Raw genomic sequence first — 115,343 nt, forward strand, 5'->3', positions numbered from 1 at the left:
ATCCTGTTTTTACTATTGCCTTTCATGCTAGCTGTTGTGTTCGGCTTTACGAAGTTTAACTTGCTGAGACCGGATCAAATTAAATTTATCGGCCTGGACAATTACTTCATGTTGTTCAAAGATAAGCTTTTCTATAAATCGCTGTACAATACACTTTATTTCACCATTATTGTTGTTCCTGTTCAATCCGCAGTAGCGCTTATGCTCGCTTTGCTAGTCAATAATCAATTGAAGCTTAGAAATGTGTTTCGGATTGCTTACTTCAGTCCGGTGATTACTTCCATGACCGTGATCGCCATCCTCTGGATCTCACTATACAATCCAAATGAAGGGTTGATTAACTCCGCCTTACAGTTTCTCGGTATCCCGAAGCAGCCTTTCCTGCGCAGCGCGGATCAAGCCATGAACGCCATTATCTTCATGTCCGTTTGGCAAGCCGCCGGTTATCAAATGATGATTTTTCTGGCAGGATTGCAGAGCATTCCTAAGGATCTATATGAAGCGTCTGCGATGGACGGGGCGAATAGGGTACAGCAGCTGCGTTTTATAACCATTCCAAGCTTATACAATGTGATTGTGTTCGTATTAACCATTACGACGATTCAAGCCGTAAAACTGTTTACACAACCTTATGTGATGACGAACGGCGGACCTGAGAATTCAACACGAACGCTTGCGCTGTTGATTTACCAGCAAGGGTTTCAATTCAGAAATGCCGGATATGCTTCAGCGGTATCCGTTATTTTCTTCCTGATTGTCATTGCCATTTCATTTTCTATGAGAAAGTTTTTTAAAGACAGAGGATAGGAAAGAGGAGAGACACGTGACTGATCGTAAGTTAAAAGTATTCATCTATGCATCCAACCTTGTCATGACGGTGCTCTTCATTATTCCGCTTTTGTGGATGGTAGTCTCATCCCTTAAACCGGAGAATCAGATTTTTGCGGATTTAGGCTCACTCAAGTCTTTACTTCCTACGCATATTACGTTTGACAATTATATACGTGCATTCGATCGTATTCCGATGATGAAATACTTGTTTAATAGCTTGTTTTACGTCTCAATTATTGGAATCAGTGGTCTAGGAGTCAATTCAATATGCGGATATGCCTTGGCAAAGCTTCAATTTAAAGGGAAAAGCATTATTCTAACCGCCATTATCGCATTGATGATCGTTCCTTTCGAAAGCATCGTGATGCCGCTTTACTTTGTCGTCAATAGTTTAAGCTGGGTGAATACGTGGTTTGCCTTGATTGTTCCTTTTATAGCCAATTGCTTCAGCATCTTCATGTTCCGTCAGTTTTTCATGGATATTCCAAACGAACTTCTAGAATCCGCAGCTATTGACGGTTCATCACCGATCAAAACTTTCTTCAAAATCGTCGTGCCATTGTCGGGTCCTGTATTTACAACGGTATTTATTTTGGATTTCATTTCTCATTGGGGCGATTTCATGTGGCCTATCCTGGTTACCACAGGTGAATCGCTGCGGAACATCCAACTGGGAATTCAAACCTTTTTCACCTTGCCGCCTATCTTCTATGGACAAATTATGGCGACGCTCACGTTCACTACCCTACCCATCGTGCTCATTTTTCTGCTTCTTCAGAAATACTATGTGCAGGGCATTACGAGCACAGGGATTAAAGGTTAATCGGTTAGTCTAGAGGTCAAACGAAGAAAAATAAATGTCAATGAAGCGAGGGAATCTAATGTTACAAGATCGTTATAGACCTAATTTTCATTTTACGCCGCAGCAGCAGTGGATGAACGATCCGAATGGTCTGGTATATTTCCAAGGCGAGTACCATCTGTTCTACCAGTATCACCCGGATGGCACAACATGGGGGCCTATGCACTGGGGGCATGCGATTTCCAAGGATTTGGTCTCTTGGGATCATATGCCGGTCGCACTGGAGCCGGACGAGCATGGTTATATTTTCTCCGGCAGCGCTGTCGTTGATTGGGAGGATACATCCGGGTTCTTTGGCGGCGGTGCCGGTCTGGTCGCGATTTTTACGCATCATGACAACGCGGGAGAGAACGGATCTGTCAGGGAGCGCCAAAGCTTGGCTTATAGTTCTGATTCGGGAAGAACCTGGACCAAGTACAGCGGGAACCCGGTGTTAGCTGACACGCGGTTTCCGGATTTCCGGGATCCCAAAGTTTTCTGGCATACCGAATCCAAGCGATGGATCATGATTTTGGCATCAGGGCAAACCGTGAGCATCTATCACTCTCCAAATCTGAAGGAATGGACTTTCGCAAGTCAGTTTGGAGAAGGGGAGGGCTCGCACATCGGCGTTTGGGAATGCCCGGATTTATTCGAGCTTCCTGTTGACGGCGATCCTTCCCATACCAAGTGGGTAATGCTGGTTAGTATTGGAAATGCGCCGGAATATCCGGAAGGATCCAGAACGCAGTATTTTATCGGGCAATTCAACGGCACCGAGTTTAAGAATGATGACGCTGCCGAGTCGGTTAGATGGCTTGATGGCGGGAGAGATAATTACGCCGGGGTCAGCTGGTCAGACCTACCGGCCGAAGATGGCCGACGCATCTATATCGGGTGGCTCAGCAACTGGAAATACGCACAGGTAACGCCGACGGAAGGATGGCGCAGTGCCATGACGCTTCCCAGAACGTTGGGATTGCGGAGTCGGGCAAATCGCATCCTGCTTGTTCAACGCCCTGTTCAGGAACTGGATCAATGGAAGACGGACACGATGCAGTGGAACGATCTGCTCATTGAACCGGGATACAATCCATTGTCTGGGCTTGCCCTGACCAGCTTTATGCTGGAGGCAGAGTTTGAGTTGCAGACGGCAACGGAATTCGGTTTTAAGGTGCGGACATCAAAGGAATATGAAACCGTGGTAGGTTATTTGGCAGAGGCACAAGAGCTCTTCGTCGATCGAACACAATCTGGAAAAACGGACTTCCATACAGACTTTCCCGGGAGACATGCGGTCGAAGCGGAAGCAGTCGATGGCCGACTTGTGCTTAGGATCTGGGTGGACCGCTGCTCTGTTGAAGTATTCGCTGGAGAGGGAGAAGCGGTGATTACGGATTTGCTATTCCCGATAGATGAGCAACCTGGCTTGGCGGTTTATGCAAAGCATGGTAACGTTAGGCTAGCGTCGCTGAGCATCTCCTCAATATTCGTATAGGCGCATTCAGGTAAGGAGGCTTACATGCATAACATTCTGGTCGTGGATGATGAAGTCATACAACGAAGAGTACTCGCCCAAATGATCAGGAATGCAAGACCGGAGTGCAGCGTCTTGGAGGCCAAGAATGGCCAAGATGCTCTGGATGTCATTCGTAATAGCAACATTGACATTGTTTTTACCGATATTAAGATGCCCGTTCTAGATGGATTGACTTTCATTGAGAAGATGAACGATTCGCCACATAAGATTAGAGTGATTATCCTTAGCGGCTACCGGTATTTTGAATATGCACAAAAGGCCATTCAATTGGGTGCATTCGATTATTTGGTCAAGCCGCTTAAAGAAGAGAGCATACGTACGGTTTTGGATAAGGTTGATCAAAGTATTCAGCAAGAAACTAAACATGTGCAAGCCAATGAGCAGATTAAAAGGCAGCTGGATCGGACATTAACAGCTTATTATGAGAATCTGCTCACCGATTGGGTGTATGGAGGTGTCACTGCCTTTCAATGTAAGGAGCTGCGGGAGCAGTTCGACTTGGAGGATAATGGGATTATTGCTGTTGCCAAAATCCGTCAGAACAGTGTTCTGCTGGATTCACTGGACGTCGAGAACCACGTAAAATGCGCTTTGCTCAGCAGTTTGGAGGAGAAAGCAGCGTTGTTCGGATCATCAATCTCCTTCTTCTCAAGAAAGGATAAGGAGTTGCTGATTACCGTCATGACGTCACCATACTTGCGTGATATTGATTATCAACGGATTGCGCAAGAGATGGAAGAACTTGCTCTAAACATGTCTGGGCAGTTTGACATCGAGCTGACGATTGGCGTTGGAGAGTGCCGCGAAGATATGATGCATGAAGCGAGACAATCCTTTAAAGAGGCAGTAACAGCGGTGCCATTTCGATATTTTCTGCCTGACCGCCATGTTATTCAATATTCCGAAGTCCGAACGCTCATCCGGCCTATGCATTATGATTATGCAAGAGAGGAAGAGCAGTTCAAAGAGGCGATCCGTAAAAATAGAAACGAGGACATCTTGAGATTAGCCGACGATTGGTTCGATTTGGTTGTAACCGGAGGGTTTCCTCATCCGGATCAATGGCAGCAAACTGTTCTTCGGATGGTTTCGGCCGTAGCGGTGGTTATCAAAGATTTTGTTACGGATCAAGCCTACAAGCAAGTGTTGTCGGATACCGCAGAGGATCTCTCCACAAGTCCGAGTTTCCACATTTGCAGGAGCCGATTCGGGAAAGTCCTGCTGCAATGGTCGGAACTGCTGAAGATGAGCCGATCCAAAAAACACGAATCTGTCGTGGAAACCTGTATGAAATACATCGACACGCATTATATGGAAGACTTGTCGCTCGATGCGGTGGCTGCGCACTTATTTTTCAGCCCTAATTATGTCAGCATGATGTTGAAAAATCACTTAGGTGTAACATTCAGCAAATATTTATCGGATGTCCGGATTAAGAAAGGAATTGAACTGCTGGAAAACAGCGATATGAAAGTATACGAAATTGCTTCTAATGTTGGCTTTAAAGATGACAAGTACTTTTACCGTGTATTTAAAAGCAGATTCGGGATGACACCTGACGAGTACCGGAGGCATCAGCATTTGGTTCATTTGACAAAGGATTGACATTTCATAGGGGGATAAACATGAGAACGGTATACACAATCGGGGAAGCATTAATCGACTTCATCCCTGCGGAAACATGCGTTCCGCTGCATGCAGTGGTCTCTTTCAGCAAGGCAGCGGGCGGTGCCCCGGCCAATGGCGCTTGTACCGTCGCGAAGCTTGGAGGGCGAAGCGCCTTTATCGGCAAGCTGGGTGCTGATGCATTCGGCGATTTTTTGATAGAAACGTTGGAGCAGACTGGTGTGGACACCCGGTACGTATCCCGCACATCGGAGGCTAATACGGCGCTAGCGTTCGTTAGTTTGCAAAAAGATGGCAGCCGTGATTTTGCCTTCTATCGTAAGCCAAGTGCAGATATGTTGTTGGATGAGGCGGATATTGAAGCATGCCGGTTTGAATGGGGAAGTTTGCTGCACTTTGGTTCCGTTGACTTGATTGAGGCACCGGTAAAATATGCGCACATTCGCGCAATAGAATCCGTCAAGCGCGCAGGCGGCTTCATCAGTTTCGATCCAAACGTAAGGCTTCCGCTCTGGGAAAGCGCAGAAATGTGCAGGCAAACGATTCTTGCCTTTATTCCATACAGCAACTTGATTAAAATTAGCGATGAAGAGCTGACCTTTATCACCGGTATTCGTGATGAGGCAGAAGCTATCGCTTCCCTGTTTGTCGGTGATGTAGGGAGCGTGCTGTTGACGCGTGGTTCACGAGGCGCCACATGGTTCACGAAGGATGGAACATTCCGTGTGTCTGTGCCAGGGCATAAGATTAACGCAATAGATACGACGGGGGCAGGGGATTCTTTCATCGGGGCGGTGTTGTTTCAGCTAAGTCGAGAAGTAAGTGACCCTGTTCGGCTAACTGAAAAACGAATGCATGAAATACTCGTGTTTGCGAATGCAGCGGCGGCTTTGACAACGACACGTTATGGCGCAATACCGGCGCTGCCAACTTATGACGAAGTCGCTCATTTTATGGAGCAAGCCTCCTTTACGGCTGATGAATAAGTCAAACCTTGCAAAGGCAGTTTTTGTAAGCGATTTAAAAACTATTTGACAAATCCTGCACAGGGGACTATTCTAAAATTACTTAAACGTTTACGTAAACCATTAGATGTTATGCAAAGTAGGGAAATTACCGTATGAATCCTCCGACAATTAAAGATGTGGCCAAGGCAGCGAATGTTTCTGTTGCTACGGTTTCCCGGGTGCTTCATAACCTCGCCGGCTATTCAGACAGGACCAGACAAAAGGTTATGCAAGCGGTGGAAGAACTGGGTTATCAACCTAACGCAATTGCAAGAGGGCTCGTTAATAAGAGGACTCAGACCATTGGCGTCTTGTTTCCGCATGTGTCCAGCAGCTTCTCATCCGATATTCTTCATGGTATTGAGGAGACTGCTCAAGAAAAAGGGTTCAGTGTCATTGTGTGCAATACGGCTGAAGAAGGCAAGCGGACCATGAAGTATCTGCAAGTTCTAAGGGAGAAGCAGGTAGATGGCATTGTTTTCACAAGTGAAGTGCTGAAGGATGAATACTATCAAGCAATCAAGGAAATGCGAGTTCCCGTCATACTTGTAAATACAATGTCTCAAAAACATATGATCCCGTATGTCAAAGTCGATGATCGTCAAGCAGCCTACCATGCGACAAATTATCTCATTCAGAAGGGACACCGGGAAATCGCTATGATTAGCGGTTCGCTTAAGGATCAGATAGCGGGTTATCCACGCTTGGAGGGGTACCGTCAGGCTTTGGCTGACAATGGCATTGAATACCTTGAATCGCGCGTAGCCATTGGTGGTTTTCAATTGGAGCGCAGCAGAGAGGCTATGAAGAAGCTGCTGACAGAAGCGCCTCCTTTTACAGCTGTGTTCGCGGCAAGCGATGAGATGGCCATTGGCGCCATGAATTATGCCTTTGAACAAGGGCTCAAGGTTCCGGATGATCTTTCGATCATAGGTTATGATGATTTGAAATTTGCAAGAATGGTCTACCCGCCGCTGACGACCATCCATCAACCATTGACCATGATGGGACGTTTGGCCTCAGAGAAGCTGATTTCTTTAATTGAACAAAGTGAAATGCAAGTGTCGAGCAGCATCGTAAGCCATCAATTGGTGGAAAGACAAACCGTGCGATCCAAGCCTTGAAAAGGGCTTCTTTTTCAGAATTTTAAGTAAACGTTTAACCTAAATGTCTGCTACATGAAGGGCTTAGAGTCAGAAAATTGAACAAGTTTCATTTTTTATGGGTGGTGATGTGAAGCAAGTTGGTTCGTTCTTTTTTTTCTCCCTTAAGTAAACGTTTACTCTTACTGAAGCTTAGTCTTACTCATATTTATTCTTTTATAAAATGGAGGTTTCTTCGATGAAAAAAACAGTTACAACGATTTGTACAAGCGTCCTTGCTCTTTCCGTCCTAGCAGGCTGTGGTGGCGGGAAGACGAACAGTGAATCTGCTTCCAATCCGGCAACTTCAGCTGCTCCCGGAGAGAAAGTGAAACTCGAGTTCTTCCAGAATAAAGCGGAAGCGAAAGCCTCCTTCGATGCGCTGGTAAAAAAGTTTAACGATGCGAATCCGAACATCATCGTGACTCAAGTTAACCCGCCGGATGCGGAAACTGTTCTTAAGACGCGTGTTGCCAAAAAAGATGTACCTGATGTTATTGGTCTCGGAGCAACGGATACGTATGCTCAGCTATCCAAGAGCGGATTATTTGCAGATTTTTCGAACGATTCTCTGACAGCCAATATCCAGCCTTCCTACATAAACATGTTGAAAAAACTGACAGGAAGCGATCAACTTAGCGCGATTCCTTTTACTGCGAATGCAAGCGGTGTTATTTACAATAAAACGATGTTTAAGGAGCTTGGCCTAAGCGTTCCGAAAACCTGGGATGAATTGCTGGCTACCGCGCAAAAAGTGAAGGATGCCGGTAAAACTCCGATCTATTTGACGATCAAAGACTCTTGGACGGTGATGGTGCCATTTAACTCCTTGTCAACCAACATCTTGGGTATTGATTTCTATGACAAGAGATCAAAAGGTTCAGTGAAGTTTGACAGCCCGGAATTCCGTGAAGTAGCTAACAAGCAATTAAAGCTTCTGGATTTTGGCCAAAAGGATATGATGGGCAAAGGTTACAACGATGGTAACACGGCTTTTGCTAAAGGTGAATCTGCTATGTATCTGCAAGGTGTATGGGCTATTCCTGAAATCAAAAAAGCGAATCCTAGCATAGATTTGGGTGTATTCCCATTCCCGGCAACCAACGACCCGGCTAAAAATAAAGTTATTTCCGGCGTGGATACCCTGCTGACGATTTCCAAAAGCAGCAAGCATCCTGAAGAGGCCAAGAAATTTATTGAATTCATGCTAAAAACGGAAAACGTTCAAACTTACATTGATGAGCAAAAAGCGTTCTCTGCTGTGAAAAATGTGAATCAAACCGATGCCAGTGTACAGGATCTGAATGCTTCGTTCACGAGCGGCGCTATTGAGGACTTCTCCGATCATTACATTCCTGGTGCTGTTAAAGCGGATACGATTATCCAAAGCTACCTGCAGAAGAAAGATGTCAATGCTTATGTGAAACAATTTGATACCGAGTGGGATAAAGTTGCTAACCGCAAGTAAGCGCCGACACATATAGAAGAGAGCGCCATAAGGTGCTCTCTCCCTATTTATAAAGGAGGTTCATCATGGTTTCAAAAAAAGCGGCGTTTTACAGTATGGCAATACCAGCGTTGCTACTGTTTTTCGCTTTTCATACCTTTCCAGCTCTACAGGGCATTTATTACGCATTTACGAATTGGGATGGGTATAGCGAAAGGTACGATTTTATAGGTTTTAAAAATTTTATCAACCTCTTTCAAGATGTCAATGTGATTAACTCCTATTTGTTTACGTTTAAATACGCGATCGTCGTTACGATATTCATTAATGTAATAAGCTTGCTCATTGCACTAGGTCTTAACTCACGTATTAAATACCGTAATTTCTTCCGGGGTGTTTATTTTCTCCCTAACGTGCTTGGCGTACTCATTGTCAGTTATATCTTCAACTATCTATTTTCCAACGTTGTTCCTACCATGGGGGAGAAATTAGGAATCGAGTTCCTTTCCACCAACATCCTGGGCAATGAACAATGGGCATGGATCGGGATCGTAATTGTAGCTGTATGGCAAGGCATTGCGTTTAATACGATTCTATATCTCTCTGGACTTCAAACGATTCCACAAGATATCTATGAAGCTTCCTCTTTGGACGGGGCCGGTAAATGGCAGACGTTTTGGAAAATTACATTTCCCATGATCTCCTCTTTTTTCACGATCAATATGGTCCTTGCCATGAAGGGATCCCTGATGGTTTTTGATCAGATCGTTGCATTGACAGGAGGCGGACCTGGTCGCGCGACTCAGTCCATTGCCTTCTTGATTTATCAAGGCGGCTTCCAAGGCGGAGAGTTTGCGTACCAATCCGCGAATGCCGTCATTTACTTTATCGTGATTGTCGTCATCTCTGTCCTACAGCTTAAATTTTTGCAGAAACGGGAGATGGAAGCCTAATGACCAAACACTCCACGAACTGGATCGTCTCAATTTTGATCGCACTGGGATCATTGCTCATTTTGTTCCCTTTATATATGGCGGTTGCCATTGCCCTAAAGAATCCGGAGGAAATGGCGAAATCGGTCTTTTCGCTGCCAACGGGGTTGCACTTTGAAAACTTCGCAAATGCGATTGAAGCGACCGACTTTTTCACGGCTTTTGGGAACAGCTTTGTAATTACCGTCTGTTCCGTTGGTTTCATACTTCTGACCAATTCACTCGTTTCCTATGCTATTGCGCGAAATATGAACAACAAGTTTTTTAAAGGTTTATATTTTTATTTCATCAGTGCCATGTTCATTCCATTCCAAATTATTATGCTTCCAATTGTAAAGCTGACAACGAATTTGCATATGAACAACATGCCTGGATTAATAATTCTCTACATCGTGTACGGACTTGCTTTTAACATTTTTGTTTATGTTGGGTATATCCGCACGATACCGATTGAATTGGAAGAAGCTGCTACAGTTGACGGTGCTTCCACGTACGGCACCTTCTGGCGCATTATATTCCCTCTTCTTGCGCCGATCAATGCGACTATCGCTATATTAAGCTGTTTGTCGACGTGGAATGATTTTATGCTGCCGCTTATTATTTTAGGCAAACCGGAATCATATACGCTTCCACTGGTGCAGTACGTATTTCAAGGCCAGTTCAGCACGGATTTCAACTTGGCTTTTGCCTCGTATCTGCTTGCGCTTGCCCCAATGGTAATCGTCTATCTGATTGCGCAAAAGTGGATTATAAATGGGATCACGCAAGGTGCTGTGAAGTAGAAAGTCACATCAGGAACACCCTGAGATATAGCAAATGGCAGTGCCCCTATTTCGGGCACTGCCATTTTTTCGATAAGTGTACATTCAACCAAATTGCCCTAGAGCATCTAATTATCTAGTAGACGTCCGTTATCGTTCCATTGACCGTACATATTGTTTTCTCTAGTATTGGTTATGAATTTGTCTAATCTGCTCCTGAACAATTCTGGTTGATTCTTATTGCTTTGAATTGTATCGATTCTAACTCTCTTATAAAGATCTGGAAATGCTATGAAATTATCGTAAACTTGCTTTTCCTCTTTTAGCCTTTGCTCTATCTCTTCATCTATTCTAAAAGTGTTGTGATTCATATCAGGAAGAACCCTTCTTCCTTCGTCGCTCATTAACCCCAACTTTTCGAGGCGGCGGACACGTTCTTTATTTAATTCAGTCCATGAACTTTTTTTAGTTCTAGGAGATAGTCTCTGAGCCAGCGCCGTTTCGGAAATCTTCTTCTTAACTCCATCGATCCATCCAAAGCACAAAGCTTCCTCGACCGCGTCCAAATATAACAACACATCGGTGGTGGGCGTCATACTAACCAAGACCCAGCAACACTTTTCCGTCTTGCAATTGTTCTGCAGCCATATTCTGAAATCTGCTCTCGATTTTACTGGAATAAAATTTTCAATTTCCACTGAATGACCGTTTGTTGGAAATAACTTTATCGAGGAACTTATCTGCGTCACTATTAAATTTCCAACCAACACCAAACTTATCAACCAGCATTCCGAAGCAGGAAGACCAAGGCATTTCTGATAACGGCATGATAACATAACCACCTACAGACAAATTAGCAAAGTAATTTTCCAGTGTCTGTGTATCATCGATAACGATACTAATCAGTAAATTATTGCCTTTAACCAACTCGCCCGTTACACGCTTCATCGAAGGCAGAATATCCGACATCATGATTTTCCCGCCTGCAAATTCGATGGAAGACTCCATAATCATAGTTAATTCATTTTCTGGCAATGGATAGTTTGGGTCTTGCGGGAAATCGCTAAATCTTACTTTTTTTACCTCCTTTGCGTGTAAAGCCTTTGAATAAAATTCAATGGCTTGTTCTGCGATCCCATCAAAGTTTAAATATGTAATAGCTGCCATAAAACCATACCTCCTTCTTGTGATAAATGAAGTATACTGGATAAGAGGTGACATACGTATGTCACCATTTAAAATAAAGTACAAAAATAGAGGGGGATATATGGAGAAGGTTGAAAGACTATTATCTATCATCATGATATTGCTGAAAAAAGATATCGTTTCAACTAAAATATTTGCACAATTATTTAACGTTTCCAAAAGAACGATTCTTCGAGATATGGAAACACTGAGTTTATCAAACATTCCGATCTATTCGGTCAATGGAATTCATGGCGGATATGGCATTATGGATGAATACAAGGTTGATAAACGTCTTCTAAGCAACTCAGACTTGGAGAATATATTGACTGCTCTCGGTGGATTGGGACAAATCCTAGTGAGCGAAGATGTTGAAGTGACCATAAAAAAAATAGAAGCCATGGTTAGTCCATCGTCTACGAAAGGTTCAATCCAACTGTCCTTTTATGAATGGGAGGGGCGGTCTGAGATTCTTCAAACCTTGAAGATATGCCAAGAATCGATATGGAAGAGAAGGTTGGTATCCTTTGATTATATAGATAAAAATGGCACCACTACGAATAGAGTTGTCGAGCCGTATCAGCTTCATTTTAGTGAATCGAGTTGGTATCTGAAAGGTTTCTGTTTGCATCGTCAGAGTTATAGAACTTTTAAATTATCGAGGATCGATCATCTTCTTATGGATGAAAACACCTTTACCCCTAGAGATTATGTATTGGAACAAGAACATGAAGCAAGTTATCAGCCGGCACTAGTCGCTATTAAGGCGTTGATTTCGCCGAGCATAAAAGATAGACTTCTTGAAAGGTACGGTCGAAAGAGCATTGAAACCTATAGTTCTGAATACTTCTTGGCCACCATCTATGTTCCTCAAAATAGTATTGGCTTTCAATTTTTAGCGAGCTTCGGGACAAATCTGGAAATCGTAGAGCCGAAATCCTACGTTAAAGAGTTTCAAGATTATTTGAATACAATGGTAGAGAAGTATACGTTAAAAGATTCAAAGGAGGAGTAACATGTTTGAGCATATCAATCAAACTTATGAAGGAATAAACTTTAGCAATCAAGATTTGAGGTATGGGGAGCTAATCAGCTGCACTTTTCATCGTTGCATATTTGCTAACGGATCGTTAGAAGAGATTACAACGAGGAACTGCCGTTTCGTTGAATGTAATTTTCGGGGTGCTTCCTTAAATAGCTCCATTCATAAGGAATCCGCGTTTGAGAATTGTAACTTTACCGAAGCCAATTTATTTGTCTCGAAGTTTGAAACATGCAAAATGACAGGTTCAGATTTCTCCAGTGCCCAATTAGATGGAATCACCATCTTCCAAGGAGATTGGTCTTATACGAATCTAAGAAGTGCCAGATTGGTTAAGCAAGATTTACGTGGAATTAAATTTTTAGAATCAGATTTAACGGAAGCTAATTTAGAAAAAGCCGACTTAAGAAATTGTGATCTTACGAGAACATTGTTAGCTAGAGCAAAATTACAGGGAGCTGACGTAAGGGGAGCTAAAATGGATGGAGTGGATTTCAAAAGCATCACGCTCAAGGGATTACGAATGGATACAGAGCAAGCCGTGTTGTTCACAATCTCGCATGGAGCCAAAGTGAATTGAATTGGACAAAATTTCAATCAAAACTATTGACGAGATAACCTACCGATGCTAATATAAATTAATTCCTACTGGATAACTTGGTATATTTTATCCGACAAATGATAGGGGAAATAGAGAACAGCAAGGATCGGGAGGGTAATCATGAAAAAAACAAGATTGATCAGTTTATTTGTTATTTTAGCTGTGTTCGGAAGTTTGCTTGCAGCCTGCGGACAAAAAGAGAGCAGCGGTGCGGCAGCAAGCCCGGCGGCAAGCGCGAAAGCAACGGAAGCGGCGAAAGGTGCTGCCGATTTAAGCGGAAAGAAAATTGCACTTATTATGCAATTCAATACAGGCACGTTCTCATCTCAATATGTTGAAGGTGTGAAAGAGCAAGTGGAAAAACTAGGCGGGAAAGTTACGGTATTTGTTGCCGATACGGATCTTGCCAAAATGGCTTCGAATCTGGATGCAGCCATTAACCAGAAATTCGATGGTATTTTGATCGACCACGGAACAGCTGAAGCACTTGAGGCTGGTGTGAAAAAAGCTGTCGAGAAGAAAATTCCGGTTGTTAGCTTCGACTCTATTCTCACTGTGCCAGGTGTAACTTCTCTAGAGCAAGGCGACCAAAAAATGGCCGAAGCAACTTTGGAGCAGTTGGCTAAAGATGCAGGCGGCAAAGGAAATATCGTGAAAGTATGGGTTGCCGGTTTCGCCCCAATGGAGCGCAGACAAGAAGCTTACCAAGCTTTCCAGAAGAAATACCCGGATATTAAAGAAGTAGCGGCATTCGGAACGGCCAAGGACCCTGCTTTGGATACCCAAACACAAATGGAAGCGATTCTTAAAAAGTACCCGAACAAAGGCGATATTACAGCGGTATGGGCAGCTTGGGATGAGTTTGCCAAAGGTGCTACCCGTGCGATTCAACAAGCAGGCCGTACGGAAATTAAAGTATATGGCATCGACCTTAGCGATGAAGATTTGCAGCTTCTGCAAGATCCGAAAAGCCCTTGGGTAGCGTCTGCTGCTGTAGATCCAAAAGATATCGGACGCGTTCAAGTCCGTTACTTGTACCAAAAGCTGCATGGCGATCAAACGCCTGAGAAAGTTGTTTTGGATCCTGTGTATGTCTCCAGAGAGCAATTGCCAAAAGATAAACAAGTGAATACAACGCAGCTTAGCGAATTTGTAAAAGGCTGGGGCGGAAGCCAACAAGGCTACACGGATTGGTTGAAAGCAGCAGAAAAAAAATAATCGGAACAACGAGGGTCCCATCGCCAAATCTGCGATGGGACTTTCAGATTGCTAAGAGAGGTGAAGGCGGATGTCGAGGAAGGATAGCGCAGCTTTATTGCAAATGAGTGGCATCTCCAAATCGTTTGCCGGCGTAAAGGCGCTGCAGGAGGTTGATTTTGACCTGCATGCAGGTGAAATTCATGCCTTGTTAGGTGCGAATGGAGCTGGGAAGAGCACATTGATGAAAGTTTTGTCCGGTGCATACACGTACGACATCGGTCAAATTGCCATAGGCGGTCAAACACAATCAATTCAAACGCCCAAGGAAGCAATGGCTCAAGGCATCTATTGCGTCTATCAAGAAGTGGATACAGCGCTGGTTCCTGAGCTTACTGTCACCGAGAACGTGATGATGGATCGAATGGTTCATGGCGGCGCTTGGGTTAGTTGGCGCAAGCTGCATAGCGAAGCTGAAGCGATTCTTGCCAAGATCGGCGCAACGTTTTCGGTACGGCGCAAAGTGGATGAGCTGAGTATTTCACAGAAGCAGCTTGTTTTGATTGCCAGAGCGATGGCGCACAAAGCGAAGATCATGATCTTCGATGAGCCGACAGCCCCTCTCAGTCTGGAGGAATCAGAGCGGCTATTTCAGATTATGGATAGCCTGAAGCAGGAGGGGGTGGGGATTATCTTCATCTCCCACCGTTTGCAGGAAGTGTTCCGGGTGTCCGACCGGATCACGATCATGCGCGACGGCCGCCAGGTGCTCACGCAGGCGGCCGCTGCCATGGACATCGCCGGCGTGATCGAGGCGATGCTGGGCAAGACCTTCACCGAGGAGTTTCCCAAAGCCAATGTGCCCATTGGCGAAACGCTCCTCGAGGTGAAGGGACTGCGCCGCGGCACGAAGGTGCGCGGCGTCAGCTTTGCCCTCCGCCGAGGTGAAATCCTCGGCGTCGTGGGGTTGGTCGGCGCCGGCAAGACGGAGCTGAGCCGGCTGATCTTCGGCGCCGATGCCGCGGACGGCGGCGAGGTGTGGCTTAGCGGCCGCAAGCTCTCGCTGCGCCAGCCAGGGGATGCCGTGCGCGCCGGCATCGCGCTTGTGCCCGAGGAGCGCCGCAAGCAGGGCGTCCTCGTAGAGGAGACCGTGAAGCGTAATCTGTCGCTGCCGATCTTGCGCAAGCTGAGCTCGCTGGGCTTCGTGCGGCAGCGCGAGGAAAGAGAACACGCCACGAAGATGGTGGCGCAGCTCGGCGTGCAGCCGAACGATCCGAACCGCGTCGTCAAACATTTGAGCGGAGGCAACCAGCAGAAGGTTGCCGTAGGCAAATGGCTGCCGACGAATGCCGACGTCTATATGTTTGACGAGCCGACCAAAGGTGTTGACGTTGGCGCAAAAAGCGATATTTTCCGCCTCATCGGGCAGTTGGCGGCAGAAGGCAAAGGCATTATTTATTTATCTTGCGAGCTAAATGAAATTATAGGAATTGCTGATCGCATTATAGTGATGAGTTATGGTTCTGTTGTGAAGGAGCTCACCCGAGAGGAAGCGACGCAGGATCTCATTTTAACGTATGCGAGTGCGGGGGAGGCCGAATAACATGAAAGAAAAAAGCTTGGATTTTTCCTTTAAATATGGCGCGTTATTCATTATTGCTTTGGTCATCGTCGTCTTTTCGATTATTAATGAAAATTTCATGACCTACGATAATATTGCCGATATTTTGCGTTCCATTTCCATTGTCATGTTCGTTGCTATTGGGGTGACGTTATCGCAAATTGTAGACGGCTTTGATTTGTCCGTAGGCTCGACGGTTTCGTTGGCGACGGTAGGTTCAGCGGCGTTGATGGTGTGGTACCAACAGCCTTTGATTATTGTCATTATTGTTCCGCTTATCATTGGAGCCGTTATCGGACTTTTGAATGCACTCTTGATTGTAAAGATTCGGATTCCGGATCTACTCGCAACTTTGGCTGTGATGTACATCATCGGCGGCGTTCAAAAGACCTATACGAAAGGCTTCTCCATCTATAACAATATGCGTTTCCAAGATGGGACCGTAGCTAAAGGGAAGTTCACGCCTGAGTTTCTATGGATTGGTCAAGGCAAGCTGCTCGGTGTTCCTGTGCCGGTTATTCTCATGCTGGTGGCTGTAATCGCCGTTCATATATTTTTGACGTATACACGTTGGGGCCGGCAATTGTACATGACAGGCGGAAATCGTGAAGCTGCCCGTTTATCAGGTATTTCCGTGAATAAAATTCGTTTGGCCGCGTACGTGCTATCGGGTATCTTTGCCGCGTTCGGAGGTATCCTCTATGCTTCTCGTGTAGGTTCCGGTCAAATTGACGCGGGTGCTCCTTTGCTGATGGAAGCCGTTGCTTCCGTATTTGTGGGTTATTCCGTGCTTGGTGCCGGAAAGCCGAATGTGATCGGAACGTTTTTCGGAGCTGTTTTGATCGGGATTTTGCTGAATGGTTTGACGATGCTGAATGTTCCTTATTTTGGCTTCGACATTGTCAAAGGCGGCGTACTCGTGCTTGCTTTAGCGATTACGTTTGTTCATTTAAATCGCAAGAAAGCTTAAGAATGCTTTGGGGGGGGGGGGAGCTTCGTCTACCAACGATTCCTCCCCAGTGGGAACTACAGGGTGCTATTTCTACGAAATAGCGCCTTTTTCGCGCGGAGGGGAACTGTGGGCCGTTATTTGTCCGTTTTCTTGAAGAAATCGGGTTTAGGCGGGCAAATAAGGTCCTATAGTTCCGCTGAACGCGGAAACGGACTTATTTTGCTAGAATAGCTGCCTGTAGTTCCTCAAAGGTGGACGACGAAGTCGTTTATCCCTGTTAAATTATATAATTCCAATTGATTAACTATGAATTATATTCTATGATAACATATAACAAATTCAGGAAAGGAACATAAATCCAGGAAATGTCCATTATCGGACAAAATTCGCTAAAGTGTCAACTATTTAGTTGTAAAGGGGGAGATGAGCATAACTACTCTAAGATCAGATCGCCGAGTTCATAAAACGAGACAACATATTACCCATGCATTCTTGACGCTTTGTGATAAGAGAGATTTTGAGGACATTGTCGTGAGGGATATTACAGATGCTGCGGATATTAGTCGATCCACCTTTTATACCCACTTTCAAGACAAGTACGATCTGCTTGAACAAATCATGAAAGATAAGCTTGCTGAGTTATTCCGTTTATACGAAAACAATAAAACGCAAATATTGAGATATGTACCGCATCATGAAGTCCCTGATCCCTACTTCCTGTTGCTTTTCATGCACTTGTCCGAGCAAGCACCCATTTATCGTGTGCTGCTTTTCCGTTTGCCACATTTACGGTTTGAAGATCGTATGAGTGAAACGATCCAGCACACGATAGGTCAAAGGGTTGACAATAATCGAATGGATCAGAAGCAGCCGATTCCATTGGATATTTTGCTGGTAAGCATGGCATCTTGGATTGTTGGTATGATCTTAAACTGGTTAAAACAAGGGATGATTTATTCACCCAACTATATGGCAATTCAATTAAGCAGAATAGCATCAATTGGCTTCTATCAGGCTATGAGTTTATAGGTACACAATTGAACGGATTGTGTTTGGTTTGATAAAATAAACGAGTCAAAATCATTCAATATGTCCGAAAAGCTTCATTTTATTCCTTTTTGTTTGTTGACCGGGCTGCGTAGGATGGATATGATGAAGTCAATACCTGAGTTAATTCATCGGAATTATGGAATTTCGAAAAGGTAGGAGTGAGAGCTTGAGAGGCGAAAGGTTTATAAAAAGTTTGAATGATGGCCGAACGGTATGGCTGGGTGGCAATAAAGTCACTCATCTCGACACGCATCCTGCCTTTCGCGGAACATTATCAACAATACGAAGTTTGTTTGATTCGCTTGACGACCCTGAGCTTCGAGATCAGGTAGGTTATCGAATCAAGGGCAGGGAGGCTTATGCCCACAGTTCGTTCCTTGTTCCCTATACGCCGGAGCAGCTTGCAAAGAGAAGCCAATCCTTCGCCTTTTGGTCCAAACAATGCAATGGCATGATGAGCCGGCTCTCTGACTATGCCCGTTCTTTCATAACGGGATGGTACGCTGCACGCCACGAGCTCGATCGATTAGAACCGGGTTTTGCGCAAAAAATTACAGCTTACTATGAAACGGCCAGAGACAACGATCTTTTTTTGACGACAGCCATCATTGATCCCCAAATTGACAGATCGAGCGGATTGGACGATAACAGAATCGCATCCCGTTTTCTGCATGTGGTTAGGGAGACAAGCGAAGGAATTGTAGTCAGAGGAGCTAAAATGATTGCGACTGGTGCGCCGTATACGCATGACTTTGTTATTTTCTCTTTTCTCAAATTGGAACAAGCCCATCGAGAGCATGCTCATGTCCTAATAGTGCCAGCGAATTCTGCAGGCCTTCATATCGTTTGCCGGCAATCCTATGCGAGCGATAAAGCGCATGATGCACCTCTTAGCGCAAGATATGACGAAATGGATGCCGTCTTGTTCTTCGATGATGTCTTGATTCCTTGGGAACGCGTACTCATGTATGGTGATGCTGATAAGGTCATGGCGCTTAGGGCGAATACGACGGCAAATGCACTAGCGTTTCATCAGAATGTCGTGCGCTATGTTGCGAAGCTCGAATTTATTACCGGCGTTACATTTGCTGTTGCGGAAGCGATTGGTGTAGTCGGGTTTCTCCACATTCAAGAGAAGCTTGGCGAGTTGTTGACGCAAATCGATACCATGAAGGCGCTTGTCATTGCTTCTGAAGCACAAGCCAAATATGATGAGAACGGCGTTTTGGTTCCGGAGTTGTCCTTTATAAACACGGCCAGAAATATAGGAACAAAATTTTATCCACGTGCTGTTGAGATTTTACAGCAGATTGGCGGTGGCGGGTTTGTTCAAGTCCCCTCTAGTATTGAAGATTTCTATGGCACTATATCTGAGTTAATGAGCGAGTACTTCGAGGGAGCCACGGTTAGTGCTGAGAAAAAGGTGCAGTTGTTCAAGCTCGCCTGGGATTTGGTGGGAAGCCCGCTTGGTTCCAGACATGAACTGTATGAGAGATTTTACGCCGGGGATCCTGTACGAGGTTTTGCGAATCAATATTTGACTCACGATAAAGAAAGTTTAACCGCTCCGATTTGGAAACTCATTAAAGAGTCGGCAAAGCGGGGAGCTGCGAATGGAAGTTAATTGATTATACGAATTGTCAACCGGACAACCGGAGACCTTCTGCCTTATAGGGCGGATTAGGTCTCCTTTTTAATTTGATGAAAGGATGGATTGTATAATGGAAATTTTCTGGTTTATACCGACACATGGAGACGGACGATACTTGGGCACGGGAGAAGGAGCAAGAGAGGTAGATTTGGATTATGCTACCCAGATTGCCAAGGCGGCTGACACGCTTGGCTTCAGCGGCGTATTGCTGCCAACCGGAAGATCATGCGAGGATGCTTGGGTAACAGCCTCTGCGCTAATTCCGGCTACAAAGCGGTTAAAGTTTCTTATCGCCCTGAGGCCAGGTCTGATGTCACCGACTTTATCGGCAAGGATGGCGGCCACTTTTGACAGGTTGTCTCAAGGGAGATTGCTCATCAATATCGTAACTGGCGGAGATACCTCCGAAGCAAGAGGCGACGGACTGCTGCTTGATCATGATACTCGCTATGAGCTTACCGATGAGTATTTGACGATCTGGAGACAGCTTATGCAGGGGAAGCAGATCGACTTCGATGGATCTCATATCACGGTGGAAAAAGCGAAAATTATGTATCCGCCGGTTCAAACGCCTTACCCGCCACTTTATTTCGGAGGTTCATCGCCTATCGCTCAGCAAATCGCTGCGGATCATGTGGATGTATATTTAACGTGGGGTGAAACGCCTAAACAAGTCAAAGAAAAAATCGAGACGGTTCGGGAGCTAGCTGCAAAAAGCGGAAGGAAAGTTCGCTTCGGAATAAGGCTGCATGTCATTGTCCGAGAAACGGAAGAGGAGGCTTGGGCGGCTGCAGACCGTTTAATTTCGAACTTGGATGACGCGACTATTGCTAAAGCACAAGCATCCTTCGCCAAAATGGACTCCGTCGGACAAAGGCGGATGTCAGAGCTGCACGGAGGAGATCGCAGCAAGCTCGAGATCAGCCCTAATCTCTGGGCAGGTGTCGGCCTCGTCAGAGGCGGGGCAGGGACGGCATTGGTCGGCGATCCGGACACGGTGGCGGAGCGAATGTTGGAGTACCGTGAGCTGGGTATTGAAACGTTCATTATGTCCGGTTACCCTCACTTGGAAGAAGCTTACCGAGTGGAAGAGCTGCTTTTTCCCAAACTTCCACTTAGCAACAGGGAGGCGCCTAAAGAGAAATATGCGTTCGTCAGTCCATTCGGTGAAATGGTGGCAAACGATATTTTACCAAATGTGGATAATAGGTCGCTAGCATCTTCTTGAAAGCTTGAGGCTACCGAATAGATTGGGAACAAGGAGGAGTAAAATGGGAATAACCGAAGGTGTTTGGGGCAGCAGCCCGTCGGACAACTACGAGAGACTGGCAGAGCGTTTCCGACCAACCTTTCAACGAATTCGCGAAGGGGCTGTTAATCGGGAAATGAGCCGTAAACTTCTTCATGAAGAGATGGAATGGCTAAAGGAGTGCGGCTTCGGGACCGTTCGCATTTCGCAGGAGGATGGTGGGTTCGGTGTTACGCTTCCCGAATTATTTGGACTGCTGATTGAGTTGTCAGAAGCGGATTCCAACGTCACGCAAGCGCTGCGGATCCACTTCGGCTTTGTCGAGAGAATATTAAACTTGCCGGATGGAGAACGCAAGCAACGATGGTTAAAGCGGATTGCAGACGGTGCGATCGTCGGGAATGCTTTGACGGAGATCGGAGAAAACAAGGTGGGAAGCTATGCAACCACGTTGTCCGAGACGGAGGATAGACTTCGCTTAAATGGGGTTAAATATTACTCCACGGGCACGATTTATGCAGACTGGATCGTAGTTAGTGCTACGGCTGGAGAAGACGACATCGTCTCAGCTATGGTTCCAGCTGCGGCGGATGGCGTTGATATTGTCGATGATTGGGCAGGCTTCGGGCAAACGCTGACAGGCAGCGGCACGACGAAGTTCGTCAATACACCGGTCGAGAGAGAGGATGTATTCGACCGAGAAACCTACACCAAGTATGGCACCGCGTTTGCCCAAATGGTTCATCTTGCAACGCTCTCAGGCATATCCAGAGCGGCTGCGAGGGACGTTGCAAGTGCGGTTGCTGAACGGCGGAGAACGTACTCGCATGCATCAGCCGCCCGGGCAGGCGAAGATCCTCAAGTGCTACAAGTTGTGGGACGTACGCACAGTCAGGCTTATGCTGCAGGAACAATCGTGCTGAAAGCGGCCGAAGCTGTACAGCGCGCGTACGAAGCCCAGTCGTCGGAAGACGCCGGATACGCGGATAGGGCGAATCTCGAAGCAGAGGTGGAAGTAGCTCAAGCGCAGACGATTGTCGCGAGACTGACACTCGAGGCCACTGCCGCAATTTTCGATGCACTGGGCGCTTCTGCGACAGCCAGATCGAAGGCGCTTGATCGCTATTGGCGGAACGCTCGGACGATCGCTTCACATAACCCCTTAATCTATAAAGAACGTATTATAGGTGATTACGTTGTTAACGGCATGCGGCCACCATTCGCTTGGCAAACAGGAATAGGTGAAGCATCTAATACCGACCAGACAACTGGGGACAACGACGTTCGGCTGAAGCCGCCGTCCTAGTCTCTTTTTTTATATAAAATATCAGATCAAAGGAGTGGTAAAAAAAGATGAAAAAACCAGCCATACTCACCACCATGTTCGTTATCCTCGCCCTCACGTTCCTTCTTGCAGCTTGCTCGAAAACGGATAAGGCAAGCACGAACGCTGCTGCTCAGCCAGCTGCCAGCTCGAAAGCTGCAGCGACCGCTAATCCCGAAGATAAGGTGATTCATCATGTGATGAGTGATGCGGGGTTCAACGGAGAGATTGTCAAAATATTAAAAGCGGAATTAGCCAAGGACGGTTATACGCTTGACTATGTCATTGTAAACGACATTATCCAACCCAATAAAATCGTCAACGACGGCCAGGCGGATACGAATTCGTTTCAGCACGAGGCGTATTTTGATCAATTCGTGAAGGATCAGGGTCTCAAGAATATCTCGAGAGCTTTTTACACAACGTTCACCCCTTCAGGCTTGTACTCTAAAAAATATAAGTCTTTCAAAGACGTTCCCGACGGCGCAATCATCGGTATTCCTGTCGATCCCGCAAACAATGGACGCGCGCTATTCATGCTTCGTGATCTGGGACTGCTGAAATTGAAGGATGGCGTGGATGTCATCCATGCGACGCTGAAAGACATTACGGATAATCCGCATAAGTACAAATTTAAAGAAGTCGACCAATTGATGCTGCAGCGGACGCTTGACGACGTTGACGTAGGTTTCTTGTTTGCCGGAACTGCGGTTCAGATTGGTTATAAACCAAAACAGGACGCTTTGGCGTTGGAGACAGGAAAAGACTTGCCGTATAAAGGAATCGTGGCAGTGAATAACAAGCTGTTAGGCACTCCCAAAGTCAAAGCGCTGCAAAAAGCTTATGAGAGCCAGGCAATAAAAGATTTCTATAAGGAAAAATACGGAGATGCCATTGAAACATTGGAAGGTTTGAATAAATGACGAAGGGGAGGGTTTTCCATGATCACCCTGCAAAATATAAGCAAAACGTTCACCACTGCCGGGGGACCGCTGCATGCGGTATCCTCCGCTTCGCTGCAAATTGAAGAAGGCGATATTTATGGATTGATCGGGTTTAGTGGAGCGGGAAAGTCCACTCTGCTGCGTACGATCAATCTGTTGGAGCGGCCTGACGAAGGCAAGGTCATTGTTGACGGCGAGGAATTGACGAAGCTTCATCTGCGCGAGCTGCGGAAGAAAAGACTTTCGATCGGAATGATCTTTCAGCATTTCAACTTGCTTAACAATTTAAATGTGTATGACAATGTGAGCTTCCCGCTTGAAATTGCCAAGGTACCCAAAGCCGAACGGCATAAACGCATTGAGAGTTGCCTCGAAATGGTCGGTTTATCCGACAAGGCAAAGGCGTACCCAGCTAAGCTGAGCGGTGGACAGAAGCAGAGGGTCGCAATTGCCCGGGCGCTAGCCAACAACCCCAAAATTCTACTGTGTGATGAGCCGACTTCTTCGGTTGACCCGCAGACGACAGGCAGTATTTTGGCTGCATTGAAGGAAATTAACCGCAATCTGGGCATCACAATTGTCATTGTTACTCATGAGATGAACGTCGTGAAAGCAATCTGCAATAAAGTGGCGGTCATGGAGCATGGGAAAATTGTGGAGATATTTGATTTAAGTGAAAAAAATATTGTACCTCAATCCAACATCGCACAGTATTTGTTCAACAACGAGATCTCGTTGGAGAGAGAACTGGAGGCCAACTATGTTTGATAACATAGCAACTGCTTGGCCTGAACTTATTGAGGCGCTTCTGGAAACACTCTACATGCTTATTTTGACGATTCCAATTGCCGTTGCCATCGGTACACCGTTAGGGACGATCTTATTCCTGACTCGGCCCGATTCTTTTCTCAAATGGCCTAAGTTTTATCTCATTTTGAATGGATTCGTCAACCTGATTCGTTCGTTTCCTTTTTTAATCCTGATGATTGCGATTATTCCATTCACCCGGCTTGTCGTCGGTACAGCGCTTGGTACAACAGCAGCTACCGTGCCGATGATCATCAATGCGGTACCTTATTTTGCAAGATTTATCGAGCAAATTTTGCTGGAAGTCAATCGCGGTGTGGTAGAAGCAGCTGAGTCGATGGGGGCAAGCAAATTCCAGATCGTTTGGAAAGTGTTATATACGGAAGCCCGTTCCGGTATTGCAAATGCGATTACGATTGTTACCGTCAGTTTCCTCTCCTATTCTACGGTTGCGGGACTAGTCGGCGGCGGCGGCATCGGTGACTTTGCCATCCGGTATGGTTACTACCGTTATCAAACGGATGTGATGTTCGTTACAATCGTCATTATGGTGTTGTTCGTGCAGGTTTTTCAATTCACTGGCAACTATATTGTACGCAAACTGGATAAACGGTTGTAAAGAAGGGGGGAAATCAACATGCCCAAAAAAATCCACCTTAATGCCTTTGAAATGAACTGCGTCGGCCATATCGCACACGGCTTATGGCGGCATCCCGACAGCAACCGGCATCGCTACACAGATATCCGTTATTGGACGGAGTTGGCGCAATTGCTGGAACGTGGGAAGTTTGACGCCTTATTTTTAGCTGACGTAGTCGGGGTATATGATGTTTACAAGCAAGGACCGGAGACGGCAATTCGTGAAGCCGTACAAATTCCTTGCAACGATCCCTTTCTTGTTGTGCCGCCGATGGCGCTCGTTACCAAACATCTGGCCTTCGCCGTCACCTTCTCCACGACATACGAGAAGCCTTTCAGCCATGCGAGGCGGATGTCGACACTCGATCATTTAACGAAGGGCAGAATCGCTTGGAACGTAGTGACCTCGTACTTGCCGAGCGCTGCGCGTAACTTCGGGATGGATCAAATGATCAAGCATGACGACCGCTATGAAATTGCCGAAGAATATTTAGACGTTTCCTATAAACTCTGGGAAAGCAGCTGGGAAGACGATGCCGTAATTCGCGATGTCGAAAATGGCGTGTACACGGACCCGAATAAAGTGCATCATATTCATCATGAGGGGAAATATTTCAAAGTTCCCGGACCGCACTTAAGCGAACCGTCCATACAACGGACGCCGGTTATTTATCAGGCCGGCAGTTCAGCACGTGGTCGCGCATTTGCAGCGAAGCATGCGGAAGCCGTCTTTCTTGGCGGTGGGAACGTTCAAACGCTGAAACGATATGCAGCGGATATTCGTGCACAGGCCATCGCCTTCGGCCGTGATCCGAGTCATATCAAACTGATGACCGGTTTGTTGGCCATTGTAGGGCGAACGCAAGAGGAAGCGTGGAGCAAGTTTGAGAGCTTTCAAAAACTGTACAGTTTAGAAGGTGTATTGGCTCATTATGGGGGAGGAAGCGGCTATGATTTGTCCGCATACGAACCGGGAGACGTGTTAGCCTACACAGAAACGGACCATGGGCAGACTGCAGCAGCACAATTTACGAAGGACAGCCCGCGTCCGAAGACCGTCCGGGAAGTCATGGAAACCTTAGGGACGCTTGGGGGACGGGGACTGTTCGTCGTCGGGACGCCGGAAGAGGTAGCCGACAAAATGCAATTTTGGGTAGAGGAGACGGGGATCGACGGGTTTAATGTCACGCAGATTATCTCCCCGGATACATTACGCGATTTTGTGGAGCTCGTCATTCCTGAACTGCAGCGTAGAGGTTTGTTTCGGGAAGAGTATGAGGAATCGACATTAAGGGAACGTTTGTTTGGTTTTGGCGTAAACAGATTGCCGGAAGATCATCCCGGCGCCGCTTACCGTAAGCAGCCTACTTTGACCTGATAGGAGGATAAGTATGTCAATAAAAATAGATGCTCTACCGCAGCCAGCGACTGACATTCCGAATGCCATTGATCTCGCCTATGAGTTGGGAGAACTGCCATTCGATTTGCGGCGAAGAGGCATTCCGGTCTTGCGGGATGCTGGATCCGGCAGACTACGAATTAAGGCAGGGACAGCCGATGAATTGGAGCTCCGAATGGAAGTGGCATCGGTTGTTCTTCAGCGGTTAGCCATGAAAGAGGAGCTCCAGATTATCGGACTTCAGCAGCAGGATCGGCGAAGTGTCATTCTCGTGCATTCGGATTCACCGTTAAGAACGGCCGCCGATTTAAAGGGTGCGAAGCTTGGGATCGCTGCGAAAATCAACCCGGATGACAGTCTTCGAAAACGTAATGCGGCAAAGCTCGTGGATGCTGCACTGCAAAAAGTGGGAATTGCGGCAGCACGGCCGAAATGGATTGAACTTCAAAGCGAACAGGCTGCGGACGGAGTCCATCCTGGGAGGGAGCTCCGCGCTCTGCTGAGCAAGGAAGTCGATGCCGTGTATGCCGACTGGGCACTCTCCGAAGAGTCCCGACGGCTTCTGGGCATTCGTGAACTGGAAGGCTTCAGCATTCATACTCCCGTACTGACAATACTGACTGCCTCGGCGGGGGCGAATCTGATTCTAGAGCATTCCGTTGAGGTTGAACGTTTGCTCGCCCATATATCCCTAGCTTCCGATTGGGCTATCGATCATCGTACGGAAGCGCATCGGCTTGCATCCAAACAGCTCGGAATATCCGAGAATGCCATCCCTTTCATTTTTTCCGAAGACCTGCATAAGCAATTCGGAGTTAACGTTTCGGATGATAAATGGAGCAGACTTGTCAATCTCAAGAAGGAGATGCAAGATGACGGAAGTCTGCAAGGTGATTTTCCTCTAGAAGAATCGCTTGATCGGGCTATCCTTCAAAACGCACAATTGCTTGTTGATAGCGGGGAACTTGAGCGCCCACAAAGGGAATCGCTCTCGCAATTGGCTGAGCGCGATCTGCCGATTTCTTTTTTCAATGAGCGCCCAAGGGCACATTTGCTCCAAGGCGACGAGGAAGCGCTGGCGGCAGCGCGATTGTTTGCAGAGGAAATTCGCCCCGGCGCTTCGGACCGGGACCGCGGACGAAAGCTGCCTTTACGCGAAATACGGCGTTTGGCAGAATTAGGCTTGCTTGGACTTGTCGTACCGAAAGAATACGGAGGTCCGGATGTATCCACTCGAACGCTTGTGGACATCTTTAAGATCATCTCGCACGCTGACGGGTCCATCGGGCAAATTCCACAAAATCATCACTTTTTCGTAAAAACGATAGAGTTAATTGGCAGTAAGGAGCAGAAAAACTTCTTTTTCCGGGAAGTATTAAATGGTGCCCAGTTTGGTAACGGTTTAGCGGAACGCAGCAGCAGCAAAGGTGCAAGAAAGATCACGACAACAGTTCGTAAACTGGATGGCGAGGATGGCTTCGTACTAAACGGAAGTAAATATTATACGACGGGTGCACTCTATTCGCACTGGATTCCGGTTACGGCACTGAACGAAGATGAACAAAGAATGACTGCTTTCGTTCCTAGACACGCGCCTGGGGTAACGGTGCTCGATGACTGGTCGGGTATCGGCCAGCGGACAACTGCGAGCGGCAGCGTTGTGCTCAGAAATGTGAAAGTGCCGGAGAACTGCTTGCTGCCCCATTTCCAAATATTTGAAGGTCCCCAATACTTTTCTGCGTTCGGGCAAATCATGCACGCCGCCATTGATATCGGCATTGGGCGAGCAGCCTTAGAGGACGCAGCGGCGTTCGTTCGCGATTACACGCGTCCGGCGTTCGGCAGCGGCGTAACGCGAGCGAGCGAAGAGCCCGATCTGATTCGCCGCTTCGGTGAGCTAGGCATTCGTCTGCAAGCGGCGGAAGCTTTGCTGGATCGAGCTGCCGATGCGATTGACCACGCGCGCAAGGAGTTGAATGCGGAAACCGCCGGCAAGGCTGCACTGACGGTTGATTCGGCCAAATGGCTCGTTACGGAAACAGCGATCGAGATCACGAACGCGCTTTTCGAGGTTGCAGGTACTTCGTCCATGGATCGCAAACATAATTACGACCGCCATTGGCGGAATGTTCGCATTCATACTTTGCATGATCCGGCTCGATTGAAGCTGCATCATGTCGGCAAGTGGTTTCTAAACGGGGTTTATCATGAATACAAGATGTAATGGTATAATGGAAGGAGGGAAACACGGGACTATGCCCAAGCGAATCATCATGAACGCATTCGATATGAACAGTGCGATGCACAATTCACACGGTTTATGGAAACATCCGGATAGTGAAAGGCATCGCTATACGGATTTGGAATACTGGGCAGAGATGGCCAGGCTGCTTGAACGCGGCAAATTTGATGCGCTGTTTCTTGCAGATGTCGTCGGTATCTATGACGTTTATAAGGCGAGCGGGGATCCGGCTATTAGAGATGCCGTTCAAGTGCCCCTAAACGATCCGGCACTCATCGTTCCTGCGATGGCGAGTGTCACGGAGAATCTGAGTTTTGCCGTTACGGTGACGACCACTTATGAACATCCCTATGCGCATGCCAGGCGGTTCACTACACTCGATCATCTGACTAACGGGCGAATCGCGTGGAATGTCGTGACCTCCTATTTGCCCAATGCGGCTTTGAATCATGGTCTGGATAAAATGATCAAGCACGACGACCGGTATGAGGTTGCGGATGAATTCTTGGAAGTTGCCTATAAGCTTTGGGAAGGCAGTTGGGAAGACGAAGCCGTGGTGCGTGACACTGCCCGTGGTGTATACGCAGAGCCGGCAAAGGTTCACCGCATTGATCACGAAGGCCGGTTTTTTCGCGTGCCTGGACCGCATCTTAGCGAGCCTTCTTTGCAGCGTACGCCTGTTCTGTACCAGGCGGGGAGTTCTGAGAAAGGACGGGCATTCGCCGCTAAGCATGCGGAGTGCGTCTTCGTTGGCGGCAACTCGAAGGAATCGCTTAAAGCAAACATTCAAGACATACGGAACAAAGCAGAGCAATTAGGCAGGGATCCGCAAAGTATCAAAATGTTTACGGGCTTGAACGTCATCGTTGGAACGACGCGGGAAGAGGCGGAAGCAAAGCTGCGAGAATACGCCGCTTTATGGAGCCAAGAAGCGGCACTTGCGCAATTCGGCGGCTCTAGCGGCTATGATTTATCAGCCTACGATCCAGATTCCTATCTAGAGTATCGGGCAACCGATCATGGTCAGAGCCGTGCGGCTCAATATACCAAACATGTCCAGAACCGCCTCACCGTTAAGGAGATAATGGAACGTATAGGTACTTTAGACAAGGGACAGGGCCGCTTACTCGTGGGTACACCAGAGCAAATCGCCGACGATATGCAGGAGCAAGTGGAGGAGAACGGCCTGGACGGGTTTAATCTTGCGCATTTGATTACTCCAGGGAGCCTGCGTGAGTTTGTTGATCAGGTCGTACCAGAACTACAGCGTCGTGGCGTATACCAACTGGACTACGAAGCGGGGACGCTGAGGGAGAAATTGTTTGGAGCGGGGAAACGGCTGCTCCCGGCTAGCCATCCTGCGGCGCAATACAGGAGAAACCTTGAATACACGAGATAGAACGAAGGAGGGCAAGGATATCGCATGAAGTACAAGACAGTTGGAAAAACGGGTATTCAAGTTTCGGAGCTCTGCTTCGGAACGATGTCTTTTGGCGGCAACGCCGACAAGGAAACATCCAAACAGTTGTTCTATCGCTGTTTGGACAAAGGCATTAATTTCTTTGATACCGCTGACGTATACAGCAGCGGAGTGGCTGAAGAAATATTAGGGGAACTGATCGTGGGCAAACGAGATGAACTGGTCCTTACGTCAAAGGCTGGCTTCCCGTTTGGCTCCGATCCTAACGCACGCGGAGCCTCGCGCAGACATTTGTTCTTATCTGTAGAACAAAGCTTGAAACGGCTTCAAACAGACCGCATTGAATTTTATTTCATTCATCGCTTTGATTCACTGACCTCCATTGAGGAAACCGTGCGTGCTTTGGATGACTTGCGGAAGCAAGGGAAAATCTTGTATCCTGCCGTCAGTAACTGGGCTGCTTGGCAAATTGCGAAGGCGCTTGGCATTTCGGCCAAAGAAGGCTTGGCAAGTTTTGAGCTGATTCAGCCGATGTACAATCTCGTTAAACGACAAGCAGAAGTCGAGATCCTGCCGCTGGCTGAATCCGAGAAACTTGGCGTCATCAGTTATAGCCCACTTGGCGGGGGACTGCTGACAGGGAAGTATGGTAATGGCAAGAAGCCCGCAGCCGGCAGGCTGGTGGATCAGGGCAACTATACGAAGCGTTATGGTGACGAGGCTTATTACGATATTGCAGATAGATTCGCAGCGCATTCGCGTGAGAAGGGGATTCATCCAGCTACATTAGCGGTTGCTTGGGTGCTTAGCAACCCGGCAATTACGTCGCCGATTATCGGTGCGCGCAGTGTGGAACAGTTAGAGCCCTCTCTAGCTGCGGTGGATGTGGATTTCACGAATGAATGGCGTAAAGAAGTTACCGCGTTGTCGATTGATCCTCCGATCGCAACAGATCGCAGCGAAGAGGCTTCTATCAATTAGTTTATAAGTCCTGACTTCTTAAGGAGTCAGGTTTTCTCTTTTTTGAAATAATTCCGACTAAACCTATTAACATTATTGTATAATCGGTTAGGATATTTATAACAGATAGTGGAAGCGTGGAACGAAGATTCGAATTGAATGGAGGAGTCGAACATGAAGACGGTTGCGATTATTGGCGGAAGTCAAACGAATACTTTCAAAAAAATGGGTGAGAAGCGAGGTCTAATTGTTGAGCACCATACGGGTAAAACGGGTGGAGGCTCCATTGAAAATCATTTTAAACGAATCATTCATCAGGCGGATGTCATTATTATTTTAAAAGGCGCAATCAAACATACTTCGATGTGGGCGGTGAGAGAGCTCGCAGAAAAAATGGGCAAAAAGATTGATTACCATGATGGTTTTGGTGCAACGGGAGCGATCGAGAAGGCTTTACAGTTAAGTTGAGTTAATGATTCTTGGTATATCTTTATATCTGATTCTGACCGGAAAACCGGAAGCATGGATGCTGAATCCATGCTTTTTTTCATTCGAACGAAAGGAGCATAACAATGGGAATATTACTGGATTCCGTTAAATTTCTCAAAAAGCAAAAATCCGACTTGAAGACAAAACCAGTACATGTATACCATGTTGAGGAGTTATTTGACGAGGATCGTGGTCCGTCGATTCAATCTATTATCAATTCTGAATTTTGGTATGTGAATCATCCGAAAGGATTCATTATGGAGGAGTGAATATCTCGGAATCGCTATGAATGTACCTTTTTTGCGTCCAAACGCTATTAAGATTTTAAGTTTTGTTTTCAACTATTCGCACTTGTAGCTATAATAGGATTTAAAAAGAAATTAGGGGTGTATGACAGTGGATTACATAATTCATACAACATTTGAACCATTACATGAGCTTATCAACAGTCTACATACCTATATTTGTCGTAAATCATATAAGAAGATTGATTTAACTTCAGCCTGGGCAAAGGAAACTCGCAAGCGCTTAACACCCGAATTCGCTTCGCTGCTGGATCAAACGGAGGTCGATTCGAATTGGAAATTGACGTATCTTCTTGTTCACTTATGCCCGGATAAACAGCAGGTCAATCAATTTCTTTCCTGGTTGGAGGGTTTGAGCCCTGGTGATTTATATGAGTTGATGTCGGAGTACAGCAGTCAATTTCCGGATAATATGGCTGCTTTCAGATCAAAGACGTTATCCCTCTTCTCCCAGTGGAATGAGCTATATTTTCAGCATATGGACCCCTTAATCATCCAAAGGCTTCAAGGCGAGGCCGAAGATCGCAAAGCCTTACAGCCAACAATGGAGCCTAGTGCTTTTGTCGATAAAACGACGAATGGGTTATGCTTTAAGCCAATGAAAGGATTGGAAAAATTACTATTAATTCCACAATATCATTTTCAGCCTATTAATGTCATTTCTTCGTTTCGTCAATTAACGATCTGCAATTATGCGGCAAGAATATATTTCAATGACGAGGAGGATTTACCCCCTCATGAATACCGGATTATTCGAAGCCTAGCGGAGATGAGCCGTTTGAAAATTTTAAGATATCTGCATCAGGGGCCGCGAAGTTTTATTGAAATTGTCCGTCATCTTCAATTATCCAAAGGCATTACACACGATCACATCTCGAAGTTGCGAAGTGCAGGGCTCATTTACGCACATTTCGAAGGCGAGACATTAACGGAGTACAGTTTAAGAGAGGATGCCCTGCTGCACTTACAGAACAAACTAACTTCTTATATCAAAAACGAATAATAGAATAGAAAACATAAAGAAATCATTTTCACTTCGGCTTTCGAAGAGGAAATGATTTTTTGTAGTTTCATAAGTTTCTTCTTTGTAAGAAATATTTATTAGTTCTCTCTTTACAGAACTGCATTTCGTTTTTATAATATGATTATTAACTTATTCATATCGTTTTAGTCGGGATTAATTTGAGGAGGGTTTAATTATGAAAAAAAGCTTTATTGTCTTATCTACCTTATTAACCGCAGGTTCACTTCTTTTATCCGCTTGCTCGGCCAATCAGGGGACTACTACGCCAACTCAGGGCGGCAGCACACCTGCAGCGACAGGCGCGAACCAAACCGCTGCACCGGCAAGTTTGCTGGCTGATGAGGTCAAAGCATCGGATTTGTCCAAATTGCCAAGCAGCGCCAAACAACGTACGGATACGATTATCGTCGGCCTGACAGATCCAAGCGGTGCATTTACGCCATATTTCCATCAAAGCGGATATGACGGGAATGTTTCATCTTTGCTATACACGCCACTGGTCACAGTAGACAACAAAGGTGTTCCTACGCCTGGACTAGCGGAAAAATGGGATGTTTCCCCCGATAACTTGACTTACACGTTTCATCTTCGTAAAGACTTGAAATTCAGCGATGGTACACCGCTAACGGCAGAAGATGTTGCATTTACTTGGACTATTTTGCACGACAAAGCCTATGATGGTGATATGCAAGTTGATGTCTTACACGTGAAAGGCGGCAAAGAATATAAAGAAGGAAAAGCCAATAACATAGAGGGAATTAAAGTCATCGATCCCCAAACGATCTCTGTGACTTTAGAACAACCGAATGCAACAGCGCTTCTGACCCTCGGCTCCGATGTCCTATCTAAGGCCTACTATGGCAAGGATTATCACTTCGGTCAGCTGGATTACATTAAGAAGCTTCACGAAAAGCCAGTAGGCAATGGTCCGTACAAGCTAGAGAAATTCATGCCAGGGCAGGAAGTGCGCTTCGTGGCGAACGAGAATTATTATGGCGGCAAGCCGAAGACGGAACATTTTATTTATAAAACATCGCAAGGCGACGCTTGGCAGTTCCTTGAAACCGGCGAAGTGGACTATGCGTCTTTCAGCGCAACGAAGGAAAACGTGGATAAGCTGAAAAAAATGGGCTTTGTCAACATTATTCCCTACACGCCGAGCACATATGGCTACATACAAGTGAATTTGGAGCATGACCAGCTCAAAGACAAAAAGGTTAGACAAGCGTTTGCCTACGGGATCGATCGCCAAAGTATTTATGTCGACGCCAATCAGGGCGCAGGCCAAATTGCCAATATACCATCATCGCCGATTTCATGGTCCTATACAGAAGAGGGCATCAACCCTTATAAATTCGATATTGAAAAAGCGAAGCAACTGCTCGACGAAGCGGGCTGGAAGCCTGGCGCAGACGGAATTCGCGAGAAGGACGGCAAACAACTGTCCATTCATTTCCTCGGTTCCAAAAGTGCACAGACTGACAACTTTATTGCTGTAACGACGGAATCCTTTAAAGCGCTTGGCGTCAAGTTCCAGCCGGAGGTATTTGCCGATTTCAACGCACTTGTTTCCAAAGTGGAAGGCGGGGATTACGATATGGTTAGTTTCTCTACTTCGTTGATTACCGATCCATCCGATGGTTTACAGCCATTCGTAGATGGCGAGATTAAAGGTTATAACAATCCAAAATTCAAAGAATTATATGATAAAGGCTTGGCAACTATCGATATCGAAGCGCGCAAGAAAGTGTACAAAGAAATTTATCAATTGATGAATGACGAGTTGCCGGTCATCTTTACGAACTACAAGAAAACTGTCTATGGCTATAACGGAAGAATCGAGAATCTGTCTGTAAGTCCATTTAATGGACTCTCCACGAGCTTGCCGAACTGGTCATTAAGTAAACAACCATGAGCACTTATTTAACGAAAAGAATTGTCTACATGCTCGTCATTCTGCTAGCTGCATCCTTCCTGATTTTTAGCTTGTATGCCCTGACCCCGGGGGATTTCATTAGCGGTAATATCAAATTATCGCCAGAGCGGAAAGCGGAGCTGCGGGAAATTTATGGATTGAACAAACCTCTGCTGGAGCGTTACGGCTTATGGATGAAGAATGCGTTCCATGGCGACTTTGGATTCTCATTGGCGCAGCAGAAGCCAGTTCTCAAACTTTTTAATGAGTATATATGGAATTCGTTCTTACTAGCTATCGTCTCTACTTTCCTGACATGGTTTATTGCTGTCATTATCGGTGTTGTTGCCGCCTATAAGCAGTACTCCTGGTTTGATACGCTAGTGATGATTGTGATCTTTGCAGCTATGTCGATTCCGTCGTTTTTTATCGGACTTTATTTAATTAAAATATTGGCAGTAGACCTGAAATGGCTGCCACCGGGAGGCATGTTAACGACGGGGAGCAATGCAACCGGTTTGGCTTACCTCACTGAAGTCCTTCATCATATGCTATTGCCGGTAGCTGTCTTGACGCTGCTAGGTCTCGGCTCACTGACCCGTTATTTCCGCAGCAATATGATTGAAGTTATTAAGCAAGACTATATCCGCACGGCTCGGGCAAAAGGTTTGAAAGAAGGGAAGGTCCTGTTTACCCATGCACTTCGCAACGCGCTGCTTCCGGCCATCACACTCGTTGGCTTTGAACTGCCGGCTTTGTTCGGGGGCTCGCTAATTACGGAGAAAATATTCAATTGGCCTGGCATCGGTCAGCTTTATATTCAATCCTTTTCGTTGCGAGACTATCCGCTACTTGTGGGCTTCACGATGTTCATCGCTGTTCTCACCGTCATCGGGACGCTGATATCGGATATTCTATACCACATCGCAGATCCGCGAGTCCGGTTGTAGAGGAGGAACATCGTTATGCCAACATCATTATGGAAACAGTCTTTCAGGCGTCTATTAAGAAATAAATTAGCTGTATTCGGATTGATCGTAGTTGTCATTATGTTCTTAGCTTGTTTTGCAGGGCCTCTATTCTCTCCCTATACGAATGGCAAGATTAATATGGCGATGATGAATAAAGCCCCGAGCATGAAGCATTGGCTCGGAACCGATGGACTAGGTCGGGATGTTTTGACTCGAGTGCTGCAAGCCGGACGCATCTCGCTAACGGTGGGACTAGCATCTATGGTCCTGTCCGTAGCGATCGGTACACTGCTCGGAACAATTGCAGGTTACTACAGAGGGATAGCAGATCAAATCATTATGCGCATTTCCGATTTGCTGTTAACCATTCCCCATTTGCCTTTGTTATTCATTTTTGGAGCGCTGCTTTCGGAGTGGAAGGTGCCTACAGGCAGCCGCATGTATATTGTTATGCTAATGCTTAGTATTGTTGGCTGGCCGAGCCTTGCTCGCATGATTCGTGGCCAAATGCTTAGTCTTCGGGAAAGAGAATTCATGCAGGCGACGGTTGTTCTTGGTTTGCGTGATCGCCGCAAATTGTTTCATCACTTGCTGCCTAATTTAATTCCACTGCTCATTGTTATCGCAACACTGAACATCGGAGGAGCGATACTAAGCGAATCGGTGCTTAGTTTCTTCGGACTCGGGGTCATGCCCCCAACGCCAACCTGGGGCAATATGATTGACGCAGCGAACAACTTGATCGATTTTCAAGAGCGGCCATGGTTATGGATTCCGCCAGGTTTCTCGATTTTTATTACAGTTATAGCAATTAACATATTCGGTGATGGGTTGCGTGATGTGCTGGATCCGAAACAGAAAAGGTAGGTGACTGACATCCGATGAGAAATCTGCTTGAGATTGAACACCTACGGACTTATTTTCAGACAGAGGGTGGTGTTGTCAAAGCTGTTGACGATGTGAGCCTGTATGTAAGGCAAGGAGAAACCGTTTGTATTGTAGGAGAATCCGGAAGTGGAAAAAGTATTACCGCGTTGTCCGTTATGGGGTTAATTGAAGGACCGGCGGGCAAGATATCGGATGGTAGGATATGTTTCCAAGGCGAGAATATCCTGAGTTATAACAAAAGTCAGCTTCGCGCGATTCGGGGCAAAGAAATCGCCATGATTTTTCAAGAACCCATGACCTCACTCAATCCAGTTTTGACCATAGGTCAACAACTGATGGAGCCACTTATTGAACATCAGAAGTTAAGCAAGAAGCAAGCCAAACAGAGAACAATAGAGTTGATCGACAAGGTCGGGATCTCACGGGCTGAGCAAATATTTGGCAGCTATCCGCACGAGTTAAGCGGCGGGATGCTGCAACGCATCATGATTGCAATTGCGATTTCCTGCGGTCCCAAATTGCTTATCGCTGATGAGCCAACAACTGCCCTTGATGTAACCATCCAAGCGCAAATTCTGGATCTGCTCAGGCTTTTCAAAGAAGAGACTCAAATGTCTATTCTACTCATTACGCATGATCTGGGTGTGGTTGCGGAGATGGCGGATTATGTCGTTGTGATGTACGCAGGCAAAGTCGTGGAAGAAGGCCAGGTTGTCCAGCTATTTGAAAATCCACAGCATCCTTACACGCGAGGGCTATTAAAGTCGAAGCCAATTATTAATCAACGGCTGGAAGAACTATACTCAATTCCTGGTCAGGTGCCAAATCCGCTGGAGTTGAGAGAGTCGTGTTATTTTCACGACCGTTGTGAGCACTGCATGGACATCTGCCGAACCCAATCTCCTCCTTTAAAAGAAGTGGCAAAAGGGCAAAAAGCTGCCTGCTGGCTGTATGAGGAGGCGATGGAAGTTGTCTGAGCCACTATTAAGTGTACATGATTTGAAAAAATACTTTCCAATCAAATCTGGATTATTGAACCGAACTGTCGGACATGTGAAAGCAGTTGATGGCATCAGTTTAAATATTCAACCGGGGGAAACGTTCGGTCTAGTCGGCGAGTCGGGCAGTGGGAAAAGCACGGTTGGACGTACCATTCTTCGGCTGACAGAGAAGACGGCCGGGGAAGTGAAGTTCAAGGGCATTGATCTGCATAAACTGCCAAGCGATGAACTGCGACAACTGCGCCCCAAGATGCAACTCATCTTTCAAGACCCGTACAGCTCACTGAATCCTCGTGTCAGGGTTGGCGATGCAATTGGAGAAGCACTGCTTGATCATGGTCTCGTCCCGAAGGAAGAGATCAGGGATCGCGTGCTCGAAGTGCTGGAATCCTGCGGTCTTTCGAGCTATCATGTTGATCGCTTTCCGCATGAGTTCTCCGGAGGGCAGCGTCAGCGGATCGGCATTGCTCGTGCGCTTGTGCTGAAACCGGAGTTGATCATAGCCGATGAACCTGTTTCAGCCTTAGACGTATCGATTCAAGCGCAGATTATTAATTTGTTTCGTAAGCTTCAGGAGGAACGGGAGTTATCTTACCTATTCATTTCTCATGATTTAAGTGTAGTCGAGCATCTTTGCAACCGAATCGGCGTTATGTATCTTGGCTCCTTGGTGGAGACAGCTTCACGCGACGAACTGTTCCGTAATCCGCTGCATCCTTATACCAAAGCGCTGCTGTCCGCTGTTCCCATCCCGATTCCAAAACTGAAGCGGGAGAGAATCCTATTAAAGGGGGATATGCCAAACCCGGCCAATCCGCCATCAGGTTGCAAATTCCATACAAGATGCCCTTTTGCAACTGCTGTATGTAAAGAACAAGTGCCTGCTTTCAGAGATGTGGGGGGAAAACATTTCGTTGCTTGCCATCTCGTTTAAATGATCTAATTTCAGCATGAGAAATGAGGAGGGTACATGTCCGTAGTTAAACTTCCGCAACCTTATGCGCTGCGACTGGAAATGTTACGCGCAAAGGGCTATTCGAAAACGGAAATGACAGAGATTATAGTTAGGTACAAGGAAGCGGAGCTGAAGGAGTTAGTCCATTCAGAGGTCGATTGGAAAGGATTCGTTACTTACCGCGACGAGTATATGGAAACCTTATTGTCGGCAATAAACGATGGATACCAATTCAGCTTTATAACGTTCGGAGGTATCAAAAATTTACTCGCCATCAAGTTTAATAAACTAGAGGGTGCAGACTACGATATTGTAGAGTCTTCCTTTCTAAATTTGACCCTTAGCCCTGAGCAATTCCAACTGTTTAGATTTCTTGTCCCGAACCATTGGAAAATGAGTCTTACTCCATTTGTCAGTGAAACGGGTGAAGAAATAGTTAGGGCTCACATTGAGCTTCAGCATCGTTGAAAAAGGCGAGGAAGATGTATCCTTGCATGATCCATATAAACCGGTAACTTGCCTACGAGCAGGTTGCCGGTTTTTCAGTTCGCGATGCTAAGCAGGTGAAAGACCCTAGGCTTGACTGAATAGATAAGTTTCGTTAGAATAAACTTAGTTGAATGACATTAAATTAGGGGACAACCATATGATGGATTTAGGGAATAAAATCAAAAAGCTCAGGACCGAACAAAACCGAAACTTGATGGATATTGCCAATGTTTGTGGGTTCTCCAAAAGTTTATTATCGAAAATAGAGAACGGGAAAACCATCCCGCCCATCTCAACATTAGTGAAAATTGCTGATGCGTTAGGTACAAAAGTGTCCATTCTATTGGACGACCAAGAGCAAGCGGGAACGATTTATACGAAAAAGGAAACATGGGAAGCAAGAATGACCAAAACGGATAAAGGGTACTCTTTCTTTACTTTTGCCGTTGAACGCGGAGAAAAGCTTATGCAGCCTTTTCTGTTCATATCCCGGAAGGAAGATAATGATAGCAAGAATGAATACAGCCATAATGGTGAAGAGTTTATATACATTCTGGAAGGCGAAATGAAGTACAAAGTGGGCAGCGTAGAGTATACATTGAAGCCGGGGGATAGTCTTTACTTCGATTCTATTGAGAAACATTCCTTAATGGCAATCACAGATGAAGTGAAATATGTGGCTGTGTTTACGCAATCGAAGGTAAGCGATATTTAGAAATTTTTCAGAATGTCAGTCAGAATGTCAGGTTGATGAATTGCCAGGTTCTCCAATAAGTTGAAAGATAACAGACTATGTATTCTAAATTAGAGTATATGGTCTTTTTTTATGTCCTAAATTTTAGAAAAAATATAAAGAAAGCGATTGCAATAATTGGTATCGTGAGGTATACTGAGCTTATTCAACTAAGTTGAATTTAATACAATTTAGGTGATTTTAAGTAAATAGTGTTTAACTTAAAGGTTGTGTTGTTTCTTCACATGGAGTGGTTAGAAGGGTTAGTCATTGATTGCTGTTCAAAACCAAATCAGGAGGTTGGAACGTAATGAAAAAGTACAAAGTTGGTATTGTTGGTGCTGGTGGAGTGACCGAATTGCATTTCGTGGGGTATAAGGATCATCCGGAACGAATCGAGGTAACAGCCCTTTGTGATCCAAATCCCGAGACGTTACATGCCAAAGCGGATAAATATGGTGTGGCTCAGCGATTTACGGAGTTGAACGATTTTATCCAGCATAGTGGTGTTGATGCCGTTGTCGTGTGTACGCCTACTTCCATCCGCAAAGAAATCCTTTTCCCAATCATTGAAGCAGGAATCCCTATTTTCTGTGAAAAACCTTTTTCTGATACATTGGCTGAAGCAAAAGAGATTACAGAGAAAGCGAAGCAGCATGGCGTACCCATTTCGATTAACCAAAATTTCCGACGCCATTTTCCTTTTGAGCTGGTTAAGGGGATTGTTGCAGAGGATCGGATTGGTAAAGTAACGTCCATCTTGTTTACAAATCTGATGTTTAGACAGGACGCAGGTTGGAGGTTAGAAGAAAGCCGCCACGCATTATCCGTTATGGGAATTCACTGGTTTGACGGGTTCCGGCTAATTCTCGGATCTGAAGCCAAGTCCGTTGTTGCTCAGAACCGTTCCTCCTCCGCAATCCATTGTGCCGGGGAAACCGATAGCACGGTTCAAGTTGTATTCGAGAACGACGCGGTTGTGACTTACATTCAAAGTTTCTCTAGTGCAATAGGCAGAACGGAAATGATTGTTATTGGCGAGAAAGGGACGATCCTTGCAGCTGATGGAAAAATTCATTTGTATCGCCCTCGTGAGAAAACACCTGAGCAAACATGGGAAAACAATGTATCCAGAGAAACGGCCACGTTCGAAGGCATTAACCATTTGTTTACCTCCATTGAAACAGGCGTCGAAGCACCGAACAGTTCTCAAGATAATTTGAAAACGGTTTCTCTCCTTGATGCTGCCTATGTATCCGCTGAAGAGCAGCGCATTGTCCATTTAATATGACTACACAGTCCTCATCTTTGAAAACATCCGTTCGTGTGGATACCAATAAGAAATCTCGGCCTTTTCTTTTAGATATTAAACGAGATCGATACCTTTATTTGTTGGTTTTACCGGGTGTGCTTTTCTTTATTATTTTCAAATATCTTCCCATGTGGGGCATCGTTATTGCTTTTCAGGAATACTCGCCTTATGCGGGTGTATGGAAGAGTGAGTGGGTAGGATTGGAGCATTTTATACGCTTTTTCTCCAATCCTGATTTCTATCTTCTTTTTCGAAATACAATGGTCATTAGCTTATTAAATCTAGTATTTTTCTTTCCGCTTCCTATTGTGCTGTCCTTGCTGCTGAACGAGGTGAACAATCAATTTTTCAAAAGAATCATTCAATCGATTGTCTACCTCCCGCATTTCCTTTCATGGGTCATTATTGTAGGAATCTCATTTTTACTCCTGTCTCAGTCGAACGGCATCATAAATCTGATGATAGAATCCTTGGGCTTTCACAGATATGATTTCCTGACAAATACAGATACATTCTGGGGAATGCTCGTTGCACAAAATATTTGGAAAGAAACCGGCTGGGGAACCATTATCATTTTGGCTGCGATTACGGGAGTAGACACGCAGCTGTACGAAGCTGCCAAAATAGACGGTGCCAATAGATGGCTGCAAGCGTGGCATGTAACACTCCCGGGAATTCGAAGTGTCATCCTGGTTCTGCTTATCTTAAGACTCGGACATATTATGGACGTAGGCTTCGAGCAAGTCTTCCTGATGAATAATGGAGCTGTCGCCAAGTATGCGGATGTTTTTGAAACGTATGTATACCGGAATGGCATCCAGAGTGGGCAATTCAGTTACAGCACGGCCGTTGGTTTGTTCAAATCAGTGGTAGGTCTTGTGCTCGTTGTCTTGGCAAACAAAATGGCCAAACGGATTGGTGAGGAAGGTGTGTATTAATGAAAATAAGCCTCGCAGGGCGGCTGTTTAACGGCTTTAATACGATCTTACTAGTTGTCATTGGACTCGTCACATTGTTTCCGCTGTATTATGTTTTCGTCATTTCTTTCACCGAACCCCATGAATATTTAATGAAAAATGGGTTTGTCTTGTTTCCCCAGAACTGGTCGCTTGTATCCTACAGATATTTGTTGAATACCGATGCATTTAAAGTCGCGATGTTGAACAGCACCTTTCTTGCCACTGTCGGCACCGGATTAAGTTTAATATTCACAGCAGCAATGGCGTTCGGGATGTCTCGGAAAAGACTCAGAGGCAGAAAAATAATGATGATGATGGTTTTATTGACGATCTTGTTCAATCCGGGCATTATTCCGAACTATATTGTGGTCCGTGATTTTGGACTAATCAACAGCATTTGGTCACTTATTATTCCGGTATTGGTTAGCGGATGGAATGTCATTCTAATGAAAAGCTTTTTTGACAGCATTCCGGTAGAGCTGGAGGATGCAGCCATGATTGATGGCTGTACGGATCTGGGTACATTTTTCCGTGTTGTGCTTCCTCTATCGGCTCCAGCTTTAGCTGCTTTCGGCTTGTTCTACGCAGTAGCTTATTGGAACACGTTCTTCAATGCTATTTTGTATATCAATGATTTCACGAAAGTGCCTTTACAGGTTGTACTGAGGAACATGTTAATTGAATCTGACACAACGACAGGCGGAGCAGCAGCGGTTGAAATGATGTCCGAGAATCAACTGCCGACCCAGACGCTTAAGATGGCGGCGGTGGTTATTGCGACGGTTCCTATTTTGGCGGTATATCCGTTTCTACAGAAGCATTTCGCCAAAGGCGTCATGCTCGGTTCAGTCAAAGGCTAACCCAAGTTTATATTATTAAGGGGGTTTAGGCGGCATGAAGATGGTTCAAAAAAAGAGCGTGTTTATCGCTATGCTATCCGCTTTAGCGGTATTGACTACAGCATGTACCGGCAATAGTTCAGAAGTTGCGGCACCGAAGCCGGGTGAAGCCGGGAAGGAGTCGGCGCCTGTAGCTCTCAATATTTTCGCTAATTTCTCGATTACTCAGCCTCCAGGGCCGGATAATCCGGTTATAAAAGAATTCGAAAAAAAGACGAATACGAAGCTTAATATTACATGGGTTTCAGATCCTGTATTTGATGACAAGTTAAATGTGCTGTTGGCTTCAGGCGACCTTCCAGACGCGATCCGACTTCCAGATTCGACCGTTCCCCAGTTTCAAACGATGGTTAAACAAGGTGCATTTTGGGACTTAACGCCCTATCTGAAAGATTACAAGAACTTGATGGATTCTCCAAAAGCTATTTGGGACAATACGAAAATTGGCGGCAAAAATTATGTCGTGCCGATTGTGCGTCCTCTGGAGGGCGGGACTACCTTTTATATACGCCGGGATTGGCTGGATAAGCTCGGTTTGAAGATGCCTACAACCTTAGATGAGTTGTACAACGTAATGAAGATCTTTAAAGAGAAGGATCCTGATGGCACGAATAACCCTGTTGGCTACACCATGCGCACAAACGATCAAATTGAATTTATTTATGCTGGAGCCAGCAGTAAGTGGAAACCTGTGAATGGTAACCTTATTGACATTACATTAGAGCCTGAAATGAGAGAAGCGCTGCTTTATAAGAAAAAACTGTATGACGAAAAGCTTATTCCAGCGGATTTCGCTGTAATGAAAAGTAATGATATTACGGATCTGGCGACAAGCGGGAAATCCGGCATAACGACGGAAACGATCGAGGCCATGTGGCGCTGGCAATTCGATCAATGGAAGAGAAATCCGAAGGTGAATTGGGAACCTATCGTTTCGTTAGAAGCGAATAAAGGACCTTTCCAGCAGCAAAATAGCGGATTCATTGGCGTTTATGCGATCCCTAAGAGTGTTCCGGAAGCAAAAATGCGTAAAATTTTATCGCTTCTCGATTTCGGCGCTTCCGAAGAAGGCCACATTCTATCCAATTATGGGATTGAAGGTACTCATTATAAAAAAGAAGACGGATTTTATGTTACCAATGAGCAAGCGGTTAAAGATAGCCTGGGGCCTGGGGCAATGGGCAAGCTGTTTATGAAGCATGACCCTTATATGTATGCCTATGCACCTGGCATGCCGAAGGAAATATTTGAAAGAAACAAAAAAATTATTGATGCCAAAGCGAAAATCAGCACACCAAGAGTGGATATTGGGCTGTACTCGGAAACGAATACAAAGCTCGGAGCCGATTATACCAAGAAGATTAATGACATGAAGACACAGGTTGTTATGGGCAAGGTAAGTATAGAGGAATGGGATAAATTTGTTGCAGGGCTAAAAACAGATGCCAACTATCAGAAGATTATCCAGGAAATGAATGCTTCCTATAAAGAGCGTCTGGCAGCTAAGTAAACCAACAAAAGGAGAATGAGCGAATGGCTACTATAACAGATTTGAGAAAACAGGATGAATCACGTGTATTGAACCAAAGTTGGGGGAAAATTCAATGGCTTTGCGGCCAGGAGATCGATCCAGCAAGTGAAATGACCTTTGGCATGGTCTATATTCATGCGGGGGATTCCAATCCAAGACACGTACACCCTAATTGTGAAGAAGTCATTTTCATTCTTTCCGGTGAGTGTGATCATACACTTGGCGATGAAACCTTCCATCTAGAGCCTGGCATGATGCTGCGTATCCCACGGAATGTACCTCATAATGCAACAACCACTAGCTGGGAGCCATGCCGCATGATTATCGCCTACTCGGCTCCTGACCGCCAGACGATAGGGGAATAATTCCTTTTAATGGAGTAAATCTATGTTTGCACTCAGCTATTTGCAAATCATGATCCTTATTTTGGCCGGTATATTTGTCGGATTCGCTAAAACCGGTATTTCGACCATGGGCATCTTCAATGCGATGTTAGTGACCATTGTTTTTCCGGCAAAAATGTCTGTAGGCATCTTGCTGCCGATGCTGATTATAGGTGATTTCATAGCGGTTGCGTATTACCGCAAAAATGTGATAAAAAAGCATCTGATCAGCCTGATGCCTTGGGCACTTATTGGAGTAATAGGTGGTTATGTCGTACTACTAAAGGTCGATAACAATCAATTGAAGCTTCTCTTGGGTACGCTTATATGCGGATTGATCGTTCTTCAAGTCCTTAGGGATTTCATGGGAGCAAGATTTGACTCCAAGTTTCCATCTTCCATGTGGTTTATTGCAGCGATGGGTATACTTGCTGGTTTTGCAACGACAATTGGTAATGTTTCCGGCGCTATCATTGCCATCTACCTATTTGCCAAGCAAGTACCCAAACAAGAATTTATAGGCACGGGTGCATGGTTCTTTTTACTTGTGAACCTCGTGAAAGTACCCTTTTTCATCCATCTGGGAATGATAACGTCCGATTCTCTCCTTATTGGTATTTGGACCGTTCCTTTAATAGCAATTGGAGCCTATGCAGGTATTAAGCTGCTGCCTTTAATTCCTCAAGTTTACTTTCAGCGGCTTGTTCTTTTACTTGGCGCCTTTGGAGCAGTGAAGTTGCTGGTTGAAGGTATCATGATCAATTGAATCGATGAGATCTAGCTAGAAGGAGAATAGATATGACGATCAAATTAGCGTTTTCAAGACCTACCTCCTCGATGGAGGAGCAAACTTTGCTTTTTGAACAGTACAGAGCCGTTGGTTATGACGGACTTCAATTAAAGGAAGCGCAATATGCCCCTTTCTTGCTAAAACCGGAAAGTTTCATAGAAGCTTGGGGTGGTTTACCAGGCAGTAGTTCAGCTTTAATTACAGGCGGAAATTTGGATGATGCCAATATTGAGAAGCTGCGTAATGTGTTTCGTTTCGCTTCGACGGTCGGCACGGAACTTATTGTATACTGCCATGGGATTCCTAGAGCCAATGTGACCCCGGCAGACATTCGCAGATATGCGGCCATTCTATCCGATTTGGGACTTGAGGCGCAACAGCAGGGTCTGAAGCTATCACTTCACCATCATTTTAATAATCCCGTTATGCATCGCGATGATTTTGATATCTTTTTCAATCAAATCAAAGACGACTCCGTTGGACTTACTGTGGATACGGCACATTTGGTGAAATCCGGTATCCACGATGCAGCAGAAATTATACGAAGCTTTGGACACGTCATCGATAATTTTCATCTTAAGGACTTTGATCAAGGGGAATGGAGAGTGCTCGGTCAAGGCTCTATTGACTTTGGTCCTATTTTCGAAGCGATTCATGAGATCGGCTATCAAGGATGGATTTCAGCGGATGAGGAAAGCGGTGGCAGCGTAACCGGGGGGATGAAGGATTGCTATGCATTTATGAAAACCGGATTGAACTGAAAATCAGAGCCGGAGGTGCTGGTAACGATGGGTAAAAAGGCAGTTCTTATCGGAGCCTTGGATACGAAAGGTCAAGAGTTTCTATATGTAAAAGAAAAACTGGAAGCTCACGGGGTGGAAACGTTCACGGTAGATACCGGTGTACTTGGCAATCCGTTGTTTCAACCCGATGTATCCGCCGATGAGGTTGCAAGAGCTGGCGGTTCGAGCATTGAGGAGCTAAGAAGGGGTAATGATCGGGGAACAGCTATAGCAGTTATGACCCGAGGTGCTGCTGATATCCTTATCGGTCTTGAACAACAAGGAATTGTAGGCGCAGCCTTTGGAATGGGGGGGACGGCGGGTACGACAGTGGCGGCAACTGCTCTGCAGGGATTACCCATCGGGGTTCCTAAGCTGATGGTTTCCACGGTGGCCTCCGGCAATACGAAACCCTATATAGGCGTCAAAGATGTAACCATGATGTACTCCGTCGTAGATATAGCCGGAATAAATCAGTTATCCCGTCGAATACTGAGCAATGCAGCACACGCGTTGGCAGGAATGATCAATTACATGGAGACGGAACAGGGTGTTGTAGAAGATAAGGTTACACTCGGCATGACGATGTTTGGCGTGACTACCCCCTGCGCGACACGTGTACGAGAAATTCTGGAGGAACGTGGTTACGATCTGCTTGTCTTCCATGCCACGGGAACAGGTGGATTGGCGATGGAGGAGCTAATTAAAGCGGGGTATATCAAGGGCGTTGCGGATATAACGACTACCGAGCTGGCGGATCATTTGGTTGGCGGTATATTCGATGCCGGACCAAACCGTCTGGAAGCAGCGGGAATAACGGGGATTCCGCAGGTTGTTTCGGTTGGGGCTCTGGATATGGTCAATTTCGGTCCACCGGAGACAGTACCAGCGCAATTCAAGGAGCGCATCTTTTACCAGCATAATCCAACGACAACATTGATGAGAACTACCGTAGCGGAGAACAGAGAATTGGGCCGGTTATTCGCCACTAAACTGAATGCGGGCACAGCACCGACCATTGTCGTGTTTCCTAAAGCAGGCGTTTCTCTGCTGGATATGGATTCCAAGCCTTTTGAAGGTAAGGAAGAACGTCAGGCGTTGTATGAAGGAATAAAAGAGCATCTCAGATCAAACATTCCGATGATTGATATGGAACAAGATATTAACGATCCAGCAGTAGCTGATGTAATTGCGGATAATTTACTTACATTGTTAGAACGAAATAAGAGAGGGTAAGAAAACAATGGCGATGCAAAGACAGGAAATAGTAAACAGATTGCGGTGGCAAATTGAACAGGGCCGTTTCATTGTAGGAGCAGGAGCGGGAACGGGGTTGTCGGCGAAATGTGCGGAAGAGGGCGGCGTCGATCTGATTATTATTTATAATTCCGGGCGTTATCGGATGGCAGGCCGAGGATCATTAGCAGGATTAATGCCATATGGGGATGCCAATCAAATTGTTATGGAGATGGGTGGCGAGGTTCTGCCTATTGTCAAGAATACTCCTGTATTGGCCGGGGTATGTGGGACAGATCCCTTCCGTTTGATGGATGTATATCTGAAGCAGTTGAAAGAAATGGGTTTCTCGGGTGTGCAAAACTTTCCTACCGTAGGTTTAATCGACGGCACCTTCAGGCAAAACCTGGAGGAAACGGGGATGGGCTATGATCTGGAGGTCGAGATGATCCGTAAAGCTCATGCCTTGGATTTATTGACTACCCCTTATGTCTTTGGTGAGGATGATGCGATTCAAATGGCGAAGGCTGGTGCTGACGTGCTTGTCGCTCATGTAGGGCTAACGACGAAGGGCAGCATCGGAGCCAAGACGGCGCTTTCGCTTGATGAATCAGCGGATCTCATTCAACGTATTTATGAGGCCGGTAAGTCTATTAATCCGGATATATTGGTCATTTGTCACGGTGGTCCGATTTCTGAACCGGCGGATGTTGAGTATGTGCTAGGTAAAACAAACGGGATCGCGGGTTTCTTCGGAGCCTCCAGCGTGGAGCGGTTGCCTACCGAGATTGCTATTACCGAGCAGGTTAAAAGATTTAAGAGCTTGAGTAAGTGATAAATGGAGGGCCGCCCCTGCTTGGGGGTGGCCCTTAATCCATTTTAAAAGAACATATTATAGATTCGGTTTTAATAAATTCCTCACTTGTACTGCCGCAAGTTTAGGCGATTCAGGTTATTTAATGAGAGATTTTACCGAATAGCCATCTTAATTAGTATTGACGTTTTGTCTTTGCCTTGTCATAATAATCTTAATTAAATAAGTGTGATCACATATCACAAATCACGGAGGTAAGGGAATGAGTGACATAATCAAAGTGCCATCAGTGAATAACGAAGTGTACGACCGGTTAAAACAACGCATTACTCTTGGGGTGATCCCGCCTGGGAAGAAAATATCGATTCGCACGATAGCGGAATTGTTTGGCGTCAGCACCATGCCTGTGCGAGAAGCGCTGCGTATGCTGCAGGCGGAAGGTTTTATTACATTCGAAAGGCGCAGCGTGACCGTCAACAAACTGTCGGTAGAGGAAGTGAAGCAAATGTTCACCATTCGCAAACACCTTGAAATGCTCGCCGCGGAGTGGTCCATTGAACACGTAACCAATACAGATTTGGGTGTCTTGGAAGACATCCTGGAATCGATGGCCAATCCAAACATGGACGTGACGGAATGGAGGAAGTTGAATAAGCTCTTTCACTTACGATTTTATGAATGTTCGAAGTCCTCGCATGTGCTCGAGCTGATTAAGAATGTTTGGGATAAAGTGGAACCTTACATGACAATTTATTCTTCTTCCGTAGACGATTTTCAAGAAGCGCATATTCAGCACCGCGAGATTTTGGATTTGATTCAGCAGCGCAATCTCCCTTTGCTTCTCGAGAAGATCGCCGATCATCTGATTTATACTTGCGATGTGGTTTTAAAAGCTCTCTCCAATAAAAAGTAAATTCATTAAGGAGGTGAATGCCATGACATGAGGTGTAGGGCGATTAGGCTCGAAGAAAAGAGTACAGTTGAAAAATAGTGGAGGTGTATTCAAATGAGTCATGCATCAATTGATAATGAGCTTTTTGAGAGCGAGTACGAACATACACCCGTCCCAGAGGATAAACGAAAGTCTTTGATATCCGTTATGTCCGTATGGGTTGGATTTCCAATGATTATTACCGGTGCTGTCACCGGCGCCACGCTCGTACACGGGTTGGGCTTCATGCGTGGCATACTAGCAATGGTTCTTGGTAATGCCTTGCTATTTGCGTATGTTGGACTCCTCAGCATGCTTGGGGCGAAGGACGGGTATAACTTCTCCTTACAAGCTTCAAAGACCTTCGGGCGAAAAGGGTACATGGTTTCTTCCGCGCTCTTGTCTACGCTCGTCATAGGGTGGTTTGCTGTGCAGACGGGCTTAACCGGCGTTAGTATGGGGAGTGCTTTTGGCGTGAATCAAGTGCTCATCGTGGTGATTGCGGGTGTACTGTACTTGTTGTTGACTCTGTTAGGTATCAAGGCATTGTCTATGATAGGAATTATATCCGTACCTCTGTTTCTCGTATTAGGGTTGTACTCTGCAGTGGAGGCTGTCGGGAACGGGCATGCCGTTATGGCTTATACCGGTAATCCTGATTCCCCGTTGGCGTTCTGGGTCGGTGTCACACTTGTATTCGCCTTATTCGCGGACTCGGGCACGATGACGTCGGATTTTACCCGCTGGGCAAAAAATCGTAATCACGCTTTAATCGCGACATTTGCTGCTTTCCCTATTTCAAATTTGATTGCAATGATCGTGGGAGGTGTTATTGCTGCAGCGACACTAAGCGGCTCAGGTGACGTATTCAGTGTCATCGTTGCGAAGGGCGGCTTTTTAACTTGGATTGCGGTGCTGTTTCTCTTCGTTAATCTAGGTACGGTCTGCTCACACTGCTTGTACAATGGAGCCGTCGGTTGGTCGCACATTACGGGGACCAAGATGCGCACGATGACAATCTTACTCGGTATTATTGGAATTCTGGTTGCAGCGCTTGGTATTTGGGGCTATTTCATCAACTGGCTGAATCTCCTAGGTGTGATCGTGCCGCCGATCGGTACGATTATCATTATGGACCAGTTGGTAACGCGTAAAGCGTCGACTGCCATCGACGGCAATATTCGGTACCAGCCTTTCCTTGCTTGGGGAATCGGTTCAGCTGCCGCTCTTTTCGCCAATTATCAGTTTCCTAGTGTATCCACAGCGATCTGTGGAATCATCATATCCGCTATTGCTTATTGGATGATTTCTAAGAAGTCATCCGTCGTTGCTCCCAAGACGGTAGCAGCAAAATAGTAACGGAATCAGCAGCGAGAGAAGCGTCTGCCAACGCGTCTCTCCGACCAAGCCAGGGAGATTCATTGCTGACATTGTAGCATATTTGCATAGACAGAAAAAGGAGTTGATCGTATGCGTACTTTTACATATATGGAAGCTACCGTGGAGTCGTTCCACGAAGCTTTGAAGGCAAAGATCGTTACCGGAGCAGATTTGGTACGATGGTATCTAGATAGAATTGATTCTTATAATAATCAGGGCCCTAGTATACAAGCGATCGTAACTGTCAATCCCTCCGCGATGGAGGAAGCGAAGGCGCTGGATACTTATTTCGTCGAAACGGGCGAGTTCAAAGGCCCGCTGCACGGGGTGCCAGTGCTTGTGAAAGACCAAGCCGAGACGGCTGGCATCCGCACAACATTCGGTTCCATAGCATTCGCGGATTACGTACCGGAACAAGACGCATCGCTGATCAAGCGGCTCCGCCAAGCAGGGGCGATCATTCTTGCGAAGACGAGTATGTGTGATTTCGCAGCAGGGTGGTTCTCCTTTTCCTCAATGACAGATCACACGAAAAATCCGTACGATCTTGATCGTGAATCCGGCGGTTCAAGCGCGGGTACGAGCGCCGGTATCTCTTCGAATTTTGGACTGATTGGTGTCGGTGAAGATACAGGTGGATCAATTCGATTACCGTCTTCTTTTAATAATTTATTCGGCCTTCGCGTCACGACTGGTTTGATCAGCCGTAACGGTTTTTCTCCGCTTGTACATTTTCAAGACACGGCAGGTCCGATTACACGTACAGTTAAAGACGCTGCAAAGCTAATGGACGTGCTCGTCGGCTTTGATCGGAACGATGTTTTTACAGCCGCTACCTCTCAAACCGCGCATGCGGGGCAGTACGAGTCCATGCTCGAAGGAGCCAGCATGAAGAAGTACCGAATAGGCGTACTCTCCAGTGCATTCGGTCCGGAAAGTGATATGGATTGTGCTCCTGTGAATGACCGGATTCTCTCGACTGTTAGCTGGCTGAAGGAGCAAGGCGTCGAGGTCGTGGAAGAGATCGAACTTCCTGATATTGATCAATGGATTGCTGAAACATCGTTATACACCTTGCAGTCGAAGAAAGACATCAACAATTTCTTGCAGAAGCGTCCAAGCGTTCCACTCAAGAGCTTCAAGGAAATATACGAAACTAATGCATTTCACCCAATGAACGACTTGTTCCACGACATTAACGCCGGACCAGAGGAGCCGGAGAGTGACGAGAACTATTACCGCTCGCGGGTACGCCAAGAGGAATTTCGGCGCGCCATCGTTCACCTGATGCTGGACAATGAAGTGGACTTCCTGCTTTATCCGACCGTTCAAGTACTGCCGCCGAAGCGCGAGGAGTTGTACGCTCAGAAGTGGAGTTGTCTAACATTCCCGACTAATACGGTCATCGCTTCACAATCTGGCCTTCCGGCTATGTCGGTTCCCTCAGGATTCGCCGGTCATCTCCCCGTAGGCTTTGAATTAGTCGGAAAGCCTTACGCAGAAGCCGATCTCTTGCGGTTCGCTTACGATTACGAACAGCAGGCATCCCCAAGGAGAGAACCAGGGCTGTGAGGACTGCAATAGATTTAAATTGTGATATGGGGGAAAGCTTTGGCGTCTACAGGTATGGGGCTGATGAAGAGATGATGCCGCTCATCACTTCTGCCAATATTGCCTGCGGTTTTCATGGCGGGGACCCTCGCATCATGCGGGAGACTGTGGCCCTCGCCAAAAAGTACGGTGTGCGTGTAGGCGCCCACATCGGACTGCCAGATCGTGGAGGTTTTGGTCGCAGGTATATTCAAATGTCACCGAATGAAGTGTATGATCTCTCGTTGTATCAGCTTGGGGCGCTCGACGCATTCCTTCGTGCGGAAAAAATGACGATGGCACATGTGAAGCTTCACGGAGCTCTTTATATGATGGCATCCGACGATCTAGCGCTTTCCGACGCATTCACTGAAGCCGTTTACGCCTTTGACCCTTCGCTTAGTATATTTACCCTGCCTGGCTGCAATACTTCGAGGAGTGCGGCGCGCCTCGGTATTCGATTCATTCATGAATACTTCGCCGATCGTCCATATTCGGATGGCAAGGTGAAGATGTTCGGATGGACGCTCGATGAGATTGGTTCGCCTGCGGACATCGCATCGAGCGTGGCTCAGCTGTTAGAGAATCCGGACTTTGCTGACATTGGAACGGTCTGTGTACACAGTGACACCGCTGGCGCTCCAGCTATTATGAAAGCGATCCGCGACCGGGTGCTGCCTGTGTTGAATCATGAAGAATGACTATATGTAGTGTATTTCGTTGTTATCGAATAAAAGGCAGCCGATCTAGTAATCGGTTGCCTTTTCTCTGCTAATACAATTTCCGGTTACTCATTCTCCTTATACTCAATCGTTAGCCCCTCAACATGACGTTTACTCATCTGCTTTCGCTTCTTTCGGGCGTCTTTCGATTCAAATACGATGTCCATATCGTAGTCTCCTTCCGGATATAGCTTGCTGCGCTCGATATAAAGAGACATTCTCTTGCGGTGGATGCGCACTTTCTCCTTCTGAATTAATACCGTAATGTTTCCGCGATGATCCGGCTCGCTGCACACAATGCCTGTACGGCGCAGCGAGTGCACCCAGACGCAGTCGCCGATAACGAAATTCGGCACCTGCGTTCGCTCTTTTTTTTCTTTCAACGGAACGTTTACAGGCATTTCTCCTGTAAACGCCGCAGCTATTGCAGGCGCTTCGGGCGAGAGCTGCGTTGCCTCGTAGGTGATCTGCTTCGATCTCTCGATGAGCGCAGGCGGCATACCGAGCTTTTGCGCGATATAAAAGGCATAGGAGGAGCCGGACTGACCAATTGTTAGCTTGTAAAGGGGCTCAAGCGTTTCCGCATTGAATTCCATACGCGCATTCTCGAAGCCGGGCGCAGCGTCGGCAAATTTCTTAATCTCGTTAAAATGCGTCGTCGCCATGACCGTGGCCCCGCGGCGGTACAGTTCCTCCAGCACAGCGATCGATAGGCCAATTCCTTCGCCAGGGTCGGTACCTGAGGCAAGCTCGTCGAGAAGGACGAGCGACGAGGGTCCAGCCTCTTTGAGAATGCCGATCACGTTCTTGACGTGCGATGAGAAGGTGCTGAGCGAATTTTCAAGACTTTGTCCGTCTCCGATATCGACCATAACGGATCTGTATACAGCAAATTCGCTTCCTTCACCTACCGGAACGAGCAGTCCCGACTGCACCATGAGTGTCAGCAGACCGACGGTTTTCAGCGAAACGGTTTTACCTCCCGTATTAGGGCCTGTAATAACAAGCGCGCGGTACTCGTCGCCGATGCGGATATTAAGCGGCACAGAATGCCCGCCGAGCAGCGGATGACGGCCGTCCAGCATGGAGAGCAGGCCGCGATCGTTTAGCTTGACCGTTCGCCCGTTGATTGTTTTCGCGTATTTGGCTTTTGCGAACATAAAGTCGTAATGGCCAATCGTTTCCAAATTGATTGAAATTTCATACTTACTATTCTCGATCAGGTCCGTTAGATCGCTGAGCACCCTCGTTACCTCCGCAGACTCCTCAGCCTGCAGGTGCAAATGTTCGATATGCAGGTCAGCGATATCGGCCGGCTCAATAAATACAGTCTGACCGCTTGCCGACTCGTCCAGCGCCGCACCGCCAACTTGTTTGCGGTATTCCTTTTTCACGGACAACACGTACCGGCCTCCTCTTGTCGAGATGACGCTATCCTGCAAATAGCTGCGGTATTTGGACAAAGCGGTATCCAGCTTCTTACGAATGCGGTCGTCGAGTATATTCATCTTTTTGCGGATACGAGACAAGGCAGCACTTGCCTCGTTATCGACTTGACCGTTGCGGATACAGCGCCGAATCTCGGCCAACAGTTCATGCAATTCGTATAAGGATAGCGCATAGGAAGCGATGCGCGGACTGACGGATTCCTTCTTTTTCATAAAGTTCTTAAGCTGCTGTGAGCTTTCGATGAATCTGGCGATGTGCAGAAAGTCCTGCGGTGTAAAAATAAATCCTTTCCCGAAAGTGCCTATAAGCGGCTCAATACCTTCGAGCGACGGGATCGGCACACTGGCCCCGTGGGCAATGACACTTAGCGCTTCTTCGGTCTCTTGAAGCAGGGTTGCGACGAGGGCCATCTCGATGACTGGTTCCATGTTCTGAATGTGGGCGCGCCCCAAATAACTCATGGCAAAGTCGGCCAAACGCTGTTTAACGCGGTCGTATTCCAAACGTTGATAAGTGGACTTGTTCAAATGAATGCCTCCTTTTGGGTACAAAAAAAAGCGGACTGGAAACAACAATCGTTTCCATTCCGCTTAGGGAGAAACTGATGTTCTTAACAGCATCACATGCAACCTGCCCGTAGAGCACGCCAAAACAAACCTGTCCAATTGAACGGTTTACTCGCGTAGCCAAACAAAACGGGTTGCACTATGAAATTACTGGTTAAGAACGACCTCAGACATTAAAATCTCTCCTTTTTACATCTATGCAGCTAATATACCCTTATCTTATGCGAGTCCAGTCAGAAAATCGCGGGATAAAATAGCTTAAATCAAACTTTCCATAAGAAGCTCGCATGGAATAAAAAAGGAAATAGTGGAGGAATATCAACAAAAGTGACGAATTAATTGTTCAATACAACCAAAATAGGCGATGGGTGTGAAGGTGAACGGATGAATAAGCAAATGAGTAAAAGCAGGGGAACTATATTTTGGAAAAATTTAGGCATTGTACTATTGATTACGTGCATTCCAATTGCTTTTATAGGCGTCATTATTTACTATATCGGAACAGATCGGATCGAAACCGAAGTGAATAAGGCTCATCAGAATCAGCTCCATTCCTCTATCCAGCAATTGAATGACTATATGGCCAATCTGGAGCATTCCGTTGTGCGGCTTGCTTTCGACCGGAGTTTGGACGAGACCCTGAAGGAGTTGGATTTCGTTCAGGATTTTCAAAAAACAAACGAACTTATGAAATCGTTTTCACTTATCACGGAGTCGAATTCCCTTATTAACAGTGTAAGCCTGTACTTACGTGATTCAGATAAGATCATCGGTGATGAGGCCGGGTTTGAATCTGTGCGAACTGATGAGGATCGCGAACTATTGAATGCTTTGCTTGATCAAGAGCGAACGATCTATTGGGATTATTCCTTGAAAAAAATAAATATGCCGGAAATGATAAATAAAGCAATCATTATTAAGCTGCCAGGCGGACAAATGTATGGTTCCTTCGGGATGTTCATTATTTACTTGGATCAAAATAAATTAAACACAATGGTTCAGAAACTCGTTTCAGGCGAAGGAGTCGCTTTTCTTTTTAATGAAAATGGAGATTACTTAACGACTCCGCCAAGACAAGAAGACAGTCAAGAGTTACTGACGCTGGAGGACGCATTAAAAAGTCAAATATCTGTAGAAAATGCCAATGAGAATATGTTCAAATTCGATTGGAATCACAAAAAATATAACGTATCGTATGGGAAAATTTCGAAGTTAGGCAGTGAATGGACGGTTGTCTCTGCCACGCCTATATCGCAAATCATTGCGCCTGTAACTGCCCTGTCCACTCTTATTCTCTGGATTAGTATGTTTGGATTGATCATCGGGTTGATGCTTTCCTGGTTTGCTTCCAATAAAATATATGACCCTATTTACCGGTTAAAGTCTCTTTTTGAAAATTCCAGAACGAACCGGTTCAACGAAAAAAACGAAATTACGTATATCGAGCATCAATGGAGGCTGCAGCTTCAAGCAGAGCAAGAGCTTTCTATCCAAATTAAACAGTCCATTCCTGCGCTGAGAGAGAGCTTTTTACTGCAATTTTTGCAAGGAAATTTGTACTCACACACGGAACCCGAGCTTATTCAGAAGTTGAAACAGCTTGATTGGGATGTTGAATCGGAAAGATTTGCCATAATGGTCGCACAGTTTCATGGCATTTCGGAATTAGGAGGAAAATTTTCAGAGCGGGATGCTCAACTGGTTACCTTCGCGGCTTCTAATATCATCAAAGAGCTATGCACGGAGATATCGGATATGGTTCATATCATTAACTTCCAGGATTTATCCATTGGTGTACTTTTCGTTCTGGATCCTGCCAAATCGAATGAAGCGATTAAAGCAAACTTCAATAAACTTGCCCATGACTACATCGTGGCGGTCAATAATGTCTTGCACATGAAAGTTACGATTGTAACAAGTAAAATATCCGATTCGATAAAGGACATACCCAAGATTCTGGAGCAGACAAGAAAAGCTCTCCGGTTTCGTGACCACCATACGTCCAATCAAATGTTGGATATGAATCAGTTCATGCTGACGAATACAAGCCAGAATCAGTTCCCTTTTGAGCTGGAAAGAGAGATTGTGCATACCGTCAGTATGGGGCTTGAAGAGGAAGCCATGCGGCTCATCAAGCAATTCATGCTTGAACTGCAAAGCAATCACAGCGCTGAATTCATGGTTCACCAAGGCATGATGAAACTGCTCGGAACGATCCATAATGCGATGATCAAGCACGAAGTGGACCTTTTCGCCCTATATGGAGGGGTTCATCTCTATGAGCAGCTTATGCAGTTGTCCGAGCCGGATCAAATCCTGGAGTGGTTCCAATACAAGCTGATCAGACCCTTTGTTAAAGCGTTAACGATAACCTACGATAGCAATTTAAGGGAAATGATCGATAATCTGCTTTTGCAAATGCAGAAGGACATCTTACTCGATGTTTCGCTTGAGATGTACGCGGATCAGCTGCAGATGAGCCCTTCAAAGCTAAGCAAGGTGTTCAGGCAAATCAACGGAATCAATTTTATCGATACTATGGTTCGGATGAGAATTGAGAAATGCAAGGAGCTGTTAGTGACAACGGATATGAAAATCAACGATATCGCGGAGCAATTGCACTATCAACCGTCCTACCTGATCCGAATGTTTAAAAAGAGTGAGTGCATCACTCCCCGGCAGTATCGGGAAAAGCACACGCAATCGCTGTAGTAAAATATCCACTTTAAGCGGCCCTTCTTAGTATTTGAGGGGCTTTTTTGCTCATTTCAAAAAAAGACGATAGCCGGAAATTTTTCGAGACATAGTAAAAATTTATTATTATTGCGCTAAGTAGGCCAGTGCTTTAAATTTAGGCCATCAGCTGATGAACACTAGCATTGTAGGGGAGGATTGGTACATGGGTATCCAAGTGACGAAGGTAAATCACCAGCAAACTATTCAAAGAAAAGCAAAAACTTCACTGTGGTCCGAATTCAAACGTGACAAGTATTTGTATCTACTCGTTCTTCCAGGCATCCTGTATTTTCTTATTTTCAAATATTACCCGATGTGGGGGCTGGTTATAGCCTTTCAGGATTATTCACCCTATATGGGCGTTTTTAAAAGCACTTGGGTAGGCTTTGAAAATTTTGTTCGCTTCTTTACAAATCCCAGTTTCTTTCTATTGTTTCGTAATACCATGATGATTAGCTTGTTGAGCCTGGTCTTTTTCTTTCCACTTCCTATTTTATTGTCGCTTTGCATGAATGAGGTGACCAACAAATATTTTAAACGCGTAATTCAATCCATTGTCTACTTACCGCATTTTCTTTCGTGGGTCATTATCGCAGGGATTACTTTTTTATTGCTTTCGCAATCTAATGGGATTGTGAATATGCTGCTCGAACATGCGGGTTTTCCCAAAATGGATTTTTTGACGAATGAAAATTATTTCTGGGGGCTGCTTACCGGCCAAAACATTTGGAAAGACACAGGCTGGGGAACGATTATTTTCCTCGCAGCGATGACAGGCATTGACACGCAGCTTTATGAAGCGGCGAAGATCGATGGTGCCAGCCGGATCAGACAAATGTGGCACATCACCTTACCGGGTATCCGTAACGTTATCATTATCCTATTAATTTTGCGTTTGGGGCAAATCATGGATGTTGGTTTTGAACAGGTGTTTCTGATGAGCAATGGCGCAGTAGCAAACGTTGCCGACGTCTTCGAAACGTATGTATATCGAAATGGAATTCAACAAGGACAATTCAGCTATACAACGGCAGCCGGTTTGTTTAAATCCGTGATTGGACTTGTGCTTGTTATCGGGGCTAATTGGCTGGCCAAACGCTTCGGTGAAGAGGGTGTGTATTAAACGAAAACGCCGAGGAGGGAAGGCAATGAGAGAAAGCTTTGGAGACCGATTATTTGGGATGGCAAATGTTCTGCTGCTTGTTGTAATTGGCATTATTACGTTATTCCCCTTGTATTACGTATTCGTCGTTTCCTTTACGGAACCTAGTGAATACATAGAGAAATACGGCTTTGTCCTGTTCCCGAGCAAATGGAGTGTGGGGGCTTATGAATATTTGCTTTCTACTTCCGCCTTCATTCGTGCAACCGGGGTCAGTGCTTTTCTGGCTACTGTGGGAACCCTGTTAAGCCTTATGATAACAGCCGCTTTCTCATTTGGACTGTCCCGCAAAAGACTGCGCGGAAGGAAAGCCATGATGATCATGGTGATGTTTACAATCCTTTTTAATCCGGGAATTATCCCTGTTTATTTATTGGTCCGTGATTTGGGGCTCATAAACAGTGTGTGGGCATTGATTGTCCCTGTTTTGACCAGCGGCTGGTATGTGATCTTGATGAAAAGCTTCTTTGACAGCATTCCTGTCGAGCTGGAAGAGGCTGCAATGATTGATGGTTGCAATGACCTAAGCATCTTTTTCCGAATTATTTTACCGCTTTCTGTCGCATCGCTCGCCGCATTCGGGCTGTTTTATGCAGTGGCCTACTGGAATACGTTCTTTAGTGCCGTGTTGTACATTAATGATTTTACAAAGGTGCCATTACAAATTGTTCTGCGCAACATGCTTATTGATTCCGATACTTCGGTCGGCGGAGCATTGGCGGTAGAGATGGCTTCGGATAAACAGCTGCCTACTCAAACGATCAAGATGGCCGCAGTTGTCGTGTCTACGCTTCCCATTCTGATGGTTTACCCGTTTTTACAAAAGCATTTTACCAAAGGTGTTATGTTAGGCTCTGTGAAAGGATAATCACTACGGATTATTCCGGTAGGCTTGTTAAACAAATAAATATAACTAAAGGAGACTAACGTGTATGAATAACTTTTCTGACTTGGAGAAAAATTGGCGGATTGAGAAAATCGAGCAAGTGATGATGAAAGGTGAACGTAGAAGGTTGGCTGGCTGCAATGCAAGGCTTGGCGTACACGGTAAAGAAGTAAGCTTTCCTCTGGTGCGAATTACGATTGGAGGCATCACGGGTTACAGCTGGTCCCGTATCTCTCGTGAAGCTGCTGAAGCCATGATCGGAGCTACAGTTAGTGAAATATTTTGCGAAGAACAATGGATCAAAGACCGGTTCCAAAGCATTCAATTCCCACTGTTTGATTGGCTTGCAAAGGTAAGAGAAGTGCCTGTGTATAAACTAGTGAGTCAAAAAGAGTGGACCTCCCCATTAACGGTTCCCTGCTATGACACATCCTTGTACTTTGATGATCTGCATCTGAGTTCAGAACAGGACGCGGTCGCGCTGCTCCAGGAAGAAGCCATGCAAGGCTATAACGAAGGATTTCGCGGTTTCAAAATCAAAGTAGGCCGTGGCGCCATGCATATGGATTTAATGGAAGGCACCAAAAGAGATATTGCAATTGTGAACGGGATTAGAGATGTGGTCGGTCCACAATGTAACATTTCTATTGATGCGAACAATGGGTACAATTTGAACCTAACCAAACATGTGCTGAAAGAAACGGCACAGTCTAACCTGTTGTGGATAGAGGAAGCTTTTCACGAAGATGATAGGCTCTACCGTAATCTGAAGGAGTGGCTGCACGAGGAGAATTTGAATGTGCTGATCACAGACGGTGAAGGGTTAGCGGCCGAACCGATTGTGGAATGGGCGGAACAGGGCCTGATCGACGCGATTCAATACGATTTGAAGGACTATGGCATTGTGAACTGGTTGAAATTAGCGAAAAGATTGGCTAAAAAGGGAGTAAAAGCAGCACCACATAATTACGGTGGCTTCTATGGTAACTTTGCTTCCGCTCAGGTATATCCAGCCATTGAAGGATTTATGTTTGTTGAATGGGATGAGGCGCAGATTCCAGGGATCGACACTTCCGGTTACAGCATTAAGGATGGTAAAATTACCGTTCCTTCTACTCCGGGCTTTGGCTTGCATATTGACGATGCTTATTATAAAAAACAAGTTAGTGAACGTGGCTGGACAGTATAATTCAGGCAAGGTGAACCGGTCTGTCAACTAATTTTATGGGAGATGAGTTAAATATGAAAAAGCTTCTCGTTTTATCTACGTTAGTTGTATCCTTTTCTCTTACAGTAGCCTGTTCCTCTGCACCTTCTTCGGCTCCAGCGAAAGATGGAGGGACGACTGCGAAAGTAGAGACCAAAGCGCCAGCGAAGCCTACCGAAATTAAAGTCATGACAGACTTTACAATTACTCAGCCGCCGGGTGCCGATAATCCGGTTTTGAAAGAATTTGAGAAAAGAACGAATACGAAGCTGACGGTTCAATGGATTCCGGGGAGTGATTACGCGGACCGCGTCAATGTGGCATTGGCTGCAGGCGATATCGCAGATTTGATCAAAATTCCGGATATCACGACTGCTTTATTCCGGCAAATGGTCAAGCAGGGAGCCTTCTGGGATTTGACCCCGTATATCAAAGATTATCCGAACTTGGTGTCCATTAATCCAAAAACGTGGAGCAATACCAAAATTGATGGCAAAAGTTATGCCATTCCTGCAGGACGGCCTTTGGATGGAGGCGGATTTTTCGATATTCGTAAAGATTGGCTGGATAAGCTTGGACTGAAGATGCCAACGAATATGGATGAGCTTTATACGGTAATGAAAGCGTTTAAGGAGAATGCGCCGGATGGCAAAAAGGATACAATCGGTTTTACGATGCGGGGATCAGCAACCATTGACGAAGTATTCCTGGGGACAGTTGGCATGTGGAAAGCGGTAGACGGTAAGCTGGTTAATATGTATCTTGAACCGGAAATGAGAGAATCACTAGTCTACCAGCGCAAGCTGTACCAAGAAGGATTAATTCCGCAGGACTTCCCTGTTCTGAAAGAAAATCAATACTGGGAACTCGCCACTAGTGGTAGAGCCGGAATTACGAATGAGACGCCAGAGGCGTTGTTCAGATACACAATGGACCAATGGAAGAAAGATCCGAAGGTAGAATGGACGCCAATGGTCTCTTTAGCTCCCAAAGCGGGAGGCAAACCTTATGTGCCCCAAGGAACAGGGATGAACGGTGTACTTGCTATACCGAAATCGGTTTCGGAAGAAAAGATGAAGGCCATTTTAAACTTCGTGAATTACGGTTCCGGTGGCGAAGGGTTGGATTTAACCTTGTACGGCATTAAAGATGTTCATTATACGCTTACGGATGGTTTAAAAGTATCGAATGATAAAGCGGTGGCAGACAGTGTAGGAACAGCAACATGGGGGAAAATGTTCAGTACGCCGGTCGTTGATTTGTGGCAGTATGCGGCTGGCATGCCCAAAGAGGTTTATCAAAGAAATATGAAAATTACGGAAGAAAGAGCTAAGGTTTCCGTTGGCAATCCGGCGATTGGTCTTGTATCCGAGACGGATATTAAGCTGGGTGCTGACTACAAGAAAAAAATCGCCGACATGAAAACGCAAGTTATCATCGGGAAAATTGCATTGGAAGATTGGGATAAATATATTGATTCTCTTAAGAAGGATCCAAACTACCAAAAAATTACAGAAGAGTTCAATGCCGAGTACAAAAAACGTCTAGCTCAAAATTAAAACGAACCGATTGAATATTTGCTTGAGGTAAGGGTATCCTTGCCTCTTTGTTTTTTTAACTGACGTTGGGACTACACCTTGAATAAGGAGTGTAAAAACTATGGAATATGTAGCGTTCGGAAAAACAAATGTAATGGTAAGTCGGATCGGTTTTGGTGGCGCTCCAGCGGGATTGAGGAATTACTTAGGGCCGTACAATCCGGATCTACCGGAAAACAATAACCACATTATTGCAGCCATCGATGCCGCACTTGAAGCAGGGATTAATTATTTCGATACGGCACCGGGATACGGAAACGGAAAAAGCGAAGCGTTGATGGGATACGCTTTGAAGGGCAGCCGTAACGCTGTTTTTCTGGCAAGCAAGGCTAAAATATGCCATCCCGATGATCTGAGACGATCGCTGGAACAGAGTTTGCAGCGCCTGCAGACCGACCGATTGGACTTTTTTCAGCTTCACGGTACCAGTTACAAGGATCAAGATGTACAGCAAGTTTTGCACGGCGGGATATTGGAGCAAATGCTGCAATTCAAAGCGGAGGGCTTGGTTCGCTTTATTGGCTTTACGAGTGAAGATACGAACAGAGCTGTTTATGATTTCATCCAATGCGGGCAATTTGATATCATGCAGATTTGTTATAATGTATTGATGCAGCATCCGTATGATCCGAACAGACCCTTTGGCAGTATACTTGAAGCAGAGAAAGCTGGCCTGGGTATTGCGGTTATGCGGGCGTTTACTTCGGGGGTTTTTCAACGTTGGATGGCGATGGTCCACCCGGAAAACCATTTCGATTATACCGAGGCATTAATCCAGTTTGTGCTTTCTAATCCGCATGTAGATGTCGCTCTGATCGGTATGCGAAATGCCGAGGAAGTCCGGAAAAATGCAGCAATTTGCGATCATCTTTCGGGAAGGGTCGATATTAGGCAAATGTTTACTTACTATTAATGGAGTGAGATTGGGGAAATGAGGGCCGGGACTCCGTTGGGGTTCCGGTTTTTTATTTTACATGTTGAACCATATGCCACTGGCATGTAAGATAGGTTCATACAGCAAGAGGAAGGGAACAGCTATGTGGTCGTATACAGTCGGTTTATTCCGTGATTTATCCCCTGGCGTCAAACGATTTATTGCCACTGAAAGCTTATTTGGCATCGGCGCTGGCATCTTCAACTTGATTTTAAACTTACACCTGCTGGATCTCGGCTTCTCCAAAGAGGACGTCGGGCGCATCACCTCGCTGGGAGCGTTGACCGTGGGACTGACCAGTCTCCCGGCAGGCATCGTCGTCAAATACATAGGCCGTAAAACGATGCTCGTTATCGGCATGCTGCTGGCTTTTTTGGCGTTGATCATCTTTGGATTCGGCACCAGTGTCGGCATGATTACCACAGCACAGCTCACTTGGTCGCTAAGTATTAGCGCCATTGTGAATTCGGAAATCCAACTGATTTTTCAATATTGCCGCACGAAAAAAGAAGAGACCAGCGCTTACTCGCTGCTGTTTGCAATCTTTACCTTATGCACCGGCATTGGCACATGGTTGGGAGGCTATCTCCCGTTGTGGCTGCCAGGGCACAGCACGCTGTACCAATACGCCTTTTTCGTGGCTGGCGGCTGTTTGGGGCTTTCCGGTATTCTTAGGGGCTTGCTGCTTCCGTCTACGAATGACCGAGCTGTTGCAACCGAGAAGTCAGGGACTTCCACAGCTCCTTCTTCAGTCAGGCACAAGAAGGCGCACGCCTACTCGCTTATGTTCTTGCTTGCGCTGCTTATCTTTAATTCAGGCTTCACCTTTGGTCTGTTGAGCCCATTTCTCAACGTCATATTGAAGTTTAGATTTGGGATGGAGGACGGCAGTATCTCCGGGCTGCTAGCTCTCTCCGGTGTGTTCTTTTTTGTCGGCTCGCTTCTCGTTCCGTACCTATTGGAGCGCATGGGCAGCCGCAATGCCTTCGTATTCCTGTTTCTGTACAATATCGTAGTAGTAGGGCTGATGGCACTTACTATGCCTAGCTCCGTCTTTGCTGTGCTGCTAATGATTCGAGGCACTGGCTTTACGATGCTGAACAACATGATGGACAGCGAATGCATGTCCGCCGTTGCCGAGGAAGACCGCAATGTGTTTGCAGGGATGAGGACGGTTTCACGGAGTATCGGCAATACGATTGCGTCGTATTGGGCGGGGTATATTTTGGCCGGCAATCATTACGCCTTGCCATTTTTGTTAACGGCCGTAGCGCTGCTGGCAGGGTTTGCTGTGTATGCGTGGTTCGTGCAGGGCAAGCTGGCTCAGAGACTGCAAGGGCAGATGTGAGTGGAGGTTAGTAAATCTAAAGATGATCCCTTTTTGTACAGGGGTCATCTTTTTTTATGTTCGTAGGTGGAGCAACTGGAAGGATGAGCATAAGAAGGCTTATGTTGCATTTTATACAATATAACGGCGTGCTTTGACCGTAAATCCGGTCTTTCGTTGCACAATATACAACCATTTGCTGCGAAAAGGTGAGATATAAGCGGTTTAGCGCATGAATGGTTGTACTAAGTACAATATAGAGGCGATCTGACCCCCAATTAGAGTCAAATGGTTGCACAAAACACAACATAGAAAGCTGCTGCAGCCATAACTCAGTGAGTGAATGATGATAGGTGATAAACGATGCTTCGGGATGAGCAGACGAAGCGAGATCTGAGCAATAGAGGTGTAGTCTGACCGTGATTGCGGTCTTTTTTATTCAACGCCCAACCTATATTCGTACCGTAAATTTGAACACCCACCGTAAGATCGTCTACTTCCTACCATCTGCATGCGCTTACAATCTTAAATTTGTTCCCCAATGATCATCCTTTTATCGGTTCAGGCCAGGGCATTAACCCTGTAAAGTAATAACCAAGGGAGCCACGTGTGAAAAGGCTTTCGAACTTCATCCATCATTCAGAGAGAGGGTTGTACGTACCATGAAAAAGAAATTAACAAGTATGCTGATGGCCAGTGTCGCACTTACCTTAGTCATCTCCGGTTGTTCGAGCACAAAAGAAAGCGCTGCCAGTAACGCGGCATCGACAGCAGCTGCTACAGAGAAAGCAGCTGCGGGCAAATCGGCAAGCCCGGTCGAAATCACATTTTGGAATATGTTCGGTGGTGGAGAGGGCGATTTCGTCGACCAAATTATCAAAGGTTATAACGAATCCCAGAAAGAAGTCACCGTGAAGCAGCTTCGCCTTGAGTCCAATGAATACTACGCGAAGCTTAGCACAGCACTATCTTCCTCCAAAGGACCGGACGTGGCCGTCGCGCACGTGGATCGCATTTCACCGTTTGTGAAAGCGAAGCAAATTGTCCCGGTGGATCAGTTAGCCAGCAAGGTCGGTTTTGATTTAAAACAAATTTCCGACTCGAATATCAAAAGCGTCTCCTACGATGGCAAGCCCTATGCGATTCCTCTAGACACGCATTTCCATATGTTCTATTACAATAAAGATTTGCTGAAAAAAGCGGAACTGCTGAACGATGATGGCACGCCTAAGCTCGGCGATTTATCACCGGAGGGCTTCAAGAAGACACTCGCACAAATCCATGCGAAAGTGCCGGACGTGCAAGCACTTGCCGTAAATACGCCGTATTTCCAAGAGCCATTCTTGAACCTCTACTATGAAGCTGGCGGCGACTTGCTGAACGCAGAAGCGAACAAAGCGGCAATTAATAACGATAAAGCGCTCAATGTCTTGAAGTTCTACATGGATCTTTACAACAACAAATATACGGATCTTAATGATAAAACCCCGTGGGATTCGTTCCACAACGGCAAAGCGGCCTTTTGGTTCGGCGGCGTGTGGGAAGCGGGGCTACTGCTCGGAGAAAAATCGCCAAATATCGGCGCTATGCCGCTCCCGGCCATTTTTGGAAGCCAAACGCATTGGGGAAGCTCTCACTTGCTCGTAGTTCCGAGTTACCTAGCACCTGAGAAACAAGAAGCGGCAGCGAAATTCATGAAGTACTTCTCCGAAGTTGGCGGCAAAACTTGGGGGCAAGCAGGCCACGTGCCGGCGAACAGCGCTGTAACCACAAGCGATGAATACAAAAAGCTGCCTTACCGCAATTACTTCATCGAGGCACAAAAAACGGTGAAATTCGCACCGAAAACCGATAAATACACGACGATCATCACGACAGTTTCGGAATCGCTTCAAAACATTATTTTCAGTAAGCAAACCCCTGAAGACGGGCTGAAAACGTTGGAGAAGCAGATTAACGACATTTTATCCAACTAGCCTGAGTAGGCCAACCGGTGAGGCTGCGTCAAGCAATGCGGCTTCACCCGGTTTTTAATATGGAGCACTGAGCAAAGATCGAAGGAGTATACCCTATGGAGACTAAAGTGAGAGAGAACGAAGGGACAGTTGTCCTTCGAAAAACCTACGCATGGCCTTTTCTCAATGACTGGAAAGCGATTTTGTACCTGATACCGTTCCTCATTCCATTTACCATCTTCTATCTCTGGCCGGTATGTCGAGGGGCGTGGATGAGCCTGCACGTATGGAACATTCAAGGCATGCAAAAGTATGTTGGTTTCGCTAATTACAAAAAGATTTTCACCGATTCGGATTTTTATCTGTATATGTGGCACTCGGTTTACTTCGTTTTGATTTGTACGCCGGCTGTTATTGTACTAGGGCTGGTATTGGCTCTGCTGATCAATCAAAAAATCCTATTCCGAACCACGATTCGTTCGATTTTTTTCTTGCCGTATGTGCTTTCGGTTTCTGTTATCAGCTTTATTTGGCTGCGTATGTTCGACTCCAAGAACGGACCGATCCATGCTTTTTTAAAGATTATTGGCATCCCTGGAGAAATTCACTGGTTAACGGATAAAAATTTTGCTTGGTGGGCAATTACGATTACGACCAATTGGTGGACAGTTGGGTTCGTCATGGTCTTGTTTTTAGCAGGATTACAAGAAATTCCCACAGATCATTATGAAGCTGCGAAAATAGATGGCGCAGGCGCCTGGAAGCAATTTTGGCATATTACGCTCCCGGGTTTGTCTAGAGTCATGAAAATACAGGTGTTTTATCAGGTTATTGCGTGTCTGAAACTATTCGGGCAAGTTCAAATCATGACAGGCGGCGGTCCGGGGGATTCGACGAATACGATGATCAGATACATTTATGTGACAGGGTTTAAAAAGGATATGTTCGGTCTTGCGTCCGCTCAGTCCATTGTCTTTTGTCTCATGATGCTGCTCATTGCCCTGATTCAATTTAAACTGACAGATCGTCAAGACTAACGGAGGTCCCAATGTCAATAAAACGAATTACGCTGAATGCCGTCGCCGTCGTTCTTGCCCTGTTGTTTATTTTTCCCCTCATATGGATGCTTCTGGTGTCATTAAAGCCCAATGGCGTCAATGTCTATACCTTAAGCGATTGGATAAAATGGTCTGATTTGACCTTCGCTAATTATGCCAAAGTGATGAAGGATTCCCAGATCCTGAGATGGACCTGGAATTCGGCAGTGATTGGTGTAATAACCACCGTGGTCTCCTTATTATTCAGCTCGCTGGCAGCTTTCTCTTTTTCCAAATTGCCTTTTAAATCCAAAGGCTTATTCTATCTGCTCATCGTTTCAGGACTGCTCATCCCGACGGAGGCCATCCTGATTCCGCTATATGAGACAACGTTGCATTTGAAACTAATCGATAATATCTGGGCGATTATTCTTCCTGGTTTGACGAATCCCCTTGGGATTCTGTTGCTGAAGCAGTTTATGGACGGTGTGCCTAAAGACTATATTGAAGCAGCGCAAATTGACGGCTGCAGGAGTGTCAACCTGTGGCTGCGCATCTGTTTGCCCCTTACCAAATCGGCAATGGTTTCCGTCGGCATATTTTATTTCATCTTGTCCTGGAACAATTTCTTATGGCCTTACCTATCCATTACCTCTCAAGAGAACATGATCCTTTCGGCAGGACTTCCAACGTTTTTGTCGAATAATATAATGTCCCTGAATATGATTATGGCGGCAAGCTCAATTGCAGCAATTCCAACCATCGTGGTGTTTATTCTGTTACAGAAACACATTGTTCAAGGCGTGGCGATGTCAGGGATTAAAGGATAGATAGAAGGGATTTCCATCATGGCGAAACGACCTGAAAAGAAAAACAAAAGGATACTCATATGGACAAGCAGCATACGCTATAAATGGATGCTGCTTTTATTTCTGTTCTCATTGACGCCTCTGGTTGCAATGGGATTTATTTCTTATTCCATCTCGAAATCAACAATCAACAATAAAGTCACTGAATATTCCGAGCAGCTGCTGAAGCAAACTGCCGATAATATCGATACACGGCTTGGTATTTATAAAGACATGATGATGCAAGTTGTAAACAATAATGAAATCGTTTCCATGCTGCGCACGCTCGATCGGGTGGACAACGGACAATATGATTTGGACAGCTTATCGTTAACGACGAAGCTATCGACCATTATAGCGATTAATCAAGATTTTCAATCGATCTCCTTCCTAACGAAAACGCACTATATAAAGGGCATTTACCGCTGGAGCGACCGTTCCGCCGGCATCGTAACGCCGTTTCTCAAGACCCTTGAGGATGGCAGCAACTTCCGATGGTTCCCGACCCGTTTTGGCACTTATGTCGACAGTTTGAATTCACAGAGCGTCCATGTGTTCTCATTGGCTAAGCAAATTTATAAAACCTCTGACGACAGCCCTGTTGGTATCATCGCCGTGCTCGATATTCGCGAGGATGTACTCAAGGAAATCGTCAGCAAAGTGACGAAGAGCTCTTCCGATCTCCAGAGTTTCATTATTGATGGCAGCGGTCAAATTATTTCCTATCCCGACAACCAATTTTTAGGGAAAAATGTTCGGGAAGTACTGGGGGAGCAGGGCTCAAACCAATTGCTGCAGTCTTCCGACGAAACCCATGGTTTTCCACTCAAGCATGCAGGGCAGAAATGGATCGTAAATTACAAAAAGCTGCATACCAACGACTGGATGGTCGTAAATGTCATCTCGGAGTCTGCGTTGTACAAAGACTCTAACCGCATGCTGCAAATCATCATCGTGATTGCGCTGATTTGTATCGGTTTTTCGATTTTGACGGCGATGTTTCTGGCCAATTCGATTTCGAAACCGATTTTGAAAATGATCCGTTTGATGCGTCAGGTGATGTCGGGGGATTTGACCGTTCGCTTCAAGGCCAAACGGCGTAATGACGAGTTCGATATTTGGGGCGAAAATTTCAATTACATGGTGACCCGGCTTGACGAGCTGCTTAAAGCGGTCTATGAGGAGCAAAACCATAAGCGTGCAGCGGAGCTGAAAGCGCTGCAGGCGCAGATCAATCCTCACTTTTTGTACAATACACTAGACATAATTAAATGGACGGCTCTCCTGCAGAAGGCGAACAATGCCGCCGAGATGGTCAGCTTGCTTTCGCGGCTCCTGCGGATCTCTCTAGGCAAGGGCGAAGAAACAGTCACGGTCGAAGAAGAAATTGAGCATGTCCAATGCTATCTGGGGATTCAGAAATTCAGGTTCAATTTCGACATTCAAACGTATTTCCAAATAGACGAAGAGGTCCGAAACCTGAAGACCCCTAAGCTTATTTTGCAGCCAATTGTGGAAAATGCGATTCTCCATGCGTTCACTGACCGCGAGACCGGAGGAGAAATACATATCCGCTGCTCGCTGCATCCGGATGGAGGGATTCGTTTCCTAGTGGCAGATAACGGAAGAGGGATGGACCCGGGTCTCGTGAAGAGTTTGCAGACACCGTCCCAAGAGTCATCCGCTGATAAAATGGGGGGTATCGGTTTAGCCAATGTCGATGAGCGAATCAAGTTGATTTGCGGAAAACCGTACGGTTTAGATATTCAGAGTACCCTGGATGAAGGAACGAGCATCGGGATTTGGCTTCCCGTGATCGAGTAGGAGGAATAACATGTTTCGAGTCATCATTGTAGAAGATGAATATATTGTTAGGTTTGGCATTCGTTCGATGATCGATTGGGAGAAACTCGGCTTAACCGTAATAGGAGAGGCTTCCAACGGCCAAGAAGCCTTGGAACTTATGAGCAAGGAGATGCCGGACATCCTGATTACCGATATTAAAATGCCGCTGATGGACGGGATTGCCCTCATTTCAGAGGTTCGCAAAATAAATCCTCACATGAAAATTCTCATCCTCAGCAATATTGAGGACTTCGGGTATGCCAAGGAAGCGATTCACAACGGCGTTTCGGAGTACTTAATTAAATCGGATATGATGCCACGAGATTTTGAGCAAGCTTTGCTTAAGGTCAAGGAAGCCATAGAGATCACTTCACCAGCGGGAGTGAAACAGGAGGAATCAGCCGTGGAGCCGATATGGAAGGAGAAGCTTCTGCAGGAGCTTGCCGAGGGGGCTCAGCGAGATATTAGCAGCCTACAGAGAACCTTCGGTAGTCAAGGAAGTGCTCCCTTTTATTTGCTCCACATGGTTAAGGATGCGACGAGTGTCGCTGTTGTGGAAGAACAGTTCACTCTGCGAAAGGTATTAGATAGCGTGCTGCAAGCCCGGGAGCTTGCCTATGAGATATTCCCCGATCGGCAAGGGGAAATGAATGTGCTGCTGCTGACCGGCATGCCCCATCGGCAGGGTCAGAAGGCTGCCCGTGAAGCAGCGGAGGTTTGTTCAGCCGAACTTCATGTTAGTTATGGTCTGTGTTTTACCGTCGGAATTAGCGGAGAATTTCAAGAATTAACTGAGCTGCATACCGCATACGAGCAAGCAAGGGCGGCAGTTAAGTTTAAAATGTTCGTCGGCAGCGGCAAAGTGATCGCCTATGGCGCGGATTATAGGCCAGGAATGAGCCCAACAGGAGAGCCGATAAAAATAAGTACTATCCATATTCATTCGATGGTGTACGCCTTTCAGACAAAGGAGTTACAGACCTATCTGGAAGAACTGTTCGAGCAGTTGGACGCACGCAAAGATTATGATATGGTGCAAATTATTTCTCTAGAGCTTTTGATTATGCTGACGACGTTATGGTCCGATGTATCTAGCGATCAGATGAGTATCATGCAGTTAAAAAAGCAATATTTTGACGAGTTATCCAAACTGGAAACACTAGGTCAAAGCAAAACCTGGTTTATGGGAGCTTATCAGGAACTGCTTCAGCATATGATTCAGATTTATAACAGTGACCGAAACAGCATCATTAAAGCTACGCAGTATATCCAGCAGTATTATCAGCAGGAAATTTCGCTTCAATCGATCTCGAATCTTGTCCATTTGAGCAAAAATTATTTTGCCAACTTGTTTAAAAAGGAGATGGGCGAAAGCTTCCTGGAATATTTGACACGCATTCGCATTGAAAAAGCGAAATCTTTACTCACAGGGGAGCTGAAAACGGCTGATATCGGACATCTGGTAGGTATTGCCGATCCGAAATATTTTTCTAAAGTGTTCAAAAAAAATGTCGGGGTTTCTCCATCGGAGTACAGGACTCGCGCGAAGAGATGAGATGTCATGTCAGATAGGGGGCTATCATGCTAAATCATAGTAACAAGGAGCGGTTCTTGCGTGCTTTGTGCATTGGGGGGATCGCCCTGGCTTTCACGGGATGTTCCAATACGCCGCAATTGGCGAAGGAGAAATCGATGGCACAAGGGGACATACCTCCAGTGGAAATCTCCTTTTGGAATCCATTTGGGGGCGGCGAAGGCGATTATGTCGAGCAGATCATTCGGAGCTTTAACACTTCGCAGAAATCGGTTTTTGTAAAGCAGCTTAGGCTGGAATCCAATGAGTATTATGTAAAACTGAGCACGGCACTTTCTTCAGGAAAAGGACCTGACGTCGCCGTGGCGCACGTTGATCGCATTTCTCCTTTTATCAAAGCAAAACAAATTCTAGCGTTGGATGCTTTAGCTAACGAAAGCGGTTTCCATTTTGACGAAATTGAGAGTTTTAACGTACAAAGCGTAAGCTTTAACGGGAAGCCATATGCGATTCCGCTGGATACGCACTTTCATGTTCTTTACTACAATAAAGAGATTATGAAACAAGCAGATCTGCTGAATGAGGATGAGACCCTTAAGATCGGTAAGACTTCGCCGGAAGGCTTTGTTCAGATGTTGACGCAAATTCAGGCCAAAGTGCCGGGGGTTCAGCCCATTGCGGTGAATACACCTTACTTTCAGGAACCTTTTCTGAACTTGTATTATGAGGCTGGCGGTGATCTGCTTACGCCTGATCTTTCCAAAGCCGCGATACATAATGACAAAGCTTTGCAAGTGTTGGAGTTTTATCAGCTGCTATATGCGAAACGTCTGGCTGATTTGAACGACAAAACGCCATGGGATTCCTTCCACAACGGGAAAGCAGCGCTATGGTTCGGCGGTGTTTGGGAAGCTGGGCATCACTTGAGCGAAAAATCGCTGCGGGTCGGCGTTGCGCCGCTTCCGCAAATATTCGGCAGCCCGGTCCATTGGGGCAGTTCTCATACTTTGGTCGTACCGAGTTACGTGTCCAAAGAGAAACAGAAAGCGGCGATGGCCTTCATGACCTATTTTTCAGAAGTAGGCAGCACCCTCTGGGGGCAAGCAGGGCATGTTCCCGCCAATCGGGCTGTCGTGCAAAGTCAGGCCTATCAGCAGATGCCTTATCGGGATATCTTTATTGAAGCTCAGCGTCAAGTTAAATTTGCGCCGAAAACGGATAAATACGCGACGATCTTCACAACGTTGTCGGAGGATCTGCAAAGCATTATTTTGGGCGGATTGGACCCGGAGGAAGGTTTGATTTCGTTAGAGAAGAAGATAAACGATATTCTTGCGAACTAATAAAGAGGCCGGGACCCGCAGGGGTTCCGGTCTCTGCATTACTGGACTTCAACTGCATTAACGAAGGAGATGTTGTGAAAGAGGGAAATCATTTGTTCAAAATCTAATTCCGCAGGCAGCTTAATCGTGAGATCCAAAAGAATTTCGGAGGTTCCCCTTAATTTCTCACTTTGAAAATTTACGATCCTGATATTTTTTTCTTTCAGTGTTTTTTGCATATTTTCTAAAGAACCTGCTTCGTCGATAATACGTATAATCAGGTGTTCTGATTTAGGCGCAGCTAGCCAAGTGAATCGTCTGTGTAACACGATTTGAGCAATAAGAATTAATACGGTAACCCCGATTCCCAAAACATATAAGCCGGATCCAATCGCCATCCCGATGCCTGCTGTTGCCCAAATTCCTGCTGCTGTGGTAAGGCCTTTGACCGTATGACGCTGCATAAAGATCATGCCTGCTCCTAAAAAACCTACACCACTTACAACCTGGGCTGCTATTCTTGATGGATCGAGTGCTATGCCAGTTTGTCCTAGTTCATCATAAAAGCCATATTTTGAAACTAACATCATCAAAGAAGCACCAATAGCAACAACAAAATGAGTTCTAATCCCGGCTTCTTTCATTCTGTTTTTACGCTCATATCCAATGAATAGTCCGCAAATTCCGGCAATCATCACTTGAAGTAAATATTCGAATCCCATCATGTAGATCCCATCCTTTTCACGAAAATATTGAAAGCGCTTTATCGGAAATTTTACCCTACTGCGTAGAAAAGATCAATTTCTCATTGTTCCATAGAGAGAATAGTATGCAAATAAAGGGAAATAAACCCAATAATCGAATATCTATTTAAACACGATTTGAGAACTTTGGAGGTGCTGTGGTGTTAAAGAAAAACGTTTATATGAGAACGATCTTGTTTGCAATCGTTTTTTTTGTATTTTTATTTTTACCCGCGGGGTCTTTACATTTCTCTGAAGCGTGGATTTATTTTGCAATCTTTTTTGGATCAACGATGTACATCAATCGTTATTTCTTGAAAAGAGATCCTGAGCTCATAGAACGAAGAGTTAATGCTAAAGAAGTAGAAAAGGAACAAAAAATTTTCCAATCCATTTCTGGCGCCATATTTTTTATTGGATTGTTAGTTCTTCCAGGTTTAGATTATAGATTTAGTTGGTCAGATGTTCCTTTCTATCTTGTATTAGTCGCGGATTTCTTCGTCTTGTTAGGTTTTATCATTGTTTTTTTAGTTTTTAAAGAGAATTCATTTACATCTGCCATAATTGAAGTAAGTGAGAATCAGCAAGTGATATCAACAGGCCCTTATGCCTTGGTGCGACATCCGATGTATACAGGGGCAATATCCATTATCCTGTTCACGCCTCTTGCATTAGGTTCAATTTGGGCATTGATTCCCTCAATTTTTATTATTATTTTTATTGTTCTGAGACTGTTAAATGAAGAAAAAATATTGTTAAAGGAGTTACCAGGGTATGAGGATTACTGTAAGAAGATCCGTTATCATTTAATTCCACTTATTTGGTAATGGAGGTGCCGTTCCGGCACTGGATTTTAATTTTGAGAGCGCAAAACTAGCTGCTGATAGTTCAAGTATCAGGTTGAATTATCCTGCCTACCTTATACACTTTTTCTCATTCTTTTTGATTGGGATTATCATTGATTTTGTTATTCGGTTACTAAGGCTTAAAAAAGCTGTTCAATTATAAAAGAGTGAAATTGATTATGACATTCTATTACGGATATGATGATACTCATGTTTAGGGGGATTTTATGCCTTTCCCATTCGACTGCATTAGTGATTTTATGTTTTTCGAGACGGAGCTTGCTCAATCAGATGTTATTTTAATACCAGGTTCTAGCCATCCTCAGCTAATGGAAAGAGCTGCAATGTTATATCATCAAGGCATCGCTCCATGTATTCTACCTTCAGGTGGAGCCACTCCGCATGTTGAAACAACTGAATGGGAATACCTGAGAAATGTTGGATTGTCACTAGGTGTACCTTCGGAGTCAATATTAAAAGAAGATCAAGCAACTAATACCTTTGAAAATGCACGTTTATCACTGGAAGTATTACAACAACAAGGAATTCACCCCAAACGCGTTGTTCTAGTCTGCAAAAATTATCACGCTCGAAGAGCGCTTTTAACGTATCAATTTGTTTTTCCAAAAGAGACTGTTTTTTATGTAAGCCCAGTAATCGACAAAACAGGGACTTCAAAAGATAACTGGTTTAAAGAAGAAGAAAAGATAAAGTTCGTAATGAATGAGCTTGAGAAGGTAGGGAAATATTTCAGATCCGCCATACACGAATTGGGATCGAATAGCTTGTTTGGCTAACAAGGAACGAGAGTTTACTATCTGGCAACCGGATCTTAATGGATCGGTTGCCTTTTCTCGGCGAAAGCAGAATTGTTCAAACGTGGCAAGAATTAGAGACGGAGTCAGAAGCAACATAAACTACATGAAGATCCTTGAAACCAAACAAAAGGTGAACGATAGTGTAGAAAACAACTAATATACGGCTGCTAATATAGATCGGCAACTGTGTTAAGCTATCAGTACCGTGCGAAGACTTTAGGCAGTTAGTTTAAGTGTACATACTTCCTCTAATCACTCCAAATAAATAGCATCATACGGAAACTCCAGCTTCTTCATCCGATATTCCTTTGGCGTCATATGCATGTATTGGCGGAAGATTTTACCGAAGTAGCTGGGGCTGTCAAAGCCACATGTTTGGCCAATGTCCTGAACAGGCAGGTCAGTGGTTCGGAGAAGGGCGATGGCGGCTTCCACTCTCCGATCCCTTAAATAAGAAAGTGGCGAGGATTGCTCAGACCGCTGAAACAGCCTGCATAGGTAATGTTTATTGATTCCGCAATGCTCGGAGACCATATCCAAAGTGAGCGGATCTGCAAAATGATCTCTCATGTATTTTTTTGCTGTCTGAATGAGCGTGCTCGTGCTTGCACTAACTTCGTTTGTCATTTCTCGGCTGGATTGCACGAGTGTGAGCATCCATTCATATACACCGAGGGACAGTTGATATTTGTCGGTTACCTTATCTTCAGCGACCATGCGCATCAATTTCCAAAGCCCCTGAATGAGGGAGCTGTCCGAATCTCTCTGGATGACAGGCCCCTCCATCGCCATCACGTAATCCCAAATCCGATTCGCCTCTTCTCCCCGCAAATTTAGCCAGATGATCTCCCATGGTTCCTTTTGATCTCCGTAGAAGTATTTATGGCTGCTAGGCACCTTCACTAAAAAACCTGTTCCTTTCGTCAAAGGAAAGCGTTGCTGTTCATACTCAAGATAACCTTGTCCACTCATCGTATATTGAAAAATGACATGCCCGCAGTCGGGGCGCTCTTCTCCGATAAAGCTGTAATCAGGGGTATTGATCATTTGCCATCCAATAGAATCGAGCGTGAGGATGGAGGTATCATCGTTTCGAAATCCATATACAGCGGGCTTGAGCATTAGGATTCTCCTTAAGAAAAGTCAATTTTGTTATATTATAAGTCATTACATTAAGATTGTCCCCTCAATACTTCCGGAGATACAATGATTATAAAGAGAGGGAGTGAAGGTTGGATGGTTAATAATGAACTAGTCATTGAATTATTGCCTGACGAGTATTGGTGGGGAGGCCGGGTTGCGGACGGGAGAAGTATGCCGTATGGCACATCGTTATTTCGTGTTGACTTGGCAGCTAGCAGCGGAGCCAATCAGGCCTGCCCATTGCTTGTATCCAGTAAAGGGCGATACGTTTGGAGCGAGGAGCCGTTCGCTTTTCAGATCGATCATAAGGAGTTAAGGGTAATCGGCGAGTTTGCCTTACTGAAAGTGGAAAAGGGGCACGAGACTTTAGCCGGAGCATTCCGTCATGCGGCCCGTACGTTCTTCCCGGCAGTTCCAGCATTGCCGGAAGAGCTGCTGTTTACTGCACCGCAGTACAACCTGTGGATCGAATTGCTCTATCATCCGACGCAAGAGAAGGTATTGCAATATGCAAGAGATGTACTCGCAAATGGCATGCCGCCCGGCGTCATCATGATTGATGACAATTGGCACGAACCTTACGGAACCTGGACGTTTCATCCAGGACGTTTTCCTCAGCCTAAGCAGATGGTTGATGAGCTGCATGCCTGGGGATTTAAGGTTATGCTTTGGGTTTGTCCGTTTATTAGCTCGGACTCCAGCACATTCCGTAAACTGGAACCAGCGGGTATTCTTTTAAAAGATGGTGAGGGAAAGACGGCGATTCGCAAATGGTGGAACGGATACAGCGCCGTACTGGACTGCACGAATCCCCAAGCCGTTGCGTGGATTCATGAGCAGCTTGATTCCCTGCAGTCCCAATTCGGAATTGATGGCTTTAAGCTGGATGCTGGCGATTTAGAGTTCTATGAATCGGATGATTTGAGTTATGAGATTACGACACGTAACGGTCATAGTGAAGCATGGGCGAAGGTCGGACTGAAATATCCGCTCAATGAGTATCGCGCTTGCTGGAAGCTTGCGGGGCAGCCATTGGTCCAAAGGCTGAAAGACAAGCAGCACAGATGGGAGGACAATGGGCTTGATTGCTTAATTCCGGATGGTTTGGCACAAGGACTTCTCGGCTATGCGTATACGTGCCCGGATATGATCGGCGGAGGCGAGTTTACGAGCTTTTCAGTTGACCAATTGGATTCGGAACTATTTGTTCGTTCCGCCCAATGCTCGGCCTTATTTCCGATGATGCAGTTCTCAGCAGCACCTTGGCGGGTTTTGGATGATGAGCATCTGCGCTATTGCATAGAAGCAGCTCAACTTCATGCCGCTTTTGGAGAAGAAATCCTTGATCTTGCTAAGCATGCCTCACAGACTGGGGAGCCAATCCTGCGTCATATGGCCTATGAATTTCCCGGAGAGGGAATGGAAATGATTCAAGATCAATTTATGCTGGGACATTCACTCTTAGTTGCTCCTGTAGTCGTCCGAGGGGCACGATCCCGCCAAGTCATTTTTCCGACGGGCATATGGGTTGGAGATGACGGTACAACCGTGTCAGGTCCTGCAAAGTTGGAGATTGAGGTGCCGCTGGACAGGTTGCCTTTTTATAGAAAACAGTGACGATAAAAGCCAGGAATCCTTGATCTAACAAGGGCTCCCGGCTTTTTATGTATCATATCTTTTTTATAGAAGTAACAGAATCAAGAATAAAGTTGGAGTAAGCTTCAGCACCTTTTGTCGTCAAGTGAACGCCATCGCTGGCGAACCAGTCCGGCTTGTCTTCACTAAATGAATGCCAGTCGAGAAGTTTGACATTGACATATTTTTTGCTTGCATCCGCTAACGTATCATTTACTGTATCTTGCCATTTTCGGGGTACACGTGTATTCATGAGAACAATTTTCCGCTCTTCTCCAATCGTCTCGAGAAGCTTCTCAAGCTGATCTGATGTAAAAGGTCCGTTCGTTCCGAGGTGAATGACAACAATTTGACCCAGTTTCTTATCGGCCTTGAATTGCTTAATAATGTCCGTGGCCTGCGACAGTTGTCGACTGATTTTCGCGTCTACGACAATCCCTTCAAGCATTTTCTCTAAAACCGGGGCTGCGCCCAACATAACGGAATCCCCGACAGCAGTAACCCTCTGGCTTAACGGCACCAGTTTATAAGCGCCGGATGAGTTCGTCGGGGTGGCAGGCTTCTTCTCACTCTGTGTGATCCTGTCCTGATTTTTTGCATCAGGGACAAGGGGGGTCAGAGCAGCTGAACTTTCCGATACAGGTGTTGGCGTTGGGACAAGAACCGTCTGTTCCGGTGCATGGTTACCTTCAGGAGAAGCTGTCGGGACAGGGCTTGCCGAAACAATAGGGACATTATTGCCTTTAGGAGAAGGCGTTGGAACAGCATTCGGTACATCATGTTTTGTATCAACGATTGGAGAAGCTGTCGGGACACCGTTTGTTTCATCCGGTAATTGATCGGAAGGCGAAGAAATCGCATTAGCGTTCGTTGGGCTTTGGGAATTGAATGCTACTTCTGTGCTGCTCTGATTAAACATACAGGAAACGAAGATGAGTACGAGAATGACAACCGGTACGAGTCGAACAAAGAACCTAAATTGCAGCAGAGTTGCACGCCCCTCCGACCGAAAGCCGAGAATTTTGGCCCAAATGCGCCAATTGCCGCTTCGGAACGGGGTTTCGATGAAGCTGTAGGATAAAGCGGCAAATCCGATACTAAGGATTAACTGGATCATTTGAAGAAAATAGCTTGCATCCGTATTAGGGCTAGTCGAACTCGTTAATACGATCACAGGATAGTGCCAAAGATAAATGGAGTAAGAACGAACACCAATCCAGCGTAGAGGTTTCCAACCGAGAATTTTGCTAACAAGGCCAGAGGGACTTGCTGCCGCTGCAATAACGAAAGAGGTTGCGAAAGAAAGGACAAGCATACCGCCGGTGTACAGCGATTGATCATATTCTCCGGTCTGAAGAAACATGTAGATGACAATCAAAATTCCAATGATCCCCATCCCATTTATCCATGAACGATTTTTGCGTAAGTTAGGGTCAATAAGTTTTCGGCTTGGGCATATAAAAGCAAGGGCTGCACCGATCAAAAGCCCGAATGCTCTCGTATCCGTCCCGTAATATACTCGGCTAGGGTCAGTACCGGGCTCATATAAAATTACCATTGCGATATAAGAAATGATGGCACCAGCGAGGGTGAGTAAAACAAACTTGCCGCGAGTCGGACTAAAGAAACGACTCAAGCCAATGATAATCAGAGGCCATAATAAGTAGAATTGCTCCTCGATGGCGAGCGACCAAAGATGTCCGAGCGGTGAAGGAGGTCCGAAGCTCTCGAAATAGGAGACTTGGTGAAAAATGTTGTACCAGTTGCTTGTATAGGTTATCGCCGACCAGATATCCCCTTGAATGGAAATCAATCTCGAATGATTTGAAATCGCCAGAAAGGCGGCGACTGTTATGATCATCGACAACATGGCGGGAAGCAATCTGCGAATGCGACGGATCCAAAACCTTTTCAGATCGATACGATTTTTACTTTTGCGCTCTTCCAACAGCATATCCGTAATTAGGTAACCGGAGAGAACAAAAAATACACTTACTCCTAAGAATCCCCCTGAGGCCCACCCCCAGTTGAGATGATACGCAATTACAGCAAGGACAGACAGTGCCCTGATCCCGTCCAATCCAGGCATATAGCGTGGATGATTTTGTTTGACTTCCTTCATGATGCTAGCTCCCCTAATGTGTCGATTCCTGAAACAAATACTTAGACTCAGATCTACCATTAGGAGTTCAAATTTTTATAAACATTTACTCGATGGAGCTTTTTTAGCACTGGAAGTTATTTTACTAGTATTGACGGTTATCGCTGCTATGATTACGAATAGACTATGATTATTTCTAAAGGTACATAAATAAACAAAAAAACCACCATGAAGGTGGTTTTTTGCTCTCCAAATTTATATGTTCGGGTTGTAAACCTTACCCGTTGTTTTATGTTGAGGGAACTATGATCCGCTATTTTGCGAAAACATGAATCCAGAGTATCAACGGCATCTTCCAAGTGGTTGACCAACGATGAAATTACAGCAGTTTCTTCAAATCTTCTACGATCGCCATAGGTTTGTCTGTGGAACCATAGCGTTTCAATACATTCCCTTCCCGGTCAACAAGAAACTTCGTGAAATTCCATTTAATTGATTCAGAACCAAGCACACCTTTGGATTCTTTTTTCAAAAAGCTATACAGCGGATCAGCATTGGAGCCATTCACATCGATTTTGTCGAAAAGCTCAAAGGTTACGCCAAAGTTGATCTCGCAAAAACTGTGAATGTCTTCGTTGTTCCCTTTCTCGCCGCTGCCGAATTGATTGCATGGGAAGCCGAGAATTTCAAGACCATCGTCTTTATATTGCTTATAGATTTCTTGAAGCTCTTTAAATTGTGGAGTAAATGCGCACTTGCTAGCTGTATTCACGATCAGCATGACTTTGCCGCGATAATCACTGATTGATTTTTGGTTTCCTTTTGCTGTTTTTACATTGAAATTATAAATGGACATAGGTCACATTCCCTTCGATTTGAATTTTGTAAAATTTAATTTTTCAAAACCTTATGTACCAGAGTATAAACCTTAAACTACATTTCTGTCAATTGTATTGTGCTAAATATAATTTTAGTAAATTTAGGCTTGCTCTATGTAAAAGGAAGGCTTATATATTGTTTGAAATTAAATTTTGAGAAATAGGCAGGTTGAGTTACAATGTACAATATCGAAAAAACAGGGGGAATGATGATGAAAGAGGCAGCTGTAATGAAGCTAGAGGATATGCTCTGTTTCACGGCCTATGCAACTTCCCGTGAATTAACGCGCATTTATCGGCCTATTCTGGAGAAGTTTGGGCTTACGTATCCACAGTATTTAGTCATGGTGGTGTTATGGGAAAGAGGGACCAGCACGGTGACGGAGCTTGGCGACAGATTGCTGCTGGATTCGGGGACGTTAACACCACTGCTGAAGCGACTCCAAGAAGCGGATTTGGTTGTTCGCAAACGTTCTTTGGAGGATGAGCGGAAGGTGGAGGTCGGATTAACGGATAAAGGTGCACAGCTGCAAAACCAAATGCAGAGTGTATCGGTAGACATTTTTGCAGAAATTTGCGGGTCTTTTGAAAAATATTTAGAATCGTTAGGCCAGTTTAAAGAGCTGCTGGCAAAAGTAAATGAAGTTGCACGCCGATCAGACTAATAGGATGTGTGGAAAGCGAAATAAAAAGAATGGCCGGAGTTTCCTCCGGCCATTCTGGGATGCAAGTTATTCACACATAGAAATCAAAATGAGTGAAGATAATATTTAATATTAGGTTATAACAAAAGAGCACCTAACGAATAGCAGACAATCATCAACAGCAGCACTGTGATATGGTTAAGCGAGAATATGAACATCGAACGGGCCCACTTGTCCTCCGGTTTCCGCTGATATCCGTTAATGCTCATCACTAACCAGACCAGGCTTAAGATCGCATTCGCTATAGCGATATACGGATTAAAGGACCAGAACAAAAAGCTGACCAGGAATAACGCAACCAGATATACGTTCATCTGCACGTAAGTTCTGTGAATGCCCTTGACTACCGGCAGCATTGGAATGTTAGCCGAACGATATTCCTCCATGCGCCTAATTCCAATTGCGTAGAAGTGAGGCATCTGCCAGATAACCATCAACAGGAACAGCGCAATCGCATGCGGATGTAAAATATCCGGTGAGATCGCGGCCCAACCGATCAACGGAGGAATCGCTCCAGACAAGCTGCCAACCTCCGTATTGTAAATCGTTCTGCGTTTTGTCCACATGGTATACGGCACGACATATAAGAACAAACCGAGGAAGCCTACAAAAGCAGATAGCGGCGATGCCAGATACAAGGAGACTAGGCCACCGATCGCGATCCAAATCCCAAGGAACAGTCCGCTTCTGATATCAATGATGCCGGAAACCGTTGGCCTGTTTTTCGTCCGTTCCATGATGCGGTCGATGTCACGGTCGTATAAATTATTAAAAATACCTGCCGCTCCAATCACTAGAGAAGATCCGATTAGCGCTAACGTCATGTTGCCGATTTTATCCATTAGCGGTATTTGATGTACGAACAAGGCCACACTAAGCCCTGCGATCATTGCGATGAGGTTGGATTTAATAATGCCAATCTTTATGGTTTCGAAGAGTACCTTCGTGAACGAGATTGGAACTGTTTGGATGCTAACCGTATTGCTTTGGACTCGCATGTCTCTAACACACCCTTCCAAGAAAATTAACCTATAGATAGGTTACCATATAGAAGTCATTCTTGTGTCTTGCTTCTGCAAACACTCATGATTCTGTCAAAAATCTTTGTCTCTTTCGTGAATGATCCAGAAGTGGATGAGGACCGGGACCCGGGGGGTTCCGGTTTTTTGTCTTACGTCTGGCAGCCGGAATCCAGCGCTGGCTTGCGATGTGACAAAATTTGATATGCTGCCTATAAGGACAACAAGAACAAGAATTGTCACTTACTTGCAGTGGGCGATGCTCCTATAATAAAGCCTAACACGTTGTCTTGTTAGTTCCGGACACTTGAACAGCGGCGATACAGAAACATCAACAGGGAGGCTATTATGAAAATTTTTACAACAAAAAGGGTCAGCTTGACTATGCTCGCTCCGCTTTTATTAGGGGTGTTGGCAGGCTGTGGAGAGAGTAAGGAGACGCCCAAGGCTACTTCAGCTGCAAAACCTGATCTGAAAGTTCAGTTTATGGTACCGTCATTTGCGGACATTCCAGACATGAACAATGAATATTGGACGAAGTTCCAAAAAGATAATAAAGTTCAACTAAACATAGATTGGATCCCTTCAGGCGACTACGATACAAAATTTGACCTGGTTTTGGCATCCGGCAACATACCAGAGGTTATTGTTGCGAACAGTATAACACGTCCAACGCTGCAAAATGCAGTGAAGCAAGGGGCATTTTGGGATTTGACGCCTCTCTTGGGTGACTTTAGCAAGTATCCGAATTTAAAGAAAAACGGATATAAAGATGTGTGGAACTATGTCCGTACGGATGGCAAAATTTTCGGTGTTCCACGAAATCGTCCGCATATTGACCTCAGTCTCAAAATGAGAAAGGACTGGCTGGATAAGTTCAACTTACCTGTGCCGACTACATTGGATGAGTACGCAGCTACCCTTAAGACAATAGTAGATGGCGACCCCGATGGGAACGGTAAGAAAGACACAGTTGGTTTGATTGGCCAAGGCAACACAGGCAATTTCTTCGCCGACAGTGATGGAAGCTTTTTGGCTGCATTTGGAGGCCTCGATCCTATTTATGGGAAAGACGGAGGTATGATTAACAAATATTTGACACCGAATTACACGGATATGGTTTCCTATTTCCACAAACTGTATACCGACGGCGTTCTGGCCAAGGACTTCTCTGTCATTAAACAAACCCAGGCGGAAGAAATCTTCACCACAGGGCGGGCCGTTTCTTATGGAAGAAATACATGGCGGGATTTCAACTTCGAACAAACGATCAAGAAAGTGCAGCCGGATGCGAATGTCATTTCTTTGCCACCGATGAAAGGTCCAGGAGGTTCCAGTGTTCAGCTGTCAGTTCCATTCTCGGGAGCCTTTTATATTTCGAAACAAGTTCCGGAGGAGAAAGCAAGACAAATCCTGGACTTCTTCGAAAGAACGACGACGCCGGAGCAAACGGACTATAACTATTATGGGATCGAAGGCGTCGATTATAAGATGGTAGATGGCCAGCAGCAGCTCACTGAACTCGGTGTAAAACAAGTGACCGCTAACGGCACAGGAGCTATTTTTCCACTGGCCTATAATAATAAAATGAAAGTTATTAACCCTGCCGCTCCCAAAGCGTATAACGATGCCAAGGAGAAATCGGTGGCCGTTTATGCAGAAGTAGGGAAAATTGATCCATTCTCTATCATTAATTCGAATACGTGGACGTCTATTTGGCCGAAGTTCCAATCGGAATGGCAGTCGATGGTCGTCAAAGCGATCGTAGGGCAGATTTCGATGGATGAGTACAAAGCTTATATTGAGAAGCTCAATGCGAATCCGGATTTTCAAACGGCCTATAAGGAATTCGCAGCAGATTACAAGGAGAAGTTTCCCAAATAAACAGCCACAGGTGAGTTCCTTTCTGCTTGCTTTTTGCAGCTCCGCTCCCTATGCTTAACACACGAACCCTCTGTGTGAATGAGTGAGTGGTATGTTAATGGGGCTTAAGAAGACGGGGAGGACTTATGGCTAACTGGAGCAGCATGTTTCTGAAAAAACTAGGCAAAAAGAGGCGAACGAACACGAGAACGTATTTCTTCAAGCTCATTTGGCTTGGCTGTATTTCCGTATGTATTCCGGTGATATTGGCTAGCGTAGCGTACTATCAATTCTCTACACATCGGATGCAGAAATACATACAGGCTGAAAGTGACTCGTCCTTGACCATTATGAAGGATCGTGCCGAAACGGTTTTACAGGAAATTGAGCAGGATTCGCTCCAGTTAGCCAATGATCCTTTTATTCAGCAAGAGTTTACGGATCCTCAGGATGAAAGCGGTATTTTGAAGCTTGATATCTTGAAAAAAATTGCTTTGGTTAAAAATTTCAATAGCTTCATTAGCGAAATTTATTTGTATAACAGCACAAACAATGAGGTCATTTCCAATGAATACGGCTCCATTGAGAAAGAATATTACAAATATAAACAAAATATTGACGAACTGCTCGCAATCAAACGTCCTACACAATGGACACAGCTGAAAGGCAAGGCAGGATACATTACCTTTTACAGAAAGCTGCCCTTGATTGGTACGGAAGGACCCAAGGGTGTCCTCGGCTTTGAGATTGAAGCTGCCAAACTGAGCACATTTATGGAAACAGATACGGTCATGTTGACCGGTGATCAAGGTTTAATGATCGTGAAGCTGAACGACCCTTTCGGGATAGAGCGAAACCCCCAAGTGAATCAGGCCGAAGAAACGGCCAGATTAAAAGGCATTGCGATGATCAAGGCATCGGATCAGAACTCGGGCATATTTGTAGCGGAGGGTATTGATGGGAAACCGGCGCAATATCACTACGTGAAAAATGTATTTTCCAGAACTTACGTATCTGTGACGCCTGAACAGGTCATTACCGATCAATTAAGCTGGATTCGTGAAATGACGGTGCTTATTGTTCTTGTATTTGTAGGTGTCGGCATTCTTCTGACGTATATTACCTCCAAGAGGGCCTATACGCCAATCGGGCAATTGATTAATCACAGCCGTTCGCTGCGTGGCCATGGTGTCGAGCCGAAGGAAGACGAGTTGGATATCATTAAGGAGTCTCTGGATTATTTAAGTAATGAGACGGAGAAATTGGAAAGCTATGTGCAAAATATGGAGCCGTCCTTGCGCGAGAAGTTTCTCTTCAAGCTGCTGAGCGGTGATTATACGGCTAATCAGACGCTGCTTCAGGATTGCTTAGCGTACGGCATTGGTGTTGGATTTACAAGTGTCGTGCTGGTTGTCGATGCGGACCATATTTATAAAGAGAAGCGCTTTTTGCCGGAAGAGAAAGGAATCGTCGCCTTTTCCTTGGCCAATGTCATGCAGGAGTTGCTGAATCAGCACAGCCTTGAAGGCTACGTGATTCCTTATCAAGGCAGAGGTGTTGCAATCCTGCAATTCAAGCCCGAGATGGAGCAGCAAACCATGAAGGAGCTGACCTCGAACTATGCCTATGCGATGATCGAGGCGTTTCATAAGTATTTGTCCTTTGAAGTTAACGTGTGCATCGGACGGTTCTACCCTTACATTGCAGACGTTCCGGTTTCCTATAAGGAAGCGATTCATGCTTTGCAATACCGGATATTTCGGGACGCTGAACCGTTATTATTTATTGATGATTTCGAGCATGGGAAAACGCAGTCACTGCTTCGGTACCCGGTAGAGCTCCAAGAAGCGATTCTCCATGCTCTTGAGCAGGAGGATTTGTCCACAGCAATTCAGCATTTCGAGAAATTCACAGAAATCCTGCGTCATTCACAATCCTATGTATTTATATATCAAAGCTATCATATCTTCCTATCGGCTTTTATCGTGTCTCTGGAGAAACAGGGTGCGAATGTCGTCGACATTATGGAGCATAATTTTTTCGGGCAGTTAAGAAACAAGCAGACGTCGAAGGAAATGACCGATTGGTTCGAGGAGTCGTTATTTCCGGTGTATCTGTGGTTAACGAAAAATGATCGGGAAGCATCCGGTGAATCCGCGATCCAGTGGGTGTGTCAGTATATTCATAACAATTACGGAAATGATTTGTCCTTGGTGCATTGTGCCGAGAGGGTAGGTGTAAGCCCTTCCTATCTGAGCCGGCTGTTTAAGAAAAAGGTAGGAAAGAACTTTTTGGAGTATGTGGTGGAAACGAAGATTGGTCAGGCCGAGCGCCTGCTAAAAGATACGGATCAAAGCATCAGCGAAGTAGCCACCGCGATTGGATACTCCGAGCGCAACTTTATCCGCATTTTTCAACGACATGTACGGATGACACCGGGGCAATTCCGCTCCCAGTTCAGGTAGGAAGAGATTCAATGAAAAGAGGAGAACGATAGGATGAAAATTAAGCGTATTGAGACTTTTACAACCCGCCAGCTTTCCGTTGTCCGCGTCACTTCGGAAGATGGGCTGCAAGGTTACGGGCAGATTGCTCCTTACCATGCTAATATTTCTGCGCTGGTGCTGCATCAGCAAGTAGCTCCGCACGCATTGGGTGCTGATTCGAATGAAATCGAAGCCTTGGCGGAAAAGGTTGTTAGGGAAGAGCATAAGTTTCCCGGTTCCTACATTTGCAGAGCAGTCGGAGGTTTGGACACGGCTTTATGGGATTTGAAGGGGAAACGGATGGGCAAAAGTGTAAGTGAATTGCTCGGAGGACAGCCTGGTAAAGTCAAAATATACGGCTCCAGCATGAAGCGCAACATTTCACCGCAGGAGGAAGCTAATCGGATATTGCGCCTCAAGGAAACGCAGGGAATCGAAGCTTTCAAAATTCGGATTGCCAACAACTTTGCGAGTGATGTGGACGTATATCCGGGACGTTCGGAAGAGGTTGTCCGTGCTGTAAGGGCTGCCATCGGTGACCAAACGCAGCTGTATGTCGATGCGAACAGTGGATTTACGCCGGCTAAGGCGATTGAAACAGGCAAGATGCTTGCCGAATACGGGGTATGTCACTTTGAAGAACCTTGTCCTTACATGGAGCTGGAGTGGACGAAGCAAGTAGCCGACGTACTGGATATTCCGGTAACCGGCGGGGAACAGGATACGGATTTGGCGCAGTTCAAGCGGATGATACAGATGCGTGCCGTCGATATCGTTCAACCGGATATTTGCTATGTCGGAGGTTTGAGCCGCGCACTGGAAGTCGCTCGGATAGCCGAAGCGGCGGGAATGACTTGTACACCGCATGCTGCGAATTTATCGATGTTGACCGTCTTTACGCTGCATATGGTCTCAGCTATTCCGAATGCAGGGAAATACATGGAATATACGATTGAAGAGGATGCTTGGACGAATGGACTTTTTGAAGAGCCGTTGAAAGTTTCGGGCGGTGCGGTGCAGGTTCCGCAAGGACCAGGCTGGGGCATCACAGTACGGCCGGAATGGCTTGAAAAAGCCGAGTATCAAGTGAGTGAATAAACGGGCGAGGTGCTTCAGATGCAAACACAGGTACAAACAATTGTAAAAAGTACGCGCGTTCAGGAACGTTCACGGTTATGGGCGGCCATGGTGCAAAGCAAATGGATGTATGCCCTGGCTGCGCCGGGCATCCTATACTTTTTAATATTCAAATTCGCGCCCTTATGGGGGCTCTTGATTGCCTTCAAGGAATACAACCCTTTTAAAGGCCTCTGGGGGAGCGAATGGATTGGTTTTACCAATTTCACCGAGTTATTTCAGAGTGAAGTGTTCTATCTCATGCTGAGAAATACGTTTGCAATTAATATTTTCGGCATCATTTTCATGTTCCCGCTGCCGATTGTGCTTGCTTTGATGCTCAATGAAATCCGGCATGAAACGTTCAAACGAATTAATCAGTCAATCGTTTATTTACCGCATTTTTTATCATGGGTCGTTGTTGCTAGTATGACGTTCTTTATGCTCTCCACCGATGTAGGGCTAATCAATAAACTGATTTCGAATATGGGCTTCGACACGGTCTCTTTTCTGTCCAATCCCAACTTTTTCTGGGGGCTGCTCACCGCCCAAAGCATGTGGAAGGAAGTTGGCTGGGGGACGATTATTTTCTTGGCCGCAATGGCTGGCGTTGACCCCCAACAATATGAAGCAGCCGTCATAGACGGGGCGTCGAGAATGAAGCAGATCTGGCATGTGACGCTGCCGGCCATTCGCCCGACGATCATTATCTTGCTGATTTTAAGATTAGGGCATATGGCAGATGTCGGTTTTGAACAAATCTTATTGATGAACAATCCGCTGGTAACCTCGGTTTCCCAGGTGTTTGACACGTATGCGTATACGATTGGTATCCTCGGTGGGAAAATCAGTGTCGGTGTGACGGTGGGGATGTTCAAAGGTGTTGTGGGCTTGATTCTTGTTATGCTGTCCAATTACGTGGTGAAGAAGCTGGGGCAAGAAGGGATTTATTAAGGAGGAGTACCCATGAGTTTCGTAAAAACGAAGAAGATGACATTCTTCGATTATATTAACTACTCGCTGCTGGCAATCATTTCTATAGCGTGTGTATTTCCATTCATTTATGTATTCAGCGTTTCCTTTACCGATCCGGAAGTCTACGTGCCTTTGCAATTTTATCTATTCCCGGAAAAATGGTCATTGTCTGCGTACAAATACATTTTGTCAACCAATAGCTTCGTAAATGCCCTGAAAAGCACCGTATTCGTTACAGGAATAGGGACTGTGATAAGCATTCTCATCTCCTTTACATTTGCGTACGTCTTAACCAAGAAACATGTACCCGGCAGGAAATGGATGCTCGGCGGCGTTATTTTTACTTTGGTGTTCAACGCAGGTATTTTGCCTAACTATTTATTAATGAAGGATATGAACCTGTTAAACTCGCACTGGTCATTAATCTTGTCGGGTCTTACGAATGCTTGGAGCTTGATTGTGATAAAAGGATTTCTGGATTCCTTGCCTCCGGAGTTGGAAGATGCCGCTCGAATTGACGGTTGCTCGGATATCGGCGTATTCTGGCGCATTGTCATTCCTTTATCCATGCCGGCGATTGCTGCTTTTGTTCTGTTCTTTGCCGTTTCGTATTGGAATACGTATTTCAATGCCCTGGTTTACTTGAGCGATGCCAAGAAATGGACCTTGCAGGTGCTGGTCAAGTCGTTGGTTATCGATTCCGATGCCAGCGGTGCAGGGTCTGTCGGCAGTGACGACAGAGTATTGCCGCAGGAAACGATTCGTATGGCCTCGATTGTGCTGGCCATGGTGCCGATTTTAATCATCTATCCCTTTTTGCAAAAGCATTTTGCCAAGGGAGTTATGCTAGGCTCCGTCAAAGGTTAACTGATTCAGGATGTGCCCATTCATTCTCCAGCTCACAGGCAGCGGGGGAAGGAATGGGCACTTTCTATTATTCTACATTGACTAGCCATTGCACGCATGGTAGCATCTAGGGATAATACGATCAATATATCGAACGATGTTTATCATATAAAGGACGTGACAAAATGGAGCAAAAGTATTCCGTCCCAGCGCTGGATCGGGCACATGCTGTACTTACCTTACTGACGGAGGAGCCCTACAAATGGAAGCTGTCCGAGTTGTCCAAGCACTTGGGGATCAGCAAGAGCACGCTGTACTCTCTACTTCAGACCATGGAGCGGCTGCAGTGGATCAATCGAGACAGGAATGAGACGTATGCTCTCGGAAGCGCGGTTGGCGATTTGGGCAGCGCTTATTTTCGCCAGTACGACCTGATTGAAGAATTCAGGCGAATGGCTGAGCCGGTTATGCGAAAGATGCAAGAATCCGTGCAGTTGGCTCGTTTGGATGGCAGCGAAGTTCTCTACCTGACTAAAGTGGAAGCACCGACACCGGTTCAGATGGTTTCGGGGCCGGGCGTTCGTATCCCGGCTCATGCGACCGGCCTTGGCAAGTCGCTTATGATCGATATGGATGCCGAGCAAGTCAGCCGGGTATTCCCTCAGGAATCGCTCCATAAGATAACCGTTCATACCATTGGTTCCCGAGAAGCATTTTTGCAAGAATTAGAAACCGTGCGCCAAAGAGGGTATTCTTTGGATATACAGGAAGGCGTGATGGGATTTTGTTGTGTGGCTGCACCGATCCGCCGTCTTGGCACCGTAGTTGCAGCAGTCAGTTGTTCAATGCCCATCCATCATTGGGAGGGAAAGAAGGAAGAAAGCATCAGTGAAATTTGCTCCTTAGCAAAGCGATTGTCAACGAATATATGAGCATAGAAGTCCCGGGTCACTTAGGTGAATCGGGATTTTTTCTATTCCATTCCGCGAAAAGAAATTGGCAAAAATCCCATTGACACAAACGTTAAACTATGGGAAGATCAATTTAAATACAAAATATAGAACGTTGTTCATAATAATGAACAAGAGAGGCGGCTTTTAGTATGAAATTAGCTCGTTTTATAGTTTCTGGTGAATCAGAGATACGCAGTGGAATCATAGAAGATTCTAACATTCATGAATTTACAGGAGACATCTTCACCTCTCGTATTCTTACTGGGAAGACATTCTCATTGAACGATGTTCAACTTAAAGCTCCTCTTACACCGAGACACATCATCGGTATCGGTAGAAATTTTGTTGGCGAAGGGGTGCCAAAACCAGAGGTGCCGGAAATGCCGATCCTGTTCTTCAAGCCATTGACCACTGTTGTCGGACCCGGAGACGCCGTGGTTCTGCCACTTGGAACGGACGATATCAAATTCGAATCGGAGCTTGCCGTCATTATCGGGAAAGAAGCGAGAAACATAGACCCGAGAAACATCCACGAAGTGATCTTCGGTTACACGGTAGCCAACGACTTGGGCGCCTTCAATTATTTCCATCCGGAGGGTCATTGGACGATTGGCAAATCATTTGATACATTTTGCCCGCTGGGTCCTGTAATTGTAACCGACTTCGATTATCACTCGGCTCGCATTCAATCTACCGTGAACGGTACCGTTAAGCAGGATGCTCTCATGGAACGGATCATTACGCCAATTGATATCATGATCGCGTACATCAGCCGGTTCATGACCCTCATGCCAGGAGATATCATTCTGACTGGAACGCCTGCCGGTGCAGATCAAGTCCGGGATGGGGATGTCGTGGATTGTTACATTGAAGGCATAGGTCACTTGCAAAATCCTGTTGTTGCTCAAAAATCATAATCCACACGTATAAAGGGGACATCCAAATGAGCGAATATGTAAACGTAGGAAATCTACAAGTTGCTGCGGTACTTTATCAGTTTATTAATTCAGAGGTACTCCCTGGCAGCGGGTTAAAAAGTGAAAAGTTCTGGGCAGATCTTAGTACGTTGATTCACGACCTTGCCCCTCATAATAAAACCTTATTAGCCAAACGGGATGAGCTGCAGAAGCTTATTCATGAATGGCACATTGAAAATAAAGGGAATTTTAACGCCGAAAATTATCAAGCCTTTTTACAAGAAATTGGTTATTTGGAACCGCAAGTCGAAGATTTTCAAATTACAACACAAGGGGTAGACGAGGAAATTGCCCATCAAGCAGGCCCTCAATTAGTTGTTCCAGTCAATAATGCCAGATATGCTTTAAATGCTGCGAACGCCCGCTGGGGAAGTCTTTACGATGCTTTATATGGAACGGATGTTATCGATGAAGAGGATGGTGCCGAGCGTACTGCTGCGTACAATGCCATTCGTGGAGATAAGGTTATTGCGTATGCCAAGGGTTTCCTGGATCAAGCAGCACCTCTGTCTAACTTCTCGCATCATGATGCTGTTCGGTACGCAATCGTGAATGGAGAATTGTCCATCTCCCTAGCCAATGGGGAAACGACAGATTTGAAGGACGCCTCTCAGCTTGTTGGCTATCAAGGACTGGCGGACGATCCTTCTGCGATCTTGCTAAAAAATAACGGGATACATGTTGAAATTCAAGTTGACCGCCAACATCCGATTGGCCAGAATGATCTGGCAGGTGTGAAAGACATCCTGATGGAAGCAGCGCTTACGACGATCATGGATTGCGAAGACTCTGTTGCTGCAGTCGATGCTGAGGATAAAGTACTGGTGTACAGGAACTGGTTGGGACTAATGAAAGGAAATCTCTCGGCTTCCGTACCGAAGGGAAATAAATTTATTACAAGGACTTTGAATCCTGACCGTATCTATACATCTCTTGCTGGTGAGGAAATTAGTTTGCCTGGTCGTTCACTTTTATTTGTCCGGAATGTAGGACATCTGATGACGATCGATGCTGTATTAGATCAGAACGGGCAGGAAGTTCCTGAAGGCATATTGGATGCTGTTGTAACGAGCCTCATTGCCAAACATGATCTTTTGAGAAATAGTGCGTATCAAAATTCGCTTAAAGGTTCTGTCTATATTGTAAAGCCAAAAATGCACGGCTCCGAGGAAGTAGCTTTTGCTAATCTTTTGTTTAATCGGACGGAAGATATGCTCGAGTTGGAGCGAAATACGATCAAAATCGGTGTGATGGACGAGGAACGCCGTACTTCCGTAAACTTGAAGGCTTGTATTCGCGAAGTGAAGGATCGCATTGTTTTTATTAACACAGGGTTCTTAGACCGAACAGGCGACGAGATGCATACCTCTATGGAAGCAGGACCTATGATCCGCAAAAATAATATGAAGTCATCCCGTTGGCTGCAAGGCTATGAGAAATCAAACGTTACCATAGGGTTAGCGTGCGGTTTGCAAGGGCGTGCCCAGATTGGCAAAGGAATGTGGGCCATGCCGGACCTGATGAAGGATATGATGACTCAAAAGATTGCTCATCTACAGGCTGGTTGCAATACGGCATGGGTGCCGTCACCAACAGCAGCGACATTACACGCACTTCATTATCATCAAATGGATGTAGTAGACATTCAGAACCAATTAAAAGAGAGCGGAAAAGATTATCTGAATGAGATATTAAATATTCCTGTGGAAGCAAAACCGCAATGGACTCCTGAAGAAATTCAACAGGAACTGGACAATAATGCTCAAGGTATTCTTGGCTATGTTGTCCGCTGGGTAGAGCAAGGCATTGGTTGCTCCAAGGTTCCGGATATCAATAACGTGGGGCTGATGGAAGACCGCGCCACCTTGCGTATTTCCAGCCAACACCTGGCTAATTGGCTTCATCACGGGATTTGCACAGAGGAGCAAATTCTTAAGACGATGCAGCGTTTAGCCAAGGTGGTAGATGAGCAAAATGCCGGAGATCCTGCCTATCGTCCAATGGCTGAGAATTTAGATCACTCTGTAGCATTTCAAGCTGCGTGCGAGCTGGTATTCAAAGGTTATGAACAACCAAGCGGTTACACAGAACCGATCTTGCATCGCAGACGTAGGGAATTCAAGGCCATGGTGCCGGCTTCAAATAGATAAAGACGTTATAGACCAGGAAAAGAAGAATTTCCTTATTACGGAGGGGGAGAAGTATAGTGAAATCTTCATCTAACAGTCTCATCTTGCGTATTGAATTGGATCAGAAGGTGACCACTTTCGGTGAAGTGGCGAATGCGGTAAGTCGTGCCGGTGGAGATATCGTCGCCATTGACGTGATTCGTTCCGATAAGCAATCGACCACGAGGGATATTACCGTCAATCTGGGAGAACAAGCCGAGGAATTGATAGCGGATAAAATTAGAATGCTGCCGGGTGTTGTCCTGCATCATATCTCGGATCCCACGTTCCTTGTACACCTAGGGGGCAAAATTGAAATCCAGCCCAAAATACCGGTGAAAAACCGGGATGATCTATCGAAGGTTTATACACCAGGTGTAGCCAAAGTCTGCATGGCAATTCATGAAAATCCTGAAAAAGCCTTTACGTTGACGATTAAACGCAACACCGTTGCTGTGATCTCCGATGGTACAGCTGTTCTAGGCTTGGGTGATATCGGCCCTGAAGCAGCTATGCCTGTGATGGAAGGAAAGGCGATGCTGTTTAAACAATTGGCAGGTGTGGATGCTGTTCCCATCTGCCTAAATACCAAAGACACGGAAGATATTATTCGAACCATTAAGAATATGGCTCCGGCCTTTGGTGGAATTAATTTGGAAGATATCAGTTCTCCGCGCTGCTTTGAGATTGAAACCCGCCTGAAGGAAGAGTTGGACATTCCTGTGTTTCACGATGACCAACACGGGACAGCGGTGGTTGTTTTAGCCGGACTTATTAATAGCCTTAGGTTAACCAAGAAGAAAATCGAGGATATTCGAATCGTTGTTGTAGGGATTGGTGCTGCAGGCGTTTCTATTGTTAAAATGTTGTTGGGAGCCGGGGCAAAGCACATCATGGCTGTAGATCGTCAGGGCATTTTGACACGTGATCACACCTACGATAATCCATTGTGGGACTGGGTATCACGAAACACCAATCAGGAGAATACGAAGGGCAGCTTATCTGATGCGATGAATGGCGCCGATGTTTTCATTGGTGTATCCGGACCGAATGTGTTGAAGCTGGAAGAGGTTCATCGCATGGCTAGCGATCCGGTCATTTTCGCCATGGCGAATCCGACCCCTGAGATCGATCCGGAAGCGGCTGCTCCTTTTGTCAGAGTGATCGCCACGGGTCGTAGCGACTTTCCGAACCAAATCAATAACGTACTTTGTTTTCCGGGTATATTTCGAGGGGCACTTGATTGCAGAGCGAGCCAGATTAACGAAGAAATGAAACTGGCTGCATCGAAGGCCATTGCTTACACGGTCACGGATGATGAGCTAAATGAACAGTATATTATTCCTTCCATTTTTAATGAGAAGGTCGTACAAGAAATTCGGGATCAAGTGGTGCAGGCTGCCATTCAAACAGGAGTTGCACGTCGAATACCGCCTGAGTTTAGAGGCTCGAAATTTGCTGAACGAAAATTAACACCAATCAGTTAAGCTTTGGTCGACCGGAATTATCCGGTTGGCCTTTTTGTTGCTATCGCTTGGGCGATTCCTTCCTGGCCAGGGGAACTACAGGGCGCTATTTGACCCAAATAGGCTCTTTTTCACGCTGAGGGGAACTGTGGTCCTCTATTTGTCCGTTCTCTTAAAGAAAACAGGTTTAGGCGGTCAAATAAGGGCCTGTAGTTCCGCTTGAACGAGGAATGGGCTGAATTTGCTAGAATAGCGGCCTGTAGTTCCTCAAGTTTGAGGTTACGCCTCCGCTAAGTGTCTCAGTAAGGGTTAAGGACAAAAAATGATCAGGAAGACAATTATTGTCCCTGATTTTGTCCTTGAATAGGCGTGCAGGATACATCAAGAACTGTCGGTTCTATGCCTCGAAAACACTTGTTACAATCAAGCTGGAAGCAACGATAACGATAATGCCTTAATGAGGGGAAGGAGTGAGCTGAAAGTGACTACGACCGTTGTGTATCACAAGGATTCATCCATGATCCGTTTTGCAGCTTCTAAGCTGCTAGACACAATTGCAAGATTTGAGGGGACAGCTAAACCTTTGGATATAGCAGCTAACGTTATATCTACGAGCGTAATTATCATCTCAGATAGGGAGGAAGCCGCCACTCAACATGGCATAACCATAGATAACTCTGTCGCTCCAGAGGGTTTCGAACTCCGTAAGCGGGAAGGGCATGGTTCCTTCATCTGGTACATTTTGGCCGGTGATGAAGCGGGGGCTATGTACGGAACCTTGGAACTGGAAGAGCGGCTCCGGAACTATGGATCGTTGACAGCCATCCCGGAGTGCGTCATGAATGCTCGCTTTCCATTCCGTGCGGTTAAATTCAATCTTCCTTGGTCAAGCTACCGGAAGAATGCGTGTTTTGAGCTTCAAAAGGAGACGGTTCGTGATCTTGCCTTTTGGCAAAAGTTTCTCGATATGATGGCTGAGAACCGCTACAACGTTCTAACGTTGTGGAATCTGCATCCGTTTCCCTACATGATTCGTCCTGTGCATTTCCCGAAGGCATGCCCTTTCAGTGAGGAAGAACTAACGGAGTGGAAACTGTACTGGACCGCTTTATTCCGGATGGCCAAAGAACGTGGAATCGAGACGTATATGGTCAATTGGAACATTTTCGTATCGGAAGCCTACCGGGAGCATTATGATCCACAAGCGATAAGCGACGAAACCTTTTATCATTATGGAGATTCTTACTCCACGGACATGATCAAACAATATACCCGGGAATGTGTCACTCAGCTGATTGAAGAGTATCCGGATCTTACTGGACTCGGCATCTCGCTGGGGGAACGAATGAACGATATGACGCCGCAAAGTCGACAGGATTGGGTCAATGATGTTTATTTTGAAGGCATGAAACAAGCCAACCGGCCGGTGAAATTCATTCATCGCGCACCGTTTTCCGTAGATCCTTCCATCACACGAAATGCGATAGAAAGCAACGGCTTCATGCCTGAACCGGTATGGGTGGAAGTGAAATTCAATTGGTCGCATGCCTACTCCTCTTCCAAGCTGCTGCTGACACACGGAGGCTCGCAGGGGATGGAGGGGTATTGGAAACCGTCGCCAACGAATTATAAAATCACCTGGATGGTCCGCAACGAGGACTTCTTCACGCTTCGCTGGGCGCAGCCGGATTTCATCCGGGAGCATATTTCAGAGAACGGGCAGGACTACGTTGGGGGCTACTATATCGGGTCGGAATGCATGATTCCCGGCATCGATTACGCCCATTTGAAGGATAGCGATCATATGGACTGGACCTATCTGTTTGAAAAAAACTGGCTCTATTACATGCTATGGGGAAGGCTGTTGTATGAACCGGATACACCCGACCGTGTATTTGAGAAAGCAATCGAACAGCGCCATCGTGCACCGATCGGAGTGCCATTATTGAAAGCGTATGCAGCTGTTTGTAAAATGCCAATGGCCCTCGCATCCATGTATTCATTCACATGGGATTTCACCTTATATGCCGAAGGCTTCATGTCCACGGACGAAGCGGAATACGATGGAGGCGCATCGTTTATTTCGTTGCAGGATCTTCTGGAGCGGAAAACGTTTAATCCACACTATCTATCGGTATCCGAATATGTGGACCAACACTTAGAAGGACATACAACGGATAGGGTTTCACCGCTTAGACTGGCAGAGACGCTAGAGGTGGATGCGAATCGCGGACTTGAATGGTTGGCGGCTATTAAAGCCGATACACCTGTACTCTGTTGCGAAAAGGCTGACATTGAAGCGTGGGCCCATTTGAATTATTATTTTGCGGATAAACTGCGGGCTGCCGTTTCTTATGAGCTGTATAAAAGAACTGGAGATGAAACCGAACGCCTTCATGCGATTCAGCTTCTGGAGGCACCGCACGCAGCTGGACATTGGGAGCGGCTGATCGCGGTAACCAAGGCGCACTACGTAGAACATCCCTTGATGCACCTTGGCAAGACACCTTTCTCATGGGAGCTATATCGTCCGCAGGTACTAGAAGATATTGCCTTTGTTTACGCCGGTAATCAGATGCCAGCGAGCAAATAACTTCTATAGCTTAAAGACAGATTATGCCTTCTTGGACAAATATTGCGCTGAACAAGAGCGGAGGCATCGTAACAAAAAGTGTCTATAGGATGCGGCACTAACTGTATCTATAATCAGATTGGGCAGAGTTCACACTACGCATATTGGGGGATGAATATGGCGAAATCGGATTGGTTGAGCAAGCGAAGCAGAGGCGTACATCTGACAATCAGGGATGTCGATTGTCTTGATTTTGACACGGAGCGTTTTGCGAAAGATTTGAACGAACTCGGTGTAAATGTGCTGTCGTTTTTTTGCGCAGGGTATGTGACGGTGCATCCTACCAACTTGTCGATCAGAAAAAGCCCTTTTTTGGGGGATCGGGATCTGACAGGGGAAATCGTGAAAGCGGTTCAATCACATGATATCCGCGCAGTGGCGGCAATGGACTTGAGTCTGATTCCGGGTAATGCTGCGTTAGAACATCCGGATTGGTGCTCCTGTGACCACGAAGGCAAGCCGTATAAAGCAAATCAGGATTTGGGCGATTTTTATATCGCATGTCCGCTAAGCGGTTATCAAAATGAATATTTAGCGGAAATTTTACGCGAAATCGTGATGCGCTACGAGGTCGACGGCATCAAATTCGGCGGCGGAAGCTATGGCTTTTCCTCTTATGGCAACGGTATTTGTCACTGTGCTCGCTGCAGAGAAGCGTTCGGAGCTTACGCCGGCAGCCAGATTCCGGTGAAAGAGGATTGGAACGATCCTGTCTGGGGAACTTTCCAACGGTGGCGGCAGCAGCGTGTCGTGGAGCGCTCCAAATTTTTGTATGACTTGGTGAAATCGCTTGATCCGAATATGCCGGTGATGTGTAACAGCGTGTGCTTTGGGGAAACGGGATGGACGACCAAAGGCGCGTTAGATATTGAAGGAATGGCGGCCTATATCGACGCGGTTCAAGTGGAAGCACAAACCCGGATCCGTGTAGAAGGGGATTCAAGCCACTGGGACTTTCTGCTTTGGCCTGCGGAGGAAGCGAACTTCCTGGACAATGTCAGCGATCATCAGCCATGGGTGCTGGCCTCCTATTTCCAAGCGTGGCCGTGGCGTAGAAATGCTGTGCCGCCGGCTGAACAAAAGGTGTATATGGCCCAGATTTATGCGAACGGGGGCAATGCCATCTTGAATTTATCCGGAGGACCGATTCATGGGCATCAGGATCAGAGAGGTTTTCCGGCGGTGAAATCGCTATATCACTTTGTAGCTGACAATCAAGATTATTACAACGATGACCGATCCGGAGCAAACGTGGCCATCGTCTACTCCCAGGATACCCTCTTTTACTACGGAAAAGAGAAGCCAAAGCTGAACTATGTCGACGCGATCAGAGGGGTTGAATTGGCGCTGTCGGATAATCACATTCCGTTCGATATCATCTCGGATGCCGTTGTGAAGAAGGGGAATCTCGGCAAATACCGGACAATCATCCTGCCTTCCGTTGCCTGCATGTCGGAAGAGACGGCAGCTGCACTAAACCAATATGCTAAGAACGGCGGCAGTGTCATCGCTACGTTTGAAACTTCCTTGTTTGATACAGATGGCAGCAAGCGGTCAGACTTTTTACTGGCAAATTTATTCGGTGCCTCCTATATAAGTACGAATTCCGTAATGGGAGAGGAGAACGGTGTATACAAACAAAGCTACTTGAATGTACAAAATTCCTCACATCCTTTACTGGATCGGCTTGGGGATACATCGGTAATACCGGCTTCAAACGCTTATTGCCGAGTCGCCGCCGACAAAGATTCGGACGTGCCGTTGACGTTGTCCGCGCCATTCCGTGTTTTCCCCGAGGGGCAGTCGTACACGCTGGAACCGGATACCGGAATGCCGATGTTGATCGCCAGGGAGCATGCAGGCGGCGGCAGAACCGTTTATTTTCCGGGACAACAGGATACGGCATTTGCACGATACGGTTATCCGGATTGGGCGCTTTTGCTGGTGAATGCGGTGTTATGGACGACAAAGGAACGTTTGCCGTTACAGGTGGAGGGTCCGGAAACGCTGTTGGCCACATTAAGAGTTCAGGAACAACGGCGTCTGGTTCATCTTGTGAACGTGAATGGCGGACGGAGAATGTTTAGACAACTCATTGCGGCCCGTGATGTGACGATTCGTTTGCCGTTAGGTGAAGATTTCGAGCCACAGCGAGCTTTCCGGTTATCCGATCATAGCCCGTTAACAATGACCAGAGAAGTGGATGCTGTTTCTGTCGTCGTGTCCAGCATTTTGGACTATGATGTCGTTGTTTTTGAATGAGGGGGTGCTAAGCATGATACATGAGATTTTGATGCCGGCGAAAATCAACATAGGATTAGGTGCTTTCTCAGAGGTGGCTTCCTATGCATCAAGTTTAGGGACCAAAGCTCTAATCGTTAGCGATCCCGTTATGGCACAAATCGGCCACGTCCAGACATGCAGAGATTATTTGGAACAAGCAGGTTTCTCCTGCGCGATCTATAGCGGTGTTGAAACAGAGCCAACTGATCGGCATGTGGATGAAGCGCTCGCCATCTGCCGGGAGGAGCAGTGCGATGTGATTGTCGCTTTGGGAGGAGGCAGCTGCATCGACGCCGCCAAGGCGACCGCTGCCATGATGACGAACACAGGATATATCGGAGACTATGTCGGCGGAGTGAAAAAGTTCGCTAATCGCCCATTGCCGTTGATTGCCATACCAACGACGGCGGGGACAGGCTCTGAGGTCACGAAAGTGACAGTCATCATTGATACCCGAAGGGATGTCAAAATGATGATCGCTCAGCCGGAGTTAGTGCCGCAAGTTGCGATCATAGATGCGCTGCTGTGTATGTCGTGTCCTCCGTCCGTCATCGCATCGTCAGGCATTGATGCTTTATGCCACGCCATCGAGGCGCATTGGTCCCGGAAGGCCAATCCACTGAGTGACGGTTGGGCTCTTCAAGCCATTGCCTTATTGATCAAACATCTGCCCGTCTGTTATGCGAAAAAAGGGGATGCGGAAGACTTCGCTCAAATCGCACTTGGCTCTATGTTGGCAGGTGCCGCATTCTCCAACGCTTCGGTGACGTTGATTCACGGCATGTCTCGACCGCTGGGAGCACTTTTTCATGTTCCCCACGGAATATCCAACGCGATGCTGCTGCCAGCTGTCCTTGAATTTACATCAGCATATGCGCAGGAACGTCTGGCTGAGATCGGGCGCGTGATGCGACCCGACCTCGCTGACAGCGGGAGAGAAAGGTTATCAGGCGCTGTCATGGAGGAGGTCCGTACATTATGCCGCCTCTTGAACATTCCGAATTTACGTGATTGGGGAATAGATCGCGAGGCGTTTGACAAGGCGATTCCACAGATGGCGGTTGACGCGATTGCCAGCGGAAGTCCCGGTAATCATCCGAGAGCTGTAACCGCAAGTGATATTGAAGCTCTATATCGATTTTGTTACGATTACGAGTTTAAAAAAGAAGAAGGAGCGGCGCGATGACAACGATTCCGGTTTTACAAAATTATATCGGGGGCAGGTGGGTTCCGTCCGACAGCTCCTCCTATGAGATCGTGCCGAACCCGGCGACAGGAGAAGCCATCGCGCGAGTCCCTCTGTCTACGCGCAGCGATTTGCATGCAGCGGTAGAGGCAGCACGCAGCAGCTTCTCCGCCTGGAGGGAGACCCCGGTACCGAAGCGTGCGCGCATTCTTTTTAAATACCAGCAGCTATTGGTAGAGCACTGGGAGGAGCTCGCTCGGCTTATTACGCAGGAGAACGGCAAAAGCTACACGGAAGCTTATGGTGAAGTGCAGCGCGGGATCGAATGCGTCGAGTTTGCGGCGGGTTCACCAACGCTGATGATGGGTTCCCAGCTGCCCGACATTGCAACCGGTATCGAATCGGGCATGTATCGGTACCCGCTTGGGGTCGTTGCGGGCATCTCGCCTTTTAACTTTCCGATGATGGTGCCATGCTGGATGTTTCCGTTAGCGATTTCATGTGGAAACACATTTATTCTGAAGCCATCGGAAAGAACTCCGCTGTTAGCGAACCGTTTGGCGGAATTATTCTCAGAGGCAGGGCTTCCGGATGGCGTGCTCAACATTGTGCACGGCTCGAAGGAGATCGTTAACGGGATGATCGAGCATCCGGATATCCAGGCTATCTCGTTCGTAGGTTCCCAACCTGTTGCGGAGTATGTGTACAAATCATCCGCCGCTCATGGCAAGAGAGTTCAAGCGCTAGCAGGAGCCAAAAATCATAGTATTGTGCTGCCTGACGCCGATCTGGAACTTACGGTCAGCAATATCTTGAGCGCAGCGTTCGGCTCAGCCGGCGAACGGTGTATGGCATGTTCCGTCGTTGTAGCTGTAGGAGACATTGCTGATCCTCTTGTTAATAAATTGCAGGAAGCAGCAAGCCGTTTGAAGATTGGCAACGGGCTCGAACGAGACGTCTTCCTCGGTCCGGTCATCCGGTCGTCCCATAAAGACCGGACGATAGACTACATTGAAGCGGGTATTCGTGAAGGAGCTTCTATAGTCGTGGATGGACGAAATGCGGCGGCAACGCAGGGGAGTGGATTTTTTCTCGGTCCGACTATTTTTGACGGGGTTCAAACCGATATGAAAATTTGGCAGGATGAAATTTTTGCACCGGTCTTAAGCATTGTTCGCGCAAGCAGCTTGAAGGAAGCGATTGAAATCGCCAATCGTTCGGAATTTGCCAATGGCGCTTGTTTATATACGGACAGCGCGAAAGCCATCAGGCAATTTCGCGAGCAGATCGATGCGGGCATGCTGGGCATCAATGTCGGAGTGCCTGCGCCGATGGCCTTCTTTCCATTCTCGGGGTTCAAGAAATCCTTCTACGGGGATCTGCATGCCAATGGTAGAGACGGGGTTGAATTCTACACCCGCAAGAAGATGGTAACTTCGCGCTACTAAGACGCTTGCCGTCCGTGCTACAATGAGGAACAGACAGTTTATTCACGCCCGGACAAAATTTGCGGTTGGCTCCAAATAGCCGCAATAACAAGAAGTGTCGCTAACGTGCTTCCGGATCAGAAGCTAGAATAAGAAATGTAAGCGTTACCGAAATACAGAGTGCTTGCGAATGGTCACGCGATTCGAAATAACTTGAGGAGGGGTTCCGATGTCGAAACTGTATCGAAAGTGTTTCAGTATGATAATGGCTAGCATGCTTTCAGTTGGCGTCTTGGCAGGATGTGGGGATAACAGTGCACCGGCGGGAGGTACTGACAATGTGGCGAAACAGGGGGATTCAAATAAGGCGACACCAGCATCAGCGGAGCCGTTGAAACTTCAGTTCCTTGTTCCTTCTTATGCGGATGTGCCGAACATGAATGATGAGTATTGGACGGAATGGCAGAAGAAAACCAATACCCAATTGAATGTGGAATGGGTGCCATCGGGCGATTACGATACAAAATTTGACTTGGTGCTGGCGTCGGGGAATTTGCCTGAAATTATTGTATCCACTAATATGACCCGGCCTACTTTGCTTCAGGCCATCAATCAAGGAGCTTTCTGGGATTTGACGCCATTCCTCGGCGATTTCAGCAAATACCCGAACATGAAAAATAACAGCGGCCCGAACGTGTGGAACTATATGAAATTGGATGGAAAGGTATACGGCATTCCTCGCAACCGTCCACAAATCGATTTGGGCATTAAGATGCGCAAAGATTGGCTGGATAAGCTGAACCTGCCTATCCCAACAACGATTGATGAGTATGCGGCAGATCTGAAGAAGATTGTGGACAGCGACGTAGACGGCAACGGCAAGAAGGATACAATTGGCATCATCGGTCATGGCTTCTTACTGGCTGACGGTGATGATACGTATTCGGGAGCTTTTGGCGCGCTTAACCCGGTTTATGATAAAGATGGCGGATTGATCAAGAATCAATTGACTCCTAATTATACCGCAATGGTCGAATGGCTTCGCAAATTGTATGCGGACGGTATTCTGGCGAAAGAATTCTCTTCGATGAAGAAAACACAAGCGGAAGAAATGTACGCGACTGGGCGCGCCGCCTCCTATGTACGAAATATCTGGCGCGATTATACCTGGGAACAGATGAACCAGAAGACACAGCCCGACGCGAAAGTCATCACCCTCCCGCCACTTAAAGGGCCAGGCGGTGTGACGGTCAGTTTGGCGAATCCGACATTCGGCGCATTCTATATTTCCAAAAAGGTGCCGGAAGCAAAAGTGAAGCAAATTCTTGATTATTTTGAGAAAACCACGACGGCTGAGTATACGGATTTCAACTATTACGGTATCGAAGGTGTGCATAATAAAGTCGTGGATGGCCAACCACAGCTGACAGATCTGGGAGTCAAACAGGTCACTACTAATGCGAATCAGGTATTTTCGCTGGCGTTTAACAACAAGATGAAAGTACTCAATCCTTCAGCGCCGAAAGCTTACAACGATGCCAAAATGAAAGAAGTCGAAGTCTACGGACAAGTAGGAAAGCTTAATCCATTCTCGATTATCAATTCCACTACGTGGACTAACGTGTGGCCAAAGTATGAGAAGGAATGGCAGGCTATGGCAACGAAAGCGATTGTTGGCCAGATTACGATGGAAGAGTACAAGAGTTATGTAGATAAACTGAATGAAAATCAGGATTTGAAGAAAGCCTATAAGGAATTTGCAGAGAGCTACAAGCAGTATTTCGGCAAATAAGAATAAGCTGGAGGAGATCGCGGGCTAGCGCCTTAGACTCCTCTTTGCTATATGAAAGGGCTTAAATGAATAACGGCTGCCAAAGGGTTCGTCCTATGACAAAGCGAAGTATACTTAGACAGTATAAACATGCAAATGGATGTGGGGGGCAATATGATTAACTGGATAAAACACATTCGTCAGTCAGGTTCCAAACATGTCACCAGTCAGGGTAGGTATTTGTATAAGCTGATTTGGCTTGGATGCATTTCTGTTTGCATTCCTTTAATACTGGCTAGTGCAGTGTACTATCAATTTGCTATGAACCGGGCGCAAGAGCAAATCATGAACGAAAGCAATTCGTCGTTATCGAGCATGAAGGATCGTGCGGAGAGAATTTTTCAGACCATTGAGCAGGAATCGCTTCAGCTCGCAGTTGACCCTATTCTAACGGGCTTCTTTCTAGACCCGAATCAAGACAACAGCTGGCTGTGGCATCGGGATTTCCTGGATAAAATCAATCTGGTCAAAAATAGCGACAGCTTTATTGATGAAGTTTATTTTTATAATACTGTGGAAAATGTGGTGTTATCGAACCGTTATGGGGTTATCGAAAAAGAGATTTATCCCTATAAAAATGATATTGATACTATCATCGCTAGCGGAGAGCTCTCTCAGTGGGCTTACTTGCCTTCTGCGCAGAAGGACGGTTACGTGACATTTGCCCGTCGGCTTCCTAATATGGGGGACGGTCAAGCGCAAGGAATTCTCGCTTTTGAAATTGAAAAGTCTGCGATCAGTGAATTTTTGGATTCCGACACGTATTTACTGCCGATGAGACAGAATTTGTTCGTCATTCATCATAAAGTCATTCCTGGCAGTGAGGAGCTGGGCTACGATCAGGTTCTTCCTTTATTGAAAGGTTTGGACAGCATAGACGGTATCAACGATAGAAGCAGTAATACAGGCAGTTTCCTGAGCAAAGGCATCGATGGAGAACAAGCTCATTTTTTATATACCAAAAATATATACGGGCGAATTTACGTTACCATCGTACCTGAGAAAACCATTGCCGGCCAGCTGAACTGGATACGCAATGTAACCCTTCTATTTTTGTTTATTTTCATTACTTTCGGAGTCGTATTGACCTATTTCAATTCGAAGCGCGCTTATAACCCCATCGGGCAGTTGATGAAGCACAGCAAGGCACTGAGGATCGGGCAAATCCAAAATAAACAAAACGAACTCGATTATATCAAGGAATGTCTGGATTTTCTAAACATGGAAACGGAAAAGCTAGGTGGTTTTATGGCTAGTATTCAACCTACACTTAGGGAGAAATTTCTTCAGCAGTTGATTAACGGAGAATACTTAAGAAAAGAGCCGCTGCTTCGCGATTGTGAAGCCAATGGCATTACCGTACATGCGACGAATGTCACCATCATCGTGGATGCCGATAATATTGCGAGGGAGAAGCGTTTTCGGCCGGATGAAAAGGGGATCATTGCCTTTGTCATCTCCAATGTCATGCAAGAAATCATTCAGACTTATCCCAGCGTGCGCGGGTATGTGATTCCTGACAGAGGCCGGGGGGTAGCGCTGCTGCAGTTCAGGGCCGATACGGAGCAAGAAGAGATGCTTCGACTTACAGAAGAATATGCGGAATCCGTCTGCGACTCCTTGAAGGAGCACCTGTCGATGAAAGCGACGGCTGGCGTCGGCAGATTCTACTTTCACATCGAGGATGTGCCGGTTTCTTGTAAAGAAGCGGAAAGCGCGCTGCAGTATCGCATATTCAACCATACGAAGAACGTCCTGTTTATTGAGCATTTGGAAAATGAGAAAAAGCAGACGGCTTTCCGTTACCCTCGGGAATTCGAAACCGCCATTATTGACTCTTTGGATAAAGGGGAGCTGGAGCTGGCTGCGGAAGGTTTGGCCGCTTTTTCCGAAGCGATTCGCGCTTCCCAATCCTATCGTTTTATTTATCAAAGCTATCATTTACTGCTATCCACGCTCATATCCTCTTTGGAAAAGCAAGGGGCGACACTTCTCGATATCTTGGATCACGACTGGTTTGGGCAGCTTCACACCAGGCAGACGTCGCAGGAAATCGCGGATTGGTTTGCCGGGAGTTTATTTCCGATGTACATCTGGTTGGCAACGAATTACCGGAATGAATCCGGTCAATCCGTTATCCAGCAGGTATGCAAGCATATTCGGGAGAACTGCGGCAGCGATTTGTCATTGGTGCAATGCGCCGAGCAAGTAGGGCTCAGCCCTTCGTATTTAAGCCGTCTTTTTAAAAAGGAGATGGGTGTCAACTTTCTTGATTTCGTTGTGGAGTGCAAGGTCGATGAGGCCAAGAGGCTGCTCACGGAAACGGATCAAAACGTAAGTGAAATCGCGATGGCTGTAGGGTATTCCGAGCGTAACCTGAATCGTATCTTTCAACGGTTTATCAAAATGTCTCCGAGTATGTTCCGGACACGTCAACGTTAATAGGTTCTGAATAGGTGAGGTTGTTCCAATAGCCATGACAATGGCGGGGGCAGCCTCTTTTGGGTGCTGGGGTAAGCGAAGCTTACCCCTATATTTGTGTTGAGCGCCTCCAGCCCATGAAAATTGTTGTTTGGGCGGTTCCTCCCGGCGAAGGGAACTACAGGGCGCTATTTCATCGAAATAGGTTCTATTTCGTGCGGAGGGGAACTGTGGACCGCTATTTGTCCGTTTTCTTAAAGAAAACGAGATGAGGCGTTCAAATAACGCCCTGTAGTTCTGCTCGAACGCGGAAACGGGCTGAATTTGCTAGAATAGCGCCCTGTAGTTCCTCAAGGGTGCATCGTCGATACCGGACAGATTTTGATGCAAGGACAAATATTGACGTTCGCACAGTCTGCACAGGCTTCTCAAGAATTGTCTATAGGATGCCTAACAGTCCGGTTATATAGTAGATATTGTAATGAAAGGGTTTACATGAATCCGAACGTAGAACATCAGAACATCCAGGAATATAAAAAGAGAGGTGCAAGATGATGCCGTCGACAGCAGAGTTAACGACCAAAGGCATGGCGAAGACCCACTCCCGCAGCTGGACAAATTTGGCCCGGCACAAATATGTCTATTTACTTGCTTTACCAGGCGTGCTGTATTTCATCGTCTTTAAATTCGCTCCGATGTGGGGGCTAGTGCTGGCCTTTACCGAGTATAATCCCTATGCAGGAATCAGCGGAAGTGAATGGGTGGGGATGAAGCATTTCGTCGAGCTGTTTTCGGACCCCAACTTTTATATCATGCTGCGCAATACGTTTGCGATCAACATCTTTGGTTTAATCTTCATGTTTCCCGTTCCCATTGTGCTTTCCCTAATGCTGAATGAAGTGAGACATGAGGCGTTTAAAAGATTTAACCAATCTATCGTCTATTTGCCGCATTTCTTGTCTTGGGTTGTCGTTGTCAGTCTAACCTTCTTCATCCTGTCTTCGGATGTGGGGATCGTGAACAAAGTCATTACAGGCTGGGGGCATGAGTCGATCGCCTTCTTATCCAATCCTAATTATTTCTGGGCGCTTATTACCGCACAAAATATGTGGAAAGAAGCCGGCTGGGGAACAATCATCTTCTTGGCTGCGATGGCGGGGGTAGATCCCCAGCGGTACGAAGCAGCTGTCGTAGACGGAGCAAGCCGCTGGAGACAAATCTGGCACATAACGCTGCCTGCCATCCGGCCTACCATCATTATTTTATTGATTTTGCGTCTGGGGCATATGGCGGATGTCGGCTTCGAGCAGGTGCTTCTGATGATGAACCCACTTGTTTCTTCCGTAGGGGAAGTATTCGATACGTATGCCTACAGCATTGGCGTATTGCAAGGAAAAGTCAGTATCGGTGTGACGGTTGGGATGTTTAAAGGCGTGGTCGGTTTGGTACTGGTCTTGGTCTCCAACTATATTGTGAAGAAGCTGGGGCACGAGGGGATATATTAAGGTGATCAGGGATTGAAAAAGGGAGGATGGAACGATGAGCTTTGTTGCCAAAAAGAAACTAACCATGTTTGATTATGTGAACTATTCTCTGTTGGCCTTGATCTCGATTGTGTGTTTGTTTCCATTTATTTATGTGTTTAGCGTATCCTTCACCGATCCGAAGGTGTACATCCCGCTGAAATTTTATTTGTTTCCAGACAAGTGGTCACTGTCCGCTTATAAATATATTTTATCGACCAACAGCTTTATCCATGCGCTGAAAAGCACGGTGTTCGTCACGGTCATCGGAACGATCTTGAATCTCATTGTCTCTTTCAGCTTCGCTTATGTGTTGACCAAGAAAACACTTCCGGGAAGAAAGATCTTACTGGCAGCCGTCATTTTCACGCTGGTGTTTAATGCGGGCATATTGCCGAGCTATTTGCTCATCAAGCAGCTGGGACTGCTGAACTCGTATTGGTCGCTGATTTGGCCAACGCTTACCAGTGCGTGGAGTTTGCTTGTCATTAAAAGCTTCCTGGAGTCGCACCCGCCGGAGCTCGAGGAATCCGCACGCATTGACGGGTGCACGGAGATTGGGGTATTTCTGCGTATCATCATCCCACTGTCGATGCCGGCAATTGCCGCATTTATGCTGTTCTTTGCTGTCTCTCATTGGAACACGTACTTCAACGCACTTATCTATATCTCGGATTCCAAAAAGTGGACGCTTCAAGTGTTGATTAAATCCCTTGTCATCGATTCGGACTCCACCGGTGTCGGACAAGCGGGCGCGGGCGGAGACGACAGGATTGTGCCTCAGGAAACGATCCGCATGGCGGCTATTATGCTGGCTATGGCTCCTATCCTGCTTGTTTATCCTTTTTTGCAAAAGCATTTTGCCAAAGGTGTCATGCTGGGTTCTGTCAAAGGGTGATTGAAGGTTGATCTATACAACAATTTTAATGTCAAAGGATGGGTATGAACATGAATGAATCAGCATCAGCAGGAAAAGTCAAAATCGGTTTTATCGGTCTGGGAGTAATGGGCAAAAGCATGGCGCGAAATCTGATGAAGGCCGGATATGGCCTGTACGTATACAGCCGAACGAAAAGCAAGGCGGAAGATTTGTTGCAAGAAGGCGCAATATGGAAAGATGGGGCTGCGGACGTAGCTCGCAATGCGGATGTGACGATTACCATGGTCGAGTATCCCAGTGATGTGGAGAATATTTTCCTAGGACCTTCAGGAATTGTAACTGCTGCGAAACCTGGTTCCTATTTGATTGATATGACGACCTCAAGTCCAGCATTGGCGTTGCGGATTTACGAGGAGTCACGGCAAAGTGGACTACAATCGTTGGACGCACCAGTCTCTGGCGGAGATATTGGAGCTAGAGACGGGAAGCTATCCATTATGGTTGGCGGTGACGAAGAGGCTTTCGAAGCCGTTTTGCCTGTCTTTCAAGCGATGGGGAGCAATATCGTCTATCAAGGAGCAGCAGGCGCTGGTCAACACACAAAGATGTGCAATCAAATAGCAATAGCAGCCAATATGATGGGAGTTTCCGAAGCGTTGGTTTATGCTGAACGATCGGGTTTGAATCCTACCAGGGTGCTGAAAAGCATAGAGACCGGAGCTGCCGGGAGTTGGTCGTTAAGCAACCTTGGACCAAGGATTATTCAAGGTAATTATGAGCCGGGATTTTATGTCAAGCATATGATCAAGGACTTGGGCATTGCCTTGCAGTCAGCTGAAGATATGGGGCTTGAGGCATACGGGCTATCGCTGGCAAAGACCCTGTATGAAAGGCTGGCTGCAACAGGGGAAGAGAGCAGCGGTACGCAGGCATTGGTCAAAATATACCGTTAGAATCGCCAGAATTTCTAATGAAGCGGAGGGACGTCTATGAAACTCGTTTACGACCACCAGGATGAGATGATCCTGTTCGGCATGAATCAAATCAAGAAGAGTTTGGATGCGAGGGGACAGTTTTTCGTTGAGCAGTATAACGGCAAAGGCTTGGTACTGACGCCTGAACGGGGAATCGTCGTTCAGAAACTACGTGTACAGAAGGGCGAAACCCCCGGTGAAGAGCAGGCCTTTCGCCTGTCCCGTCAAGGGGAATTGATCCGCATTGAAGGCGCTGATTCTCGTGGACTTATGTACGGATGTCTGGAATACGCAGAACGGTTGGCACGCGGAGCGGAATTGGCGGATGGGGAAGAGATGTACCGTAAGCCAGCACTACGCTTGCGCGGCATTAAATTTAATTTGCCGTACGCACCTTTTGATTCAGGAGATCCATTCGTCTTGAATGAGGGAACGTGCATGGATATTGGCTTTTGGAAAGCTTATATCGATATGCTCGCGCTAAACCGGTACAACTGTTTAAGTTTGTGGTCCGAGCATCCCTACGACCGGATGGTTGTCTCTCCGAAATTCAGAGATGCCAATCCGTATAGCGATTCAGAAATCAATCAGAATATCCGGTTCTTCCGGGAGATGTTTCGTTATGCCGCCAACAGAGGGATCGACATTTATCTCTTTACTTGGAACATCCGTATAACCCCGGAAGTGGCGAAAGGTCTGGGGCTCCCTGAAGCTGTAGGAGATTTCGGCAATATGTACGATAACCTGATTCACCGGGTTGGATACCCGCTGAATCGCTTTCGCGGTGCATCAGAATTGATTAGAGATTACATTCGTGAAATGGTGCTTCAGCTGCTGCTCACTTATCCTGAGCTGAAAGGGTTAGGGACTTCGGCCAGCGAATGGATGGACGGCAACGGGTATGAACGTGAGAAGTGGATTGTCGAGACGTATGTGGAGGCGATCAAACAGTCGGGAAGAGACATCCCATTTATTCATCGCACCAATATGCAGAATGCGGGCAAAGAAATTAAAGAAATGGTGCAGAGCCAATTCGATTCCGACCAATTTTATATCAGCTGGAAATATTCGAATGCCCATTGCTATTCCCATCCGGAGCCTCAATTTGAGCGTCTCTGGGGTGCTTGGGAGGGCATCGACCTGGAGAAGACCAACATTCTGTACACGGTTCGCAACGACGACGTGTTCACCCATCGGTGGGGAGATCCCGAGTACGTCCGCGCTTATGTCAAGGGCATGATTAAGACGCACGTGAAAGGCTTCTACTGGGGAGCAGACGGTTACTTGTGGGGCAACGATTTTCAACATGTTGAGCATGGGCACAAGACATGGAAGTACGATTTTGAACGGCATAGCTTCCAGTTTCAGCTCTGGGGCCGGCTGTCGTACGACCCTGAGACAAGTGACGGCGTTTGGGTGCATCTATTGAAGTCCCATTACGGTCCGGTTCATGCGCCTCTTTTCTTGGAAGGCTTGCGAAGCGCCTCTTCTGTCATACCGGCTGTCAACCGCTTGTTCTGGATCGATTATGATTTCCAGTGGCATGCCGAAAGCTGCTTGTCGGAGGTCAGCGGTTTCAAGACAATTCTGGATTTCGTGAACGCTGTACCTATGCCTGGGGTCGGTGTTATGTCCATAGCCGAATATGCAAAAGCAGAACGGGAAGACAGCGCAGAGAGACTGCTCGAAGAGTACCGTGAAACACCTGTTGATATCGTGAAGCTGCTGCAAGAGGCTGCCGATCTGACCGAACGTGTCGCCATCAAGCTGTCCAACGAGCTTGGTGAGTTATGCTGCAGTCATGCTGCTTGCACACTTCACGACCTTTTTGCCTACGTAGAGATGTCGAGGTACTATGCCTGTAAATTTAAAGCCTCTCTTGAGCTTAATCGCTTTAAATTAAACGAACATACCGGGCATAAGGCCGAGGCCGTTACCCTCTTGGAGCAGGCAGCTGCGCATTGGGAAAAACTCGGACATTACTGGAGCTTACATAATAAGCCTTACTTTATGGCTCGAGTCAAACGCACCTTCGGGTATCCCTATTACTTGGAAGATGTGAGAGCGGATATTGAATTGGCACGTCGATTCGAAAAATAAGAAGGAGTTTATTTCAATGCGTGGTTTTGCCATTTTGCTGGGATTTAACATGCTGGGAATTGCGCTGCAGCATTTCGCCTACATTCCGCTTCCCGGTAATGTTATTGGATTGATCCTGTTTACGCTGGCTCTGTTTAGCGGCATCGTCCGGTTGGAATGGGTGGAAACCAGCACGCAGTTTCTGCTGCGCCATATGCTTGCCTTTTTTGTTCCCTATATCGTGGGGATCTTGGCCGTGTGGCCGCTGCTCCAAAGCATGCTGCTCCAGATTGCGCTCAGTCTTGTGGTCAGTACGCTCGTCGGCTTGCTCGTCAGCGGCTGGGTGACGTCGGCTATGCTGAAGAAAAGGGAGGTTTCCTCAGGTGGGTAATGCGTTCTTTCAACAGCCGATGTTTGGCGTTTCATTAACGCTTATCGTGTATGCAATCGCGCAAGGGCTGCACAAAAAATGGAGCAAGCTGCACCCCCTTTTCATCACATCGACGGGTATTATTGCGATATTGCTTATTTGTGGCATCCCCTATGAATCATATCGGGTTGGCGGGGATTATATTGCGTTACTGTTGGGTCCGGCTACGGTAGGTTTGGGCGTGCCGCTTTACAAGCAGACGAGGTCGATTGGCCGTAATCTGCCGGCTATTCTAGCTGGGCTTACAACCGGTTCCATCAGCGCGTTAGTCTGCGCGGGTGGCATAACGTGGAGCTTAGGAGCAGCGAAAAACATTTGGGTAACGATGATCCCTAAATCGGTGACGACACCGATCTCGGTTGAAATCGTCCGCCATTTGGGCGGCATCCCCGAGCTAGGTGTTATCGTGACAACGTTGACAGGTCTGATAGGGAGCATGATTGGCCCTGAATTGTTAAGGCTGTGTGGCGTCAGGGCCGATATCGCGATCGGAACAGCCATCGGAACCGCTTCTCATGGGATCGGAACAGCCAGGCTGGTCAAAGAATCGGAGCTGCAGGCCGGTGTCAGCGGTTTCGCAATGGCGGCAACCGGGATTTTTATTTCATTGCTTGTTATTCCGTTGTATTGGATATTGCAGTAAACGAGGCTGTCTCAAAGGTCTGTAATGACCGTAGGGGCAGCTTTTTTACAAAAAAAACAATGCCGTAACAGTTTGTCCGAGCGTAAGGGGAACTACGATGCGCTATTCCTTAACGAATGAACCGTTTCCTCCAATAGCGGGAACTAGTTAAAGTAGCGTGATCCCACCAATAGAATCTAAATAGTTAAAGTACCATCAACTCACCAACTGCATCTCAACCACCTGCATCCCCAATAGCAATTATTGTAACGGACACAGAAGACGTTATTCCGCCTATTGGACTGAATTTGAGGAGCTAACGGACTGGAGCGCCGTTATTTATTGAATTTGCTGCTATTTGAGGTATTTTCTTGGCCAATAGCGGCTCTGGAGTCCGTTAGATATTAATTTTGCCGGGAAAATGGAGAATAAGGTCATCTCAGTCCGTTAGCCGTATGATCCCGCCAAAAGTAGCAAGATAGTTAAAGGATCATGAATTCCTCCAATAGAATCTAACTAGTTAAAGTGCCATCAAACCCACCTACAGCATTTCACCACCCGCATCCCCAGTAGTAATTATTTGTAACGGACACAGAAGACATTATTCCGTCTAGCCCTGTAGTTCTGTTCCAGATATCGCATAAATAGTGCCCTGTAGTTCCAGTAAAACTTGTTTGCAGCCAGTGGTTCAGGTATGGAAAGGAATCTGAAATTCTACGACGGTGCCCTGATCAGGCAGCTTTGAGAAATGCATCAAGACCGAGTCGCCGTAGGAGAGCACGAGCCGTTGATAAACATTGGATATCCCGGTATGCTGATGAAAATAAGGATCATCGTCGTCCATTTCTCCACGAGTCATCTTGTTGATTTTCTCTAAATCCGTATCCTTTATGGAGTTGCCTGTGTTTTCAATGCGGAAAAAGAGCCAGGTCTCTTGCCTATGTATACGAACAACTAACTTAAAATCATCTGCCTTCATGACAGGAGTCCAACCATATTTAAGAGCATTTTCGATAAACGGTTGGATGACGAGCTTCATAACCGGCAAGTCCAATAGATCCGGGCTCACTTCCCAATCACAAGCGACCTCTACGCCGTTTCGGTGCCGGTGAATTTTTAAAAAGTGAGTAACAAAAGCCATTTCATCGCGCAGGGTAGACCAGCCGTGATCACTCTTTGCGTTATATCTCATCATGCGTGATACGCTTTGCACCACGCTGCGAACGGCTTCACCATCCCGCTTCATTGCCAAAGATTCAATCGTTTCAAGCGTATTAAATAGAAAGTGCGGATTGATTTGTGCCTGAAGCAGCAGCAGCTCTTTTTCTTTTTCTTTCACTTTGG

At 46.2% G+C, this 115,343-nt stretch carries 94 protein-coding genes and 1 pseudogene (2 of these 95 cut by a window edge); 86 read left to right on the top strand and 9 right to left on the bottom strand.

Features of this window, described 5'->3' with window-relative positions; genetic code table 11:
* The 9 genes from ACUN27_RS08940 to ACUN27_RS08980 all read left to right on the top strand — a co-directional run.
* Positions 1-807 carry the 3' portion of a carbohydrate ABC transporter permease gene (locus ACUN27_RS08940; protein ID WP_315951933.1) on the top strand. The gene continues 129 nt to the left of window position 1, outside the view, so only the last 807 of its 936 coding nucleotides appear in the window; its start codon lies off the left edge, out of view; it ends in the stop codon at positions 805-807.
* A 16-nt stretch (positions 808-823) separates the two neighbouring features.
* On the top strand, positions 824-1,654 hold the full coding sequence (locus tag ACUN27_RS08945; RefSeq protein WP_315951932.1) for a carbohydrate ABC transporter permease: 831 nt from the start codon (positions 824-826) through the stop codon (positions 1,652-1,654).
* Positions 1,655-1,712: 58 nt separating this feature from the next.
* Positions 1,713-3,170, top strand: coding sequence for a glycoside hydrolase family 32 protein (locus ACUN27_RS08950; protein WP_326061255.1), 1,458 nt, complete (start codon positions 1,713-1,715; stop codon positions 3,168-3,170).
* Between the two features lie 24 nt (positions 3,171-3,194).
* Positions 3,195-4,817, top strand: coding sequence for a response regulator (locus tag ACUN27_RS08955; RefSeq protein WP_326061256.1), 1,623 nt, complete (start codon positions 3,195-3,197; stop codon positions 4,815-4,817).
* Positions 4,818-4,837: 20 nt separating this feature from the next.
* Positions 4,838-5,824 carry a PfkB family carbohydrate kinase gene (locus ACUN27_RS08960; RefSeq protein ID WP_326061257.1) on the top strand — a complete coding sequence of 329 codons (987 nt, stop codon included), beginning with the start codon at positions 4,838-4,840 and terminating at the stop codon, positions 5,822-5,824.
* 134 nt (positions 5,825-5,958) lie between these two features.
* On the top strand, positions 5,959-6,969 hold the full coding sequence (locus ACUN27_RS08965) for a LacI family DNA-binding transcriptional regulator (protein WP_326061258.1): 1,011 nt from the start codon (positions 5,959-5,961) through the stop codon (positions 6,967-6,969).
* 217 nt (positions 6,970-7,186) lie between these two features.
* Entirely contained in the window at positions 7,187-8,455 is a 1,269-nt protein-coding gene (locus tag ACUN27_RS08970) for an ABC transporter substrate-binding protein (RefSeq protein WP_445558771.1), read from the top strand.
* A 65-nt stretch (positions 8,456-8,520) separates the two neighbouring features.
* Positions 8,521-9,387, top strand: a complete 867-nt coding sequence (locus ACUN27_RS08975; protein WP_326061260.1) for a carbohydrate ABC transporter permease — start codon at positions 8,521-8,523, stop codon at positions 9,385-9,387.
* Positions 9,387-10,208 (top strand): carbohydrate ABC transporter permease, encoded by an 822-nt coding sequence (locus ACUN27_RS08980; protein ID WP_315951925.1) that lies wholly within the window; start codon positions 9,387-9,389, stop codon positions 10,206-10,208. The genes ACUN27_RS08975 and ACUN27_RS08980 overlap by 1 nt, the downstream gene beginning before the upstream one ends.
* 107 nt (positions 10,209-10,315) lie before the next feature.
* Here ACUN27_RS08980 and ACUN27_RS08985 read toward each other — a convergent pair whose 3' ends face one another.
* Positions 10,316-10,885 (bottom strand): YdeI/OmpD-associated family protein, encoded by a 570-nt coding sequence (locus ACUN27_RS08985; protein ID WP_315951924.1) that lies wholly within the window; start codon positions 10,883-10,885, stop codon positions 10,316-10,318.
* A complete protein-coding gene (locus ACUN27_RS08990; RefSeq protein WP_445558772.1) occupies positions 10,875-11,354 on the bottom strand; it encodes a VOC family protein in 480 nt (159 codons plus the stop codon). The genes ACUN27_RS08985 and ACUN27_RS08990 overlap by 11 nt, the downstream gene beginning before the upstream one ends.
* Before the next feature lie 100 nt (positions 11,355-11,454).
* On the opposite strand from ACUN27_RS08990, the gene ACUN27_RS08995 reads away from it, so the two are divergent.
* The 39 genes from ACUN27_RS08995 (at position 11,455) to ACUN27_RS09185 (ending at position 52,548) form a co-directional block, all read left to right on the top strand.
* Positions 11,455-12,387, top strand: a complete 933-nt coding sequence (locus ACUN27_RS08995) for a helix-turn-helix transcriptional regulator (protein ID WP_326061261.1) — start codon at positions 11,455-11,457, stop codon at positions 12,385-12,387.
* A 1-nt stretch (position 12,388) separates the two neighbouring features.
* Positions 12,389-12,994, top strand: coding sequence for a pentapeptide repeat-containing protein (locus ACUN27_RS09000; RefSeq protein WP_315951921.1), 606 nt, complete (start codon positions 12,389-12,391; stop codon positions 12,992-12,994).
* A gap of 141 nt (positions 12,995-13,135) precedes the next feature.
* Positions 13,136-14,233, top strand: coding sequence for a sugar ABC transporter substrate-binding protein (locus ACUN27_RS09005; RefSeq protein ID WP_315951920.1), 1,098 nt, complete (start codon positions 13,136-13,138; stop codon positions 14,231-14,233).
* A gap of 103 nt (positions 14,234-14,336) precedes the next feature.
* On the top strand, positions 14,337-15,815 hold the full coding sequence (locus tag ACUN27_RS09010; RefSeq protein WP_315951919.1) for a sugar ABC transporter ATP-binding protein: 1,479 nt from the start codon (positions 14,337-14,339) through the stop codon (positions 15,813-15,815).
* 1 nt (position 15,816) lies between these two features.
* A complete protein-coding gene (locus ACUN27_RS09015; RefSeq protein WP_315951918.1) occupies positions 15,817-16,803 on the top strand; it encodes an ABC transporter permease in 987 nt (328 codons plus the stop codon).
* 405 nt (positions 16,804-17,208) lie between these two features.
* Complete coding sequence (locus ACUN27_RS09020; protein WP_315951917.1) at positions 17,209-17,814, top strand: TetR/AcrR family transcriptional regulator; 606 nt, start codon at positions 17,209-17,211, stop codon at positions 17,812-17,814.
* Positions 17,815-18,001: 187 nt separating this feature from the next.
* Entirely contained in the window at positions 18,002-19,459 is a 1,458-nt protein-coding gene (locus tag ACUN27_RS09025; RefSeq protein WP_445558773.1) for a 4-hydroxyphenylacetate 3-hydroxylase family protein, read from the top strand.
* A gap of 97 nt (positions 19,460-19,556) precedes the next feature.
* The gene (ssuD, locus tag ACUN27_RS09030) at positions 19,557-20,714 is read left to right on the top strand and encodes an FMNH2-dependent alkanesulfonate monooxygenase (protein WP_315951915.1); all 1,158 of its coding nucleotides are present in this window, start codon (positions 19,557-19,559) and stop codon (positions 20,712-20,714) included.
* Between the two features lie 43 nt (positions 20,715-20,757).
* Positions 20,758-22,041: an acyl-CoA dehydrogenase family protein gene (locus tag ACUN27_RS09035; RefSeq protein WP_315951914.1), complete on the top strand. Its 1,284-nt coding sequence runs from the start codon at positions 20,758-20,760 to the stop codon at positions 22,039-22,041.
* Positions 22,042-22,088: 47 nt separating this feature from the next.
* Positions 22,089-22,982 carry a MetQ/NlpA family ABC transporter substrate-binding protein gene (locus ACUN27_RS09040; protein ID WP_315951913.1) on the top strand — a complete coding sequence of 298 codons (894 nt, stop codon included), beginning with the start codon at positions 22,089-22,091 and terminating at the stop codon, positions 22,980-22,982.
* Between the two features lie 18 nt (positions 22,983-23,000).
* Positions 23,001-23,771: a methionine ABC transporter ATP-binding protein gene (locus ACUN27_RS09045; RefSeq protein WP_315951912.1), complete on the top strand. Its 771-nt coding sequence runs from the start codon at positions 23,001-23,003 to the stop codon at positions 23,769-23,771.
* Positions 23,764-24,429, top strand: coding sequence for a methionine ABC transporter permease (locus tag ACUN27_RS09050; RefSeq protein ID WP_315951911.1), 666 nt, complete (start codon positions 23,764-23,766; stop codon positions 24,427-24,429). The genes ACUN27_RS09045 and ACUN27_RS09050 overlap by 8 nt, the downstream gene beginning before the upstream one ends.
* Positions 24,430-24,447: 18 nt before the next feature.
* On the top strand, positions 24,448-25,827 hold the full coding sequence (locus ACUN27_RS09055) for an LLM class flavin-dependent oxidoreductase (RefSeq protein WP_315951910.1): 1,380 nt from the start codon (positions 24,448-24,450) through the stop codon (positions 25,825-25,827).
* A 13-nt stretch (positions 25,828-25,840) separates the two neighbouring features.
* A complete protein-coding gene (locus ACUN27_RS09060; RefSeq protein ID WP_315951909.1) occupies positions 25,841-28,072 on the top strand; it encodes an SfnB family sulfur acquisition oxidoreductase in 2,232 nt (743 codons plus the stop codon).
* Between the two features lie 31 nt (positions 28,073-28,103).
* Positions 28,104-29,489, top strand: coding sequence for an LLM class flavin-dependent oxidoreductase (locus tag ACUN27_RS09065; RefSeq protein WP_315951908.1), 1,386 nt, complete (start codon positions 28,104-28,106; stop codon positions 29,487-29,489).
* 24 nt (positions 29,490-29,513) lie between these two features.
* Positions 29,514-30,491 carry an aldo/keto reductase gene (locus ACUN27_RS09070; RefSeq protein ID WP_315951907.1) on the top strand — a complete coding sequence of 326 codons (978 nt, stop codon included), beginning with the start codon at positions 29,514-29,516 and terminating at the stop codon, positions 30,489-30,491.
* 153 nt (positions 30,492-30,644) lie between these two features.
* Entirely contained in the window at positions 30,645-30,938 is a 294-nt protein-coding gene (locus ACUN27_RS09075) for a DUF2325 domain-containing protein (protein ID WP_445558774.1), read from the top strand.
* A 104-nt stretch (positions 30,939-31,042) separates the two neighbouring features.
* Positions 31,043-31,228, top strand: coding sequence for a hypothetical protein (locus ACUN27_RS09080; protein WP_315951906.1), 186 nt, complete (start codon positions 31,043-31,045; stop codon positions 31,226-31,228).
* Positions 31,229-31,349: 121 nt separating this feature from the next.
* The gene (locus ACUN27_RS09085; RefSeq protein WP_315951904.1) at positions 31,350-32,267 is read left to right on the top strand and encodes an ArsR/SmtB family transcription factor; all 918 of its coding nucleotides are present in this window, start codon (positions 31,350-31,352) and stop codon (positions 32,265-32,267) included.
* A 196-nt stretch (positions 32,268-32,463) separates the two neighbouring features.
* Complete coding sequence (locus ACUN27_RS09090) at positions 32,464-34,203, top strand: ABC transporter substrate-binding protein (protein ID WP_315951902.1); 1,740 nt, start codon at positions 32,464-32,466, stop codon at positions 34,201-34,203.
* A complete protein-coding gene (locus tag ACUN27_RS09095; RefSeq protein WP_315951901.1) occupies positions 34,200-35,153 on the top strand; it encodes an ABC transporter permease in 954 nt (317 codons plus the stop codon). The genes ACUN27_RS09090 and ACUN27_RS09095 overlap by 4 nt, the downstream gene beginning before the upstream one ends.
* 15 nt (positions 35,154-35,168) lie before the next feature.
* Positions 35,169-36,041 carry an oligopeptide ABC transporter permease gene (gene opp4C / locus ACUN27_RS09100; protein ID WP_315951899.1) on the top strand — a complete coding sequence of 291 codons (873 nt, stop codon included), beginning with the start codon at positions 35,169-35,171 and terminating at the stop codon, positions 36,039-36,041.
* 14 nt (positions 36,042-36,055) lie between these two features.
* A complete protein-coding gene (locus ACUN27_RS09105; RefSeq protein WP_445558775.1) occupies positions 36,056-37,039 on the top strand; it encodes an ABC transporter ATP-binding protein in 984 nt (327 codons plus the stop codon).
* The gene (locus ACUN27_RS09110) at positions 37,032-37,997 is read left to right on the top strand and encodes an ABC transporter ATP-binding protein (protein WP_315951895.1); all 966 of its coding nucleotides are present in this window, start codon (positions 37,032-37,034) and stop codon (positions 37,995-37,997) included. The genes ACUN27_RS09105 and ACUN27_RS09110 overlap by 8 nt, the downstream gene beginning before the upstream one ends.
* Before the next feature lie 36 nt (positions 37,998-38,033).
* Positions 38,034-38,486: a hypothetical protein gene (locus ACUN27_RS09115; protein ID WP_315951893.1), complete on the top strand. Its 453-nt coding sequence runs from the start codon at positions 38,034-38,036 to the stop codon at positions 38,484-38,486.
* A 178-nt stretch (positions 38,487-38,664) separates the two neighbouring features.
* On the top strand, positions 38,665-39,222 hold the full coding sequence (locus tag ACUN27_RS09120) for a helix-turn-helix domain-containing protein (protein WP_326061269.1): 558 nt from the start codon (positions 38,665-38,667) through the stop codon (positions 39,220-39,222).
* A gap of 328 nt (positions 39,223-39,550) precedes the next feature.
* Entirely contained in the window at positions 39,551-40,531 is a 981-nt protein-coding gene (locus ACUN27_RS09125) for a Gfo/Idh/MocA family protein (protein ID WP_445558776.1), read from the top strand.
* Positions 40,528-41,490, top strand: a complete 963-nt coding sequence (locus ACUN27_RS09130) for an ABC transporter permease (RefSeq protein WP_445558777.1) — start codon at positions 40,528-40,530, stop codon at positions 41,488-41,490. Before ACUN27_RS09125 ends, ACUN27_RS09130 begins: the two co-directional genes overlap by 4 nt.
* Complete coding sequence (locus ACUN27_RS09135) at positions 41,490-42,371, top strand: carbohydrate ABC transporter permease (protein WP_445558778.1); 882 nt, start codon at positions 41,490-41,492, stop codon at positions 42,369-42,371. Before ACUN27_RS09130 ends, ACUN27_RS09135 begins: the two co-directional genes overlap by 1 nt.
* A gap of 34 nt (positions 42,372-42,405) precedes the next feature.
* Positions 42,406-43,920 carry an extracellular solute-binding protein gene (locus ACUN27_RS09140; protein ID WP_445558779.1) on the top strand — a complete coding sequence of 505 codons (1,515 nt, stop codon included), beginning with the start codon at positions 42,406-42,408 and terminating at the stop codon, positions 43,918-43,920.
* Positions 43,921-43,943: 23 nt separating this feature from the next.
* Positions 43,944-44,306: a cupin domain-containing protein gene (locus tag ACUN27_RS09145; RefSeq protein WP_161410719.1), complete on the top strand. Its 363-nt coding sequence runs from the start codon at positions 43,944-43,946 to the stop codon at positions 44,304-44,306.
* 22 nt (positions 44,307-44,328) lie between these two features.
* Positions 44,329-45,090, top strand: a complete 762-nt coding sequence (locus ACUN27_RS09150; protein WP_315951886.1) for a sulfite exporter TauE/SafE family protein — start codon at positions 44,329-44,331, stop codon at positions 45,088-45,090.
* A 32-nt stretch (positions 45,091-45,122) separates the two neighbouring features.
* Complete coding sequence (locus ACUN27_RS09155; protein ID WP_445558780.1) at positions 45,123-45,875, top strand: sugar phosphate isomerase/epimerase family protein; 753 nt, start codon at positions 45,123-45,125, stop codon at positions 45,873-45,875.
* Positions 45,876-45,902: 27 nt separating this feature from the next.
* Positions 45,903-47,132, top strand: a complete 1,230-nt coding sequence (locus tag ACUN27_RS09160) for a Tm-1-like ATP-binding domain-containing protein (RefSeq protein WP_445558781.1) — start codon at positions 45,903-45,905, stop codon at positions 47,130-47,132.
* Between the two features lie 7 nt (positions 47,133-47,139).
* Positions 47,140-47,967: a phosphoenolpyruvate hydrolase family protein gene (locus ACUN27_RS09165; protein WP_315951881.1), complete on the top strand. Its 828-nt coding sequence runs from the start codon at positions 47,140-47,142 to the stop codon at positions 47,965-47,967.
* Positions 47,968-48,208: 241 nt separating this feature from the next.
* Entirely contained in the window at positions 48,209-48,859 is a 651-nt protein-coding gene (locus ACUN27_RS09170) for a GntR family transcriptional regulator (protein ID WP_315951880.1), read from the top strand.
* A 93-nt stretch (positions 48,860-48,952) separates the two neighbouring features.
* Positions 48,953-50,233 (top strand): cytosine permease, encoded by a 1,281-nt coding sequence (locus tag ACUN27_RS09175; protein ID WP_315951878.1) that lies wholly within the window; start codon positions 48,953-48,955, stop codon positions 50,231-50,233.
* Between the two features lie 114 nt (positions 50,234-50,347).
* Positions 50,348-51,829, top strand: a complete 1,482-nt coding sequence (locus ACUN27_RS09180; RefSeq protein WP_315951876.1) for an amidase — start codon at positions 50,348-50,350, stop codon at positions 51,827-51,829.
* The gene (locus ACUN27_RS09185; RefSeq protein ID WP_326061274.1) at positions 51,826-52,548 is read left to right on the top strand and encodes a 5-oxoprolinase subunit PxpA; all 723 of its coding nucleotides are present in this window, start codon (positions 51,826-51,828) and stop codon (positions 52,546-52,548) included. The genes ACUN27_RS09180 and ACUN27_RS09185 overlap by 4 nt, the downstream gene beginning before the upstream one ends.
* A gap of 86 nt (positions 52,549-52,634) precedes the next feature.
* On the opposite strand, the gene ACUN27_RS09190 is transcribed toward ACUN27_RS09185, so the two are convergent.
* On the bottom strand, positions 52,635-54,545 hold the full coding sequence (locus ACUN27_RS09190; protein ID WP_445558782.1) for an endonuclease MutS2: 1,911 nt from the start codon (positions 54,543-54,545) through the stop codon (positions 52,635-52,637).
* Between the two features lie 435 nt (positions 54,546-54,980).
* Between ACUN27_RS09190 and ACUN27_RS09195 the strand changes: the two genes are divergently transcribed.
* From ACUN27_RS09195 to ACUN27_RS09255, 13 genes are all read left to right on the top strand, one after another.
* A complete protein-coding gene (locus ACUN27_RS09195) occupies positions 54,981-57,296 on the top strand; it encodes an AraC family transcriptional regulator (protein ID WP_445558783.1) in 2,316 nt (771 codons plus the stop codon).
* A 187-nt stretch (positions 57,297-57,483) separates the two neighbouring features.
* Positions 57,484-58,443, top strand: coding sequence for an ABC transporter permease (locus ACUN27_RS09200; protein ID WP_326061276.1), 960 nt, complete (start codon positions 57,484-57,486; stop codon positions 58,441-58,443).
* A 25-nt stretch (positions 58,444-58,468) separates the two neighbouring features.
* On the top strand, positions 58,469-59,350 hold the full coding sequence (locus ACUN27_RS09205) for a carbohydrate ABC transporter permease (protein WP_315951867.1): 882 nt from the start codon (positions 58,469-58,471) through the stop codon (positions 59,348-59,350).
* A 64-nt stretch (positions 59,351-59,414) separates the two neighbouring features.
* Positions 59,415-60,557: an enolase C-terminal domain-like protein gene (locus tag ACUN27_RS09210; protein ID WP_326061277.1), complete on the top strand. Its 1,143-nt coding sequence runs from the start codon at positions 59,415-59,417 to the stop codon at positions 60,555-60,557.
* A gap of 53 nt (positions 60,558-60,610) precedes the next feature.
* Positions 60,611-62,134 carry an extracellular solute-binding protein gene (locus tag ACUN27_RS09215; protein WP_315951864.1) on the top strand — a complete coding sequence of 508 codons (1,524 nt, stop codon included), beginning with the start codon at positions 60,611-60,613 and terminating at the stop codon, positions 62,132-62,134.
* Positions 62,135-62,234: 100 nt separating this feature from the next.
* Positions 62,235-63,086 (top strand): aldo/keto reductase, encoded by an 852-nt coding sequence (locus ACUN27_RS09220; RefSeq protein WP_315951863.1) that lies wholly within the window; start codon positions 62,235-62,237, stop codon positions 63,084-63,086.
* 124 nt (positions 63,087-63,210) lie between these two features.
* Entirely contained in the window at positions 63,211-64,455 is a 1,245-nt protein-coding gene (locus tag ACUN27_RS09225; RefSeq protein WP_315951862.1) for an MFS transporter, read from the top strand.
* A 641-nt stretch (positions 64,456-65,096) separates the two neighbouring features.
* On the top strand, positions 65,097-66,410 hold the full coding sequence (locus ACUN27_RS09230) for an ABC transporter substrate-binding protein (RefSeq protein ID WP_445558784.1): 1,314 nt from the start codon (positions 65,097-65,099) through the stop codon (positions 66,408-66,410).
* Positions 66,411-66,505: 95 nt separating this feature from the next.
* Positions 66,506-67,426: a carbohydrate ABC transporter permease gene (locus ACUN27_RS09235; protein ID WP_315951860.1), complete on the top strand. Its 921-nt coding sequence runs from the start codon at positions 66,506-66,508 to the stop codon at positions 67,424-67,426.
* Positions 67,427-67,437: 11 nt separating this feature from the next.
* Positions 67,438-68,256 carry a carbohydrate ABC transporter permease gene (locus ACUN27_RS09240; RefSeq protein ID WP_315951859.1) on the top strand — a complete coding sequence of 273 codons (819 nt, stop codon included), beginning with the start codon at positions 67,438-67,440 and terminating at the stop codon, positions 68,254-68,256.
* A gap of 18 nt (positions 68,257-68,274) precedes the next feature.
* Positions 68,275-70,098 (top strand): sensor histidine kinase, encoded by a 1,824-nt coding sequence (locus tag ACUN27_RS09245; protein WP_315951858.1) that lies wholly within the window; start codon positions 68,275-68,277, stop codon positions 70,096-70,098.
* Positions 70,099-70,108: 10 nt separating this feature from the next.
* Positions 70,109-71,674, top strand: coding sequence for a response regulator (locus tag ACUN27_RS09250; protein ID WP_326061279.1), 1,566 nt, complete (start codon positions 70,109-70,111; stop codon positions 71,672-71,674).
* Between the two features lie 26 nt (positions 71,675-71,700).
* The gene (locus ACUN27_RS09255; RefSeq protein ID WP_445558785.1) at positions 71,701-72,996 is read left to right on the top strand and encodes an ABC transporter substrate-binding protein; all 1,296 of its coding nucleotides are present in this window, start codon (positions 71,701-71,703) and stop codon (positions 72,994-72,996) included.
* 38 nt (positions 72,997-73,034) lie between these two features.
* Here the strand turns inward: ACUN27_RS09255 and ACUN27_RS09260 are convergent, their stop codons facing one another.
* Positions 73,035-73,700, bottom strand: a complete 666-nt coding sequence (locus tag ACUN27_RS09260; protein WP_127454815.1) for an MgtC/SapB family protein — start codon at positions 73,698-73,700, stop codon at positions 73,035-73,037.
* A gap of 179 nt (positions 73,701-73,879) precedes the next feature.
* Here ACUN27_RS09260 and ACUN27_RS09265 point away from each other — a divergent pair, with 179 nt between their 5' ends.
* Positions 73,880-74,545, top strand: coding sequence for an isoprenylcysteine carboxylmethyltransferase family protein (locus ACUN27_RS09265; RefSeq protein WP_326061281.1), 666 nt, complete (start codon positions 73,880-73,882; stop codon positions 74,543-74,545).
* 245 nt (positions 74,546-74,790) lie between these two features.
* The gene (locus tag ACUN27_RS09270) at positions 74,791-75,360 is read left to right on the top strand and encodes a YdcF family protein (protein ID WP_326061282.1); all 570 of its coding nucleotides are present in this window, start codon (positions 74,791-74,793) and stop codon (positions 75,358-75,360) included.
* Positions 75,361-75,633: 273 nt separating this feature from the next.
* Here ACUN27_RS09270 and ACUN27_RS09275 read toward each other — a convergent pair whose 3' ends face one another.
* Positions 75,634-76,503: an AraC family transcriptional regulator gene (locus tag ACUN27_RS09275; protein ID WP_445558786.1), complete on the bottom strand. Its 870-nt coding sequence runs from the start codon at positions 76,501-76,503 to the stop codon at positions 75,634-75,636.
* 114 nt (positions 76,504-76,617) lie between these two features.
* Here ACUN27_RS09275 and ACUN27_RS09280 point away from each other — a divergent pair, with 114 nt between their 5' ends.
* Positions 76,618-78,141, top strand: a complete 1,524-nt coding sequence (locus tag ACUN27_RS09280) for a glycoside hydrolase family 31 protein (protein ID WP_445558787.1) — start codon at positions 76,618-76,620, stop codon at positions 78,139-78,141.
* Positions 78,142-78,193: 52 nt separating this feature from the next.
* Here the strand turns inward: ACUN27_RS09280 and ACUN27_RS09285 are convergent, their stop codons facing one another.
* Both ACUN27_RS09285 and ACUN27_RS09290 read right to left on the bottom strand, forming a co-directional pair.
* Positions 78,194-80,281, bottom strand: a complete 2,088-nt coding sequence (locus ACUN27_RS09285) for an acyltransferase family protein (RefSeq protein WP_445558788.1) — start codon at positions 80,279-80,281, stop codon at positions 78,194-78,196.
* Positions 80,282-80,639: 358 nt separating this feature from the next.
* Complete coding sequence (locus tag ACUN27_RS09290; RefSeq protein WP_326061287.1) at positions 80,640-81,116, bottom strand: glutathione peroxidase; 477 nt, start codon at positions 81,114-81,116, stop codon at positions 80,640-80,642.
* Positions 81,117-81,317: 201 nt separating this feature from the next.
* Here ACUN27_RS09290 and ACUN27_RS09295 point away from each other — a divergent pair, with 201 nt between their 5' ends.
* Positions 81,318-81,803: a MarR family winged helix-turn-helix transcriptional regulator gene (locus ACUN27_RS09295; RefSeq protein WP_326061288.1), complete on the top strand. Its 486-nt coding sequence runs from the start codon at positions 81,318-81,320 to the stop codon at positions 81,801-81,803.
* 116 nt (positions 81,804-81,919) lie between these two features.
* Here the strand turns inward: ACUN27_RS09295 and cyoE are convergent, their stop codons facing one another.
* Positions 81,920-82,840 carry a heme o synthase gene (cyoE, locus tag ACUN27_RS09300; protein WP_445558789.1) on the bottom strand — a complete coding sequence of 307 codons (921 nt, stop codon included), beginning with the start codon at positions 82,838-82,840 and terminating at the stop codon, positions 81,920-81,922.
* A 369-nt stretch (positions 82,841-83,209) separates the two neighbouring features.
* On the opposite strand from cyoE, the gene ACUN27_RS09305 reads away from it, so the two are divergent.
* The 21 genes and pseudogenes from ACUN27_RS09305 (at position 83,210) to ACUN27_RS09405 (ending at position 114,020) form a co-directional block, all read left to right on the top strand.
* On the top strand, positions 83,210-84,745 hold the full coding sequence (locus ACUN27_RS09305; RefSeq protein WP_326061289.1) for an extracellular solute-binding protein: 1,536 nt from the start codon (positions 83,210-83,212) through the stop codon (positions 84,743-84,745).
* Positions 84,746-84,870: 125 nt separating this feature from the next.
* A complete protein-coding gene (locus ACUN27_RS09310) occupies positions 84,871-87,189 on the top strand; it encodes a helix-turn-helix domain-containing protein (protein WP_326061290.1) in 2,319 nt (772 codons plus the stop codon).
* 33 nt (positions 87,190-87,222) lie between these two features.
* The gene (locus ACUN27_RS09315; RefSeq protein ID WP_326061291.1) at positions 87,223-88,308 is read left to right on the top strand and encodes a mandelate racemase/muconate lactonizing enzyme family protein; all 1,086 of its coding nucleotides are present in this window, start codon (positions 87,223-87,225) and stop codon (positions 88,306-88,308) included.
* Positions 88,309-88,326: 18 nt separating this feature from the next.
* Positions 88,327-89,280 (top strand): ABC transporter permease, encoded by a 954-nt coding sequence (locus ACUN27_RS09320; protein ID WP_315951831.1) that lies wholly within the window; start codon positions 88,327-88,329, stop codon positions 89,278-89,280.
* 12 nt (positions 89,281-89,292) lie between these two features.
* Positions 89,293-90,168 carry a carbohydrate ABC transporter permease gene (locus ACUN27_RS09325; protein WP_315951830.1) on the top strand — a complete coding sequence of 292 codons (876 nt, stop codon included), beginning with the start codon at positions 89,293-89,295 and terminating at the stop codon, positions 90,166-90,168.
* A gap of 164 nt (positions 90,169-90,332) precedes the next feature.
* Positions 90,333-91,079 carry an IclR family transcriptional regulator gene (locus tag ACUN27_RS09330; RefSeq protein WP_315951829.1) on the top strand — a complete coding sequence of 249 codons (747 nt, stop codon included), beginning with the start codon at positions 90,333-90,335 and terminating at the stop codon, positions 91,077-91,079.
* A 170-nt stretch (positions 91,080-91,249) separates the two neighbouring features.
* Positions 91,250-92,017 (top strand): fumarylacetoacetate hydrolase family protein, encoded by a 768-nt coding sequence (locus ACUN27_RS09335; RefSeq protein WP_315951827.1) that lies wholly within the window; start codon positions 91,250-91,252, stop codon positions 92,015-92,017.
* 26 nt (positions 92,018-92,043) lie between these two features.
* Complete coding sequence (locus ACUN27_RS09340) at positions 92,044-94,227, top strand: malate synthase G (protein ID WP_326060398.1); 2,184 nt, start codon at positions 92,044-92,046, stop codon at positions 94,225-94,227.
* Positions 94,228-94,520: 293 nt separating this feature from the next.
* Positions 94,521-95,732: pseudogene (locus tag ACUN27_RS09345) on the top strand (NAD(P)-dependent malic enzyme); the annotation flags it as partial.
* Between the two features lie 460 nt (positions 95,733-96,192).
* Positions 96,193-98,304, top strand: a complete 2,112-nt coding sequence (locus ACUN27_RS09350; RefSeq protein WP_315951822.1) for a hypothetical protein — start codon at positions 96,193-96,195, stop codon at positions 98,302-98,304.
* 156 nt (positions 98,305-98,460) lie between these two features.
* Positions 98,461-100,605, top strand: a complete 2,145-nt coding sequence (locus ACUN27_RS09355; RefSeq protein ID WP_315951820.1) for a beta-galactosidase trimerization domain-containing protein — start codon at positions 98,461-98,463, stop codon at positions 100,603-100,605.
* Positions 100,606-100,621: 16 nt separating this feature from the next.
* Positions 100,622-101,812: an iron-containing alcohol dehydrogenase gene (locus tag ACUN27_RS09360; protein WP_315952237.1), complete on the top strand. Its 1,191-nt coding sequence runs from the start codon at positions 100,622-100,624 to the stop codon at positions 101,810-101,812.
* Positions 101,809-103,260 (top strand): CoA-acylating methylmalonate-semialdehyde dehydrogenase, encoded by a 1,452-nt coding sequence (locus ACUN27_RS09365; RefSeq protein WP_326060395.1) that lies wholly within the window; start codon positions 101,809-101,811, stop codon positions 103,258-103,260. The genes ACUN27_RS09360 and ACUN27_RS09365 overlap by 4 nt, the downstream gene beginning before the upstream one ends.
* Positions 103,261-103,468: 208 nt before the next feature.
* Positions 103,469-105,031: an extracellular solute-binding protein gene (locus ACUN27_RS09370; RefSeq protein ID WP_315951817.1), complete on the top strand. Its 1,563-nt coding sequence runs from the start codon at positions 103,469-103,471 to the stop codon at positions 105,029-105,031.
* A 129-nt stretch (positions 105,032-105,160) separates the two neighbouring features.
* Positions 105,161-107,512 carry a helix-turn-helix domain-containing protein gene (locus tag ACUN27_RS09375; RefSeq protein ID WP_445558790.1) on the top strand — a complete coding sequence of 784 codons (2,352 nt, stop codon included), beginning with the start codon at positions 105,161-105,163 and terminating at the stop codon, positions 107,510-107,512.
* Between the two features lie 566 nt (positions 107,513-108,078).
* Entirely contained in the window at positions 108,079-108,996 is a 918-nt protein-coding gene (locus ACUN27_RS09380; RefSeq protein ID WP_379172534.1) for an ABC transporter permease, read from the top strand.
* 34 nt (positions 108,997-109,030) lie between these two features.
* A complete protein-coding gene (locus ACUN27_RS09385; RefSeq protein WP_315951811.1) occupies positions 109,031-109,912 on the top strand; it encodes a carbohydrate ABC transporter permease in 882 nt (293 codons plus the stop codon).
* A gap of 50 nt (positions 109,913-109,962) precedes the next feature.
* Positions 109,963-110,847 carry an NAD(P)-dependent oxidoreductase gene (locus tag ACUN27_RS09390; RefSeq protein WP_315951809.1) on the top strand — a complete coding sequence of 295 codons (885 nt, stop codon included), beginning with the start codon at positions 109,963-109,965 and terminating at the stop codon, positions 110,845-110,847.
* A gap of 36 nt (positions 110,848-110,883) precedes the next feature.
* Complete coding sequence (locus ACUN27_RS09395; RefSeq protein ID WP_326060392.1) at positions 110,884-112,968, top strand: hypothetical protein; 2,085 nt, start codon at positions 110,884-110,886, stop codon at positions 112,966-112,968.
* 16 nt (positions 112,969-112,984) lie between these two features.
* Entirely contained in the window at positions 112,985-113,338 is a 354-nt protein-coding gene (locus ACUN27_RS09400; RefSeq protein WP_315951807.1) for a CidA/LrgA family protein, read from the top strand.
* Positions 113,331-114,020: an LrgB family protein gene (locus ACUN27_RS09405; protein ID WP_326060391.1), complete on the top strand. Its 690-nt coding sequence runs from the start codon at positions 113,331-113,333 to the stop codon at positions 114,018-114,020. Before ACUN27_RS09400 ends, ACUN27_RS09405 begins: the two co-directional genes overlap by 8 nt.
* 667 nt (positions 114,021-114,687) lie before the next feature.
* Here the strand turns inward: ACUN27_RS09405 and ACUN27_RS09410 are convergent.
* Positions 114,688-115,343, bottom strand: the 3' portion of a protein-coding gene (locus ACUN27_RS09410; RefSeq protein ID WP_326060390.1) for a cache domain-containing sensor histidine kinase. Its footprint extends 997 nt past the window's final position; 656 of the gene's 1,653 nt are visible here — the last part of the coding sequence; its start codon lies beyond the right edge, outside the window — the gene reads right to left on this strand; it ends in the stop codon at positions 114,688-114,690.

It is taken from the genome of Paenibacillus sp. WC2504 (assembly GCF_052682475.1).

Coding starts and splice junctions, on each gene's coding strand:
- ACUN27_RS08950 (WP_326061255.1), top strand. CDS start 1,713: ATGTTACAAGATCGTTATAGACCTAATTTTCATTTTACGCCGCAGCAG.
- ACUN27_RS08955 (WP_326061256.1), top strand. CDS start 3,195: ATGCATAACATTCTGGTCGTGGATGATGAAGTCATACAACGAAGAGTA.
- ACUN27_RS08960 (WP_326061257.1), top strand. CDS start 4,838: ATGAGAACGGTATACACAATCGGGGAAGCATTAATCGACTTCATCCCT.
- ACUN27_RS08965 (WP_326061258.1), top strand. CDS start 5,959: ATGAATCCTCCGACAATTAAAGATGTGGCCAAGGCAGCGAATGTTTCT.
- ACUN27_RS08970 (WP_445558771.1), top strand. CDS start 7,187: ATGAAAAAAACAGTTACAACGATTTGTACAAGCGTCCTTGCTCTTTCC.
- ACUN27_RS08975 (WP_326061260.1), top strand. CDS start 8,521: ATGGTTTCAAAAAAAGCGGCGTTTTACAGTATGGCAATACCAGCGTTG.
- ACUN27_RS08980 (WP_315951925.1), top strand. CDS start 9,387: ATGACCAAACACTCCACGAACTGGATCGTCTCAATTTTGATCGCACTG.
- ACUN27_RS08990 (WP_445558772.1), bottom strand. CDS start 11,354: ATGGCAGCTATTACATATTTAAACTTTGATGGGATCGCAGAACAAGCC.
- ACUN27_RS08995 (WP_326061261.1), top strand. CDS start 11,455: ATGGAGAAGGTTGAAAGACTATTATCTATCATCATGATATTGCTGAAA.
- ACUN27_RS09000 (WP_315951921.1), top strand. CDS start 12,389: ATGTTTGAGCATATCAATCAAACTTATGAAGGAATAAACTTTAGCAAT.
- ACUN27_RS09005 (WP_315951920.1), top strand. CDS start 13,136: ATGAAAAAAACAAGATTGATCAGTTTATTTGTTATTTTAGCTGTGTTC.
- ACUN27_RS09010 (WP_315951919.1), top strand. CDS start 14,337: ATGAGTGGCATCTCCAAATCGTTTGCCGGCGTAAAGGCGCTGCAGGAG.
- ACUN27_RS09015 (WP_315951918.1), top strand. CDS start 15,817: ATGAAAGAAAAAAGCTTGGATTTTTCCTTTAAATATGGCGCGTTATTC.
- ACUN27_RS09020 (WP_315951917.1), top strand. CDS start 17,209: ATGAGCATAACTACTCTAAGATCAGATCGCCGAGTTCATAAAACGAGA.
- ssuD (WP_315951915.1), top strand. CDS start 19,557: ATGGAAATTTTCTGGTTTATACCGACACATGGAGACGGACGATACTTG.
- ACUN27_RS09035 (WP_315951914.1), top strand. CDS start 20,758: ATGGGAATAACCGAAGGTGTTTGGGGCAGCAGCCCGTCGGACAACTAC.
- ACUN27_RS09040 (WP_315951913.1), top strand. CDS start 22,089: ATGAAAAAACCAGCCATACTCACCACCATGTTCGTTATCCTCGCCCTC.
- ACUN27_RS09045 (WP_315951912.1), top strand. CDS start 23,001: ATGATCACCCTGCAAAATATAAGCAAAACGTTCACCACTGCCGGGGGA.
- ACUN27_RS09050 (WP_315951911.1), top strand. CDS start 23,764: ATGTTTGATAACATAGCAACTGCTTGGCCTGAACTTATTGAGGCGCTT.
- ACUN27_RS09055 (WP_315951910.1), top strand. CDS start 24,448: ATGCCCAAAAAAATCCACCTTAATGCCTTTGAAATGAACTGCGTCGGC.
- ACUN27_RS09060 (WP_315951909.1), top strand. CDS start 25,841: ATGTCAATAAAAATAGATGCTCTACCGCAGCCAGCGACTGACATTCCG.
- ACUN27_RS09065 (WP_315951908.1), top strand. CDS start 28,104: ATGCCCAAGCGAATCATCATGAACGCATTCGATATGAACAGTGCGATG.
- ACUN27_RS09070 (WP_315951907.1), top strand. CDS start 29,514: ATGAAGTACAAGACAGTTGGAAAAACGGGTATTCAAGTTTCGGAGCTC.
- ACUN27_RS09075 (WP_445558774.1), top strand. CDS start 30,645: ATGAAGACGGTTGCGATTATTGGCGGAAGTCAAACGAATACTTTCAAA.
- ACUN27_RS09080 (WP_315951906.1), top strand. CDS start 31,043: ATGGGAATATTACTGGATTCCGTTAAATTTCTCAAAAAGCAAAAATCC.
- ACUN27_RS09085 (WP_315951904.1), top strand. CDS start 31,350: ATGACAGTGGATTACATAATTCATACAACATTTGAACCATTACATGAG.
- ACUN27_RS09090 (WP_315951902.1), top strand. CDS start 32,464: ATGAAAAAAAGCTTTATTGTCTTATCTACCTTATTAACCGCAGGTTCA.
- ACUN27_RS09095 (WP_315951901.1), top strand. CDS start 34,200: ATGAGCACTTATTTAACGAAAAGAATTGTCTACATGCTCGTCATTCTG.
- opp4C (WP_315951899.1), top strand. CDS start 35,169: ATGCCAACATCATTATGGAAACAGTCTTTCAGGCGTCTATTAAGAAAT.
- ACUN27_RS09105 (WP_445558775.1), top strand. CDS start 36,056: ATGAGAAATCTGCTTGAGATTGAACACCTACGGACTTATTTTCAGACA.
- ACUN27_RS09115 (WP_315951893.1), top strand. CDS start 38,034: ATGTCCGTAGTTAAACTTCCGCAACCTTATGCGCTGCGACTGGAAATG.
- ACUN27_RS09120 (WP_326061269.1), top strand. CDS start 38,665: ATGATGGATTTAGGGAATAAAATCAAAAAGCTCAGGACCGAACAAAAC.
- ACUN27_RS09125 (WP_445558776.1), top strand. CDS start 39,551: ATGAAAAAGTACAAAGTTGGTATTGTTGGTGCTGGTGGAGTGACCGAA.
- ACUN27_RS09130 (WP_445558777.1), top strand. CDS start 40,528: ATGACTACACAGTCCTCATCTTTGAAAACATCCGTTCGTGTGGATACC.
- ACUN27_RS09135 (WP_445558778.1), top strand. CDS start 41,490: ATGAAAATAAGCCTCGCAGGGCGGCTGTTTAACGGCTTTAATACGATC.
- ACUN27_RS09140 (WP_445558779.1), top strand. CDS start 42,406: ATGAAGATGGTTCAAAAAAAGAGCGTGTTTATCGCTATGCTATCCGCT.
- ACUN27_RS09145 (WP_161410719.1), top strand. CDS start 43,944: ATGGCTACTATAACAGATTTGAGAAAACAGGATGAATCACGTGTATTG.
- ACUN27_RS09150 (WP_315951886.1), top strand. CDS start 44,329: ATGTTTGCACTCAGCTATTTGCAAATCATGATCCTTATTTTGGCCGGT.
- ACUN27_RS09155 (WP_445558780.1), top strand. CDS start 45,123: ATGACGATCAAATTAGCGTTTTCAAGACCTACCTCCTCGATGGAGGAG.
- ACUN27_RS09160 (WP_445558781.1), top strand. CDS start 45,903: ATGGGTAAAAAGGCAGTTCTTATCGGAGCCTTGGATACGAAAGGTCAA.
- ACUN27_RS09165 (WP_315951881.1), top strand. CDS start 47,140: ATGGCGATGCAAAGACAGGAAATAGTAAACAGATTGCGGTGGCAAATT.
- ACUN27_RS09170 (WP_315951880.1), top strand. CDS start 48,209: ATGAGTGACATAATCAAAGTGCCATCAGTGAATAACGAAGTGTACGAC.
- ACUN27_RS09175 (WP_315951878.1), top strand. CDS start 48,953: ATGAGTCATGCATCAATTGATAATGAGCTTTTTGAGAGCGAGTACGAA.
- ACUN27_RS09180 (WP_315951876.1), top strand. CDS start 50,348: ATGCGTACTTTTACATATATGGAAGCTACCGTGGAGTCGTTCCACGAA.
- ACUN27_RS09195 (WP_445558783.1), top strand. CDS start 54,981: ATGAGTAAAAGCAGGGGAACTATATTTTGGAAAAATTTAGGCATTGTA.
- ACUN27_RS09200 (WP_326061276.1), top strand. CDS start 57,484: ATGGGTATCCAAGTGACGAAGGTAAATCACCAGCAAACTATTCAAAGA.
- ACUN27_RS09205 (WP_315951867.1), top strand. CDS start 58,469: ATGAGAGAAAGCTTTGGAGACCGATTATTTGGGATGGCAAATGTTCTG.
- ACUN27_RS09210 (WP_326061277.1), top strand. CDS start 59,415: ATGAATAACTTTTCTGACTTGGAGAAAAATTGGCGGATTGAGAAAATC.
- ACUN27_RS09215 (WP_315951864.1), top strand. CDS start 60,611: ATGAAAAAGCTTCTCGTTTTATCTACGTTAGTTGTATCCTTTTCTCTT.
- ACUN27_RS09220 (WP_315951863.1), top strand. CDS start 62,235: ATGGAATATGTAGCGTTCGGAAAAACAAATGTAATGGTAAGTCGGATC.
- ACUN27_RS09225 (WP_315951862.1), top strand. CDS start 63,211: ATGTGGTCGTATACAGTCGGTTTATTCCGTGATTTATCCCCTGGCGTC.
- ACUN27_RS09230 (WP_445558784.1), top strand. CDS start 65,097: ATGAAAAAGAAATTAACAAGTATGCTGATGGCCAGTGTCGCACTTACC.
- ACUN27_RS09235 (WP_315951860.1), top strand. CDS start 66,506: ATGGAGACTAAAGTGAGAGAGAACGAAGGGACAGTTGTCCTTCGAAAA.
- ACUN27_RS09240 (WP_315951859.1), top strand. CDS start 67,438: ATGTCAATAAAACGAATTACGCTGAATGCCGTCGCCGTCGTTCTTGCC.
- ACUN27_RS09245 (WP_315951858.1), top strand. CDS start 68,275: ATGGCGAAACGACCTGAAAAGAAAAACAAAAGGATACTCATATGGACA.
- ACUN27_RS09250 (WP_326061279.1), top strand. CDS start 70,109: ATGTTTCGAGTCATCATTGTAGAAGATGAATATATTGTTAGGTTTGGC.
- ACUN27_RS09255 (WP_445558785.1), top strand. CDS start 71,701: ATGCTAAATCATAGTAACAAGGAGCGGTTCTTGCGTGCTTTGTGCATT.
- ACUN27_RS09260 (WP_127454815.1), bottom strand. CDS start 73,700: ATGATGGGATTCGAATATTTACTTCAAGTGATGATTGCCGGAATTTGC.
- ACUN27_RS09270 (WP_326061282.1), top strand. CDS start 74,791: ATGCCTTTCCCATTCGACTGCATTAGTGATTTTATGTTTTTCGAGACG.
- ACUN27_RS09275 (WP_445558786.1), bottom strand. CDS start 76,503: ATGCTCAAGCCCGCTGTATATGGATTTCGAAACGATGATACCTCCATC.
- ACUN27_RS09280 (WP_445558787.1), top strand. CDS start 76,618: ATGGTTAATAATGAACTAGTCATTGAATTATTGCCTGACGAGTATTGG.
- ACUN27_RS09285 (WP_445558788.1), bottom strand. CDS start 80,281: ATGAAGGAAGTCAAACAAAATCATCCACGCTATATGCCTGGATTGGAC.
- ACUN27_RS09290 (WP_326061287.1), bottom strand. CDS start 81,116: ATGTCCATTTATAATTTCAATGTAAAAACAGCAAAAGGAAACCAAAAA.
- ACUN27_RS09295 (WP_326061288.1), top strand. CDS start 81,318: ATGTACAATATCGAAAAAACAGGGGGAATGATGATGAAAGAGGCAGCT.
- cyoE (WP_445558789.1), bottom strand. CDS start 82,840: ATGCGAGTCCAAAGCAATACGGTTAGCATCCAAACAGTTCCAATCTCG.
- ACUN27_RS09305 (WP_326061289.1), top strand. CDS start 83,210: ATGAAAATTTTTACAACAAAAAGGGTCAGCTTGACTATGCTCGCTCCG.
- ACUN27_RS09310 (WP_326061290.1), top strand. CDS start 84,871: ATGGCTAACTGGAGCAGCATGTTTCTGAAAAAACTAGGCAAAAAGAGG.
- ACUN27_RS09315 (WP_326061291.1), top strand. CDS start 87,223: ATGAAAATTAAGCGTATTGAGACTTTTACAACCCGCCAGCTTTCCGTT.
- ACUN27_RS09320 (WP_315951831.1), top strand. CDS start 88,327: ATGCAAACACAGGTACAAACAATTGTAAAAAGTACGCGCGTTCAGGAA.
- ACUN27_RS09325 (WP_315951830.1), top strand. CDS start 89,293: ATGAGTTTCGTAAAAACGAAGAAGATGACATTCTTCGATTATATTAAC.
- ACUN27_RS09330 (WP_315951829.1), top strand. CDS start 90,333: ATGGAGCAAAAGTATTCCGTCCCAGCGCTGGATCGGGCACATGCTGTA.
- ACUN27_RS09335 (WP_315951827.1), top strand. CDS start 91,250: ATGAAATTAGCTCGTTTTATAGTTTCTGGTGAATCAGAGATACGCAGT.
- ACUN27_RS09340 (WP_326060398.1), top strand. CDS start 92,044: ATGAGCGAATATGTAAACGTAGGAAATCTACAAGTTGCTGCGGTACTT.
- ACUN27_RS09355 (WP_315951820.1), top strand. CDS start 98,461: ATGGCGAAATCGGATTGGTTGAGCAAGCGAAGCAGAGGCGTACATCTG.
- ACUN27_RS09365 (WP_326060395.1), top strand. CDS start 101,809: ATGACAACGATTCCGGTTTTACAAAATTATATCGGGGGCAGGTGGGTT.
- ACUN27_RS09370 (WP_315951817.1), top strand. CDS start 103,469: ATGTCGAAACTGTATCGAAAGTGTTTCAGTATGATAATGGCTAGCATG.
- ACUN27_RS09375 (WP_445558790.1), top strand. CDS start 105,161: ATGCAAATGGATGTGGGGGGCAATATGATTAACTGGATAAAACACATT.
- ACUN27_RS09380 (WP_379172534.1), top strand. CDS start 108,079: ATGGCGAAGACCCACTCCCGCAGCTGGACAAATTTGGCCCGGCACAAA.
- ACUN27_RS09385 (WP_315951811.1), top strand. CDS start 109,031: ATGAGCTTTGTTGCCAAAAAGAAACTAACCATGTTTGATTATGTGAAC.
- ACUN27_RS09390 (WP_315951809.1), top strand. CDS start 109,963: ATGAATGAATCAGCATCAGCAGGAAAAGTCAAAATCGGTTTTATCGGT.
- ACUN27_RS09395 (WP_326060392.1), top strand. CDS start 110,884: ATGAAACTCGTTTACGACCACCAGGATGAGATGATCCTGTTCGGCATG.
- ACUN27_RS09400 (WP_315951807.1), top strand. CDS start 112,985: ATGCGTGGTTTTGCCATTTTGCTGGGATTTAACATGCTGGGAATTGCG.